At 69.3% G+C, this 115,343-nt stretch carries 17 protein-coding genes and 2 pseudogenes (1 of these 19 running past the window's edge); 11 read left to right on the top strand and 8 right to left on the bottom strand.

The genetic code is table 11. The features are described from left to right. The 5 genes and pseudogenes from LFM09_RS11490 to LFM09_RS11470 form a co-directional block, all read left to right on the top strand. Positions 1–1,175, top strand: the 3' portion of a protein-coding gene (locus LFM09_RS11490) for a cytochrome P450 (RefSeq protein ID WP_414096350.1). Its footprint begins 40 nt before the window's first position; the window shows 1,175 of its 1,215 coding nt (coding positions 41–1,215); its start codon lies beyond the left edge, outside the window; the stop codon is at positions 1,173–1,175. A gap of 116 nt (positions 1,176–1,291) precedes the next feature. Continuing rightward, positions 1,292–28,141, top strand: a complete 26,850-nt coding sequence (locus LFM09_RS11485; protein ID WP_414096349.1) for a type I polyketide synthase — start codon at positions 1,292–1,294, stop codon at positions 28,139–28,141. A gap of 138 nt (positions 28,142–28,279) precedes the next feature. Next, positions 28,280–48,670, top strand: a pseudogene (locus LFM09_RS11480) (type I polyketide synthase); the annotation flags it as partial. A 42-nt stretch (positions 48,671–48,712) separates the two neighbouring features. Further along, positions 48,713–53,815: pseudogene (locus tag LFM09_RS11475) on the top strand (SDR family NAD(P)-dependent oxidoreductase); the annotation flags it as partial. After that, on the top strand, positions 53,812–54,996 hold the full coding sequence (locus LFM09_RS11470) for a cytochrome P450 (protein ID WP_414096348.1): 1,185 nt from the start codon (positions 53,812–53,814) through the stop codon (positions 54,994–54,996). The pseudogene LFM09_RS11475 and the gene LFM09_RS11470, both read left to right, overlap by 4 nt. A gap of 1 nt (position 54,997) precedes the next feature. On the opposite strand, the gene LFM09_RS11465 is transcribed toward LFM09_RS11470, so the two are convergent. After that, the gene (locus LFM09_RS11465; RefSeq protein ID WP_414096592.1) at positions 54,998–55,360 is read right to left on the bottom strand and encodes a DUF5997 family protein; all 363 of its coding nucleotides are present in this window, start codon (positions 55,358–55,360) and stop codon (positions 54,998–55,000) included. Between the two features lie 72 nt (positions 55,361–55,432). Between LFM09_RS11465 and LFM09_RS11460 the strand changes: the two genes are divergently transcribed. After that, positions 55,433–56,137 (top strand): LysR family substrate-binding domain-containing protein, encoded by a 705-nt coding sequence (locus LFM09_RS11460; protein ID WP_414096347.1) that lies wholly within the window; start codon positions 55,433–55,435, stop codon positions 56,135–56,137. Here LFM09_RS11460 and LFM09_RS11455 read toward each other — a convergent pair. Genes LFM09_RS11455 through LFM09_RS11440 form a run of 4 tightly spaced genes read right to left on the bottom strand, consistent with a single transcriptional unit; the run spans position 56,134 to position 59,978 of the window. After that, entirely contained in the window at positions 56,134–56,328 is a 195-nt protein-coding gene (locus LFM09_RS11455) for a ferredoxin (RefSeq protein WP_414096346.1), read from the bottom strand. The two genes, LFM09_RS11460 and LFM09_RS11455, sit on opposite strands and share 4 nt — an antisense overlap. Before the next feature lie 16 nt (positions 56,329–56,344). Continuing rightward, the gene (locus LFM09_RS11450; RefSeq protein WP_414096345.1) at positions 56,345–57,523 is read right to left on the bottom strand and encodes a cytochrome P450; all 1,179 of its coding nucleotides are present in this window, start codon (positions 57,521–57,523) and stop codon (positions 56,345–56,347) included. A 3-nt stretch (positions 57,524–57,526) separates the two neighbouring features. Then, the gene (locus LFM09_RS11445; protein ID WP_414096344.1) at positions 57,527–58,582 is read right to left on the bottom strand and encodes a DegT/DnrJ/EryC1/StrS family aminotransferase; all 1,056 of its coding nucleotides are present in this window, start codon (positions 58,580–58,582) and stop codon (positions 57,527–57,529) included. Positions 58,583–58,589: 7 nt separating this feature from the next. Further along, positions 58,590–59,978: a glycosyltransferase gene (locus LFM09_RS11440; protein WP_414096343.1), complete on the bottom strand. Its 1,389-nt coding sequence runs from the start codon at positions 59,976–59,978 to the stop codon at positions 58,590–58,592. 183 nt (positions 59,979–60,161) lie between these two features. On the opposite strand from LFM09_RS11440, the gene LFM09_RS11435 reads away from it, so the two are divergent. Together LFM09_RS11435 and LFM09_RS11430 are read left to right on the top strand one after the other, a co-directional pair. Next, entirely contained in the window at positions 60,162–62,903 is a 2,742-nt protein-coding gene (locus tag LFM09_RS11435) for an AAA family ATPase (protein WP_414096342.1), read from the top strand. 32 nt (positions 62,904–62,935) lie between these two features. Continuing rightward, the gene (locus LFM09_RS11430) at positions 62,936–63,946 is read left to right on the top strand and encodes a zinc-binding dehydrogenase (protein ID WP_414096341.1); all 1,011 of its coding nucleotides are present in this window, start codon (positions 62,936–62,938) and stop codon (positions 63,944–63,946) included. Here LFM09_RS11430 and LFM09_RS11425 read toward each other — a convergent pair. From LFM09_RS11425 to LFM09_RS11415, 3 genes are read right to left on the bottom strand one after another with little or no spacing between them, the layout of a single operon-like run. Further along, positions 63,912–65,516 carry a bifunctional 3-(3-hydroxy-phenyl)propionate/3-hydroxycinnamic acid hydroxylase gene (locus LFM09_RS11425; RefSeq protein ID WP_414096340.1) on the bottom strand — a complete coding sequence of 535 codons (1,605 nt, stop codon included), beginning with the start codon at positions 65,514–65,516 and terminating at the stop codon, positions 63,912–63,914. The genes LFM09_RS11430 and LFM09_RS11425 overlap by 35 nt on opposite strands. A 24-nt stretch (positions 65,517–65,540) precedes the next feature. Next, positions 65,541–66,749 (bottom strand): 3-deoxy-7-phosphoheptulonate synthase, encoded by a 1,209-nt coding sequence (locus LFM09_RS11420; protein WP_414096339.1) that lies wholly within the window; start codon positions 66,747–66,749, stop codon positions 65,541–65,543. A gap of 34 nt (positions 66,750–66,783) precedes the next feature. After that, the gene (locus tag LFM09_RS11415; protein WP_414096338.1) at positions 66,784–67,806 is read right to left on the bottom strand and encodes an FkbO/Hyg5 family chorismatase; all 1,023 of its coding nucleotides are present in this window, start codon (positions 67,804–67,806) and stop codon (positions 66,784–66,786) included. A 268-nt stretch (positions 67,807–68,074) separates the two neighbouring features. Between LFM09_RS11415 and LFM09_RS11410 the strand changes: the two genes are divergently transcribed. The 3 genes from LFM09_RS11410 to LFM09_RS11400 form a co-directional block, all read left to right on the top strand. Beyond that, positions 68,075–75,958: a type I polyketide synthase gene (locus tag LFM09_RS11410; protein WP_414096337.1), complete on the top strand. Its 7,884-nt coding sequence runs from the start codon at positions 68,075–68,077 to the stop codon at positions 75,956–75,958. 37 nt (positions 75,959–75,995) lie between these two features. Next, positions 75,996–103,826, top strand: coding sequence for a type I polyketide synthase (locus tag LFM09_RS11405; protein ID WP_414096336.1), 27,831 nt, complete (start codon positions 75,996–75,998; stop codon positions 103,824–103,826). Positions 103,827–103,832: 6 nt separating this feature from the next. Beyond that, positions 103,833–115,343 (top strand): SDR family NAD(P)-dependent oxidoreductase (locus LFM09_RS11400; RefSeq protein ID WP_414096591.1); only part of this gene is annotated, 11,511 nt, incomplete at its 3' end.

Raw genomic sequence — 115,343 nt, 5'->3', positions numbered from 1 at the left:
TCCCGTTCGCCCGCGACCCGCACCGGCCGCTGGACCTGCCACCGGAGTACGCCCGGTTGCGTGCCGACCGGCCGGTCCAGAAGGTGACGACACCGGCGGGCGACACCGCCTGGCTGGTGGCCAGGTACGCGGACGTGCGGGCGCTTTTGGCTGACACGGAACGGTTCTCCGCCGAGGTGATGAACCCCGGCTACCCGCGGTACCTGTTCCCGGTCGACCCGCAGCCGGGCGCGTTCGTGACGGTCGACCCGCCGGACCACACCCGCTACCGGCGCATGATCATGTCGTTGTTCACCAAGAAGAAGGCCGAGGAGGTCCGGCCGTCCGCGCAGAAGCTGGTGGACGAGCGGATCGACGCGATCCTGAAGCTGCCCCAGCCGGTCGACCTGGTCACGCACTTCGCGCGCCCGATCCCGTTGACGGTCGTGTGCGAGCTCCTCGGCGTCCCCTACAAGGACCGCCTGGCGTTCGGCCGCTGGATCAACACCCTGGTCGAAACCACTTCCTCGCAGGCGCACCGCAACGCGGCAGCTGGCGCGTTGTTCGGGTATCTGACGAAGCTGGTGGTGCAGAAGGAGAAAGAACCGACCGACGACGTGCTCGGCCGGCTGGTGTCGACCCAGATGGCCGCGGGCGAGCTGAAGCGCGAAGAGGCCGTGGTCATCGGCATGATGCTGCTGTCCGCCGGCTACGACACCACCGCGTCGTCGATCGCGCTGAGCATCCTGACCCTGCTGGAACATCCCGAACAGCTGGCGAAGCTGCGCGAGAACCCGGACCTGATCGTGGGCGCCGTGGAAGAACTGTTGCGGCACCAGAACGTGATGCAGTGCGGCGTGGGCCGGGTGGCCCGCGTCGACGTGGAGATCGCCGGCCAGCAGATCAAGGCGGGCGAGGGGATCATCGCCCTGCTGTCGTCCGCAGACCGCGACGAGTCCGTGTACGCGGACGCCGACACGCTGGACATCACGCGCAAAGACTCCACTCCGCTGGCGTTCGGGCACGGCATCCACAGCTGCATCGCGAAGTTCCTTTCACGGGTGGAACTTCAGGTCGCGCTGCTCACGTTGATCACTCGCATCCCGACTCTCGCGCTGGCCAAACCGGCCGACGAACTCCGTTTCCGCGACGGCGCGATCGTCTACTCGCTGCGGGAGCTTCCCGTGGTGTGGTGACGTTTTCTGTTGGTGGGGCGCCTCTCTCGTAGGGGCGCCCCTTTCGTTTCTAGGGGTATGCCAGGCGCCCGGACGCGAGGATTCCTGGCAGGTCGCGTCTCGAGATGGGTTGAGGGATGGACAACGAACAGAAGCTCCGGGACTACCTCCGCCGGGCCAGTACGGACCTTCAGCGCACCAAGCGGCGTCTGCAGGACCTCGAAGCGGCCGCGTCGGAACCGATCGCCGTGGTCGGCATCGGCTGCCGTTTCCCAGGCGGTGTGCGCAGTCCCGAAGATCTGTGGCAGATGGTCGTGAACGGCGAACACGGCATCCGCGCCTTCCCGACCGATCGCGGCTGGGACCCCGAGATGCTCGCCCTGTCGTCGAGCGACCAGGGCGGCTTCCTGGAGGGCGCTGGCGAGTTCGACGCCGACTTCTTCGGCATCTCCCCGCGCGAAGCCCTGGGCATGAACCCGCAGCAGCGCGTGCTGCTGGAGGTCACCTGGGAGGCCCTGGAACGCGCGGGCATCGACCCCGTTTCGCTGAAGGGCACCTCGACGGCTGTCTTCGCGGGCGCGATGAACCAGGACTACCAGCTCGGCCCCGGCGAGGGCGGCGAGGGCATGGTCCTGCTCGGCTCGTCGAACTCCGTGATCTCGGGCCGCATCTCCTACACCCTCGGCTTCGTGGGCCCGTCGGTCACTCTCGACACCGCCTGCTCTTCTTCTTTGGTGGCAATGCATCTGGCGATGCAGTCACTGCGCGCCGGAGAGTCGTCCCTGGCTCTGGCCGGTGGCGTCACGATCATGGCGAACCCCGCGACCTTCGTGGAGTTCTCCCGCCAGGGCGGCCTGTCCTCGGACGGCCGCTGCCGCTCGTTCGCCGACTCCGCCGACGGCACCGGCTGGTCCGAGGGCGTCGGCATGCTCGTCCTGGAACGCCTGTCGGACGCCCAGCGCAACGGCCACTCCGTCCTGGCCGTGCTGCGCGGCTCCGCCGTCAACCAGGACGGCGCCTCCAACGGCCTGACCGCCCCGAACGGCCCCTCCCAGCAGCGAGTCATCAAGTCCGCCCTGGTGAACGCCCGCCTGACCAGCGACCAGATCGACGTGGTCGAGGCCCACGGCACCGGCACGGTGCTCGGCGACCCGGTGGAGGCCCAGGCCCTGCTCGCCACCTACGGCCGCAACCGCGCTGCCTCCCAGCCTCTGCTGCTGGGCTCGATCAAGTCCAACATCAGCCACACCCAGGCCGCGGCGGGCGTGGCCGGCGTGATCAAGATGATCATGGCCATCCGGGCTGGCGTCGTGCCCCAGACCCTGGGCGTCGACACGCCTTCTTCCCACGTCGACTGGGAAGCCGGCGCCGTTCAGCTCGCCACCTCGAACATGCCGTGGCCTTCGACCGGTCAGCCCCGTCGTGCCGCCGTGTCGTCTTTCGGTCTCTCGGGCACCAACGCGCACACGATCATCGAGGAAGCGCCCGCCCCGGAATTGTCAGACCCCAGCCGCGAGCCGGTCCAAGCCGAAGCCGGCCCGGTCCAGGTCGGCGCCGTGCCGTTCCTCGTCTCGGGCAGGTCGCGCGAAGCGTTGCGCGCGCAGGCGGAGCGTCTGCTCTCGACAGCCGACACCGCCGATGAACTCGACCTCGCGTACTCGCTCGCGACCACCCGCGCCCAGTTCGACCACCGCGCCGCCATCATCGGCGACCTCCGCACGGGCCTCCAGGCGTTGATCGACGGCACTCCGTCCAGAACCCTCGTCCAGGCAACGGCCGCCCGCGCCAAGCAGGCGTTCCTCTTCACCGGCCAAGGCGCCCAGCGCCTCGGCATGGGCAAACAGCTCTACACCCGCTTCTCAACCTTCGCCGAAGCCTTCGACGCGGTCCTCGAACACCTCGACCCAGACCTCAAGAACATCATCTGGGGCGAAGACCAAGACGCGCTCAACCAGACCAAGTACACCCAGCCAGCGCTGTTCGCGTTCGAGGTAGCCCTCTACCGCCTCACCGAGTCCTGGGGCCTCAAACCGGACTTCGTAGCCGGCCACTCCATCGGCGAGATCGCCGCCGCGCACATCGCCGGCGTGTTCAGCCTCGAAGACGCCGCGAAACTCATCACCGCCCGCGCGCGACTCATGCAGGCCCTGCCCAGTGCAGGCGTGATGATCGCGATCCAGGCCACCGAGGACGAGGTCACCCCGCACCTCACCGACGCAGTCTCCATCGCCGCCATCAACGGCCCCAACAGCCTCGTCATCGCCGGCACCGAAGAAGCAGCCCGCGCAGTCACCGCACACTTCGAAGACCGCAAGACCAAACAGCTGCAGGTCAGCCACGCGTTCCACTCGCCGCTGATGAACCCGATGCTCGACGAGTTCCGCAAGGCGATCGCAGACATCACCTTCGAAGCCCCGATCATCCCGCTGATCTCGAACGTCACCGGCGAACAGGCCCGCGTCGAGCAGATCACGACCGCCGACTACTGGGTCGGCCACGTCCGCGAGGCCGTCAGGTTCGCCGACGGCATCAACTGGCTGACGACCCACGGCGTCACCCAGTTCCTGGAGATCGGCCCCGACGGCATCCTCTCCGCCCTGGTCGACGACGGCATCCCCACCCAGCGCAAGGACCGCGACGAGGTCGAGGCCATCACCGCGGCACTCGCCATCCTGCACGTCCGCGGCACCAAGGTCGACTGGAACACCTACTTCGCGCACACCAACGCAAAGCGCGTCGACCTGCCCACGTACGCCTTCCAAACCAAGCACTACTGGCCCAAAGGCACCGGCTTCCAAGACCCGCGCGCCGCAGGCCTCGGCGCCGCGCAGCACCCGCTGCTCTCCGCGACGGTCTCGTTCGCCGACCAGGACGGCGCCCTGCTCACCGGCCGCCTGACCCGCCAGACCCACCCGTGGCTGGTCGATCACGCCGTGCGCGGCGCGGTTCTGTTGCCCGGCACCGCCTATCTCGAACTCGCCATCCGCGCCGGCGACGAGGTCGGCTGCGACCGCGTGGAGGAACTGACGCTCACCGCCCCGCTGATCGTCCCCGAACGCGGCGGCGTGCAGGTGCAGCTGTGGATCGGCAACGCCGACGCGAACGGCCGCCGCACCGTCAAGATCTACTCGCGCGCCGAGGGGTCCGACGACGAACCGTGGACGCAGCACGCGATCGGTGTCCTGGGCGCGCCCGCCCGCCACACCGAGTTCGACACCTCGGTGTGGCCGCCAGCCGGAGCCACGGCCCTGGACGTCGACGGCTGCTACGAGAACTTCGCCGCGATGGGCTTCGAATACGGCCCGGTTTTCCAGGGCCTGCAAGCGGCCTGGCGCAACCCAGACGGCGTGGTGTACGCCGAGGTCGCGCTGCCCGACGGCGTCGACCCGGCCGGATTCGGCCTGCACCCGGCACTTCTGGACGCCGCCCTGCACGCCGCGCTCGTCTCGGGCGAGGGCGACGCCGGCCTGCCGTTCTCGTGGGAAGGCGTGTCGCTGCACGCGACCGGCGCCAGCTCACTGCGAGTCCGCCTGACCCGCTCCGGCGACAACGCCTACGCCATCACCGCAGTCGACGGCGCCGGCAAACTGGTCGCCTCGGTCGACTCGCTGGTGGTGCGCGCCGTCGCCACAGAGTCCAATGTGGACCGCGACTCGCTGTTCCAGGTCGACTGGGTGCCGGTGACGGTCCCCGCAGCCGGCACCGCGTTCACCGTGCTGGGCGAGGACGTCTTCGGATTCGGTAGCACTCCGGAATCCGATGTCGTTGTAGTCCCGGTCCTGGGCAACGAGGACGTCGTCGCCTCCGTCCACGAACTGACCGAGCGCGTCCTCCTCCTACTGCAAGAGGAACGCGACGAGCGCGTCGTCTTCGTGACGAGCAGCGCCGACCTCGCGTCCGCCGCGGTGTGGGGCATGGTGCGTTCGGCGCAGTCCGAGTCGCCCGGCCGGTTCTCGTTGATCGAACTGGACGGCACCCCCGAATCTCTCGCCGCCTTCAGCGCTGCCGTCGGTTCCGACGAACCGCAGCTCGCGCTGAGGAACGGCGAGGTCTACGCGCCGCGCCTGGCCCGCGCCGAGATCGAGGAGACCCCGGTCGAGTGGGGCTCTCGCGTGCTGATCACGGGTGGCACCGGCGGTCTCGGCAAAGTCATCGCACGGCACCTGGTCACCGAACACGGCGTGCGCGACCTCGTCCTGGTCAGTCGTAGCGGCAGTGGCGACGTGGCCGAGCTGGAGTCGTTGGGCGCCAACGTCTCCATCATCGCCTGCGACGTCGCCGACGCAGAAGCGCTGTCCGCTCTCGTTGCCGAGCACGAGATCTCGGCCGTCGTGCACAGCGCCGGCGTGCTGGACGACGGCGTGATCTCGTCGCTGACCCCGGAACGCCTGCACGCCGTGCTGCGTCCCAAGGTCGACGCGGCCTGGAACCTGGCCCAGGCGCTGCCCTCGGTCCCGCTGGTGCTGTTCTCATCGCTCGCCGGCACGTGGGGCACGGCGGGCCAGGCGAACTACGCGGCAGGCAACCACTTCCTCGACGCACTGGCCGAATACCGCCCGAACACCGTCTCGCTGGCCTGGGGCGCGTGGGCCGGTGAAGGCATGCTTTCCGACGCTGACGCCGAACGCATGGCGCGCACCGGAATGCCGCCGCTGACCGTCGAACAGGGCCTCGCGTTGTTCGATCGCGGCGTGGCGTCCTCAGCCGCAGCCCTGGTGCCGGCGCGCCTCGACCTGGCAACGCTGCGGCAGCGCGGCGAGGTGCCGCCGTTGCTGCGCGGCCTGATCCGGGTGCGGACCCGCCGCGCGGCCTCGGGGTCGGAGACCGCTGACACGCTCATCCGCCGGTTGTCGGGCCTGGGCGCGGAAGAACGTTCGGACGCCGTGCTGGAACTGGTCCGCGGCCAGGTCGCGGCGGTGCTCGGGCACGCTTCCGGCGCCGAGATCGAGCCCACCCGCCAGTTCCAGGACCTCGGCTTCGACTCGCTGACCGCCGTGGAGCTGCGCAACCAGCTGACCGCGGTGACCGGGCTGCGGCTGCCCGCGACGATGGTGTTCGACTATCCGACGCCAACAGCACTGGCCGCGCACCTGCTCGACGAGCTGTTCGACGCTGACGCCGTTGTGCCGGTGTTCGCTCAGGCCGCGGTGTCCGACGACCCGATCGTGATCGTCGGCATGGGCTGCCGCTACCCCGATGGTGTCGGCTCGGCGGACGACCTGTGGCGCCTGGTGTCCGAGGGCGGCGACGCGGTGTCCGGACTGCCGTCGAACCGCGGCTGGGACCTGGAGAACCTCTACCACCCCGACCCCGACCACCCCGGCACGACGTACTCGCGCTCCGGCGGCTTCCTGCACGACGCCGGCGAGTTCGACGCCGGGTTCTTCGGCATGTCTCCCCGTGAAGCCCTCGGAACGGACTCGCAGCAGCGCATCCTGCTCGAAGTGGTCTGGGAGGCGATCGAGCACGCCGGGATCGACCCGGTGTCGTTGCGCGGCACGCAGACCGGCGTCTTCGCGGGCGTGATGTACAACGACTACGGCGCTCGGCTGGGCGGCGGTGACTTCGAGGGCTTCCAGGGCTCCGGCACCTCACCGTCCATTGTGTCCGGTCGCGTCTCCTACACGCTGGGGCTGGAAGGTCCCGCGGTCACCGTCGACACCGCCTGTTCTTCGTCTCTGGTCGCAATGCACTGGGCCATGCAGGCTTTGCGCGCGGGGGAGTGCTCGCTCGCGCTCGCCGGTGGTGTCACGGTCATGTCGACGCCGACCGCGCTGATCGAGTTCTCCCGGCAGCGCGGTCTGTCCCCGGACGGCCGCTGCAAGGCGTTCTCCGACTCGGCCGACGGCGTGGGCTGGTCCGAGGGCGCCGGCGTGGTGGTGCTGGAGCGCATGTCCGACGCCGTGCGCAACGGGCACCCGGTACTTGCCGTGATCCGTGGTTCGGCGGTGAACCAGGACGGCGCCTCCAACGGCCTGATGGCGCCGAACGGCCCGGCTCAGCAGCGCGTGATCCGCGCCGCGTTGGCGAACGCCGGACTGGTCTCGTCCGATGTCGACGTCGTCGAGGCGCACGGCACCGGCACGACCCTGGGCGACCCGATCGAGGCGCAGGCGCTGCTGGCGACCTACGGCCAGAACCGCACGGAACCCCTCCTGCTCGGCTCGGTGAAGTCGAACATGGGCCACACCCAGGCCGCCGCCGGTGTGGCCGGTGTGATCAAGATGGTGCAGGCGATGCGGCACGGTGTGCTGCCGCAGACCCTCCACGTCACGACGGCTTCTTCGCACGTCGACTGGTCCGAGGGCGCCGTCGAGCTGCTGACTTCTTCCCGCTCGTGGCCTGAGGTCTCCCGGCCGCGTCGTGCGGGTGTCTCGTCGTTCGGCATCTCGGGCACCAACGCGCACATCATCGTCGAGCAGCCGCCGGCCGTCGACGCGCCGGCTTCCGCGCCTTCGGACGTCGTCGTGCCGGTGGTGTTGTCCGGCCGCACGCGCCGTGCTGTGCGAGGGCAGGCCGCGCGTCTGCGTTCCTTCGTCGAGTCCACTGATATATCGCTGCGCGATCTGGCGTTCTCGCTGGCGACGACGCGGTCGGCGTTCGAGCAGCGAGCGGCCGTGGTGGCTCACGATCGTGAGAGCCTCTTGCGATCGCTAGGGGCTCTAGCAACCGAGAACGCCGACGCCGCCGTGGTGGAGGGTGAGGTCGCGCCGGGCAAGGTGGCGTTCCTGTTCTCCGGGCAGGGTTCGCAACGCCTGGGGATGGGCCGTGAGCTCTACGCCCGGTACCCGGTGTTCGCCGCGGCTCTCGACGAGGTCCTTGAGCGTCTGCCCGTCCGTGAGGTGATGTGGGGCTCCTCCGAGGAGGACCTGCAGCAGACCGGCAACGCCCAGCTCGCGCTGTTCGCGTTCGAGGTCGCGCTGTTCCGGCTCGTCCGCTCGTGGGGCGTCAAGGTCAACGCCCTGGTCGGCCACTCCATCGGTGAGATCGCCGCTGCGCACGTGGCCGGAGTCCTCTCTCTCGACGACGCCTGCACCTTGGTCTCTGCGCGCGCCCGTCTGATGCAGGCGCTTCCGCCCGGCGGCGCGATGGTCGCCATCCAGGCGACGGAGGCTGAGGTCACCCCGCTGTTGACGCCCGGTGTCTCGATCGCCGCGATCAACGGCCCGGAGTCGGTGACCATCGCCGGCGTTGAGCAAGAGGTCCTCGCGATAGTTACAACCTTTAACGATCGCAAGACCAAGCAACTTTCGGTATCGCACGCGTTCCACTCGCCGTTGATGGAGCCGATGCTGGACGAGTTCCGGCAGGTCGTCGAGGGGCTTTCGTTCAACGATCCGACGATCCCTCTGTTCGCTGGCGGAATTGTTGAACAATCCGACTACTGGGTGCGGCACGTCCGTGACGCCGTCCGGTTCCACGACAACGTCGAATCGGCGCGTGCTGCCGGTGTCACGACGTTCGTGGAGATCGGCCCCGAGGGCGCGCTCTCGGCGTTGGTCGACGGTGCGATCCCGGTGCTGCGAAAGGACCGTTCGGAAGAGGAGTCGATCGCTCTGGCGCTGGGTCGCCTGTTCGCTGCCGGTGTGTCCGTGGACTGGAAGACCTACTACGGCCCAGCGCACCGCGTGACGCTGCCGACGTACGCGTTCCAGCACGAGTACTACTGGCCGCTGGGTTCCGCTGCTCCGGTGGTGGCGGACGCGGACCCGGCGGACGCCAAGCTGTGGGCGGCGATCGAACGCGGCGACGCCCGCGAGCTCGCGGCGCTGCTGAGGCTGGGGGAGGAGCAGCGTTCGTCGCTGGACTCGCTGATCCCGGCGCTGTCGTCGTGGCGCGCGGGCAACCAGGAGAAGACGCTGCTCGACTCGTGGCGCTACCGCGTCCTGTGGGCGCCGGTCCGCGTCACGGGGACGCCGGTCCTGTCCGGTCACATCGTGGTTCTGACGACTCCCGCCGTCGACGCCGAGCCGTACCGCGCGGCGCTCGCGGCTCACGGCGCCGAGGTCACCGTCGTCACCTCGGTGGCCGACGTGCCCGAATGTGATCTTGTGGTTTCGTTGCTGGCACTGGACGAGTCGCCGTCAGAGGTGCTGACGACCGGCCTGGAACAGTCGATTCTGCTGGTCAAGTCGGTCGACGCGCCGATCTGGGCGGTGACGTCCGGTGCGGTCGCCGCCGAAACCTCCGACTCGGTGCGCTCCGCCGCGCAGGCAGCCGTGTGGGGCTTCGGCCGGGCGGCGGCGCTGGAGTACCCGCAGCGGTGGGCCGGTCTGATCGACATGCCCGAGGTGCTGGACGAGAACGCGTTGCGGCGCTTCGTTTCCTGTGTCGCCGGTCTGGACGGCGAGGACCAGCTGGCCGTGCGGTCGTCCGGCGTCATGGGACGCCGTCTCGCACATCGCCCTGTTGACGCACTGCCGTCCGACTACACCGCCCACGGCACCGTGCTGATCACCGGCGGTACCGGTGGACTTGGTGCCACTACGGCGAAGTGGCTCGCCGAGCGCGGTGTTTCCGGTCTGGTGCTGACTTCTCGCCGGGGCATGGACGCGCCGGGCGCCGCCGAGCTGAAGGCATCGCTGGAGGAGCTCGGCCCGCAGGTCTCGATCGTGGCCTGCGATGTCGCCGACCGCGACGCGCTTTCCGTTGTTCTGGAGGGGATTTCCGACCTTTCCGGTGTCGTGCACACCGCCGGTGCCGCGCAGCACGCTCCTCTCGAACTCACCGAGCTGCGGGACTTCGCGGAGGTGTTGTCCGCCAAGGTGATCGGCGCCGCGAACCTCGACTCGTTGGTCGGCGAGGTCGACTTCTTCGTGCTGTTCGGCTCGATCGCGGGCGTGTGGGGCAGTGGTGGCCAGGCCGCTTACGGCGCCGCGAACGCCTACTGCGACGCCCTGGCCGAGACCCGCCGCGCCCGCGGCCTGCGCGCGACGTCGATCGCGTGGGGCCCGTGGGCCGAGGTCGGCATGGCGACGCACGAGGCGATGTCCGACAATCTCGCGCGCCGCGGCCTGACGTTCCTGCAACCCGGCCAGGCCGTCGTCGAGCTGAACCGCGCCGTGATGCACGACGACACGTGTGTCACCGTCGTCGACATCAACTGGGACACCTACTTCCCGCTGTTCACGTCGGTGCGGCCGTCCGCTCTGCTGTCGGACCTGCCCGAGGTCAAGGCTTTGACGGTCGTCGAGGAGGTCCGCCGCGACGACTCCGAGTTCGCACGCAAGCTCCGTGCACTGTCCGAAGAGGACCAGAAGCGCAAGCTCGTCGAACTGGTGCGCGCCGAAGCAGCCGCGACCCTCGGCCACAGCTCGGTCGAGGAGGTGGGGGAGAACCGCGCGTTCCGCGACATCGGTTTCGACTCGCTGACCGCCGTCGAGCTGCGCAAGAAACTGTCCGACGCCACCGGTCTGTCGTTGCCCGCGACCCTGGTCTTCGACTACCCGACCCCCGTGGTCCTGGCCGACCACCTGCTGGCCGAACTGCTCGGCGCCGCGTCAGCGGATGTCGTTTACTCAGCCCAGATCGACTCGGACGAACCGATCGCCATCGTCGGCATGAGCTGCCGCTTCCCCGGCGACGCGAACACACCCGAGGCGTTCTGGGAGATGGTGCTGGCCGGCACGGACGCGATCACGGAGTTCCCAGCGGACCGCGGCTTCGACATGGCGCAGATGTACGACCCGGACCCCGACCGCCCCGGCACCACCTACACCACCGCGGGCGGCTACCTCCCGGACGCCGGGGACTTCGACCCGTCGTTCTTCGGCATCTCCCCGCGCGAAGCCACCGGCATGGACCCCCAGCAACGCCTGCTGCTGGAAACCACCTGGGAGGCCGTCGAACGCGCGGGCATCGACCCGGCGGCGTTGCGCGGCAAGAAGGTCGGCGCCTTCATCGGCTCCTCGTACATCGAGTACGGCGGCGGTGACGGCGGCTCCGAGGGCTACCAGGTCACCGGCACGTCGCCGTCCGTGCTGTCCGGCCGTGTCGCCTACGTGTTCGGCTTCGAGGGCCCCGCCGTCACCGTGGACACCGCCTGCTCTTCTTCTTTGGTGGCAATGCACCTGGCGTGCCAGTCACTGCGCACCGGCGAGTCCGCGTTCGCCGTGGCCGGCGGCGCGACGATCATGCCGAACCCGAAACCCCTGATCGCCTTCTCCCGCCAACGCGCACTGGCCCGCGACGGCCGCTGCAAGTCGTTCTCGGACTCGGCGGACGGCATGATCCTCTCCGAGGGCATCGGCATGCTCCTGCTGATGCGCCAGTCGGACGCTCTCGCCGCCGGCCACCGCGTGCTGGCCGTGATCCGCGGTTCCGCCGTCAACCAGGACGGCGCCTCCAACGGCCTCTCCGCCCCGAACGGCCCTTCACAGCAACGCGTCATCCTGCAGGCCCTCGCCAACTCCGGCGTGACTTCGAACGACATCGACGCTCTTGACGCTCACGGCACCGGCACGTCTCTGGGCGACCCCATCGAGGCCCAGGCACTGTTCAACACCTACGGCCGCGACCGCGACGCCGACCGCCCACTGCTCCTGGGTTCGGTGAAGTCGAACATCGGCCACACCCAGTCCGCGGCCGGCGTCGCCTCCGTCATCAAGATGGTGATGGCCCTGCGGGCCGGTGTGCTGCCCCGCACCCTGCACGCCGCCGAACCCTCGACCCACGTCGACTGGACGCCGGGCACCATCTCCCTGCTCCAGGACACGACTCAATGGCCCGAAACCGGCCGCGCCCGCCGCTGCGCCGTCTCGTCGTTCGGCATCTCCGGCACCAACGCCCACGTGATCTTGGAACAGGCGACCGCGCCAGAACTGTCGGTGCCGTCTGAGACGATTGGGATGGGGGGCGGCTCCCCCCAGGGGGCCGGCGAATCGGTATCGATTCCGTGGCTGGTGTCGGCCAAGTCTGAGGCTGCCCTGCGCGCCCAGATCGCCGGGCTGAGCGAACTCGCCGCGAGTTCGGCAAGCGACGTGGACCCCGCGAATCCTGGAAGCGCCGCGAATCCCGCGAGCCCCGCGAGCCCCGCAAGCCTTGCGGACTCCGCGAACCTGGCGGACTCCGCGAACCTGGCGAACTCGGTGGAGCTCGCGAACTCGGCGAATCCCGCGGACCTGACGGACATCGCGAGCCCCTCAAACAGTGCGGCGCCCGCGCGCCCCACGACCCCCGTGAGGTCCGCGGACATCGCGTACAGCCTGAGCCTGCGCCCCAACTTCGACCACCGCGCGGTCCTCCTCGACGGCACGGAAACCAGGGGCATCGCCGACCTGGAACGCAAGGTCACGTTCATCTTCCCCGGCCAGGGCACCCAGTGGGTCGGCATGGGCGCGCAACTCCTCGACGAGTCGCCAACGTTCGCCGCCCGCATGGCCGAGTGCGCCGCCGCCCTGCAGCCGCACATCGACTGGAACCTCCTCGACGTCATCCGCAACCACAGCAGCCTCGACCGCGTCGACGTCGTCCAGCCCGCCAGCTGGGCGATGATGGTCTCGCTGGCCGAAGTCTGGAAACACCACGGCGTCACCCCCGACGCCGTGATCGGCCACTCCCAGGGCGAAATCGCCGCCGCAGCAGTCTCCGGCGCCCTGAGCCTCGAAGACGCCGCGAAGGTCGTAGCGCTGCGCAGCCAGGCCATCGGCCGCGTGATGTCGGGCCGCGGCAGCATCATCTCCGTCGCGCTCTCGGCCGAGGAAGTCCTGCCGCACCTCGAAGAAGGCCTCTCCCTCGCCGCCACCAACGGCCCGCGCAGCGTCGCCGTTTCCGGCGACCTGGAGGCGTTGGACGCCCTCCAAGCCAAGCTCGCCGAACAGGGCGTCCGCGTCCGCCGCATCGAGGTCGACTACGCCTCGCACTCGGCCCAGGTCGAGGACCTCCGCGACGACATCCTCAACGACCTCGCGACCATCACCCCGCAAAGCCCGCACACGCCGTTCCTCTCCACGGTCACCGGCGAGTGGAACGACAACACCGACGCCGAGTACTGGTACACCAACCTCCGCCAGACCGTGCACCTGAACGAAGCTGTTGAGCAGCTCATCGCCGCCGGCCACCAGGTGTTCGTCGAGGTCAGCTCGCACCCGGTGCTCACGCCCGGCGTGCAGGACGCGCTGGAGGGAAAACGCGGCGTCGTCACCGGCACGCTGCGCCGCGACATCGGTGGCCTGCAGCGCGTCCACCAGTCGTTGGCCGAGGTCTGGGTCCGCGGTTACCCGGTCAAGTGGCACCTCGACGGCACCCGCGTCGACCTGCCCACCTACCCGTTCCAGCACGAGCGGTTCTGGATCGGCCCGCCCCAGCACCCCGTCGCCGCGCAGGACCCGGCGGACGACGCCTTCTGGCAGGCCGTGGAGCAGTCGGACCTCGCGACCCTCACCCAGAGCCTGCACCTCGACGAGGCCACGCTCGCTGCCGTCCTGCCCGCCCTGAACACGTGGAGGCAGACCAGCCGCGATCAGTCCACAACGGACTCGTGGCGTTACCGCACGACGTGGAAGCCGTTGCGCGGTCTCGACAACGGCAAGCTCACCGGCACCTGGGCAGTCGTCACCACGGACGCAATCGACGACACCGACGTGGTCAACGCGCTCGGTGACGTGCAGCGGATCGTCCTGGACGCCAACGACGACCGCGCCACGATCGCCGCGAAACTCCCGGACGTGACCGGCATCGTCTCGCTGCTGCCCACCGACGAACGCCCCGGAACACTCGGCCTGCCAACAGGTCTGCTCCTGACCGTCAACCTGATCAACGCGCTCGCCGACACCGGCATCAACGCCAAGATCTGGAACATCTCCCGCAACGCCCTCTCGACCGGCCGCGCGGACACCGTCGACCACCCCGCGCAGGTGCAGGCGGTCGGCATCGGCTGGACCGCCGCGCTGGAGCACCCGCAACGCTGGGGCGGCTCCATCGACCTGCCCGAACAGCTCGACCAGCGGGCCGCGCAACGGTTCGTCTCCGTCCTGGCCAACGCCGGCGACGAGGACCAGCTCGCGATCCGCGCGTCCGGCACCCTCGCCCGCCGCATCGTCCGCGCTCCGTCGAAGCCCACCGCCTCCGACTGGACCCCGCGCGGCACCACGATCATCACGGGTGGCACCGGCACGCTCGGCCCGCACGTCGCGAGGTTCTTCGCGCACAAGGGCGCTGAGCACCTGGTGCTGACCAGCCGCCGCGGCCTCGACGCCCCCGGTGCCCGCGAACTCGTGGCGGAGCTGGCAGAACTCGGCACCCCCACCAGCGTCGTCGCCTGCGACATCGCTCGAAAGGACGACGTCGAACGCATGCTCGACGACCTGCGCGCGGAAGGCCGTGACATCCGTGCGGTCATCCACACCGCCGCGGTGATCGGCCTGCACTCGATCGACGGGTCCACTGTGGAGGGTCTGAGCGAGATCCTCACCGCCAAGGTCGACGGCGCCGCCCACCTGGACGAACTGCTGACCGAGGACCTCGACGCGTTCGTGCTGTTCTCGTCGATCTCCGGCATGTGGGGTTCGGGCAACCACGCCTCCTACGTCGCCGGCAACGCCTACCTCAACTCGCTCGCCGCGAACCGCCGCGCACGTGGCCTCAAGTGCACCTCCGTCTCGTGGGGCATCTGGTCCGACGACATCGGTCTCGGCCGCGTCGACACCGACCAGATCCGCCGCAGCGGCCTGGAGTTCATGAAGGCACGGCTGGCGCTCGCCGGTCTGCAGCGCGCGATCGAGGACGACGAGACCGAGATCGCCATCGCGAACATCGCCTGGGACCGCTACTACCCGGTCTTCACCGCGATGCGCCCGACCACGCTCTTCGAAGAACTGCCGGAAGTTCGCGCTCTCGCGGTCGCCGCCGAGACAGCACCCTCCGACAGTGACTTCGCAGCCACGCTGAGGGCCCTTCCGCCCGCTGAACGTGAACAGCAGCTGCTCGAACTCGTGCGCGCCGAAGCCGCGTCGGTGCTGGGCATGGCATCGGCCGACGCGCTGACCGAGCACCGGGCGTTCCGCGAGGTCGGCTTCGACTCGATCACCGCTGTCGACCTGCGCAACAAGCTCGCCGCCGCAACAGGTCTGACGCTGCCGACCACGATGGTGTTCGACCACCCGAGCCCGCTCGCGCTCACCGAGTTCCTGCTCGGCGAACTCCTCGGCGCCGACGTCCCGGCCACCCAGGTCGTCGCGTCCGCAGCATCCGACGAACCCATCGCGATCATCGGCATGGCGTGCCGCTACCCCGGCGGCGTCGCAACGCCGGAAGACCTGTGGAACGTCGTCATGAACGGCGTCGACGCGATCTCCGGCTTCCCCGCCGACCGCGGCTGGGACGGCGACTCCCTCTACAACCCCGACCCGGACGCCCCCGGCGGCGCCTACTCGGTGCAGGGCGGCTTCCTGCACGACGTGGCGAACTTCGACCCCGGCTTCTTCGGCATCAGCCCCCGCGAAGCCCTGTCGATGGACCCGCAGCAACGCCTCCTCCTGGAAACCGCCTGGGAGTCCATCGAACGCGCCGGAATCGACCCGCAGACGCTGAAGGGAACCCTGACCGGAGCGTTCATCGGCGCCTCCTACCAGGACTACTCGGCAGGCGGCTCCGACCAGCCCGGCGACGAGGGTCACATGATCACCGGCACGCTCTCCAGCGTGCTCTCGGGCCGCGTCTCCTACCTGTTCGGCCTCGAAGGCCCCGCCGTCACCCTCGACACGGCCTGCTCGTCGTCGCTGGTGGCCCTGCACCTGGCCTGCCAGTCACTGCGAGACGGCGAAAGCACTCTCGCGCTGGCCGGCGGCGTCTCGGTCATGGCGACGCCCGGCGCCTTCGTCGGCTTCAGCCGTCAGCGGGCTCTGGCGAAGGACGGCCGCTGCAAGGCCTACTCCGACGCCGCCGACGGCATGACCCTCGCCGAGGGCGTCGGTCTCGTCCTGCTGGAACGCCTGTCCGACGCTCAGCGCAACGGCCACCGCATCCTGGCGGTCGTGCGCGGCTCCGCGGTGAACCAGGACGGCGCCTCCAACGGCCTGACCGCCCCGAACGGCCCCTCCCAGCAACGGGTCATCCGCCAGGCCCTCGCCAACGCGCGCCTCGAACCGTCCGAAGTGGACGCCGTCGACGGCCACGGCACCGGCACGGCCCTGGGCGACCCGATCGAGGCCCAGGCCCTGCTCGCCACCTACGGCCAGAACCGCTCACGGCCGCTGCTGCTCGGCTCCATGAAGTCGAACATCGGCCACACTCAGATGGCCTCCGGCGTCGCGTCCATCATCAAGATGGTGCTGGCGCTGCGGGCCGGCGTGCTGCCCCGCACCCTCCACGTCGACCAGCCGTCCACGAAGGTCGACTGGTCCGCGGGCGCCATCAAACTCCTCGCCACCGAAGAAACGTGGCCCGAGACCGGCCACCCGAAGCGCGCCGGCGTCTCCTCCTTCGGCCTCTCCGGCACGAACGCCCACGTGGTGCTCGAAGAGGCGCCAAAACTGTCAGACCTCCCTGAGATGATTGGGATGGGGGGTGGCTCCCCCCAGGGGGCCGGCCAATCGGGATCGATTCCGCAGGTCGGCGCGGTGCCGGCCGCAGTGCCGGAGCACGGCGAGCTGTCGACGCGCGCGGTGCCGGTGCTGCTGTCGGCGCGCGCGGACGAGGCGCTCAAGCAGGTCGCGACCAACCTGATCGCCGTGGACGCGGACCTCGAAGACCTGGCCGCGGCGCTCGCCACCAAGCGGTCCACCTTCGAGAAGCGCGCAGTCGTCGTCGCGAGCAACCGCGACGAACTGGTGCGTGGCCTCCAGGCGTTGCGCGACGACCAACCGGACGCATCCGTCACGCGAGGCCAGACCACGCGCGGCCGCACCGCGTTCCTGTTCACCGGCCAGGGTTCGCAACGCCTCGGCATGGGTCGCGAACTGCACGAGCGATACCCGGTGTTCGCCGAAGCCTTCGACGCGGTCTGCGCCCACCTCGACGCGCACCTCGACCGGCCACTGCGAGACGTCATGTGGGGCGACGACGAGGACGCGCTCAACCAGACCGGCTACGCGCAGCCCGCGATCTTCGCGGTCGAGGTCGCCCTCTACCGGCTCGTCGAGTCGTGGGGCGTCACCCCCGACTACCTGGCAGGTCACTCCATCGGCGAGATCGCCGCCGCCCACGTCGCAGGCGTGCTCACCCTCGACGACGCGTGCACCCTCATCGCAGCCCGCGCGAGCCTCATGCAACAGCTCCCGCCAGGCGGAGCGATGATCGCGATCCAGGCCACCGAAGCCGACATCACGCCGCTGCTGACCGAGAACGTCTCGATCGCCGCGATCAACGGCCCGTCCAGCGTCGTCATCGCGGGCGACGAGGCCGAAACCCACAAGATCGCGAACCGCTTCGACAAGACCAAGCGGCTCAAGGTCAGCCATGCCTTCCACTCGCCGCTGATGGACCCGATGCTCGCCGACTTCCGCACGGCGATCAGCGGAATCCAGTTCGGCAAGCCGACGATCCCGGTCGTCGCCGACGACATCACAAACCCGGAGCACTGGGTCCGGCACGTCCGCGAGGCCGTCAGGTTCGTGGACAAGGTCACGCAGCTCGAAAGCCGCGGCGTGCGGGCGTTCCTGGAGCTCGGCCCGGACGGCGTGCTCACGGGCATGGCGCAGGAGTCGCTGACCGAGGAAGCCGTGCTCGTCCCAGCGCTGCGCCGCGACCGCGACGAGGTCGTGACCCTGCTGACCGCACTGGCCGGCCTGCACGTCCGCGGCACCACCGTCGACTGGACCTCCTACTTCGCGGGCGTGAAAACCACGGTCGAGCTGCCCACGTATCCGTTCCAGCACCAGCGTTTCTGGCCCGAGCCCGCCACCAGCCAGCCTTCGGACGGAGACTTCGTCGACGACGAGTTCTGGGCCGCCGTCGAACGCGAGGACTTCACCGCGCTGGCGCAATGGCGTTCGCGCAAGCAGCAGTCCACTGTGGACTCCTGGCGTTACGCGGTCACCTGGAAGCCGATCACCGCTCAGGCCACCCTCACCGGCCCGTGGCTGATCCTCGCCAACGACGACGCGTCCGAGTTCACCGAGGCACTGGGCGTCGAAACCGTGGTCGTCAACGCGGCCCACACGCGCAGCGAACTGGCCGAGCAGGTCCGCGGTGAGTACGCCGGCGTGCTGTCACTGCTCGCGATCAACACAGGCGCCGAGGAAGCGCTCGTCCGCACTTCCGTTGTGGTGCAGGCACTTGGCGACGCCGGCCAGGACTCCCCGCTGTGGGTGGCGACGCGGGGCGCGGTGTCGGTCGGCGGCGGCGAGCAGATCACGAACCCCGAAAGCTCGACGGTGTGGGGCCTCGGCCGCGTGATCGCGCTGGAGCACCCGCAGCGCTGGGGTGGCCTGATCGACCTGCCCGCGCAGCTCGACTGGAACACCGCGCGCCGCATCCCCGGCGTGCTGGCAGGCGCCGAAGACCAGGTCGCGGTGCGGCCGTCCGGCGTCTACGGCCGCCGCCTCGTCCACAGCACCCCGAGCGCACTGCACCGCGACTACCGTCCGGGCCGCGTGCTCGTCACCGGCGGCACCGGCGCGATCGGCAAGCAGGTCGCGCAGTGGCTGCTCGACCACGACGCCGAGCAGGTCATCCTGGTCAGCCGCACGGGCACCGCTGAATTCGCCGACCCGCGCGTGATCGTGAAGGCCTGCGACGTCGCCGACCGTCAAGCGTTGGAAGCCCTCCTCGCCGAGCACCCGGTCACGTCGGTCTTCCACGCCGCCGGTGTCGTCGAGGACGGCCTGGTCGAGTCGATGGACGCGACGTCGTTCACGAACCTGTTGCGCGCCAAGGTCCACGCGACCCGCAACCTCCACGAGCTCACCGCGGACCTCGACGCGTTCGTGCTGTTTGCGTCGACCGCGGGCGTCATCGGCGGCGCGGGCCAGGGCAACTACGCCGCGGCCAACGCCTTCCTCGACTCCTTCGCCGAACACCGCCGCCTGCAAGGACTTCCGGCCACCTCGGTGGCGTGGGGCCCGTGGGGCGAGGCCGGCATGGCGGCCGCAGGCGGCGTCGCGGAACGCCTGAAGCGCGGCGGCTTCACGCCGATGGTGCCCACACTGGCACTCGAAGCGCTTCGACAGGCGATCGAGCACGGCGACGCGGCGGTGATGGTCGCGGAGATCGACTGGGAACGGTTCCTGCCCGCGCTCGCCGGCCTGCGCCCGGCGCCGCTGGTCGGCGACCTGCCCGAGGTGAAACGCTTCGACACCACCGAAAAGGTCGTGGAGTCGGACCAGCCGCAGTTCCGCAAGGCACTCGCGGGCCTGTCGAAGGCCGAACGCAACCGCGCGGTCCTCGACCTGGTGCGCGGCCAGATCGCCGCGGTCCTCGGCCACGGCAACGCTTCCGACGTCGACCCGGACCGCGCGTTCCTCGACCTCGGCTTCGACTCGCTCACGACCCTGGAGCTGCGCAACCGGCTGCAGGCCGCGACCGAACTGACGCTGCCCGCCTCGCTCCTCTACGACTACCCGACTCCCTACGACCTGGCGGACTTCCTGCTGGGCGAGGTCGGCGAGGTCACCGCTGCCCCTGTCGCCGCCCGCGTCGACGACGACCCCATCGCGATCGTCGGCATCGGCTGCCGCTTCCCCGGCGGCGTGACGTCACCGGAAGCGTTCTGGGACCTGGTTTCCCGCGGCGGCGACGGCATCAGCTCGTTCCCGTCCGACCGCGGCTGGGACCTGGCCGCGCTCGGCGCCGGTGCGTCGGCGTCGCTGGAAGCCGGATTCCTCAACGGCGTCGCGGACTTCGACGCGCACTTCTTCGGCATCTCACCGCGGGAAGCCCTCGCGATGGACCCGCAGCAGCGCCTCGTCCTCGAAACGGCCTGGGAGGCGCTGGAACGTGCCGGGCTCGACCCGCTGTCGTTGAAGGGCAGTACGACCGGCGTGTTCGTCGGTACCAACGGCCAGGACTACGAGAACGTCCTGCGCCGCTCGCTGGATCCCGACATCCAGGGCTACCTCGCCACCGGCAACACCGCGTCGGTCATGTCCGGCCGCCTTTCCTACGTCCTCGGACTGGAAGGCCCCGCCGTCACCATCGACACGGCCTGCTCGTCGTCGTTGGTCGCCATGCACTGGGCGATGCGCGCGCTCCGCTCCGGTGAGTGCTCCCTCGCGCTCGCCGGCGGTGTGAGTGTCATGTCGAGCCCAGACTCGTTCGTCGAGTTCACCACCCAGGGCGGACTCGCCCCGGACGGCCGCTGCAAGGCCTTCGCCGATGGCGCCGACGGCACCGCGTGGTCCGAAGGCGCGGGCATTCTCGTGCTGGAACGTCTGTCTGACGCGGTGGCCAATGGCCACGAGGTCCTGGCAATCGTTCGCGGCTCGGCCGTCAACTCCGACGGCGCGTCAAACGGTCTGACCGCCCCGAACGGCCCGTCGCAGCAGCGCGTGATCCGCCGCGCTCTCGCGGACGCCGGTCTGTCCGTGAGCGATATCGACGCGGTGGAAGCGCACGGCACGGGCACGACCCTGGGCGACCCGATCGAAGCCCAGGCGCTGCTCGCGACGTTCGCCGACCGCTCCGAACCGCTCTACCTGGGTTCGGTCAAGTCGAACATCGGCCACGCCCAAGCTGCGGCGGGCGTCGCGGGCGTCATCAAGATGGTCGAGGCGATGCGTCACGGCGTCCTGCCCCGCACCCTGCACGTCGACGCCCCGACCACGCACGTCGACTGGTCTTCAGGCCCGGTCGCGCTCCTCACCGACAACACCCCGTGGCCTTCGTCGAACCGCTCCCGCCGCGCCGGCATCTCCGCCTTCGGCCTCTCCGGCACCAACGCCCACGTGATCTTGGAAGCGCCCGGCTCGGGGATCCCCCCAATTTCCAGCGTACTCACCGAAAATGCTGGTCAGGGCACCGCGCCGGAATCTGTGGACAACTCCACGCCTGTGGACAAGTCGGCAGTTGTCGATCTTGCCGGCCCGGAATCGTCGGCCTCCCGTGCGACGATTGGAGTGGGGACCTCGCGTCCCCCCAAGGGGGCCCCCGTCGTTGTTTCGGCGAAGTCCTCCGATGCTCTGCGCGCTCAGATCGAACAGATTCGCGCGGTCGAGGCGGACCAGCTGGATCTGGCGTTCTCGGCGGCGACGACGCGCGCGCAGTTCGCGCATAGGGCGTTGCTGATCGACGGCGCGGAGGTCGCGAACGGCGTGGCGCGCAAGGCGGGCACGACGGCGTTCCTGTTCACCGGCCAGGGTTCGCAGCGCCTCGGCATGGGCCGCGAGCTGTACGAGCGGTTCGACACGTTCCGGGAAGCGCTCGACGAGGTCCTCGCCCACCTCGACCCGAGCCTGAGGAACGTGATCTGGGGCGAGGACGAGGAGCAGCTCGACCAGACCGGCAACACGCAGCCGGCGCTGTTCGCCATCGAGGTCGCGCTCGCCAGGCTCGTCCAAAGCCTCGGCGTGCTGCCCGACCACGTCGCCGGCCACTCCATCGGCGAGATCGCGGCCGCCCACATCGCGGGCGTGCTGACCCTCGAAGACGCGGCCGAGCTCGTCACGGCCCGCGCGAGCCTCATGCAGAGACTCCCGGCAGGCGGCGCGATGGTCTCCATCCTCGCCACCGAAGAAGAAGTCCGGAAGCAGATCGGCAAGTCCAAGAAGGTGTCGATCGCGGCCGTCAACGGACCCGGCAGCATCGTCATCGCGGGCGACAGGGCCAGCGTCGCCAAGATCGCCAAGAAGTTCGAGAAGACCAAGCAGCTCACTGTCAGCCACGCGTTCCACTCGCCGCTGATGGACCCGATGCTGGAGGACTTCCGCAACGCCATCGCGAACATCCGACTCAGCCAGCCGCGGATCCCGATCGCCACCACCGGCGACGTCACGACGGTCGACTACTGGGTGAACCACGTTCGCGACACCGTTCGCTTCCACGACAACGTGCAGAGTCTGAGCAACGTCGACACGTTCGTCGAGATCGGCCCGGACGGCGTGCTCGCCGCGATGGTCGACGGAGCCGTTGCGACCCAACGCAAGGATCGCGACGAGGTCAGCGCGTTCGCCCTCGCGCTCGGCACCCTGCACGTCCGAGGCGCGGATGTCGATTGGTCGCAGTACTTCGCGGGCACCGGAGCGCGACGCATCCCGCTGCCCACCTACGCGTTCCAGCGTGAACGCTACTGGCCGACGACGACGCCGAAGTCCGTGACGGACGACTGGCTGTACGAGGTCGTGTGGGAGCAGCACAAAGTCGACACCACGACCGAGGGCACTTGGCTCGTTCTAGGCGACGCAACAGGATTCGCCGGCGCAACGACCACCGAGCTCGTGCCGGGCGACTACGCCGGTGTCATCTCGATCAGCGACGCCAGCCCGTTCGAGGTCCTGAACACACTTGCAGACAACAACATCACGGCCCCGCTGTGGTGCGTCAGCAAGGAACCCGCAGTCTGGGGCGAGGGTCGCGTCGCCGCGCTGGAACACCCGGAACGCTGGGGCGGCCTGATCCGCGTCGAAACCGACACCTGGGCAATTCCAGTGCAGGAACAGGAAGTCACCTTCCACGACGAGGGCGCGTTCGTCCCACGTCTGCGCCGCATCGAGGCCACGACGCCGTGGACTCCGACCGGCAAGGTGCTGCTCGTAGGCGCGGACGGGCCGATGGGCGACCAGCTCCGCGACCTGATGGACACCACCGACACCCTCACCGACGACGTCACCGCGGTGATCCACCTCGGCGGTATCGACACCCTCGGTCAGTACGCGGACCTGGACGTGGAAGCGTTCGTGGTCTTCGGTTCCGTTGCCGGAACGTGGGGCTTCCGCGGTCAGGCGCAGCAGGCCGCGCACAGCGTGATCGTCGAGGAGTTCGCCCGGCAGCGCCGCAACCGCGGTCTCAAGGCGACGTCCATCGCGTATGCGCCGTGGGAAGGCACGACCGACCAGAGCATGACCGCCCACCTGCGGGTGAGCGGCATCCCGGTCCTCGACGCCCCGAACGCCGTCGCGGCCCTGCACCAGGCAGTCGCAAGCGGACGGACGAACGTCGTCGTCGCGAACGTCGACTGGAGTGCCTTCCAGCAGGCCAACAAACTGTTCGGCAACTTCGTCCAGCAGAAGCAAGAGCCGGTTCTCAAGCAGGCCTTGGCCAAGCTGCCCGAGTACGAACGCCACGGCGCGCTGCTCACCCTCGTCCGCGAGAAGGCGGCGCTCGTTCTCGGCCACAACGGAACCGACGCGATCGAGCCGGACGTGCCGTTCCGCGACCTCGGCTTCGACTCGCTCACGGCTGTGGACCTGCGCAACCAGATCCAGACCGAATCGGGTCTGCAGCTGAGCGCCACGCTGGTGTTCGACTACCCGACGCCGAACGAGCTCGCCGAGCACCTGCTCACCGAACTCCTCGGCGGCGCGGACGAGATCGAGTTCGTCGCCCGAGCGGTGACCGACGAACCGATCGCGATCGTCGGCATGGCCTGCCGCTACCCCGGAGACGTGCGGTCCCCGGAAGACCTGTGGCAGCTGCTGCTCGAAGGCCGTGACGCGATCGGGGAGTTCCCCGCGGATCGCGGCTGGGATCTCACGTCTCTCTACAGTGGACAGAGCATCACCCGCAGCGGCGGTTTCCTCTACGACGTCCCGAACTTCGACCCGGACTTCTTCTCGATCTCGCCGCGCGAAGCGATGGTCATGGACCCGCAGCAGCGCATCGTCCTCGAGACGGCCTGGGAGGCGTTGGAACGGGCGGGCGTCGACCCGGCCACGATCCGCGGTTCGGTCACCGGTGTGTTCGTCGGTGGCGGCAGCGGCGAGTACCGGCCGTCGCCCGAGGAGACCGGCCTGGAGTGGCAGACCGCGCAGTCCGCGTCGCTGCTGTCCGGCCGCCTCGCCTACACGTTCGGCCTGCAGGGGCCGACGGTCTCCGTCGACACCGCGTGCTCGTCGTCGCTGGTCTCGCTGCACCTCGCGGCCCAGGCGCTGCGCACAGGTGAGTGCTCGCTCGCCCTTGCCGGCGGTGTCTGCGTGATGTCGACGCCGGTGGGGTTCATCGAGTTCAGCGCTCAGGGCGCGCTGTCGGAGGACGGCCGCTGCAAGGCGTTCTCCGACGACGCCGACGGCACCGGCTGGGCCGAGGGCGTGGGCATGCTGGTCCTCGAACGGCTTTCGGACGCCGTGAAGAACGGCCACGAAGTGCTCGCGGTCGTGCGTGGTTCGGCGATCAACTCCGACGGTGCCTCCAACGGGCTGACCGCCCCGTCTGGACCGGCTCAGCAGCGGGTCATCCGGCAGGCGCTGGCCGCGTCCGGGTTGCGTCCGTCCGATGTGGACGCGGTCGAGGCGCACGGCACCGGCACGAAGCTCGGTGACCCGATCGAGGCGCAGGCGCTGCTCAACGTCTACGGGCAAGACCGGTCGGAGCCGCTGCTGCTCGGCGCGGTCAAGTCGAACATCGGGCACACGCAGGCGGCGTCCGGTGTCGCGGGCGTGATCAAGATGGTGATGGCGATGCGGGCCGGCGAGCTGCCGCGCACCCTGCACGCCGAGACGCCGTCCTCACACATCGACTGGAGCACCGGCGCGGTCCAGCTGCTGCAGGAACGCACGTCGTGGCCTGCCGTCGACCGTGCCCGGCGCGCTGCCGTGTCGTCCTTCGGCGCCAGCGGCACCAACGCCCACGTGATCTTGGAAGCGCCCGGCTCGGGGATCCCCCCAATTTCCAGCGTACCGGATGAAAGTGCTGGTCAAGGGGTCGCTCAGCGATCTGTGGACAACTTTGGAGTGGTTCCGGTGCTCGTGTCGGGGCGGACTCCTGCCGCGTTGCGCGACCAGGCCGCGCGCCTGCTCGACGTCGACGCTGACCTGGTGGAGCTCGCCCGGTCGGCGGCCACGACTCGGGCGTCGTTCGACCAGCGTGCGGTCGTCCTGGCCGGCAGCCGCGATGAGCTGACCGACGCGCTCGCGGCGCTCGCCTCCGACGTGCGGAACCCGTTGGTGATCAGGGACGAGGTGGCGCGCTCCGGCAAGCTCGCGTTCCTGTTCGCCGGTCAGGGTTCGCAGCGCATCGGCATGGGCCGTGAGCTGTACGAGCGGTTTGACGTGTTCCGGGACGCACTCGACGAGGTCCTCGGCCACCTCGACCCGAACCTCCAGGACGTGATCTGGGGTGGCGACCAGGAGACGCTCAACCTCACCGGCAACACGCAGCCCGCGCTGTTCGCCATCGAGGTCGCGCTGTTCCGCCTGGTCGAGTCGTGGGGGCTGAAGCCGGACTTCCTGGCGGGCCACTCGATCGGCGAGATCGCGGCGGCCCACGTCGCCGGCGTGCTCAGCCTGCCGGACGCGGCGAAGCTCGTCACCGTGCGCGCCGAGCTCATGCAGGCGCTGCCCGAGGGCGGTGCGATGGTCGCGGTGCAGGCCAGCGAGGACGTCGTGCTGCCGCACCTGACCGGCGGCGTGACGATCGCGGCGGTCAACGGGCCAGAGTCGGTCGTGATCGCCGGGCCTGAGCAAGCGGTGGTGGCGATCGCGGAACGCTGGAAGTCGAAGCGGCTCCGTGTCAGCCATGCGTTCCACTCGCCGCTGATGGACCCGATGCTGCCCGAGTTCCGGTCCACTGTGGAGTCGCTGAAGTTCCACCAGCCGCGGATTCCCGTTGTGGCGGAAGGTGACATCACCAGCCCGGAGTACTGGATCCGGCACGTGCGGGAAGCGGTGCGGTTCGCGGACAACGTGCGGACACTCACCGAACGCGGCGTCACGACGTTCGTGGAGCTGGGGCCGGACGCGACGCTGTCCGGTCTGGTCGACGGCGGCATTCCGGTGCTGCGCAAGGACCGCGACGAAGAGCAGTCGATCGTCTCGGCACTTGCCCGCCTGCACGCCCGTGGCGTGAAGGTCGACTGGGCAGGGTTCTTCGGGCCCGGCCGCACGATCACGCTGCCGACCTACGCGTTCCAGCACCAGCGGTTCTGGCCATCGACGATGGCCACCTCCGCGAAGCCCGCCGCACCTGCGGACGATGCGGCGTTCTGGGCCGCGATCGAAGGCGAGGACTTCGGGTCCCTGCAGAACGTGCTCAGAGTCGACACCGGCGCGCTGGAACAGGTGCTGCCCGCGCTGCTGGACTGGCGCAAGCAGCGCACCGACCTCGCGCTGGTCGACAGCTGGCGGCACCGGATCACCTGGAAACCGTTGGACGCCACCAGGTCCGGCGACCTGACCGGAACGTGGCTCGCGGTGACCGCCGGCTCAGACGACTGGAGTGACGCGGTCATCGAGGCACTCGGCGTGAGTGTCGTGCGTGTCAACATCGTGTCGCCTGACCGTGAGGCGATCGCGGCAGAACTGCGTTCGCTGGGCACGTCGTTCGCCGGTGTGTTGTCGCTGCTCGGCCGTGCCGACGCGGGGGAGGGGAGTGCGCCTGCCGGTGTGCTGCTGACCGCCGCGTTGATCCAGGCGCTCGGCGACGCGGGCATCAACGCACCGCTGTGGTGCATGACGCGCGACGGTGTGGCAGTCAACGGCACGCCCTTCGAGGACCTGACGCAGGCCGCGATCCACGGCCTCGGCCGGGTCGTGACGCTGGAACACCCGGAGCGCTGGGGCGGCCTGATCGACTTGCCCGCGGTGATCGACGACCGGGTCGCGAACGGGCTCACGTCAGTCCTTTCCGGACTTGACGGTGAGGACCAGGTGGCGGTGCGGGCGAACGGGTTGTTCGGGCGCAGGCTGGTCGCTGCTCCGGCACCTGTTCCGGCGCAGGAGTGGCAGCCTCGCGGCACGGTGCTGATCACCGGCGGCACCGGTGCTCTCGGCGGTCACGTCGCACGGATGCTCGCGCAGAACGGCGCGGAACACCTGGTTCTGGTGAGCCGCAGCGGGTTGAAGGCCGATGGCGCTGCCGAGTTGCGTTCGGAACTCGTCGGCATGGGAGTCGACGTCACGATCGCCGCGTGCGATGTGGCGGACCGGAAGTCGTTGCAGGCAGTGCTTTCGACGATCCCCGGACCGTTGACCGGTGTCGTGCACACCGCGGGCGTCATCGACGACGGCGTGCTGGACAAGATGACGCCGGAACGGTTCGAGGCGGTGTTCCGCAGCAAGGTCACCTCGGCGTTGCTGTTGGACGAGCTGACGTCTGACCTCGACGCGTTCGTGCTGTTCTCCTCCGCGTCGTCGTCGGTCGGCAGCCCCGGCCAGGCGAACTACGCGGCGGCGAACGCGATGCTCGACGCGTTGGCGGACCGTCGTCGTGGCGCGGGTCTGGCGGCGACGTCGATCGCGTGGGGTGCGTGGGGTGGCGGCGGTATGGCCGACACAGAGGACGCGCTCGCCAACGCCAAGCGCGCCGGAATCGCTTCGATGGATCCAGTCCTGGCGTGTGTAGCGCTTCGACAGCTCGTCGGCGAGGGGCTTCCCACGGCGGTCGTTGCGGCCGTGGAGAAGGGTCGTGGGTTCCGGCCGAACCCGCTGCTCCGGGAGCTGGTCACCGAGGCCGCTGTCGAACCTCCGGTCGCCGAGGGTGCGTTCCGGGAGAAGCTGCTGGCGTTGCCTGCGGCGAAGCGTTTCGACGAGGTGCTGGACCTGGTGCGGACACGGGCGGCGGAGGTGCTCGGCCAGGCCGACGTCGACGCTGTGCGGCCAGATCGGCCGTTCCGCGATCTCGGGTTCGACTCTCTCGCGGTGGTGGAGCTGCGCAACCAGCTCAACGCCGCCACGGGGCTCGCGCTCGCGTCGACGCTGGTGTTCGACCACCCGTCGCCGCAAGAGCTCGCGACGCACGTGCTGAGCGAGTTGATCCCGGACGCTGCCGAGACTGACTCGGAAGAGACGGAGATCCGCGACCTGCTGGCGCGGGTGCCGCTCGCCCAGCTGCGCGAGATCGGTGTGCTGGAGCCGTTGATGCAGCTCATCGGCCGTGGTTCCGGTGAGGTCGCGGAGGGCGGCATCGACGAGATGAGCGTCGACGACCTGATCCAGGCCGCGCTCGACGGTCAAGCTGACTGAACGTTCTTGTTGAACGGCCGGCCGCTCCCTTCGTGGGGCGGCCGGCCTTTTTACTGAGGAATTCGCTACCGCTTCGGCTGCTGGAATTGCTGGCGGGATGACCGTGTCCGGCTGGACTGACGGAGCTGATGAATGAGTACCTCCAGCGAGAAGGTTGTCGAGGCCCTCCGCGCCGCGATGAAGGAGGCGGAGCGGCTGCGCAAGCACAACAGGCAACTGGTCGCCGCCGCCACCGAACCGATCGCCATCATCGGGATGGCGTGCCGCTTCCCCGGCGGCATCAGCTCGCCGGAGGACCTGTGGGACCTCGTGTCGTCCGGCCAGGACGCGATCACCGGCTTCCCGGCCGACCGCGGCTGGGACGTCGACGCGTTGCTCGGCAGCGGCGTCGACGAACGCGGTCACAGCGTCTCCGTGCAGGGCGGGTTCCTGCACGGCATCGCCGACTTCGACCCGGCCTTCTTCGGCATCTCGCCGCGCGAGGCCGTCACGATGGACCCCCAGCAGCGCCTGCTGCTGGAGACCTCGTGGGAGGCCATCGAACGCGCCGGCATCGATCCGACGTCGTTGCGCGGCTCGCGAACCGGTGTGTTCGTCGGCACCAACGGCCAGGACTACGAACACCTGCTGATCCGCGGTCTCGACGACGCGACGGGTGACGTCGGCACGGGCATCGCCGCTTCTGCTGAGTCCGGCCGCATCTCCTACGCCCTCGGCCTCGAAGGCCCGACCCTCACGGTCGACACCGCCTGCTCCTCTTCTTTGGTCGCAATGCACCTGGCCGTGCACGCCCTACGCGCGGGGGAGTGCGGTCTCGCGCTGGCCGGCGGCGTGAACGTCATGTGTACGCCCGGCTCTCTGGTCGAGTTCTCACGTCAGGGCGGTCTGGCACGCAACGGCCGTTGCAAGGCCTTCTCCGACGACGCCGACGGCACGGGTTGGTCCGAGGGCGTCGGCGTGCTGATGCTCGCGCGACTCTCTGATGCCGTGTCGTTGGGCTACCCCGTGCTCGCCGTCGTGCGTGGCTCCGCCGTCAACTCCGATGGCGCCTCCAACGGCTTCACCGCCCCCAACGGCCGCGCGCAGCAACGCGTCATCCGCGCCGCCCTCGACCGCGCCGGCCTGTCTCCTGCTGACGTCGACGTCGTGGAGGCTCACGGCACTGGCACGCCTCTGGGTGACCCGATCGAGGCTCGCAGCCTGCTGGCGGTCTACGGCGCCGACCGTCCTTCTCCGCTGCTGCTGGGTTCGGTGAAGTCGAACATCGGCCACACGCAGGCCGCCGCCGGTGTCGCCGGCGTCATCAAGATGGTCCAGGCGATGCAGCACGGCGTTGTGCCAGCGACTCTGCACGTGTCTCGCCCGTCCACGCACGTCGACTGGGCCGCTGGCTCTGTCGAGCTCGCCACCGCCGCCGTTGCTTGGCCTTCTTCGGACCGTGTTCCTCGTGCCGCCGTCTCGTCTTTCGGCGTTTCCGGCACGAACGCGCACATCATCCTCGAAGGCGCAACCACCTCGCCGACTTCTGTGGACAACTCGGCGCCTGTGGACAACCCGGCCGTTGCCGATCTTGCCGACCCAGATTCGTCGGCGCCCGGTGAGACGATTGGAGTGGGGACCCGATCCCCCCAGGGGGCCGGCCAATCGGGATCGATTCGGAGCCGCGGGCGAGGCCAGGCGGGCGCTGCGGGTGCTGCGGGTGCTGCGGGCGAGGCGGGCGCTGCGGGTAAGGCGGGTGTTCCGGGCGAGGCGGGCACGACGGGCGAGGCGAGCGCGACGCGTGCTCCAGGCGCGGTCGGTGCACCAGCCGCAGCGGACTCACCAGCCGCAGCGGACTCACCAGCCGCAGCGGACTCACCAGGCGCAGCGGACTCACCAGGCGCAGCGGGCGCGGTGCCGTGGCTGGTGTCGGCCAAGTCGGAGGCCTCTCTCGCGGCGCAGATCGAACGGGTGCGCGCGCTCGACGGTGATCCCGTGGACGTCGGGTTCTCGTTGGCGACCACGCGCGCGTTGTTCGAGCACCGCGCGGTGTTGCTGGACGGCGCGGAGATCGCGAACGGGCTGGCGCGGCGCACCGAGTTGGCGTTGCTGTTCTCGGGGCAGGGCGCTCAGCGCGTCGGCATGGGAAAGGAGCTGTACGGGGCGTTCCCTGTCTTCCGCGAGGCGTTCGACGAGGTGTTGCAACACCTCGACCCGAACCTCAAGCACGTCATGTGGGGCGACGAGGAGGCGCTGAACCAGACGGGCAACACGCAGCCCGCGCTGTTCGCGTTCGAGGTCGCCCTCTACCGGCTGCTCGAGTCCTTCGGCGTCACGGCCGCGCACGTCACCGGCCACTCGATCGGCGAGATCGCGGCCGCGCACGTGGCGGGCGTGTTCAGCCTGGAGGACGCCGCGAAGCTCGTCACCGCTCGCGCGAGCCTCATGCAGGCCCTCCCGAAGACCGGCGTGATGATCGCGCTCCAGGCCGCCGAGGAGGAAGTCGCGGAGCACCTGACCTCAGGTGTGTCCATCGCGGCGATCAACGGGCCGGACTCGATCGTCGTCGCGGGCGTCGAGAAGGAAGTCCACGCGGTAGTTGCGCGTTTCGAGGGCCGCAAGACGAAACAACTCCAAGTCAGCCACGCGTTCCACTCGCCGCTGATGGACCCGATGCTCGACGACTTCCGCGAGGCCATCGCCGGCATCACGTTCCACAGCCCCGCGATCCCGATGTCCGGCGACGTCACGAACGTCGAGTACTGGGTTCGCCACGTCCGCGACGCCGTCCGGTTCCACGACGCGGTGACCGGCCTGGGCGACAGGACGTTCCTGGAGGTCGGCCCCGATGGCGTGCTGTCCGCGCTGGTGCAGGCGATCCCGGCGCAGCGCAAGGATCGCGACGAGCGCACGGCGTTCATCACCGCGCTCGCGCGCCTGCACGTCGCGGGCGTCGCTGTCGACTGGAAGCCGTTCTACCCCAACGGGAAGCGCGTCGACGTTCCCACCTATGCGTTCCAGCACGACCGCTACTGGCCGTCGGTGTCGGTGAGCGCGGGCGGTGACGCTGCGGGCCTCGGCCTGACCCCGGCCGATCATCCGCTGCTGGGTGCGGCGATGACCGTTGCCGGTTCGGGCGAGTTGATCCTCACCGGCACGCTGACCAGGGCGGGCTGGCTCGCCGACCACGTCGTGTTCCCGACCGCGGGTGTGCTGGAGTTGGCGTTCCGCGCCGCCGACCTCGCGGGCTACGACCGCGTCGAGCAGCTCGCCCAAGTCGCGCCACTGGTGTTGTCGGACAGCGTGCAGGTGCAGTTCCACGTCGGACGCGACGGCGCTTTCCGCTTCCACGCGCGGCGCGGCGACCAGGAGTGGGTCGAGCACGCGAACGGCGTGCTGGGCCAAGGTGTTCCGGCGCCGTCCGTGGACGCCGAGTGGCCGCCGAAGGGTGCGACCGTCGTCGATCTCGACGGCTTCTACGACGAAACGCCTTATGGGGAAGCGTTCCAAGGGCTGCGCGCGGCGTGGCGGCGCGGTGAGGAGATCTTCGCCGAGGTCGCCCTGCCCGTTGAGGCAAAGGGTTTCGGCGTCCACCCGTCGTTGCTGGACGCCGCCACCCATGCGGCGGTGTTCCTGGGGCTCGAAGGCGTTCCCGCCGACTGGCGCGGTGTTTCCCTCTACGCGAACGGCGCGGAGGTCGTCAGAGTTCGTCTGTCTGCTGTGGATGGTGGGATCGCGCTCGACGCCGTCGACGTCGCCGGCGAACCGGTGCTGTCGGCAGAGTCCGTGAGCATCGAGCCGCTGGAGTTGTCCGCGGAGACCCGCGTCGACTCGCTGTTCCGGCTCGACTGGGTCCCCGTCACCTACACGCCGGGCAACGCGACGATCGTTCCCGTTGCGGGCGAGCAGACGCCGGAGTCCGTGCACGCGTTGGCTGCGGAAGCGCTTGCCACACTTCAAGAAGCCACCGAGAAGCTGGTGTTCGTCACGCGTGGAGCCGTCACTGGTGACGATGTGGCGGCCGCCGCCGTCTGGGGTCTGGTGCGGTCCGCGCAGACCGAGAACCCCGGCCGGTTCCTGCTCGTCGACCTCGACGACGCACCCGAGTCGGAAGCGCTGCTGCCGGGCCTCGGCGGGCTGATCGACGCGGGGGAGACCCAGGTCGTCGTGCGCGCGGGCGAGGTGTTCGCGGGCAGGCTGGCGCGTGCCTCCGGGGGCGGCGAGCGCGAATGGGACACCGATGGCACAGTCCTGATCACTGGCGGCACAGGTGGCCTGGGCGCCGTCATCGCCCGCCACCTCGCGACCCGCGGCCAACGCAAACTGCTGCTGGTCAGCCGTCGCGGCCTCGACGCACCCGGCGCCGTCGACCTGCGCGACGAGCTCATCGCGTTGGGAGCGGACGTTGAGGTGAAGGCCTGCGATGTGACGGAACGCGCCGCCGTCGCGTCGTTGCTCGACGGCGAGCAGCTGACCGCTGTCATCCACACGGCGGGTGTGCTGGACGACGGCGTGATCGGCTCGCTGACCCCCGAGCGGCTCGCGACGGTCATGCGTCCGAAGGTCGACGCCGCCTGGCACCTCCACGAACTCGCCGGCGACGCGCAGCTCATCTTGTACTCGTCGGTGTCCGGGGTGATGGGCGCCGCCGGTCAGGGCAACTACGCCGCTGCCAACGCGTTCCTCGACGCCCTCGCCGCGCACCGGCACGGACTCGGCCTGCCCGCGCTGTCGTTGGCCTGGGGTGCCTGGGACACCGGCATGACGTCCACTTTGGACGAAGGCGATCTGCGTCGCATGCCGATGCTGTCGGTGTCGCAGGGCCTCGCGCTGTTCGACGCCGCGCTCTCGTCCGGTGAATCGCTGCTCGTGCCGCTCGCGTCAGGCGGCTCGGCGCAGGGTGACGTGCCCGCGATCATGCGTGGCCTGGTCCGTGCGGGCCGCCGCACCGCGGCGCGCGAGATCGTCGCCGGCGGCCTGCTCGCGAAGCTCGGTGGCCTGGCCAACGCCGAACGCGTCCGGATCATCGTCGACGTCGTGCGCACCGAGGCCGCCAAGGTCATCGGCTACGCCAACGCCGACGCCGTGGGCGCGGAAAAGGAGTTCCGCGCACTCGGTTTCGATTCGCTGACCGCGATCGAACTCCGCAACGCGCTGGCGGTGGCCACGGGCCTGACGTTGCCCGCCACACTGATCTTCGACTACCCGACGCCGCTGCTGCTGGCCGAGCACGTGCTGGCCGAGCTGACCGGCGTGGGCACCGATCTCGACGTTGCCGCGCAGGGCGCCGCCGACGCGGACGACCCGATCGTGATCGTCGGCATGGCCTGCCGCTTCCCCGGAGGCGTCGCCACTCCCGAGGACCTGTGGAGGCTGCTGGCCGACGGCACCGACGCGATCGCGAGCTTCCCGACCGACCGCGGCTGGGAGCAGGACGCCCTGGCCGCCGGCGGCACGGTCGAAGGCGGATTCCTCTACGGCGCAGCGGAGTTCGATCCGGCGTTCTTCGGCATCTCGCCGCGCGAAGCCCTCGCGATGGACCCGCAGCAACGTCAACTGCTCGAAGTCGCATGGGAAGCCGTCGAACGCGCGGGCATCAACGCCGCAACGCTGCGCGGCTCCAAGACCGGCGTGTTCGTCGGCACGAACGGCCAGGACTACACGAACCTCGTGCTGCGGGCGCGCGGCGACATCGAGGGCCACGCGTCCACCGGCCTCGCCGCCGCGGTGATCTCCGGCCGCCTCTCCTACACGTTCGGCTTCGAGGGCCCGGCGCTCACGATCGACACGGCCTGCTCGTCGTCCTTGGTGGCGCTGCACCTCGCCGCTCAGTCGCTGCGTTCGGGCGAGTCGTCGCTGGCGCTGGTCGGTGGCGTGACGGTGATGTCCACGCCGATGAACTTCGCCGGCTTCAACGCTCAGGGCGGCTTGGCGGCGGACGCGCGCTGCCGTGCCTTCTCCGACAACGCCGACGGCACCGGCTGGGCCGAAGGTGCCGGCGTGCTGGTCGTCGAACGCCAGTCCGACGCTCTGCGTCTTGGTCACACCGTGCTGGCCGTTGTACGTGGCTCCGCTGTGAACCAGGACGGCGCCTCCAACGGGCTGACCGCCCCGAACGGCCCCGCCCAGCAACGCGTGATCCGCCAGGCCCTTGCCAACGCCGGACTGTCCACTTCGGACGTCGACGCGGTCGAGGCTCATGGCACCGGAACGCGTCTGGGCGACCCGATCGAGGCTCAGGCGCTTCTGGCCACCTATGGCCGTGAGCGTGCCGGCGCGCCTTTGTACCTGGGGGCGATCAAGTCCAACCTCGGGCACACCCAGGCTGCCGCGGGTGTCGCCGGGATCATCAAGATGGTGCTGGCGTTCCAGCACGGCCTGCTTCCGCAGACCCTGCACGTCACCGCGCCTTCATCGCACGTCGACTGGTCTGCGGGCGCCGTCGAACTGCTCACCTCGAACACGCCCTGGCCCGCTGTCGACCGCCCGGCCCGCGCCGGCGTCTCGTCCTTCGGCCTCTCCGGCACGAACGCCCACGTGATCTTGGAGCAAGCCGCGGGGATCCCCCCGTTTTCCAGCGTATCGACTTCGCCGGGCCCTCTTGCCGTCGCGCCAGAATCTGTGGACAACTCCACGCCTGTGGACAACTCGGTAGTTGTCGATCTTGCGCACCCGGAGTTGTCGGCCACCCGTGGGACGCTTGGAGTGGGGACCTCGGTCTCCCCCTGGGGCCCCCAGTCGGGATCGATTCCGTGGGTGGTGTCGGCGAAGTCCGCGGCGGCGTTGGAAGCGCAGATCGAGCGGATCCGGGCGGTTGAGGCTGACGCGCTCGACGTTGGGTACTCGCTGCTGCATCGGCGGACGTTGTTCGAGCACCGGGCCGTGTTGTTGGACGGCGATGTACTGGCCAGCGGTGAGGCGTCGGGGAAGACGCTCGCCATGCTGTTCTCCGGGCAGGGTGCGCAGCGGCTGGGCATGGGGCGTGAGTTGTATGAGGCGTTCCCGGTGTTCGCGCAGGCGTTTGACGAGGTGCTCCAACACCTTGATGGCGTGCGCGAGGTCATGTGGGGCGACGACGCCGAGGCGTTGAATCAGACCGGGAACACGCAGCCCGCGCTGTTCGCGATCGAGGTCGCGCTGTACCGGCTGGCGGAGTCGTTCGGGCTGATCCCGCGTCTGCTCGCGGGGCACTCGATCGGTGAGATCGCCGCGGCGCACGTCGCTGATGTGTTCAGTCTTGAGGATGCGGCGAAGCTCGTCCAAGCGCGCGCGGAGCTCATGCAGAACCTGCCCGCAGGCGGCGTGATGATCGCGCTGCAAGCCGGTGAGGACGAGGTCGTCCAGTACTTGACCTCTGGCGTTTCCATAGCGGCGATCAACGCGGCCGACTCGCTGGTCATCGCGGGCGTCGAGGAGGAAGCGCGCGCGGTCGTCGCCCGCTTCCAAGGCCGCAAGTCGAAGCAACTCCAGGTCAGCCACGCGTTCCACTCGCCGCTGATGGAGCCGATGCTCGACGACTTCCGCGACGCCATCCGGGACATCCGGTTCCACGAACCGAGCATTCCGATCGCGACCACGGGCGACGTCACCGACCCCGAGTACTGGGTCAGCCACGTCCGCGACACGGTGCGGTTCACGGACAACGTCGCGCGGCTCAAGGAACAGGGCGCGAGCGCGTTCCTGGAGATCGGGCCGGACGGGGTGCTGGCCGCGCTCGTCGACGGAGCGGTTCCGGCGCTGCGCAAGGACCGGGGCGAGCACCACGCGTTCGTGGCGGCACTTGCCAGGCTTCACGTGGCAGGCACCCACGTCGAGTGGTCGAGCTTCTACCGGGGCGGGCGCGGGGTCGACCTGCCGACCTACCCGTTCCAGCACGAGAGGTTCTGGCCCGAGGCGGCGACCGGTGCGATGGCTGCGGACCCGGCCGACGCCGCGTTCTGGACCGCGGTCGAACAGGCGGACGTCGCATCGCTCGCCGCCACCCTCGACCTCGACAGCGAGACGCTGAAAGGTGTGCTGCCGGCCTTGTCGGCGTGGCGGGGCAAGCGCAAGGCTCAGTCCACTGTGGACTCTTGGCTGCACAGGGAGAACTGGCAGCCGGTCACGGGCCTCTCCGTGAAACCTGACAAGTGGCTGGTGGTACTGCCGACTGAGGTGCCGCAGGACGTGCGGACGTTCGTCAGCGCGCTCGGTGACGTCACCGAGCTCCACGTCGCGTGGGCGGATCGTGAGCACCTGGCCGGGCAGCTCCTGGAGTTCGCGCAGGTTGCGTTCACGGGCGTGGTGTCGTTGCTGGCGCTGGACAACCTCGACGAGCTCGCGCCGATCACCAGCACCACCGCGTTGATCCAGGCGCTCGGTGACGCCGGTGTCATGGCGCCGCTGTGGGCGGTGACGCGCGGTGCGGTGTCGACTGGGCGCGCGGACGGCGTCAGCAGTCCGTGGCAGGCAGGCGTGTGGGGCCTCGGGCGGGTCGCGGCGCTGGAGCACCCGAACCGCTGGGGTGGCCTCGTCGACCTGCCGGTTGAGCTGGACGAACGGGCGGCGCAACGGTTCGCGGCGGTGCTGAGCGGCGACGAGGACCAGGTCGCGGTGCGGGCAACGGGTGTGTTCGGGCGGCGGATTCTCGTTGCGCCGAGGGCATCTCAGGAGTGGCGGCCGACCGGAACCGTGGTGATCACCGGTGGCACGGGCGCGCTCGGCAAGCACGTTGCGCGCGACCTCGTTGCGCGCGGCGCGGAGAAGGTCGTGCTGCTGAGCCGGCGCGGCATGGATGCACCCGGCGCGGCGGAGATCGTGGCGGAGCTGGGCGTTGAGGTCGTGAAGTGCGACGTCGCGAACCGTTCGGAACTGGCGACGGTGCTCACAAGCGACGTCAAAGCCGTTGTGCACGCGGCCGGTGTGTTGGACGACGGCGTGCTCGACGGGCTCACGCCGGAGCGGTTCACCGAGGTGTTCCAGGCCAAGGTGACGTCGGCGTTCCTGCTCGACGAACTGACGCGCGAGCTCGACCTCGACGCGTTCATCCTGTTCTCGTCGGTCGCGGGTGCGATCGGCAACCCCGGCCAGGCCAACTACGCCGCCGCCAACGCCGTGCTCGACGCGGTCGCCGTGCAGCGCCGTGAACTGGGCCTTGCCGCGACGTCGATCGCGTGGGGCGCGTGGACCGGTGACGGCATGGCGGGCGAGGAGCGCGTCGCGCAGACCATCAAGTCGGTCGGCGCGTCCACTTTGGACCCAGAGCTCGCGGTCGCGGCGATGCGCAGTGTGGTGGCGGAAGCCGCGCCTACCGCAGTGATCGCGGACATCCACCACCCGCAGCTGCTCAGCGCGTTGCTGAGCCTGCGCCCGACGCCCGTGCTGGCGGAACTGCCCGGCGCGCGTGAGGTGCTGGACGAGCTGGCGGCCGCGCGCCGCGACAGCGAGTCGGCTGCCGCGGAACTGCGACGCAGCCTGCGCGAACTGCCTGCCGCGGAACGGATCGAGCCCGTCCTGGAACTCGTGCGGACGCGCGCGGCCCAGGTGCTCGGCCACTCCGGCAAGGAGGCGGTCGCGGCGGACAAGGCGTTCCGCGACATCGGGTTCGACTCGCTGACGGCCGTCGAGCTGCGCAACCACCTCACCGAGATCACCGGACTCGTGCTGCCCGCCGGTCTGGTGTTCGACTACCCGTCGCCGCGCGTGCTGGCCGAACACCTGCTCTTGTCGTTGCTCGGCGAAGGTGGCGACGTTGACGACGTGTCGGTCGTGCAGACGACGGACGACATCGCGATCGTCGGCATGGCCTGCCACTTCCCGAACGGCATCGACTCGCCGGAAGACCTGTGGCGGGTGCTGGTCGCGGGCGAGGACGCGATGTCGGACTTCCCCGCCGATCGCGGCTGGGACCTCGCTGCGCTGCAGAGTTCGACGTTGCGCGGCGGCTTCCTGACCGGTGTCGCGGACTTCGACCCGGCGTTCTTCGGCATCTCGCCGCGTGAGGCGCTCGCGATGGACCCGCAGCAACGCCTCCTGCTGGAGACGTCGTGGGAGGCCGTTGAACGCGCCGGCGTCGATCCTTCGTCGTTGCGCGGCTCGCGAACCGGCGTGTTCGTCGGCACCAACGGGCAGGACTACCAGCACGTGGTCATGGCCTCCAACGAGGACCTCGAAGGCCATGCCGGTACCGGGCTCGCGGCTTCGGTGATCTCCGGCCGGATCTCGTACGCGCTCGGGCTGGAGGGTCCCGCGGTCACGATCGACACGGCGTGCTCGTCGGCTCTTGTAGCGCTGCACCTCGCCGCGCAGGCGTTGCGCGGTGGTGAATGCTCGCTGGCGTTGGCCGGTGGTGTCACGGTGATGGCGACGCCGACGTCCTTCTCCGGCTTCTCGCGGCAGGGCGGGCTCGCGCCGGACGGTCTGTGCAAGGCGTTCTCCGAGTCCGCGGACGGCACCGGCTGGTCCGAGGGTGTCGGCGTTCTCGTGGTGGAACGGCTTTCTGACGCGGTTGCCGCCGGGCATCCGGTGCTCGCGGTCGTGCGCGGTTCCGCCTTCAACCAGGACGGCGCTTCCAACGGCCTGACTGCCCCCAACGGCCCGTCGCAGCAACGGGTGATCCGCCAAGCGCTTGCGTCCGGCGGTCTGTCACCGTCCGATGTGGACGCTGTGGAGGCGCACGGCACCGGCACCGTGCTGGGCGACCCGATCGAGGCGCAGGCGCTGCTGACCGTGTACGGGCAGGACCGCGTCGACCCGCTGTGGCTGGGCTCGGTGAAGTCGAACCTCGGCCACACGCAGGCGGCGGCGGGTGCGGCCGGCGTGATCAAGATGGTTCTCGCGTTCCAGCACGGGCTCTTGCCGCAGACCCTGCACGTCACGTCGCCCTCTTCACACATCGACTGGTCGGCGGGCGCGGTCTCGCTGCTCACCGAGAACGCCGCGTGGCCCTCGGTGGACCGGCCGTGGCGCGCGGGCGTGTCGTCGTTCGGCATCTCCGGCACGAACGCGCACGTGATCTTGGAGGCTCCGAGCTCGCCAGAACTGTCAGACCTGCCTGAGATGATTGGGATGGGGGGCGGCTCCCCCCAGGGGGCCGGCCAGTCGGGATCGATTCCGAGCGACGTGGCAGCGTCAGCGGTACCGGTGGGGCCAGCCGTGCCGCTGGCGGTGTCGGCGAAGTCGGAGGCGGCGCTCCGGGCGCAGGTCGAGCGAATCCGCGCGGTAGAGGCGCCGCAGAGAGACATCGCGTACTCGCTGGTGCGGTCGCGGGCGTTGTTCGAGCACCGCGCGGTGCTGTTCGACGGTGCCGAGGTCGCGAGCGGCGTTGCGGGAGAGCACACGCTGGCGGTGCTGTTCTCCGGGCAGGGCTCGCAGCGGCTCGGCATGGGCCGCGAGCTGTACCAGAAGTTCCCGGAGTTCGCGGACGCGTTCGACGACGTTCTGGCGCACCTCGACCCCGAGCTGAAGAGCGTGATCTGGGGCGAGGACGAGGAGAAGCTCAACCAGACGGGCTACACGCAGCCCGCGCTGTTCGCGTTCCAGACGGCGCTTTACCGGCTGCTGCAAGCGTTCGGGATCAAGCCCGCCCACCTCGCGGGTCACTCGATCGGTGAGATCGCGGCGGCGCACGTCGCGGGCGTGCTCAGCCTGGAAGACGCGGCGAAACTCGTGCAAGCACGTGCGGGTCTCATGCAGGCGCTTCCGCGGACGGGCGCGATGGTGGCCGTGCAGGCGACCGAAGAAGAGGTGAGCAGGCACCTCACGAGCAACGTGTCGATCGCGGCGATCAACGGACCGAACTCGATCGTCATCGCGGGCGACGAAGACGAAACAGCAGCCATCGCGAGCCGATTCGAGAAGACCAAGCGGCTCAAGGTCAGCCACGCGTTCCACTCACCGCTGATGGAACCGATGCTCGGCGACTTCCGCAACGCCATCAAGAACATCGACTTCAAGACCCCGAAGATCCCGATCAGCGCCACCGGCGACGTCACCGACCCCGAGTACTGGGTCAGCCACGTCCGGGACGCGGTGCGGTTCACCGACAACGTCGCGAAGATCCCCGCGACCAAGTTCCTGGAGGTCGGCCCGGACGGCGTCCTGTCCGCGCTCGTCGATGGCGCGATTCCGACATTGCGGAAAAACCGGGACGAAGCTACTGCACTGGCTACTGCACTCGGTCAAGTACATGTTGACGGAATCAATGTTGACTGGACTCCGTGGTTGACAGGAGGTGGACTGGTCAACCTGCCCACCTACCCGTTCGACCACGAGCGGTTCTGGCCCAAGGCCACGGTCGGCGGCCGTGCGGGTGACCCCGCCGCCTACGGGCTCAGGTCCGGCGGGCACCCGTTGCTCGGCGCGGCCATCGCCGTCGCGGGCACCGACGAACTGGTGCTCAGCGGACGCCTCAGCCTCGCGACCCACCCGTGGATCGCGGATCACGTGGTCGGCGGCGCGGTGCTGTTCCCCGGCACCGGGTTCCTCGACTTCGCGATCCGCGCCGGCGACATGGTCGGCTGCGACCGCGTCGACGGGCTCACGATCGTGGTGCCGCTGGTGCTTCCCGAACGGGAGGCCGTCGCGGTTCAGGTGCGGGTTGGCGCGCCGGACGAGCGCGGGCGCAGGCCCGTCAGCGTTCATTCGCAGCTGCCCGACTCGGACGAGTGGATCCAGCACGCCAGCGGCACGCTCGCGGAAGGGCCGCACCAGGCCGAGTTCGACACCACCGAGTGGCCGCCCGCGAGCGCTGAACCGCTTGACCTCGAAGCGTTCTACGAGACGCTGGCGGAGGGCGGCCTGGCGTACGGGCCGATCTTCCGGGGGCTGCAGCAGGCTTGGCGCAACGGCGACGAGGTGCTGGTCGAGGTGGCGCTGCCGGACAGCGTCGAGGACGCCGCCACGTTCGGGGTGCACCCGGCGCTGCTCGACTCCGCGCTGCACGCCATCACGTTCGTCGACGGCGCCGGGCAGGGTCTGCCGTTCGAGTGGAACGGTGTGTCCCTGCACGCCATCGGGCCGTCGCGGCTGCGCGTGCGGCTGAAGCACACGGGCGGGGACGCCGTCGAGGTCACCGCCGTCGACGTCGAAGGCGCGCCCGTCCTGTCGGTGAAGTCTCTGGTGGTCAGGACGCCGTCGGCGAACGTCGCCGCCAATCCCGTGGCGGAGTCGCTGTTCCGGGTCGAGTGGGTGCCCGTGCAGGTCGGCGAGGCGAGCGAGATCGATGCTCAGGTCGTGGAACTGACCGGTGGTGCGGACGCCGCCGCAGCCCACGACGCGACCAAGCGCGTCTTGGAGATCCTGCAGAACGCCGAAGAACGCGTGGTGTTGGTGACGCGTGGAGCTGCGGCGATCGGCGACGAACCGATCACCGACCTCGGCGCGGCGGCCGCGTGGGGCCTTGTGCGGTCCGCGCAGGCGGAGAACCCCGGCAAGTTCCTGCTGGTCGACCTGGACGACAGCAGCGAGTTGACACCCGGAATGCTGGTCACCGAAGAGCAGCAGCTGATCGTGCGCGAAGGTACTGTCCACGCTGGACGGTTGGCGCGCCTGCAGACCGGGCCGACGCTGGTACCTCCCACCGGAACGCCCTGGCGCCTCGACACCACCGCAAAAGGCAGCCTGGACAACCTTGTCCTGGCGCCGTGGACGCCGGAGCCGTTGCAGGGCAAGCAGGTGCGGGTCGCGATCCGGGCGGCGGGTCTCAACTTCCGGGACGTGCTGAACGCGCTCGGCATGTATCCGGGCGAGGCGGGCTCGTTCGGTGCGGAGGCCGCGGGTGTCGTCACCGAGCTCGGGCCGGAGTGCGTGGACCTGCGGGTCGGCGACCCGGTGTTCGGCATGCTGTTCGGCGGCATGGGACCGGTCGGCGTCATCGAAGAGCCTTACCTGACCAGGCTTCCGGGCGGGTGGACGTTCGAGCAGGGTGCGTCGGTGCCGCTGGTGTTCCTCACGGCCTACTACGCGTTGATCGAGCTCGGCAACGTTCGGCCGGGGGAGAAGGTCCTCGTCCACGCGGGCGCCGGTGGTGTCGGCATGGCGGCGATCCAGGTCGCGAAGCACCTCGGCGCGGAGGTGTTCGCCACCGCCAGCGAGGGCAAGTGGGATGTGCTGCGCGGCCTCGGGCTCGACGACGCGCACATCGGCAACTCCCGCGACACCAGCTTCGAAACCAAGTTCCCGCAGGTCGACGTGGTGCTGAACGCGTTGACCGGCGAGTTCATCGACGCCTCGCTGCGGCTGCTCGGTGAGGGCGGGCGATTCCTGGAGATGGGCAAGACCGACCTGCGGGAGGACGTGCCGGGCATCTTCTACCGGCCGTTCGACCTCGGTGAGGCGCACCCCGACCACGTCCAGCGGATGCTGCTCTCGCTCGTGGAGCTGTTCGAGCGCAACGTTCTGGAGCCGCTGCCGATCGCAGCCTGGGACGTCAGGCGGGCGCGCGACGCGTTCCGGTTCATGAGCCGTGCCAAGCACATCGGCAAGATCGTGATCACCGTGCCTGCGGGCTGGGACCCGGCCGGCACCGTCGTGATCACCGGTGGCACGGGCGGCTTGGGTGCGGAACTGGCACGGCATCTCGTCGCGCAGGGCACGCGGAAGTTGTTGCTGCTCAGCCGTCGTGGGCTCGACTCACCGGGCGCTCATGAGCTGCTCGCGCTGGACGCGGACGTGACGATTGCGGCCTGCGATGTAGCCGACCGCGACGCGCTGGCTGCTGTCCTCAATGGACACAACGTGACCGCCGTTGTGCACACGGCTGGTGTGCTGGACGACGGCGTGATCGCCTCGATGACGCCCGAACGGTTGGAGAAGGTGTTGCGTCCCAAGGTGGACGCCGCCTGGAACCTGCACACCTTGGTGCCGGACGCGCAGTTCGTCCTGTACTCGTCGGTGTCGGGCGTGCTCGGAACCGCCGGTCAGGGCAACTACGCGGCGGGCAACGCGTTCCTCGACGCACTGGCTGCGTTCCGGCGCTCGGCAGGCCTGCCCGCGGTGTCGCTGGCCTGGGGCGCCTGGACGTCCGAGGTCGGCATGACCGGGACGATGGACGCCGCCGCGCTGGAACGGCTGGAGAAGTCGTCGATGCCGCCGATCTCGCTGGAGCACGGTCTGGCGCTGTTCGACGCGGCTGTCGGCGTCGACGAGCCACTTGTCGTGCCGGCGCGGATCATCACCGGTGCGAGCACGACGATGGTGCCGCCGCTGCTGCGCAACCTGCTGCGCGGTGGCCGTCGGACCGCGGCGCGTGCTCAGGGAACCGTTGCGCTGCAGGGGTTGCAGGACGTTCGCCCGGCTGAGCGCGTCCGGACGTTGGTCGATCTGGTGCGCGGCGAGGCTGCCGCGGTGCTCGGGCACTCGTCGGCCGACGCGATCGACGCGGATCGCGAGTTCCGGCAGCTCGGGTTCGACTCGTTGACGTCGGTGGAGCTGCGCAACCGGCTCGGCACCGCGACCGGACTGACGTTGCCGGCGACGCTGGTGTTCGACTACCCGACGCCGCAAGCGTTGGCGGAACACCTGATCGCGTCGTTGTTCGGTGGTTCCGCTGAGGTCGAGGATTCGGTGAAGGTCTCGGACGAGGCCATCGCGATCGTCGGTATCGCCTGCAAGTTCCCCGGCGGTGTGTCCTCGCCGGAGGAGCTGTGGGAGCTGGTGCTGGGCGGACGGGACGCGATCACCGGGTTCCCGGCGGACCGCGGCTGGGACGAGAACCTCGTCGGTGACGGTGCCGGTCAGTCCGTGACGGGACAGGGCGGGTTCATCGAGGGGATCGCCTCGTTCGACCCGGCGTTCTTCGGGATCTCGCCGCGCGAGGCCGTGTCGATGGACCCGCATCAGCGGCTCGTGCTGGAGACGTCGTGGGAGGCCCTGGAACGCACGGGCATCGACCCGCTCGCGCTGCGCGGTTCGCGGACCGGCGTCTACGTCGGTGCTTCCGGGCAGGACTACGCGCACCTGATGCTCGCGTCCGAGCAGGCGCTGGAGGGGTACTCCGGCACCGGCACGTCGCCGAGCGTGATCGCCGGTCGGCTGTCCTACACGCTGGGGCTCGAGGGTCCGTCGATGACGATCGACACGGCGTGCTCGTCGGCTCTGGTCGCGTTGCACTTGGCGGTGCAGGCGCTGCGGAATGGTGAGTGCTCGCTGGCGCTGGCCGGCGGTGTGCAGGTGATGTCGGCACCGGGCGCGTTCATGGAGTTCTCGCTGCAGGACGGTCTCGCGCGCGACGGCCGGTGCAAGCCGTTCTCCGACACCGCTGACGGCACCGCATGGTCCGAAGGCATCGGTGTGCTCGTGGTCGAGCGTCTGTCTGATGCCGTCGCGGCTGGGCACGAGGTGCTTGCGATTGTGCGTGGCTCAGCTGTCAACCAGGACGGTGCTTCCAACGGCCTGACGGCGCCTAACGGTCCCTCGCAGCAGCGAGTGATCCGGCAGGCCTTGGCTTCGGCTGGGCTGAAGTTCGCCGATGTCGACGCTGTGGAGGCGCACGGCACCGGGACGACTTTGGGCGACCCGATCGAGGCGCAGGCGCTTCTCGCGACGTACGGCCAGGACCGGTCGGAGCCACTTCTGCTGGGCTCCATCAAGTCCAACATCGGTCACACGCAGGCGGCGGCCGGTGCGGCCGGCGTGATCAAGATGGTGATGGCGCTGCGGCACGGACTGCTGCCGCGCACGATCAACGTCACCGCGCCGTCGTCGCACGTCGACTGGACCGCGGGCTCGATCTCGCTGCTCACGGAGAACACCCCGTGGCCGTCAGCGGACCGCGCGCGCAGGGCAGGCGTCTCGTCGTTCGGCATCAGCGGCACGAACGCGCACGTGATCTTGGAGGCGGCGCCGGGGATCCCCCCAATTTCCAGCGTACTCGCCGAAAATGCTGGTCAGGGCGCCGCGCCGGAATCTGTGGACAACTCCACGCCTGTGGACAGCTCGGCGGTTGTCGATCTTGCCGGCCCGGAGTCGTCGGCCTCCCGTGCGACGATTGGAGTGGGGACCTCGCGTCCCCCCAAGGGGGCCCCGCTCGTTTTTTCGGCGAAGTCCCCGGCTTCGCTGCGCGCTCAGGTCGAGCGGGTCCAAGCGGTCGAGGCCGATGCGTTCGATGTCGGGTTCTCGCTGCTCAAGCGGTCGCGCTTCGAGCACCGGGCCGTGTTGTTGGACGGTGCGGAGGTCGCGCAAGGGCAGGTGAGCAGGCGCAAGCTCGCGGTGCTGTTCAGCGGGCAGGGTTCGCAGCGGCTCGGCATGGGCAAGGAGCTGTACGAGCGGTTCCCCGCGTTCAAGGCGGCGCTCGACGCCGTGCTGGAGCACGTCGACGTGCGCGACGTGATGTGGGGCGACGACGCGGAAGCGCTGAACCAGACCGGGAACACGCAGCGGGCGTTGTTCGCGGTCGAGGTCGCGCTGTTCCGGCTCGCGGAGGCGTTCGGGATCGAGCCGGACCACGTCGGCGGGCACTCGGTCGGCGAGATCGCGGCCGCGCACGTCGCCGGGGTGCTGAGCCTCGAAGATGCCGCGAAGCTCGTGAACGCGCGCGCCGCGTTGATGCAGGCACTCCCGGCAGGGGGCGCCATGATCGCGGTCGAAGCGACAGAAGAAGAGATCACGACTACGGGCCAGGTGTCGATCGCGGCGATCAACGGGCCGAGGTCGCTGGTGCTCGCGGGCGAGGAGAAGGCGGTCCAACAGATCGCCGACGGGTTCGCCGCGCAGGGGCGCAAGACTAAGCGTTTGCCGGTCAGCCATGCGTTTCACTCGCCGTTGATGGAGCCGATGCTGGAAGACTTCCGCGCTGTCGTGACAGCGCTGGAGTTCACCGCGCCCCGCATCCCCGTGGTGTCCAACCTGACCGGCCGCGTCGCGAGCACCGAGCTCACGGAGCCGGAGTACTGGGTGCGGCACGTCCGGGAGACCGTGCGGTTCGCCGACGGCGTCGCAGCCCTCGAAGCTGCAGGCGTCAACACGGTCCTGGAGATCGGGCCGGACGGCGTGCTCTCCGCGCTCGTCGACAACGCGATTCCCGCGCTGCGCAAGGATCGCGACGAGACGACGGCGTGGCTCACCGCGCTCGCGAGGCTCTACGTCCAAGGCGCGAACGTCGACTGGGCGCCGGTGTTCGCGGGAACGGGCGCCAAGCGCGTCGACATCCCGACCTACGCGTTCGACCACGACCACTACTGGCCCACGCCGATGGCACAGGCGGCGGACGCGTCCGGGCTCGGCCTCGGGCCCGCCGATCACCCGTTGCTCGGCGCCGCGATGACCGTCGCCCAAGAAGACTCCGTGGTGTTCACCAACCGGCTCGCAGCCACGTTCCACGACATGGCAGCGTTCCCGGAGACGGCGTTCGCGGAGATCGCGTTCCGGGCCGCGGACCAGGTCGGCTACGGCACGGTCGAGGAGCTCACGATCACCGCGCCGCTCACCCCCGGCGTGCTGCAGGTGTGGGTCGGCGCACCGGACAACGGAAAGCGCGCCCTCACCGTCTACACGCGACCGAACGACGAGCAGCCGTTCGTCCAGATCGCGCACGGCGTTCTGGCAGAGGGTGAGTACAAGGCCGATTTCACCCTCAACGAGTGGCCGCCGAAGGGTGCGACGGCGATCGGCGAACAGATCTGGCAGGCGGGCGACGCCGTGTACGCGGAGGTCACTCTGCCGGAAGGCACCGCGGACGCCCAGTTCTACGGCGTCCACCCGGCGCTGCTCGACAGCGCCACCAGGATCACCGAGGAAACCCGCGTGCCGATCGAGTGGCACGACGTCAGCCTGCACGCGGTCGGCGCCGGCACCCTCAGGATCCGGTTGAGCGGCAACGAGTTCGCCGCCGTCGACAAGAACGGTGCACCGGTCGTGTCGGCACGGAACATCGTGTTCGGCGCACCGCTCGCGGCTCAGCAGCACCAGGACTCGCTGTTCCGCCTGGAATGGGTCCCCGCACCCGAAACCCAGCCGGCCACCGAAGTCCGGGAGGTCCGGTTCACCGGCGACACCGTCGAGCAGGCGCACGAACTCGCTGCGAAGGCACTGGAGCTGCTGCAGCAGTCCGAGGAACGGCTGGTGTTCGTGACGAGCGGCCTGGCGAGCGCGACCGTCGAGGGCCTGGTCCGCACGGCGCAGTCGGAGAACCCGGGACGCTTCCTGCTCGTCGACACCGACGGCAGCACCCCGCTGCCCACCGGACTGCTCGACGCGGGGGAGACCCAGGCCCGAGTTCGGGAAGGCCAAACCTGCGTCGCCCGCCTCGCCCGCGTCACCGACACCGTGGAGACAGCGGAATGGGACCCGGAAGGCACCGTCCTGATCACCGGCGGCACCGGCGGCCTGGGCGCGGAGCTCGCCCGGCACCTCGTCGCCGAGCGGAACGTGAAGCGCCTGCTGTTGATCTCCCGGCGCGGCGGCGAGGCACCGGATGCCGTTGCACTGCAAGCAGAACTCACCGCGCACGGAGCGGACGTCACGATCGCCGCCTGCGACACCGCCGACCTCAAGTCGGTCAAGAAGGTGGTCAAGGGCGTCAAGCTGACCGCCGTCATCCACACGGCGGGCGTGCTCGACGACGGCATCATCGGTTCCCTCACGCCGGAACGACTCGGCAATGTCCTGAAGCCCAAGGTCGACGGCGCCTGGAACCTCCACGAGGCCACGAAGAAGCAGAAGCTCAAGGCGTTCGTGCTGTATTCGTCGGTGTCGGGCGTGCTCGGCAGCGCCGGTCAGGGCAACTACGCCGCGGCCAACGCGTTCCTCGACGCCCTCGCCACCTACCGGCGCGCACAGGGCCTGCCGGCGACCTCGCTCGCGTGGGGTCCGTGGGCGCAAACCGGTGGTATGACCGCACATCTGCAGGACGGTGCGATGGATCGCATCGGCCGCACCGGCATGCCGCCGCTGTCCGTCCGGCAGGGCATGGCGCTGTTCGACGACGCGACCTCACGCGAGGACGCGGTGCTCGTCCCCGCCCGCATCACCACCGGTCGCACCAACGGCCCGGTCGCGGCGATCATGCGCGGTCTCGTCAAGGGCGGGAAACGGGCGGCCGGCGGAGAGCAGTCCACTGTGGACTTCGCGAGCACGCTCAACGCGTTGCCCGCGGACGAACGACCGAAGTACCTGGTCGACCTCGTGCGCGGCCACGCAGCGGGCGTGCTCGGACACTCCTCACCCGCCGCGATCGACAACGACAAGCAGTTCCGCGACCTCGGCTTCGACTCGCTGACCGCCGTCGAGCTGCGCAACAGCCTCGCGTCCGCGACGGGCCTGAAGCTCCCGGCCGGCCTGGTCTTCGACTACCCGACGCCCGACGAGCTGGCCGCCTACCTGGCGGGCGAACTGCTCGGCGACGACACCGGAGCGTCGATCACCGACGAGCTCGACCGGCTGGAGGCCGTGCTCGCGGCGACGGCGCCGGAAGACCTGGCGAGGGACGGCGTCGCGGCCAGGCTCCGCAACCTGCTCGCCCAGTACGGCAGCGCCAAGACCGAGGAAGCCGTGTCCGACCGCATCAACTCGGCGACCGTGGACGACGTGTTCGCCTTCATCGACAACGAACTCGGCCGACGCACCGAGCGCTGACCCTCGTCCAAGACCCACACCGCAGACGGAAGGTTTCCGGCGATGCCGAACGAAGAGAAGCTCGTTGAGTACCTGAAGTGGGTCACCGCTGATCTCGCCCAGACCCGCCAGCGCCTGGAGGAGGCCGAGTCCGGCAAGCACGAACCGGTCGCGATCGTCGGCATCGCCTGCCGGTTCCCCGGCGACGTCCGCTCCTCGGAAGACCTCTGGGAGCTCGTCGCCGAGGGCCGTGACGCCATCACCGGGTTCCCGACCGACCGCGGCTGGGACCTCGGCACGCTGGCCGGCGGCTCCAGCGCGACGCTGCAGGGTGGGTTCCTCTACGACGCGGCCGATTTCGACGCGGGCTTCTTCGGCATCTCGCCGCGTGAGGCGCTGGCGATGGACCCGCAGCAGCGGTTGCTCTTGCAGACCACGTGGGAGGCCGTCGAACGCGCGGGCATCGACCCGACGTCGCTGCGCGGCTCCCGCACCGGTGTGTTCGTGGGCACCAACGGCCAGGACTACGGCCACGTCCTGATCGCCTCCCAGGAGGACGTCGAGGGCCACGCCGGCATGGGCACCGCCGCCAGCGTGATCTCCGGCCGCATCTCCTACACGTTCGGTTTCGAGGGTCCCGCCGTCACCATCGACACCGCGTGCTCTTCTTCTCTCGTCGCGTTGCACCTCGCTGCTGCTGCCCTCCGCAACGGCGAGTGCTCCCTCGCCCTCGCTGGCGGCGTCACCGTCATGGCGACTTCCTCGAACTTCGCCGGTTTCACCCGGCAGGGTGGTCTCGCGACTTCGGGCCGGTGCAAGGCGTTCTCCGACGACGCGGACGGCACCGGCTGGTCAGAGGGCATCGGCGTGCTGCTCGTGGAGAAGCTCTCCGACGCGCAACGCAACGGCCACCCGGTGCTCGCCGTGGTCGCCGGCAGCGCGGTCAACCAGGACGGCGCGTCCAACGGTCTCTCCGCCCCGAACGGCCCCGCCCAGCGCGAAGTGATCAAGGCCGCGCTGGCCTCCGCAGGCCTCTCCGCCTCCGATGTGGACGCTGTCGAAGCGCACGGAACCGGCACTGTGCTGGGCGATCCGATCGAGGCCGAGGCGCTGCTCGCCACCTACGGCCAGGACCGCACCACGCCGCTGCGGCTGGGCGCGATCAAGTCCAACATCGGCCACACCCAGGCCGCGGCGGGCGTCGCGGGCGTCATCAAGATCGTCGAAGCGCTTCGCCACTCCGTCCTTCCGCCGACCCTTCACGTCACGGCACCGTCGTCGCACGTCGACTGGTCCGCGGGCAACATCTCGCTGCTCACCGAGACCACGCCCTGGCCGGGCAACGGCAAGCCCCGCCGCGCCGGCATCTCGTCCTTCGGGGTGAGCGGCACCAACGCCCACGTGATCATCCAGGAGGCTCCAGCTCCCGAGCCTGAACGGTCCACTCACAACCAGAGCAGCCCAGAACTGTCAGACCTGCCTGAGACGATTGGAGTGGGGACCCGATCCCCCCAGGGGGCCGGCCAATCGGGATCGATCCAGGGGCTCGCGGGCAAGCACCCGCTCGTCGTGTCCGCGAAATCGGCCAACGCGTTGAAGGCGCGAATCGAGCAGGTCAAGGCCCTCGAAGGAGAGCCGCAGGACATCGCGTACTCGCTGCTCACCACCCGCCCGACGACGTTCGACCACCGCGCGGTCCTCCTCGACGGCGAAGTCATCGCGACCGGCACGGTGGCCCGCCAGCCGCTGGCCGCGCTGTTCTCCGGTCAGGGCGCCCAGCGCAAAGGCATGGGGAAAACCCTCTACGAGCAGTTCCCGCAGTTCCAACAAGCCCTCGACGCGGCCCTCGAACACCTCCCCGAAGACCTCGAGCAGGTCATGTGGGAGGACGAGGACAAGCTGAACCAGACCGGCTACACCCAACCGGCGCTGTTCGCGTTCGAGGTGGCCCTGTACCGGCTCCTGGAGAGCTACGGCGTCAAGGCCGACAAGGTCGCAGGCCATTCCATCGGCGAGATCGCCGCCGCACACATCGCCGGCGTGCTGACCCTCGAAGACGCCGCCAAACTCGTCACCGAACGCGCCCGCCTGATGCAGGCCCTCCCGCAGACCGGCGTGATGATCGCGATCCAGGCCACCGAAGAAGACGTGGCCAAGCACCTCAACGAAACCGTCAGCATCGCCGCCGTCAACGCCCAAGACGCAGTCGTCATCGCGGGCGAAACCGAGCAAGCCAAAGCGATCGCCAAGAACTTCGAGAAGACCAAGCAGCTCACCGTCAGCCACGCGTTCCACTCACCGCTGATGGAGCCGATGCTCGACGACTTCCGCAACGCCGTCAAGAACATCGACTTCCAAGCCCCGAAGATCCCGTTCAGCACCACCGGCGACGTCACGAACCCCGAGTACTGGGTCAGCCACGTCCGCGACACCGTCCGCTTCACCGACAACGTCAAGAACATCGGCGAGGCCACCCACATCGAGATCGGCCCGAGCGCCGTCCTGGCCGCCCTCGTGGACCACGCCATCCCGACGATGCGCAAGGACAAGGACGAGGTCACGGCGTTCATCACCGCCCTGGCCAAGCTCTACACGACCGGCACGAAGATCAGCTGGCCACAGCAAGGCGTCAAGCAGAACCTGCCCACCTACCCGTTCGACACCCAGCGCTTCTGGCCGCAGTCCACGATGGCACCGCAGGCCAACTCCAGCCGCCCCGCCCTGTACGAGGTCACCTGGACCAAGGCCACGGCGACCACGCCGGGAGTCACCGGAGCCAGGTGGGCGATCATCGGCGGCGACGAGTTCGACCTCGCGCACGTCCTCTACAGCGCGGGCCAGACCGTCACCGGCTACGGCGAGACCCTCACCGAGGCCGCCCAAACCAGTAAACCCGACGTGTTCGTCGTCGCGGTCACCGGCGACGACACCCCGGAAAGCGCCCACCGCCAGACCCAGCGCGTGCTGAAACTCCTGCAGGAGTCCCAGAACTACGAGAACTCCAAGGTGGTGTTCGTCAGCCACGGCGCTACCACCGGCGAAGACCTGGCCGCCGCCGCGGCCTGGGGCCTGATCAGGACCGCCCAGGCCGAGAACCCCGGCAGGTTCCTGCTGGTCGACTCAGACGGTCTCGACGTCTCCGGCGCCCGCATCGTCGAACTGGTCAACGGCGACGAACCGCAGGCGATCGTCCGCAATGGACAGATCAAAGTCGCCAGGCTCGCCGAACTCCCCGAAACCACCGAAAGCCACGAGTGGGACGAGAACGAGACCGTCCTGATCACCGGCGGCACCGGCGGCCTCGGCGCCGAACTCGCCAGGCACCTCACCACCCGCCACGGCGTCAAGCACCTGCTGCTCGCCAGCCGCCGCGGCGAGGAGGCCCCCGGCGCGCGGAACCTCAAGCAGGAACTGGAGAACAAGGGCGCCACGGTCACCATCGCGGCCGCCGACATCGCCAACCCCACTGACGTCCAGTCCCTCTTCACGGCCACCGACCACCCGATCACCACCGTGATCCACACCGCCGGCGTGCTGGACGACGCGCTGATCCACTCGCTGACCGAAGAAAGCACCGAGAAGGTCCTCAAGCCCAAGGTCGACGCCGCGTACCACCTGGCGCAGAACGACCTGAAGCTCCTGGTCCTCTACAGCAGTGTCGCCAACGTGATGGGCGCCGCCGGCCAGGGCAACTACGCCGCCGCGAACTCCTACCTCGACGCGCTCGCGCTCAGCCGCCCCAACACCATCAGTCTCGCCTGGGGCCCGTGGGCGCAGGACAGCGGCATGACCGCGGGCCTCAGCGACGCCGCCATGGACCGCATCCAACGCTCCGGCATGCCCCCGCTGGCCGCCGAGCAGGGCCTCGCGCTGTTCGACGCGGCCCTCACGCAGGGCAAGCCCGTCCTCGTCCCGATGCACGTCAACCGCAACCAGCAACGCGTTTCCCCGCTGATGCGCGACATCGTCGATGAAGCACCCAACGCGCCAACGGAAAAGGCCGCGGTCACCGTCCTCGACCGCCTGCGCAACGCCGACCCCGACGAGCGCGAGACCATGGTCCGCGACCTGGTCGTCGGCACGAGCGCCGCCCTTCTCGGCCACCCCGACCCCTCAGCCGTGGACCCGCAGAAGGACTTCCTGGAGCTCGGCTTCGACAGCCTCATCGCCGTCGAACTCCGCAACCAGCTCAACGAGCTCCTCAACCTCAAGCTGGCGGGATCAGTCGTCTTCGACAGCAAGACCCCGGCGAATCTGGCCGCGACCCTCAACAACGAACTCGGCACCATCTCAGGCCCGAACACCGCCACTAGCGGAACCGGCGACACGGTTTTCGGGCTGTTCATGGAAAGCGTCACCACCGGCAAGGTCGTCGAAGGCCTCAAGATGCTGAAGGCCGTGGCGAACCTGCGACCGATGTTCGACAGCCCCGCGGAACTCGAGGACCTGCCCAGCCCGATCACCCTCGCCGACGGCCCGAAGCTCCCGAAACTGGTCTGCATCAGCGCACCCGGCGCCACCGCCGGCGTCCACATGTACGCGCGGCTCGCGGCCCACCTGCGCGGCAAGCGACACGTCTCAGCCCTGCCGCTCATCGGTTTCGGCGAGAACGAAGCACTGCCCAGGACCACGGAAGCCGCCGCCAGGTGGGTGGCGGAAAGCGTGCTCAACGGCACCGACGGCGACCCGTTCGTCCTGGTTGGACACTCGTCCGGCGGCACCCTCGCCTACTTCGCGGCCGCGGTGCTCGAAGAGACGTGGGGCATCACGCCGGAAGCGGTGATCATGCTCGACACGCTGAGCATGAACTACAACTCCAGTGAGGGCATGGACTTCGACGCCGTCACGACGAACTACTTCAACACCATGGACTCACCCGCGGTGAACATGAACAGCACCCGCCTGTCCGCCATGGCGCACTGGTTCCCGCTCATCATCGACACCGGCCTGCACACCACGGTGCCGAAGCTGCTCATCCGCTGTGCCAACGAGGTCAAGGGCACCGATCTCGTGACGACCGACCAGGACGTCGACGTGCCCACTGACGAGATCCGCGTCGTCGCCACCGACCACATGGCGATGGTCAAGGAGGACGCGGGCGTTGTCGCCGAAGTCGTGGAGGACTGGCTCGGCACCCGTATCGAGAAACTGGAAGGCGCCCGATGACCACGTCCCAGGAACTGCCCCTGATCGGGGTCGAACTGCCGTCGATCCTGACGTTCAGCGAACTGCGGCTGCGGTTGCAGGAGCAGGCGCCGGTGTGCCGCATCCGGACACCCGCGGGCGACGAGGGCTGGCTCGTCACCCGGCACGCCGAGGTGAAGTCGTTGCTGCAGAACAACAAGCTGGGCCGCAGCCACAAGGACCCGGCGACCGCGCCGCGGTTCATGCGCAACCCCATGCTCGACATGCTCGTCACCAGCGACGACATCGAGGTGGAGAAGGAGCGCCACGAGAAGAAGCGCGTCCTGTACACCAAGAGCTTCGCCGCCCGCCGCGTGATCGAGCGCAAGGAACGCGTCGAGAACATCGCGAACGCCAAACTCGACGCGATCATCGCGGCCGGCCCGCCCGTGGACCTGCACGACGCCTACTCGATGGACTACTCGCAGCAGGCGTTGTGCGACATGGTCGGCATCCCGGTGCAGGACCGGCGCAAGCTGCTCGACATGATGGACACCGTCGGCGCGTCCGACCAGCAGCACGCCGAGGCGGGCATGGACCCGCTGTTCTCCTTCGCCGCCGAGATCGGCGAACGGCGGCGCGAGGAGCTCGGCGACGACGTCATCTCCCGCTTCATCGAGACCGGCCTGACCAACGAGGAGATCGGCCTCCACGTCGTCACGCTGCTGTTCACCGGCCTCGCGGGCCTCGCCAGCCACCTCGACTTCGGGGTGCTGCTGTTCCTGCGCAACCCCGAGCAGCGCGCGAAGGCCATGGCCGACCCGACGATCATGGCCCAGGCCGTCGACGAGGTGATGCGCGCCACGATCAGCTCACCCGTGCTGCCCCGCTACGCGAGCGAGGACATCGAGGTCGGCGGCGTCACGATCAAGGAAGGCGACCTGGTGATGCTGGACTTCAGCCTCGCCAACTTCGACCCGCGCGCGTTCGACGACCCGCACAAGTTCGACGTCACGCGCTCGCCCAACCACCACTTCACGTTCGGTCACGGCATGCGGCACTGCACCGGCGCCCCGCTGGTGCGGATCATCCTCGCCGTGGCGTTCACCAAGCTGTTCGAACGCCTGCCCACGCTGCGTCTCGCGGTGCCGGAGTCGGAGCTGGAGTCCCACCCCGGCGGCAGGCTCGCGGGCGGACTGGAGAAGTTCCCGCTGACCTGGTGAATCAGGATTCGTCTTCTTCGAGGCGCGCCTTCTCCGCGAGGCGCGCCTCTTCGGCCTTGAACTCCTTGTACGTCTCGCGCTCGCGCACGAGCCAGTCGGGGTTCTCTTCCTTGATCGCGTTGATCTGGTCGGTGGTGAGCGCCTCGGTGATGCCGGCCCGGACCAGCCCGGACGACGAGATGCCCAGCTTCTGCGCGATCAGCTGCTTGGGGTGCGGGCCGTTGCGGCGCAGCTCACGCAGCCACTCCGGCGGGTTGGCCTGCAGTTCGGTGAGCTCGTCGCGCGACACGACGCCCGCCTGGAACTCCTCGGGCGTGGCCTCGAGGTAGACGCCAAGCTTCTTGGCGGCGGTGGCCGGCTTCATCGTCTGCTGCGACTTCATGGCGCCCAGAGTAATAGCACTCAGAGTAACCGGTGCGTCCGGTAGCCTCAGCGCGTGACCGGATCGTTCACGCTCGCGTACGTCCCAGGTGTGACGCCGGGCAAGTGGGCGCGGATCTGGCAGGAACGCCTGCCGGAGACCTCGCTGACCCTCGTACAGGTGACCGCCGCCGAAGCCGCGCGGAAGGTGCGTGCCGGCGAGGCCGACGCTGCCCTGCTCAGGCTGCCCGGCGACCGCGAGGACTTGCACGCGATCCCGCTCTACACCGAGACCACCGTGGTCGTGTTCCCGAAGGACCACGAGTTCGCCGCGGCCGACGAACTGTCCCTTGAGGACCTCTCCGAGCACGTCCTGTGGCAGCCGCTCGACGACACCCTTGAATGGGACACCCAGCCGGGCCAGGCGCCGGTCGAGAAGCCGGAGACCACCGCGGACGCCATCGAGATCGTCGCCGCAGGTGTCGGGCTGCTGGTCGTGCCGCAGTCGCTGGCGCGGCTGCACCACCGCAAAGACCTCAAGTACGTGCCGCTGAGCGACGCGCCGGAGTCACGGGTGGCGCTGGCGTTCCCGATCCGCGACGAGAACCCCGAGCTGATCGAGCACATGATCGGCATCGTCCGCGGCCGCACGGTGAACAGCACCCGCGGGCCCGCGCCGGAGCCGGCCAAGAAGAAGCCCCAGCAGCAGCGACGGGGCCCCGCACCTCAGCACAGGCAGAAGCAGCCTGCCAAGCGCGCGAAGCCCCGCCGCGGCCGTTAGTCGTGGACGGAGATCGCCTGCGCCGGGCAGATGCCCCGAGCGGTGCGCGCGGTCGTCTCCGCCTCACCTGACGGGTTGTCGTCCAGCACCGTGACGAACCCGTCGTCGTCCTGGTCGAACACGTCCGGCGCGGCCAGCACGCACTGAGCCGAGCCGATGCACTTGCCGGTGTCCACACTGATCCGAGCCATGACGTTCCTCCAACAGTTACCAGCGCACAGGTAGCGCGTGGAGTCCGAAGAGGACTCCGTCGTACTTGAACTGCAGCTCTTCCAGCGGAACCGCGATCTCCAAGGTGGGAATCCGCCGGAACAGGCCGCGATAGGCGACTTCCATCTCCAGCCGCACCAGGTTCTGCCCGAGGCACTGGTGCACGCCGTACCCGAACGCCACGTGTCCCGTTGCCGAGCGGGACGGGTCGAACTCGTGCGGTCGTTCGAACATCTCCGGGTCGTGGTTCGCGCCGGCCACGAGCGGCACGATCCCCTCACCGGCCCGGACCAGCTGCCCGCCGATCTCCACGTCCTCGATGGCCACGCGCAACGCCACCAGATCGGCGACCGAGTGGTAGCGCAGCAGTTCCTCGATCATCCGCTCGTCGTCGATCCACTGCTTCTGCTGCAGCAACGTGACGACACCGAGCGAGATGTTGTTCGCCGTCGTCTCGTGCCCTGCGATGAGCAGCAGCATCGCGACGCCGGAAAGCTCTTGGGGCGTCAGCAGGCCGCCCTGGAGAAGCTTGCTGATCAGATCGTCGCCAGGCCGCTTGGACTTGATCGTGATCAGCCGGTTGATGTAACGCAGGAGATGTTCTGACGCCTTGTCCCGTTCCTCGTCGGTCGACGTCAGCGTCACGAGGACCTTCGTCTTCTCCTCGAAGAAGTCGCGGTCCACTTTGGGCACTCCCAGCAGGGAGGAGATCACCAGCGACGGCACCGACAACGAAAAATCCTCGACGAGCTCGGCGGTGTTGCCGTTCGCCAGCATCTGGTCGATAGAGCGGTCGACGATTTCCTCGACCGCCGGGCGCAACGACCTGATGCGGCGCACCGTGAACTCGGGGATCAACGCTTTGCGGAACCTGTTGTGGTCGGGCGGGTCGAGCGAGACGAACCAGCCGGGCACGTCATCCGCGGAGGGCGCTCCAACGGTGCGTGACGGGCGCGGAAAGCCTTCGTGTGTCGGGTTCGAGCTGATGCGCGGGTCCGTGAGCACCGCACGCACCTCCTCGTGCCTGGTGACCAGCCAGACCGTTTCTCCTGACGGCAACGCGGCCTTCACCAGGCCGGGTTTCGTGCGGAAGTCCTCGTACTCGGGCGGGGGAAAGGGCGCGCCGGGGCGGCGCATCATGAACGGGACTAGCTCGGAGTCGGCGGTACTCGTCATGTGTCACACCTCGTAGAACTGGCGGACTTGCCCCACGATGTAGTCCTGGTCGTCTTCGGTCAGCTCGGCGTGGGTGGGGAGGTAGAGCCCGTCCTCGGCGAACCGGTTCGCGTTCAGCGCCGGCCACACCGGGTCGAGATAGCCGGGCTGCCTGCTCATCGGCTTGAAGAAGAGGCGGGTCTCGATCCCCTTCTCGGCGAGGAACCTCATGAGCTCCTCGCGGCGCTGTGCGCGCAGGTCGTACATCCACAACACGTCGCGCGGCGGCATGAGCGTGATGCCTTCAATGCCCCGAAGGCCCTCGTCGTACCGCTTCTCGATCTGTGCGCGCGTCGCGATGATCTCGTCGAGGCGTTCGGTCTGCGCGAGCGCGACCGCGGCCTGCAGGTTGGTCATCCGGAAGTTGTAGGCGAGCTTCTTGTGCAGGAAGCTGTGGTCGCGGGTGAACGCCATACCGCGCAGGTGGGCCATCTGCCGCGCCAGGTGCGGGTCGTTCGTGACGCAGACGCCACCCTCACCCGAGGTGATGATCTTGTTGGCGAACAGCGAGAACGCCGCGATGTCACCGGTCGGCTTGACGCCGTGCGCTTCGGCGGAGTCCTCGACGACCCGCAGGTTGTACTCGTAGGCGAGCTCGAGGATCGGCTCCATGTCGCACTGCCGGCCGTAGACGTGCACCGGCATGATCACCTTGGTGCGCGGGGTGATCTTCTCCTCGATCTTCGTCACGTCGATGTTCAGGTCGTCCGCGCAGTCGACGAACACCGGCGTCGCACCGGTGTAGGTCACGGCCCACGCCGATGCGATCATCGTGAACTCCGGCACGATCACCTCGTCGCCGGGACCGACTCCCAGCGCGCGCAACGCCAACGTCAACGCGGTGGTGCCGGACGAGCAGGCCACGCCGTACCTGACGTCGTTGTAGGCGGCGAAAGCCTCCTCGAACTGCGGCACGTACGGGCCCTGCGAGGAGATCCAGCCGTCCGTCACGGCTCTCGTGGTGTAGTCGAGCTCGTTGCCGCGCAACGAAGGCATCGAAACGGGGTAGCGGTAGCTCATCGTCAACTCACTTCGCGGCCGTCGAGTTCTGGGCAAGTGCCGGCAAGGAAAGAAGCAGATCGGCGGCGGTCTTGCGGCCACCGGCGGCGTGCTGAAGAGCGGCGAGGCGTTCGGCGTTCTCGCGGAACTCCGGGTCGTCCAGGACGCGGGTGAGCTTGTCCACGACGTCCCGCGGGTCGACGGTGTGCGGCTTGTCCAGCGTCAGCCCGACACCGAAACTCGCAGCGCGCACGGCCTGGTCGTAGCAGTCGACCCAGAGCGGCCGCGACACCATGGGCTTGCCGAAGTAGATGCTTTCGGTGTAGGCGTTTCCGCCCGCGTGCGTGAAGAACAGCTTGACGTTCGGATGCGCCAGCACGTCCAGCTGCGACGGCACCCACGTCTCGATGCGCAGGTTCGGCGGGAGCTTGCCCGGCAGGAACTTCTGCTGGTCGCGCGGCAACTTCCAGAGGATCGAGTGCTTGCCGTCGAGGGTGTACGCGACCTGCACGAACGCTTCGACCTGGTCGCGCGTCAGCCGGGTGATCGTGCCGAAACCCATGTACACCACGGACTTCTGCGCGTCCAGCCACTCGCCGAGCTCGCCGGGATCGGCCTGGGGGAGCGGCGGCACCAGCGCGCCGACCGTGCGGATCTTCTCCGGGATGTCGAACGGGTAGTCCATCTCCGGGATCGAGTAGCACAGCACCAGCTCGGACTTCTCGACCCGCGCGAACTGACCGAGCGCCTCGGGTGCGATGCCGAGCTGGGCGACGACCTCACCGTTGCGCGCGTTGCGTTCCTTGTTCTCCTTGGAGAACGCCGTGGCGAGCGTGCGCCACCCGAAGAGCTTGTTGGCCCAGCGCTGTTTCCAGCTCATGTCCGCGGGGAGGCCGGTGTGCGGGCGTGGGAAGTCCTTCGGCGTGTAGGACGGGCCGATCGGCACTGCGGACGTGACGAGGTTCGACGGCACGAACGGGTTGCTGATCACGTACGGGATTCCCTTGGTGATCGCGACCTCGTACCCGAACATGCACATCGACTCGACGACCATCAACGCCGGCTGGATCTTGTCGACGAGCTCGGAGAGCCTGCGGTACTTGGGAATCCGCAGCTCGGGCCGATGTGTCTGCTCGATGACGGCCTTGCGCGCCTTGAACCTCGACCGCTGCGTCACCTTCGCGTAGACGTCGTCCGGCCACGTGACCGACGACATCTCCGGGATGACCTCGCCCAGCGAGTGGAACTGGATCGGTGAGCCGACCGCGGCGGCCTCGACCTCCTCGCGGGCCTTGTCGTCGGTGGCGAACCACAGGTTCTCGACACCGCGGCGCGACAGTTCCTCCGCTAGCACGAGCATGGGGTTCAGCAAGCCGCTCTCCGGCAGACTGACGAACAGGACCGGCCGCTGGCTCATGGACTTCACCCTTCTGGCGCCTGGTGATGGCGAGCCTGCCGGACGGCGCACCAGAAGAAGCCCTAGTGTTCGAAAGCACCGCGACTCCAGGAGAAAACCTAGAACTGGCACGTATCGATTTCATGAGGATGTGTCCGCCTGCGACGCTCGACGCCAACTCGTCGTGGCGAGAGGTACATCATCATGACCGGGACGTCCGACAACAGCATCACCAAGGCGAGGCTCGCGGGTTTGATCGAGCGCGACGACCAGTGGGCCACCTTGGAGACATTGCTGACGGACTCCCTGTCAGGATCCGGAAGGGTCGCGCTGCTCACCGGTCCGGTCGCCAGCGGGAAGACCGAGCTGCTGCACACGTTCGGCGAGTCGTCCGGTGTGAACTTCGTGAAGGCGACCTGCTCGGCGTTCGAACGCGACCTGCCTTTCGGTGTGGTGGGCCAGATCTTCCACCCGCTGGACGCTCCCGAAGAAGTCGTCGAACTGCTGGACGCCGCGGCGCGTTCAGCTGAGGGACCGTCCGCACGGCAGCTGCACGCGCTCTGCATCGCGTTGCTGGACTTGACGACCGAGACGCCGTTGGTGATCGGGATCGACGACGTGCAGCACGCCGACTCGTCGTCGTTGCACTGGTTGCTGTACCTGATCCGCCGGCTCGGTCAGGCCAAGGTGTTGCTCATGCTGAGCGAGACCGCCTCGCCGCGCGCCGCTCACACGGCGTTGCACACGGAGTTGTTGCGGCATCCGCATTGCCGGGATGTTTCTTTGGCACCACTGGGTTCTGTCGAGGACCTGTTCGACACGCCGTTGCACGCCGAGGACGCGATGCTGCTGTCCGGCGGGAACCCGTTGCTGGTGCGGTCGTTGCTCGACGACCAACGGCTGTGCAAGCCGCGTGACGACGGTGGCCTCGTGATCGGGCCGAGCTACCGGCGTGCGCTGGTCAGCTGCCTGCACCGGGCTGACCACCACGTGCTTCCGGTCGCGCGTGCGCTGGCCGTGACGGGGGAGCAGGCGACGCGTGACTCGCTGGGGCGGCTCGCTCGCGTCGACGCCGAGACGGTGGCGTCGGCGTTGGACGTGATGAACGAGGCCGGGTTGTTGTGCGACGGCTGGTTCCGCGACGCGGCGGCTCGCGGTGCGGTGCTCGACGACCTGTCCGCACAGGACCGCAAGGAGATGTATCTCGGGGCGGCTCTGCTGTTGCACGACGAGGGCGCGCCGGCCACCGAGGTGGCGCCGTACCTGGTGATGGCGGACCACTCCGAGAACCCGTGGATGGTGCCGGTCTTCGAGGAGGCCGCCGAGCACGCGTTGCGCGACGAGCAGATCGACACGGCGTTGCGGTATCTGGAGCTGGCTCATCGGGCCTGCGTCGAGGTGCACGGGCGGGCGGCGATCGCGGCGAAGCTGGTGCGGGTGGAGTGGCGCGTCAACCCGTCCGCGGCCGGGCGCCGGCTGGGCACCGTGGTGCCGGCGATGCGGGCCGGGCAGCTGTCGGACCGCGACGTCAACTCGCTGGTGCAGCCGATGCTGTGGAACTGCCAGGTCGACGAGGCCACCGAGGCGCTCGAACGGGTCCGGCGCTCTGCGACGACCAGCAGCGGTCTGCGGGCGATGGAGCTGTGGCTGGCGTGCTCGCACCCGACTTTGGCGCGGCGACCGCAGTCCGAGCCGGTGAAGACCCGGATGGTCAGCCTGACGTCCGGCCCGATGCTGAAGTCCGTCACCGCTCTGGCCCATGTGCTGACCTACGGTCCCAACGACGCTTCGGTGACCGACGCGGAGCACGTGCTGCAGGCGGCTCGGCCGTCCGACAGCGGGTCGTGGGGGCCGGAGTCGGCGATGCTGGCGTTGCAGGCACTGGTGTACGCGGACCGGCTGGACGTCGCGGCACAGTGGTGCGATCGGCTGTTGGAGGAGGCGCGGGGCAAGAACCTCGGGGTGGCGCGGGCGTTCTTCTCGTGCGTGCGGGCCGAGGTGTCGCTGCGCCGCGGTGACCTGACCTCCGCCTACGAGCACGCGCAGAACGCGTTGGACTTCATGCCCGCCGGTGGGTGGGGTGTCGCGCTGGGCATGCCGTTGGGGATCCTGATCAACGCCGCCACCAAGATGGGGCGGCACGAGGACGCCGCTTCGTTCCTGGAGCAGTCGGTGCCCGAGGCCATGTTCCAGTCGCGGTACGGGTTGCACTACCTCTACGCGCGCGGACACCACTACCTGGCCACTTCCCGGCACTACGCGGCTCTGGCGGACTTCTTGTCGTGCGGTGAGCTGATGACCTCGTGGGGTGTGGATCAGCCCGGTGTGGTGCCGTGGCGGACTTCCGCGGCCGAGGCCTGGTTGCTGCACGGGGCGAACCGGGACGAGGCGAAGCGGCTGATCAACGAGCAGCTGGCTCGGCTGGGGCCTGAGGGCTCGCGGACTCGTGGGGTGGCTTTGCGGCTGTTGGCTGCTACCAATCAGCCGCACAACCGGCCGCAGTTGTTGCAGGACGCGGTCGTCGTGCTGGAGGAGTACGGGGACCAGTACGAGCTCGCCCGTGCTCTCGCCGACCTGTCCAAGGCGCATCAGGCTTTGCGGGAGCATCGGCGGGCCTGGACCGTGGCTCGGCGGGCCTGGCACGTGGCGAACGTTTGCGATGCTGCGGAGTTGTGCGAGGAGTTGTTGCCTTCGCGCGGGAAGGCTGATGAGGACGCGCCGGCTGAGGAGAAGCCCGTCGATCCGATCTCCACGTTGACCGATGCTGAGCGGCGAGTGGCCGCGTTGGCGGCTGTCGGGTACACGAACCGGGAGATCGCGTCGAAGCTCTACATCACTCCGTCGACGATCGAGCAGCACCTCACGAGGGTGTACCGGAAGCTGAACGTGAAGTACCGCAAGGACCTGCCCGCGGATCTGCACTCCTACCTGCCGAGCACGGCTTGACCTCTACTTTGCTGGAGCTTCTAGTGTGAGCTGTGGCAGAGTTCATCGAGGTAGAGGGCGTGGTCGTGGTGCGTGCCGTTCGGGTGCACGAGTTCGGTGGTCCAGAGGTCCTGGTCGCGGAGGAGGTTGCCGATCCGGTCGCCGCCGCGGGGCAGGTCGTCGTGGGGATGGACGCCGCCGACGTGATCTTCCTCGACACGCTGCTGCGCGGCGGCTGGGGGCGCGAGTTCTTCCCGCGGCATCCGCCCTACGTACCCGGCGGGGGTGGCGCGGGGTACGTGCTGTCGGTCGGCGACGGTGTGGATCCCGCCTGGGTCGGCCGGCACGTCGTCGCTCGCGGGTCCGCGGGCTACGCCGAGCGGATCGCCTTCTCGGCCGAAGAGATCGTCGCGGTTCCGGACGGCGTGAGCTCGGCGGAGGCAGCGGCAATGGTGCACGACGGAGTAACCGCGCTGAGCCTCGCTCGGGGCGCGAAGATCCAGGAAGGTGAGTGGGTGCTGGTGGCGGCCGCGACAGGGGGAGCGGGTTCGCTGCTGGTGCAACTGGCACGGGACGCCGGCGCGCGGGTCGTCGCCGCAGCTCGCGGTGAGCGCAAGCTCGCGCTGGCCCGCGAGCTCGGCGCGGAGGTGGCCGTCGACTACTCGCAGGACGGCTGGCAGCACCGCGTTCCGCAGGTCGACCTGGCGTTCGACGGCGCGGGTGGACCACTCGGCAAGATCGTGTTCGAGACCGTCGCCGAGGGCGGCCGCTTCGTCACCTACGGCACCTCGGACGGGTTCGCCGACATCGACCCGGAGGTGGCGGCACGGCGGCAGGTGCACGTGGAGAACGCGCTCGCGGACGGGCCTCCGGACCCCGCGTCCGTGCGTGAGCTCCTCACCGAGGCGCTCGCGCTCACCGCGCAGGGCCGGATCCGCCCGCACATCGGCGCCACGTACCCGTTGGCGCGGGCGGACGAGGCTCATCGCTCGCTCGAAGCCCGCACAACGCTGGGGAAGTCGCTGCTGCTCACCGCAGCGGCAGCTGGTCCTTCAGCTCCCTGACCAGCTCGGGCAGGTCGGCGCGGTCCTTGGCGAACCCGAACACGTAGTAGTCCGGCCGCACCAACGCCGCCACCCTCCTGTGGCCGGCAAGCCAAGGCAGATACAGCCGCTCCACGTCCACGACCTCGTGCGCCCGAGCGATCTTCGGCGGAATCCCCGCCGGCATCACCCGCACCAGTTGCGTTCCGAGCGTCTTCAGGAACTCCAGCTCGTCCTCGCCCAAAGCCTCATACGGGTCCAGCGTCGTGATCAGCTGCCACCCACGCCCCACAACCTCGTCGAACCGATCCCGCTGAGTCCCGCGCGCCACCACACCCTGCGGCGACAGTTCACCGTCCGGCAGCGAGACTTCCGGTGTCCGCCGCACGATCCCGTCCTCCAGTGCGTAGGCGGAAGGAGCGAGGTCGACGCCTTCGGGCTTGGCCTGCATCGCGATCAGGAACGCGTCCCGCCGGGCAGCGGCAACAGGATCCAGCTCGGACACGATCTTGCCCACCTCGATGGACATCTCGATGGTGTGCCGCACCTGCAAAGCGCGCTCGGCGGGGTAGGCGTCCAGCAGCGCGTCGGAGGCGATGTCCCGCAACACGAGGTCGAGCTTCCACGCCAGGTTGGCCGCGTCCCGGATCCCGGAACACATGCCCTGCCCGGCGAACGGCGGCATGAGGTGCGCCGAGTCGCCCGCCAGCAGCATCCGCCCGTTGCGCCACCTGTCCGCCATCGCCGCCTGGAAGGTGTAGACGATGTTCCGCGTCAGGTCGGCGTTGTCCGGCGTGACGTCGTACGGCTTGAGCAGCTCCCACATGCGCTCCACAGTGGACAGCTCTTCGATCGACTCGCCGGGCAGCCGCATGAACTCCCACCGCCGGTGCCCGCGACCGGAGGCGACGATCGTGGTGGGGCGGGCCGGGTCGCACACCTGCACGTCGTTGGGCCGGAAGGCGCGCTTCTCGTGGAAGACGACGTCGACCAGCAGCCAGTCGTGCTTGAAGTTCAGGTCGATCATGCGCGAGCCCATGACGTCGCGCACGAAGCTGTTCGCGCCGTCGCACCCGATGACCCACGAGGCCGTGACATCCCCGGAGAAGTCCGGTCCAGGCGCCGTGATCGAGACATGCGAGCCGTTGTCCTCGATCGCCTCGACCTTGTGCCCGAACAGGGTCGTGATCTGCGGCAACGTCAGGACATGTTCGCGCAGGGCTTTCTCGAACGTCGGCTGGTGCATCACGGTCGCGATCGGCCAGCCGTCGCGGCCGGGCTCGTACGGTGCCTCGAAGGAGAAGAGCTCGCGGCCCTCGGCGTTCTGGAACATGTACTGCCCCAGGGGTTCGCCGAGCTCCATCAGGTCGGCGCCGATGCCGGCCGAGGCGAACGAGCGCGCGGTCTCGCCGTCGAACGCGACGACGCGCGGGAACGGGTACTGACCGCGGTACTTCTCCAGGATGACGACCCGCCATCCCTTGTGCGCCAGCAGGATGGACAGAACGAGGCCGACCGGGCCGCAGCCGACGACCGCCACGTCGGCGGTCAGCTCGGCGGCGGCCCGGTCCCCCGGCTTGGGTGACGTCATCGAGGCTTCCCTGTCTGCGCGAGATCAGAAGAACGAGTCGATCACTCCGAGCGCCTGTTCGGGGTTCAACCGCGGGTCGCAGAGGGTCTCGTAGCGCTCGGAGAGAGCCTTCTCGTCGGGGACAGGCCCGCCGACGCACTCCGTCACGTCGGTCGCGGCCGCTTCCAGGTGCAGGCCCGCCGCGTGTGCGCCCTCGGTCTCGAGGATGTGCCGGAACGCCGTGGCCTCCTCGATGATATGGGTGACAAGTCGAGTCTTTCGCCCAGATTCGGTGCTGATCGTGTTGCCGTGCATGGGATCCGAGATCCAGACGACGGGGTGGCCTGCGCGCCGCACGGCACGCACGATCGGCGGCAGGGCGACGTGGACGTCCTCGCGGCCCATGCGGACGATCAGCGTCAGGCGGCCGGGCGTGCGGTGCGGGTCGAGCAGCTGGCACAGCCGGACGACGGTCTCCGGGTCGGCGGTCGGGCCGACCTTCACACCGATCGGGTTCGCGATCGCGGCGAACATCGACACGTGCGCGTGGTCGAGCTGGCGGGTGCGCTCACCGATCCACGGGAAGTGCGTCGAGGTGAGGAACTGCTCCCCGGTGCGCTCGTCGGTGCGAATGAGCGCGTTCTCGTAATCCAGCACCAATGCCTCGTGAGCTACCCACGGGCCACCGGCGAGTTCCTCGGCACTTCCCGTCCAATGGGCGCGCACTTCTCGGACAACGGCGGCCGAGGCGTCGTAGGCGTGCAGCATTCGCTCCGGGTCGTGCTGACGGGCGAAATTGTCAGCCTCGAAGGAATTGACCAGCTCACCGCGGAACGACGGCAGGTCGACCCCGTCGACAGTTTCGAAGTTGCTCGAACGAGGCTTCGCGTACTGGCCCGCCATCCGTCCGAAACGTGCCACCTGCTGACCAGACCGTTCCGCCATCCGGGCGGCGACGCGCTGGATGTTGCGCACCTTTCGGGAAGTTGTCAGCGGGTCGGCGTCGGAAAAGGACTCGGCGCAGTCGCCGAGCTGCAGCACACGCGCCTCACCGAGCGCGGCGAGACCCAGTGCGCGCTTCGCCTCGCGAATTTCGGAATGTGCGACCAGGGGGAGTGCGCCGGACAGTTCGGCCTCGATCAGGTCGTACTCTGCGTGGTGGTGCCAGTGGGGCTGCTGCGTTGCCGGCAACGTCATCCACGGGGCGGCGGTCTGCGTGTACGTGAACTCCGTCAGCTTCACCGTCTGAGGCATTGTGCTCACTCCTGTTCTGGTTCTGCTGGACGTTTCAGGCGACGATGCCCTCGATCTCCACGAGGAGATCGGCGCGGCAGACGTCGACGTTCAGGTACTGGACGGCGGCGTTCGGGGAGAAACGCTCTTCGCACATCCTGCGGACCGTCGGGATGTCGGAACGGTGACGGACGTAGACCTTGATGTTGTCGAGGTTCAGCAAGGAATTGCCCTGCGTGATCTCGTAGTCCGCCAGGTTCTCGTCGGAAATCAGGTGCTCGATGTTGTCCAGTGACAACTTCACCTGCGCCACGATGTCGCCGTCGTGGAGCGTCTCGTGCCCGCGGATGCTGGCGGTGCCGGCCACGTAGACCTGCCCTGACCTGCGGTCGGTGTGCGTGGCGGCGAGGTAGGTGGCCCGGGCGAACTTGGGCGGGCGCGGGCCGTACTGCCTCGGGTAGTGGTAGGCGGCCATCTGCTTGGAGTTCTCCACCGACGTCAGCGCGGCGGACCGGGAGGCCAGGAAGTAGAACGCGATCCCGCCGCCCTGCGAGCCGATTCCGGTCGCGCTCGGCACCTCCTTGTCACCGAAGTGGAAGAGCTCGAACGCCTCCGCGCGGCCCTTGCAGAAGTCCCGGTAGATCTCCAGGCCCTCGGCGTTGTCGGCGTTGATGTCGTTGATGAAGTTCCACATGCGGAAGCAGTTCTTGTAACCGAGGGTGTCCATCAGGTCCAGCGCGGCGACGTAGGCGGCGCGGGTGTCCTCGGTGTAGCGGCCGGTCGGGGCGATCCGGCCGGCGACGAGCAGGTACTCGCCGTCGTGGGAGTAAAAGACGCCGTGGTGCTCGCCGGTCTCGACTGGCTGCGCGGTCGTCCACACCTCCGCGAATGCCTCGCCGAGGTCTGCCGCCATGTGCAGGTCGAGCGTCAGAAGACCATTCTCCACGCGCGGGTCGGTGCACTCGGTGGTGTAGTTGATGACTCCGAGAACGTTTCCGGTGGCCGCGACGTTGCTGACTTCGGTCAGGCCGGTGAACACCGAGCTGGGGAGGTTCACCTTCTGCTGCGCCTGAGTCATGTGAATGCCCCTCCGAGGAGTAGGTGAAACGTTTTGCGGAATGAAACCGGGATTTTGTTTCGAGCTGCTCTTCCGGGCCGGTGATCAAAGATTAGCCACTGGGCGCGCTCCGCAAAACGGCTCCGCCGGGGAAAGCACTTTAGGGCGGGATGATAGGGGGGTCCTAGGGGGGTGCTAGGGGATTTCCTACTTACCCGCCTGATGAGGCCGAGGCTAGCATCGCTCGAGGTGCAAGCCACGTCGCCAGTAAATAGGGAGCGCCGTCGGGATGTTTCGAACCGAACTGATCCGGCCGTTGTCCGACCTGCTGCGATACCACGCGGCGAACGCGCCGGAGAAGGTCGCGTTCGCGGACTCGCGGCGCGCGGTCACGTACGCGGAGCTGGAGCGGCGGACGTGGCGGCTCGGCGGGCACCTCGCCGGACTGCGGCTGCAGCCGGGTGACCGGGCGCTGATCTTCCTGGGCAACAGCGTCGACATCGTCGAGAGCTACCTCGCCGTCACGCGTGCGAATGGCGTCGCGGTGCCGTTCAACCCGCATTCCGCCGATGCCGAGCTCTCCTACGTGCTGGACGACAGCGGCGCCCGCGTCGTGATCACCGACTTCGCGCATCTCGACCAGGTCCGCAAGCTGCTGCCGGGCCGCCCCTACCTGCGCGTGGTCGTGAGCGGCGACGAACCGCTGCCGCGCGGCGACTCCGTTGTGTCCTACCGGGAACTGACCACCACGGATCCGGCTGTGCCCGCGCGTGACGACCAGGGCCTGGACGACGTGGCGTTCATGCTCTACACCTCCGGCACCACCGGCAAACCGAAGGGCGTGCTGTCGACCCAGCGAGCGTGCCTGTGGTCGGTCGCCGCCTGCTACGCCCCGGTCATCGGCCTGAACCACGACGACAAGGTGTTGTGGCCCTTGCCGTTGCACCACTCCCTGGCGCACGTGCTGTGCGTCGTCGGCGTCACGGCCGTGGGCGCTACGGCTCGGATTCTGGACGGGTTCGCCGCGGACGAGGTGCTGACCGCGCTGGCAGGCGACGACTACACGTTCATGTGCGGTGTTCCCGCCATGTACCACCATCTTCTTGAAGTCGCGCGCACGCGTGAGGTGCCGTCGAGCGCGCTGACCCGGTGCCTCACCGCAGGTTCGGCGTGCCCGCCGGGGTTGCGCGTCGAGTTCGAGGCACTGTTCGGTGTCGCGCTGCTCGACGGCTACGGCAGCACCGAGACGTGCGGCCTGATCGCGGTGAACTGGGCGCACGGCACGAGGGTTCCCGGCTCGTGCGGCCTGCCGGTGCCGGGTCTCGCGGTGCGGCTGGTCGACCCGGACACCGGCATCGACGTCGACGCGGAGGCCGAGGGCGAGGTCTGGGTGCGCGGACCGAGCCTCATGGCCGGCTACCACAACCAGCCCGAGGCGACCGCGCAGGCGATGCCTCATGGCTGGTACCGCACCGGTGACCTGGCGCGCCGCGACCTCTACGGCTACGTCACGATCACCGGCCGCGTCAAGGAGCTGATCATTCGCGGCGGCGAGAACATCCACCCCGGTGAGGTGGAGGAGGTGCTGCTCAAGGTCCCCGGTGTCGCGGACGCCGCGGTGGTCGGCAAGCCGCACGACATCCTGGGCGAGGTGCCGATCGCGTTCGTGGTGCCCGGCAAGCAGGGCCTGGATCCCGTGCGCCTGTACGACGCCTGCCGGGAGCAGCTGTCGAACTTCAAGGTGCCGGAAGAGCTGTACGAGATCGACCACATCCCGCGCACCACGTCCGGCAAGATCACGCGGCACGTGCTGCTCGACCGCCCGGCCCGGTTGCGGGCCGCGAGCGGCGGGCAGCACGAGTCGTTGCTGCGCATGGACTGGGCGCCGATGCCGTCGGTCCGCACGACCAGCTTGGAGTTGGCCAAGCGCTGGGCCGTCGTCGGCCCGGACATGTTCGGCCTGACCGCTTCCCTGGTGTCGTCGGGCGTGCACGTCGCCACCTACGCCGACGCAGCCTCTTTGCACGTGTCCGTTGTGGACGGTGAACCGGCGCCGGACGTGGCGGTGCTGTGCTGCCCCGACGACATGGACACCGGTGGCAAGCTCACCACGGCGGCGCAGGAGGCGTTGCGCAAGGTCGGCGGCGTACTGCGGACGTGGGTGAACGACGACTGGTTCGCGCAGTCGCGCCTGGTAGTGCTGACGCGCGGCGCGGTCGCGGCCGGCGTCGAGGACGTGCGCGACCTCGTGCACGCGCCGGTGTGGGGACTGCTGCGGTCGCTGCAGGTCGAGCACCCGAACCGGTTCACGTTGATCGACATCGACGACCTGGCGCCGTCGACCGGTGTGCTGCCGCTCGTGGTCGCCGCCGACGAACCGCAGCTCGCGATCCGGTCCGGCATCGCGTTGATGCCGCGGCTCAAGCGCGTGTCGGCGTCGGTCGACAGCGACGAGGTGGTGCGCATCGACCCGAAGCGCACGGTCGTCGTCACCGGCGCGGACGGCACGATGGGTGCCGCGCTGACCCGGCATCTCGTTGCTGCTTATGGAGCACGGCATCTGCTGCTGATCAGTCCGCGCGGCCGGACCGACGAGGCGACCGCGCAGCTGGAGGCGGAGCTCTCCGAACTGGGTGCGCGGGTCGCGGTGGCGGCTTGTGACGTGGCGGACCGTACCGCGCTGGCCGAGGTGCTGGGCAAGCTGAAGCGGCCGATCACCGCCGTCATCCACAGCGAGGGCGAGCACCCGGCCAAGCCCACGATGTCCCGTGACAAGAACGTCTTCCGGTCCGTTGTGGACGGTGCGGTCAACCTGCACCAGCTCACCAAGGGCGGCGACGTCGACGCGTTCGTCATGCTCTGCACGGTCGCGGGCGCGCTGGGGCTGGTCGGATCCGGTGAGCAGGCTGCGGCGAACTCGTTCCTGGACGCCCTGGCCCGCTACCGCCGCAAACGCGAGCTGTCCGCGACGTTCCTCGCGGTGGGCTCGACGGACGCGCCGACGACCGCGTCGCGGGTGGGTGAGCTGTCGACGCAGGAGTTCACCGCGATGTTCGACGTCGCGACCTCCGCGGGGCTCGCGCAGGCCGTGATCATGCGGATCAACAGCGCCGCCTTGCGCGAGCAGACCTCGTCGACCGAGGTGCCGGCGTTGCTGCGGGGCCTGATCGACGTGTCCGCGCGGCTCGCGACGCCGGACGAGCGTGATCTCGCTGCGTTACGCCAGCGACTGGTGGCGATGTCGTCGGAGGAGCAGGACATCTTCCTGCTCAATCTGGTGCGCACCGAGGTCGCGGGCGTGCTGGGGTTGACCGGGGCGGAGCGCGCGGAGTCGAAGAAGACGTTCCGCGAGCTCGGCCTGACCTCGGTGACGGCGGTGGACCTTCGCAACCGCCTGACCGCGGCGACGGGCCTGCACCTGTCCGCGCCGGTGGCGTTCGACTACCCGACTCCGGTGGTGCTGGCGCGGCATCTGCGCGCCGAACTGCTGGGCGAGCGGGCTTCTGTGGTGACCTCGGAGATCGCGCGTTCTCACCCGGACGAGCCGATCGCGATCGTGGGCATGGCCTGCCGCTATCCCGGTGGCGTCGCGTCGCCGGAGGACCTGTGGCGGCTGGTGATGTCGGGTGCGGACGTGGTGTCCGCGTTCCCGACGGACCGCAACTGGGACCTGGAGAAGCTGTTCGACGGCGCCTCGCACACGCGCTCGGGCGGCTTCCTGCACGACGCGGCGGACTTCGACGCGGAGTTCTTCGGGATCTCGCCGCGCGAGGCGCTGGCGATGGATCCGCAGCAGCGGTTGCTGCTGGAGGTCTCCTGGGAGGCGCTGGAGCGGGCGGGCATCGACCCGGTCTCGTTACGGGGCACCAACGGCGGTGTGTTCGCCGGCGTGATGTACCACGACTACGGCGCTGGGTTGCTGGACGCGCCCGCTGGTACCGAGGGGTACTGGACGACCGGCACGGCGGGCAGTGTGGTGTCCGGTCGCGTCGCCTACACCCTGGGGCTGCAGGGGCCGGCCGTCACGGTCGACACCGCTTGCTCTTCTTCTCTGGTCGCTTTGCACTGGGCTGCGCAGTCGCTGCGGTCGGGCGAGTCGTCGATCGCGCTGGCGGGTGGTGTGACGATCATGTCGACACCGCAGACGTTCGTGGAGTTCTCCCGTCAGGGCGGGCTGTCCGCCGACGGCCGTTGCAAGGCTTTCTCGGATTCCGCCGACGGCACCGGCTGGTCCGAAGGCGCTGGTCTGGTGGTGCTGGAGCGGTTGTCGGACGCTCGCCGCAACGGGCATGAGGTGCTGGCCGTGCTGCGGGGTTCGGCGATCAACCAGGACGGCGCGTCGAACGGGTTGACCGCGCCGAACGGGCCGTCGCAACAGCGGGTGATCCGGCAAGCGCTTGCGTCCGCCGGTCTGTCCACTTCGGACGTTGACGCGGTGGAGGCGCACGGCACCGGTACGACTTTGGGTGATCCGATCGAGGCGCAGGCGTTGCTCGCGACCTACGGGCAGGATCGTTCTGTTCCGCTGTGGCTGGGATCGGTGAAGTCGAACCTCGGTCACACGCAGGCCGCGGCCGGTGTCGCGGGCGTGATCAAGATGGTGATGGCGTTGCGGCACGGTGTCCTGCCGCGCACGTTGCACGTGACGTCGCCGTCGTCGCACGTCGAGTGGGGGACGGGCCGGGTCGAGCTGCTCACGTCAGATCAGCCGTGGCCCGCGGTGTCGCGGGAACGGCGTGCGGCGGTGTCGGGCTTTGGTGTTTCCGGCACGAACGCGCACGTGATCTTGGAGGCGCCTGCACCGGTTTCCGCCGGTCAGGCATTGTCAGACCTGCCTGAGATGATTGGGATGGGGGGTGGCTCCCCCCAGGGGGCCAGCCAACCCGGATCGATTCAGGCGGGCGGTGGGCCGGGCGCAACCAGCGGGCTCGCGACGGCGGGTGCTGTGCCGTGGGTGGTGTCGGCGAAGTCCGCGGCGGCTCTGGAAGCGCAGATCGAGCGGATCCGGGCGGTCAAGGCGCCGGCTCTCGACATCGCGGCGTCGCTGGTGTCGACGCGCACGCAGCTGGAGCACCGCGCGGTGCTGGTCGACGGCGCTGAGATCGCGCGCGGTGTGGCGTCGGAGCGGTCGTTGGCGGTGCTGTTCTCCGGGCAGGGCTCGCAGCGGCTCGGCACAGGACGTGAGCTGTACGAGCGGTTCCCGGTGTTCGCGACGGCGTTCGACGCGGTGCTGGAGCACCTGGACGTGTCGCTGCGGGACGTGATGTGGGGCCACGACGTCGATGCGCTGAACGCGACCCGGTACACGCAGCCGGCGCTGTTCGCGATCGAGGTGGCGCTGTTCCGGCTCGCTGCTTCCTTCGGCGTGCGGCCGGACTTCGTGGGCGGGCACTCCATCGGTGAGATCGTCGCCGCGCACGTCGCCGGGGTGTTCTCGCTTGAGGACGCGTGCCGGCTGGTCGACGCGCGGTCGCGCCTGATGCAGGCGCTGCCGACCGGTGGCGCGATGGTGGCCCTGCAGGCCACCGAGGAGGAAGTGCTGCCTCACTTGGGGCCCGAGGTGTCCGTGGCGGCTGTGAACGGCCCGCGTTCGGTGGTGGTGGCGGGTTCGCAGGCCGGTGTCGACGCGGTGGTGGATCGGTTCGCGGACCGCAAGACTAAGCGTCTCACGGTGAGCCATGCGTTTCACTCGCCCTTGATGAACCCGATGCTGGACGACTTCCGCGCGGTCGTCGAGGGCCTGTCGTTCTCCGAGCCGCAGATCCCGGTCGTGTCGAACGTGACCGGGCAGCTCGCCGTGCGCGAACAGCTGACCTCGCCGGAGTACTGGGTGCGGCACGTGCGGGAGGCCGTGCGGTTCTCGGACGGCGTGCGGGCGTTGGGGCGTCAGGGTGTTTCCGCGTTCCTGGAGCTCGGCCCGGACGGCGTGCTGTCGGCGCTGGTGGCGGAGCTGACCGAGACCGGCGCGGTGCCGCTGGACACCGCTGTCGTGCCGGTGCTGCGCCGCGAACGTCCGGAGGAGGCTTCATTTGTGTCGGCCCTGGCGCGCCTGCACGTCGTGGGCGTGCCGGTCGACTGGCCGGTGCTGTTCGAGGGCACCGGTGCGGTTCGCGTCGACCTGCCGACGTATGCGTTCCAGCGTTCTCGTTTCTGGCCGGAGCCCGAGGTCGCGGTCGGCAAGGCCGATCCGCTGGACGCGGCGTTCTGGCAGCTCGTGGAGAACGACGAGCTGGCGGCCGTGCTGGATCTCGATCCTGAGGTGGCGGCGGCCGTGGTGCCCGCGCTGTCCTCGTGGCGGACCCGGCAGCGGTCGCAGTCCATTGTGGATTCCTGGCGGTTCCGCGAGTCGTGGGAACGGCTCTCGCCGGCGGGTGCTTTTGCCGGAACCTGGCTGGTGGTTGTGCCGCCGGGCGAGCAGGACACGTGGACGCGGGACGTCGTGGACATCCTCGGCGGGGTCACCGTGCCGCTCGACAAGGTCGCTTCGCTGGCAGGCCGCGAGTTCACCGGGGTCGTGTCGCTGCTGGGTGTCGCGGACGACTCGGGCGACGTGCCCTATCCGTTGTCGGGGACCCTGGAGCTGCTGCGGGCGGGAATCGACGCTCCGTTGTGGACGGTGACGCGCGGCGCTGTGTCGACCGGGCACGGGGACATCGTGACGTCACCGGTGCAGGCCGCGTTGTGGGGCATGGGCCGGGTCGCGGCACTGGAGCAACCGCGCCGGTGGGGTGGCCTGATCGACCTGCCGGGCAGCGTGGACAACCAGATCGCCCAGGGCCTGCTGGCCGCTTTGACGAACTCGCTGGGGGAGGACCAGATCGCGGTGCGCGGCAACGGTGTCTTCGCCCGCCGCCTGGTGCCCGCGCCGCGTGGTGAGCACGGCGAGGACTGGACGCCGTCCGGCACGGTCCTGATCACCGGCGGCACCGGTGCCCTGGGCGGGTTCGTGGCCCGTTCCGTTGCTGCTCGGGGTGCTTCGCACATCGTGCTGACCTCACGTCGCGGGCCGTTGACGCCTGGTGTCGAGCATCTGGTGGCGCAGCTCGAAGGGTTCGGTGCCGAGGTCTCCGTCGAGGCCTGCGACGTCGCTGATCGAGCTGCGGTCTCGGAGTTGTTGGAACGCTTCCCCGACCTGACAGCTGTTGTGCACTGCGCCGGCATCGATTCCGGCGACGCCTTGTTGCGCGATCTGAGTGTTGATCAGCTCGGGGAGTTGTTGCGCGCCAAGATGGTGTCCGCGCGGAACCTGCACGAGCTGACCGGGAACCTCGACGCGTTCGTGCTGTTCTCGTCGGGTGCGGCGGCGTGGGGGAGTGGCGGCCAGCCCGCGTACTCGACCGCGAACGCCTACCTGGACGGCCTGGCGCAGTTCCGCCGCGGCCAGGGCCTGGTGGCGACGTCCGTGCAGTGGGGCGCGTGGGCCGAAGCCGGCATGGCGACCGATCCGGAGGCCTACGACCAGCTGCGCCGCCACGGCGTGCTGCCGATGGACCCGGAGCTGGCTCTGACGGCTCTGGTGCAGGCGGTGTCGGACGGCGAGACCGTGCTGACCGTCACGAACACCGACTGGGCCCGTTTCGCACCGGGTTTCACCGCGTCGCGCCCGTCGCCGTTGTTCTCCACGATCCCTTCGTTCTCCGCTGCTCTTGCTCCGGACGACGATCTTGGTGGCGCCGAGGTCGCGTTGCAGGAGAAGCTCGCCGGCCTGTCCGAGGCCGACCGGTCACGGGTGCTGCTCGATCTGGTGCGCTCCGAGGCGGCCGCGGTGCTGGGCCACGCCGGTGTCGAGTCGATCCACGCGGAGAAGGCGTTCCGCGACCAGGGATTCGACTCGCTGACCGCCGTGGAGATGCGCGACCGCCTGAAGGCCGCGACGGGCCTGCCCGTGCCGTCGGCGCTGGTCTTCGACTACCCGACGCCGCGCCTGGTCGCCGAGCACCTGCTGTCCGGCCTGTCCGCCGCTGTCGACGGTTCCGCTCTGGCCGACCTGACGCGGTTCGAGGCGTCGCTCGCCTCTGTCGCGGAGTCCGACCACGACGTGATCCGTGAGCGCCTGGAGAAGCTGCTGGGCCGGTTGAAGAAGCCTGTGTCCACTTCGGACGACGACATTCGCAGTGTCTCCGTCGAGGACCTCCTGAACATCATCGACGACGAGTTGCTCGACCTCTCGTAGTAGCAGTGTGTTGCCCGCACGAAATGAGGACGGACCAGTGCAGGAAGAGCAGCAGGACAAGGTTGCCGACTACCTGAGGCGAGTCACGGTCGAGTTGCGCCGGGCTCGTGAACGCGTCCTCGAGCTGGAGCAGAAGCACAGCGAGCCCATCGCGATCGTGGGCATGTCGTGCCGCTTCCCCGGCGGCGTGGTCACTCCCGAACAGCTGTGGGACGTCGTGTCCTCCGGCCGCGACGTGGTCTCCGCCTTCCCCGCCGACCGCGGCTGGGACCTCTCGTCGTTGCGCGCCGGCGCCTCTCTGGCTTCGGAGGGCGGCTTCCTGACTGATCTGGCGTCTTTCGACGCCGACTTCTTCGGCATCTCGCCGCGCGAGGCCCTGGGCATGGACCCGCAGCAGCGCATGATGCTGGAGCTCACGTGGGAGGCCCTGGAGCGGGCGGGGCTGGATCCTTCGGCGTTGCGGGGTTCTCCGACCGGCGTGTTCGTGGGCACGAACGGCCAGGACTACGCGGACCTGGTGTCGGTGGACGGCGACGGGCACGCCTCCACCGGCCTCATCGCGTCCGTGCTCTCCGGCCGTCTGTCCTACACCTTCGGCTTCGAGGGGCCCGCGGTTTCCGTCGACACCGCTTGCTCTTCGTCGTCGGTGGCCATGCATCTGGCCATGCAGGCTTTGCGTTCCGGTGAGTGCTCTTTGGCGCTGGCCGGTGGCGTCACGATCATGGCGACGCCGCATGCGTTCGTCGAGTTCACGCTGCAGCGCGGACTCGCCGCTGACGGCCGCTGCAAGGCCTTCTCCGACTCCGCCGATGGTGTCGGCTGGTCCGAGGGCGCCGGCATGCTGGTGCTGGAACGCTTGTCCGACGCGGTTGCTGCCGGCCACCGGGTTCTCGGCCTGTTGCGCGGTTCGGCCGTCAACCAGGACGGCGCTTCGAACGGCCTGACCGCTCCTAACGGTCCCTCGCAGCAACGCGTGATCCGCGCGGCCCTGGCATCTGCCGGTCTGGCTCCTGCCGATGTCGATGCCGTGGAGGCGCACGGCACTGGCACCACTTTGGGCGACCCGATCGAGGCCGCCGCGCTGATCGCCACTTATGGCCAGGACCGCTCGGTTCCGCTGTACATCGGCTCGATCAAGTCGAACATCGGTCACACGCAGGCCGCGGCGGGCGTCGCCTCGGTGATCAAGGTCGTGCAGGCGATGCAGCACGGCGTCCTGCCGCGCACCCTGCATGTCAGTTCGCCTTCCTCCCACGTCGACTGGTCGGCCGGCTCGGTCTCGTTGCTGACCTCCGCGACGCCGTGGCCTGCTGTCGATCGGCCCCGTCGCGTGGGCATCTCCTCGTTCGGCGTGTCCGGCACCAACTCGCACCTGATCGTCGAGGCGCCTGCGCCGGTCTCCGCTGGCCAGGAATTGTCAGACCTGCCTGAGATGATTGGGATGGGGGGTGGCTCCCCCCAGGGGGCCGGCGAATCCGTATCGATTCCGAGCGGCGGACGGAACGCGTCGGGTAAGGCGGGCGGTCCGAGCGGTGGACTGGGCGAGGCGGGCGGGCCGGGCGAGGCGGGCGGTCCGAGCGGCGGACTGGGCGGGCAGGGCGATCTGGGCTCGACGGGTGGCGTGCCGTGGCTGGTCTCGGCCAAGTCGGACGCGGCGCTCACCGGACAGATCGCGCAGCTCGCGGACGTGTTGGGACCGGTGGCCGCTGACCTGTCGGGTGAGGCGGCTGCGGACCTGCCGGTGAATGCGAAGGACGTCGGCTACTCACTGGCGGCCCGCACGCTGTTCGACCACCGCGCGGTGATCCTCAACGGCACCGAGATCGCGCGCGGCACCGCCACCGAGAAGCAGCTCGCGATGCTGTTCACCGGCCAGGGCTCGCAGCGCCTCGGCATGGGCCGCGAGCTGTACGAGGCGTTCCCGAAGTTCCGCGAGGCGTTCGACGAGGTCGCAGAGCACCTCGACGTCAGCGCGATGTGGGCCGACGACTCGGAAGCCCTGAACCAGACCGGCAACGCCCAGCCCGCGATCTTCGCGCTGCAGGTAGCCCTCTACCGCCTGGTCGAGTCGTTCGGCGTCAAGCCCGACCACGTCGCCGGCCACTCGATCGGCGAGATCGCCGCCGCGCACATCGCGGGCGTGTTCAGCCTCGAAGACGCCGCGAAACTCGTCAACGCCCGCGCGCGACTCATGCAGGCCCTGCCCCGCGCAGGCGTGATGATCGCGCTCCAGGCCACCGAAGCCGAAGTCACCCCGCACCTCACACCGGGTGTGTCCATCGCCGCGATCAACGGCCCGGAATCCGTTGTCATCGCAGGAGTCGAAGAAGAAGCCCGCACGATCGTCGCGAACTTCGAAGGCCGCAAGTCGAAGCAGCTCCAAGTCAGCCACGCGTTCCACTCGCCGCTGATGGACCCGATGCTCGACGACTTCCGCAACGCCATCGCGCACCTGAGGTTCCACGCTCCAGTCATCCCGGGCCTCGGTGACGTCGCGAACGCCGAGTACTGGGTCCGGCACGTCCGCAACACCGTCCGCTTCCACGACACCGTGATCAGCCTGGGCGACAAGCGGTTCCTGGAGATCGGCCCCGACGGCGTGCTGTCGGCGCTGGTCGAGAGCGGCATCCCAACGCTCCGCAAGGACCGTCCCGAAACCCAAGCCCTGATCACCGCCCTCGCCCGCCTCCACGTCGAAGGCACGAACGTCGACTGGAAGCCGTTCTTCGAGGGCGGCACCAGGGTCGAACTGCCGACGTATGCGTTCCAACGGCAGCGTTTCTGGCCGTCGACCACGAAGAACGCCGACGCGTCCGGACTCGGCCTCACCGCGGTGGGCCACCCGTTGCTCGGCGCGGCGGTGGAGCTCGCCGACGGGCAGGGCGTGCTGTTCACCAGCAGGCTGTCCGTCGCGACGCAGCCGTGGCTCGCCGATCACGTCGTCGGCGGCCGAGTCCTGTTCCCCGGGACGGCGTTCGCCGAGCTGGCGTTGCGCGCAGCTGACGAACTGGGCCTCGACCGACTCGACGAGCTGACGTTGGCGGCGCCGCTGGTCCTCAACGACCCGGTGCAGGTCCAGGTCGCGATCGGTGCCCCACAAGCCGGACGCCGCTCCATCGCCATCTACTCACGCCTCGACCAGGACACGCCGTGGCTCGAACACTGCACTGGTTTCCTCGCGTCCGGCACGGCACCAGACTTCGACACCACGGCCTGGCCGCCCGCCGGTGCGGAACCGGTTGCGCTGGAAGGGTTCTATGAACGGTTCGCGGACAAGGGGTTCGCGTACGGGCCGGCGTTCCAGGGCCTGCGCGCAGCGTGGCGCCACGGCGACGACGTCTACGCCGAGGTTGCGATCACCGAGGAGACCGACCGCTACGGTCTGCACCCGGCACTGCTCGACGCCGCCCTGCACGCCGCCGACCTGAGCACGTCCGAGGGCGGCATGCCGTTCGCCTGGGAAGGTGTGTCGCTGCACGCGACCGGTGCCTCCGCGCTGCGCGTGCGCATCCGGCCGCAAGGTGAGTCGTTCGCGATCGCCGCGACGGACCTCAACGGAACGCCGGTCATCTCGATCGACTCCCTCGTCACCCGCCCGATTCCCGCCGACGACACGGGCATCGGGCGCGAGGCGTTGTTCCACGTCGACTGGACGCCCGTCGCACTGCCCACCGAGACCGCCGAGGTCGAGGTGGAGCACGTCGTCTCCGACGGTTCCCCGGTCGAGTCCGCGCATGCCCTGACCGCACAAGTCCTCGCACGCCTCCAGCAATGGATCGCGGACGAACGACAGGACCGCCTCGCATTCGTCACGCGTCCCGGCGACCTCGGCGCGGCAGCGGTGTGGGGCCTGGTGCGGTCGGCGCAGACCGAGCACCCCGGCCGTTTCGTGCTGGTGGAGTCGGACGGCGACGTCCCGGCGGAGGTCCTCGCGCTGGACGAGCCGCAGATCCGTTGGCGCGATGGCGAAGCGGCCGTGCCACGCCTGGCCCGCCTCGCTCCCGCCGGCGAGTTCTCGTGGCAGGGCAAGGTTCTCATCACGGGCGGCACCGGCGGCCTCGGCCTGATCATCGCACGGCACCTCGTCACCACGCACGGCGTCCGCGACCTGCTGCTCGTCTCCCGGCGCGGCGAGGCTGACGTCGCGGAGCTGGAAGCGTTGGGCGCCAGCGTGATCGTTGAGGCGTGCGACGTCTCCAACCGCGCGCAGCTCGAATCCTTGTTGACGCGGCACGAGATCCGCGCCGTCGTGCACACCGCCGGCGTCCTGAACGACGGCATCGTCGAGTCGCTGACGCCCGATCGCGTCGGCACCGTGTTGCGCCCCAAGGTGGACGCCGCCTGGCACCTGCACGAGCTGACCGCCGACCTCGACGCCTTCGTGGTGTTCTCGTCGGTCGCGGGCACGATCGGCACGGCCGGCCAGGGCAACTACGCCGCCGCGAACGCGTTCCTCGACGCCCTGATGGAACACCGCCGCCGCAACGGTCTGCCCGGCACCTCGCTGGCATGGGGCCCGTGGATCGCGGGCATGCTGTCCGGCGCGGACGCGGAACGCCTGGCGCGCACTGGAATCCCCGGCCTCACGGTCGATCAGGGCCTCGAACTCTTCGACGCGGCAACGGGTGCCGGCAACGCCGTCCCTGTGCGCCTCGACCTGCCCGTGCTGCGCGGCCGCGGTGACATCCCGCCGATGCTGCGCGGCCTGATCAAGACCCGCCCGCGCCGTCTGGTCGCGGGTTCCTCCTCTGCTGTCTCGCTCACCAGTCGTCTCGCCGTTCTGGATGAAAGCGGGCGCCTGGAGGCGTTGCTGGACCTCGTACGCGGCCAGGTCGCCACTGTCCTCGGCCACGCGGGCACCGACGAGATCGACCCCGGCCGCGCGTTCCAGTCACTCGGCTTCGACTCGCTGACCGCCGTCGAACTCCGCAACCAGCTCACCGCCGTCACGGGCCTGCGTCTGCCCGCGACCCTGATCTTCGACTACCCGAACGCCGGGGTCCTGGCTTCTTACCTGCGCGACGAACTCTTCGGCACTGACGCCCTCGCGCCGGAGGTAGCGGTTGCCTCGGTCTCCGACGACCCGATCGTGATCGTCGGCATGGCCTGTCGCTACCCCGGCGGCGTCTCGTCGCCGGAAGACCTGTGGCGCCTGGTGGTCGACGGCGTGGACGCGGTGACCGACTTCCCGGCCAACCGCGGCTGGGACGTCGACGCGCTCTACCACCCCGACCCAGACCACATCGGCACCTCCTACACCCGCTCCGGCGGCTTCCTGCACGAAGCACCGCTGTTCGATCCGGCGTTCTTCGGCATGTCCCCGCGCGAAGCCCTCGCCACCGACTCGCAGCAGCGCCTGTTGCTGGAAACCGCCTGGGAGTCGCTGGAACGCGCCGGCATCGACCCGGTTTCCCTGCGGGGCAGCGCAACCGGCGTGTTCGCGGGCGTCATGTACACCGACTACTCGGTCGTGATCAGCGGCAGCGAGTTCGAGGGCTACCAGAGCATGGGCAGCGCCGGCACCTTCGCGTCCGGCCGCGTCTCCTACACGTTCGGCTTCGAGGGCCCCGCCGTCACCGTCGACACCGCGTGCTCTTCTTCTTTGGTGGCACTGCACCTGGCTTCCCAGGCGCTGCGCAACGGCGAATGCTCGCTGGCCCTGGCCGGCGGCGTGACGGTGATGTCGACCCCGTCCACCTTCGTCGAGTTCTCCCGCCAGCGAGGACTCTCCGCGGACGGCCGCTGCAAGTCCTTCTCCGACACGGCCGACGGCGTGGGCTGGGCCGAAGGCGTCGGCCTCCTCGTGCTCGAACGCCAATCGGACGCCATTCGCAACGGCCACAACATCTTGGCTGTCGTGCGAGGCTCCGCGATCAACCAGGACGGCGCTTCCAACGGGTTGACGGCCCCGAACGGTCCGTCCCAGCAACGCGTGATCCGCTCGGCGCTCGCCTCCGCCGGCCTGTCCGTGTCCGACGTCGACGTCGTCGAGGCCCACGGCACCGGCACGACACTCGGAGACCCGATCGAGGCCCAAGCGCTCCTCGCCACCTACGGCCAGGACCGCCCCGCGCCTCTGCTCCTCGGCTCCATCAAGTCGAACATCGGCCACTCCCAGGCCGCCGCGGGCGTCGCGGGCGTGATCAAGATGGTGCACGCGATGCGCCACGGCCTGGTCCCCGCAACCCTGCACGTGGACGAGCCGTCCACCCACGTGGACTGGGAAGCCGGCGACATCACCCTCGTCACCTCCCCGACGTCGTGGCCCGCGGTCTCCCGCCCGCGTCGCGCCGGCGTCTCTTCGTTCGGTGTCTCGGGCACGAACGCGCACGTGATCTTGGAGGCGCCTGCGTCGGTTTCCGCCGGCCAGGAATTGTCAGACCTGCCTGAGATGATTGGGATGGGGGGTATCTCCCCCCAGGGGGCCGGCCAATCCGAATCGATCCCGGGCGGTGGGGCGGACGCAACCGGCGACGGGCTCGGCGGTGGAGCGGGTGCGGCCGGTGGCGGGCTTGGTGCGGCGGGTGTGGTGCCGTGGTTGGTGTCCGCGAAGTCCGCGACGGCGCTGGACGCGCAGCTCGACCGGGTGCTGCCGCTCGAAGGCGACCCGCGGGACATCGGGTACTCGCTCGCGTTGAAGACGACCTTCGACCACCGGGCCGTGGTGCTCGGCGGGCAGGTCGTCGCGAAGGGCGTGGTGAGCGGGAAGCCGCTGGCCTACGTGTTCTCCGGGCAGGGTTCGCAGCGGCTGGGCATGGGGCGTGAGCTCTACGAGGCGTTCCCGGTGTTCGCGCGGGCGTTGGACGAGGTGCTGGATCGCCTCGACGTCCGGAACGTCATGTGGGGCGACGACGCTGAGGCGCTGAACCAGACCGGGAACGCGCAGCCCGCGATCTTCGCGATCCAGGTGGCGCTGTACCGGTTGCTGGAGTCGTTCGGGGTTCGGCCGGGTCAGGTTGCCGGGCACTCGATCGGTGAGATCGCGGCCGCACACGTCGCCGGGGTCCTGAGCCTGGAGGACGCGGCGGAGCTTGTCCGGGCGCGGGCGAGCCTCATGCAGGCGTTGCCGGCCGGTGGGGCGATGGTGTCTGTCATCGCGTCCGAAGAAGAAGTGCGCGCGCACCTGACCGACGGCGTGTCGATTGCCGCCGTCAACGGGCCGCGGTCTGTCGTGATCGCCGGCGTCGAGGAGGAAGTGCTCGTCATCGCCGAGCGGTGGAAGAGCAAGCGGCTCAAGGTGTCGCATGCGTTCCACTCGCCGTTGATGGAGCCGATGCTCGACGACTTCCGTGAGGCGATCAGCGGGATCACGTTCAACGAGCCGGTTGTCGGAATGTCGACATCCGGCGATGTCACCACCGTCGACTACTGGGTCAACCACGTGCGTGACGTGGTGCGGTTCCACGAGAACGTCACCCGGCTAGGTGACGTGACTGCGGTTGAGGTCGGGCCTGACGCGCAGTTGACGGCGATGGTTGACGGGTTGATTCCGACGTTGACGCGAGTCAAGTCTGATGTTGATTCAATGTTGACTGCACTCGGTCAAGTACATGTTGACGGAATCAATGTTGATTGGGCGCAGCTGTACACCGGTGGTCAACGTGTTGACGTGCCCACCTACGCGTTCGACCACCAGTCGTTCTGGCCGGAGACCAGCGCGAAGTCGGATGTGCGGTCGGCGGGCCTCGGGGCGGTGGAGCACCCGTTGCTCGGTGCCGCGGTCGAACTCGCCGGGGGAGCGGGTCACCTGTTCACGGCACGGCTGGCGCGGCGGTCGTGGCTTGCCGACCACACCGTGCACGGCGCGGTGCTCGTGCCGGGTGCGGCGCTCGTCGAGCTGGCGGTGCGGGCGGCGGACGAGGTCGGACTGGATCGCGTCGAGGAGCTGACGCTCGCGGCGCCGTTGGTGCTGCCGGAGAGTGGTGGCGTCCAGGTTCAGGTGGTCGTGGGCGCTGAGGAGAACGGCCGTCGGCAGATCTCGATCTACTCCCGGATTGAGCGCGCGGTCGACGAGCCGTGGACGGAGCACGCCACCGGTGTGCTCGGGTCCGGTGGGGACGTCGCCGAGGTCGGTGAGTGGCCGCCGCGTGCGGAGCCGATCGACGTCGCGGACGCCTACGAGCGGTTCGCGGAGAGCGGGTTCGAGTACGGGCCGGCGTTCCAGGGGCTGCGGGCGGCGTGGCGGGACGGCGACACCGTGTTCGCCGAGGTCGCGTTGTCCGAGGGGGTGTCGGCTAGCGGCTTCGGGCTGCATCCGGCGCTGCTCGACGCGGCACTGCACGCGGCGCTGCTGGTCGACGACGGTGCCGGGCTGCCGTTCTCGTGGGAAGGCGTGACGCTGCACGCGACCGGTGCGACGGCGTTGCGCGTGAAGCTGACTCGCAACGGCGGCAACCTCGCCGTCGCGCTCGCCGACACCACCGGGGCTCCGGTCGCGTCGGTGGACGCGCTGGCGGTGCGTGCGGTGTCCGCCGAGCAGCTCAGCAGCACTGACCGCGACTCGTTGTTCCAGGTCGAGTGGGTCGAGGTCCCGGTGCCCGCCGAGCCGGCGAACGGCGTCGTGGTCGAGCACGTCGTTGCCGAGGGCGAAGTTGTCGAGGCGACGCATGTGCTGGTGGCGCGGGCGTTGGCGCGGCTGCAGGAGTGGATCGCCGGCGAGCGGCCCGAGAAGCTGGTGTTCGTCACCGGCACGGGTTGCCTTGCGGGCGCGGCGGTGCGGGGCCTGGTGCGGTCGGCGCAGACCGAGCACCCCGGCCGGTTCGGCATCATCGACACCGACTCCGGCGAGCTCGTGCCGCGGGCGCTGGGCATCGACGAGCCCGAGCTGATCATCCGCGAAGGCGTGGTCAAGGCCGTCCGGCTCGCGCGGGCGGCCGCGACCGGACGCGAGGTCGCGTGGCAGGGTCCGGTGCTGATCACCGGTGGCACCGGCGGTCTGGGTGGTGTGATCGCGAAACACCTTGTCGCGCAGGGTGTTGACGAGTTGGTGCTGGTCAGTCGGCGCGGCGAGAAGCCGGAGTGGGTGGCCGAGCTGGACGCACGCGTCACCGTCGCGAAGTGCGACGTGGCGGACCGCAAGGCTGTGCAGAAGCTGCTGAAGAAGCACCCGGTGCGGACGGTCGTGCACGCCGCCGGGGTGCTGGACGACGGTGTGATCGAGTCGTTGACGCCCGAGCGGGTGTCCAAGGTGTTGCGGCCCAAGGTCGACGCGGCCTGGAACCTGCACGAGTTGTTGCCCGAGGCCAGGTTCGTGCTGTTCTCGTCCGTCGCCGGCACGCTCGGCAGCGCGGGGCAGGGCAACTACGCGGCCGCCAACGCGTTCCTCGACGCCCTCGCCGCGCACCGGCAGAACACCGTGTCGCTGGCCTGGGGCGCCTGGGAAGGCGGCATGGCCGGGCATCTGTCCGAAGTGGACGTCGAACGCATGCGTCGCGCCGGTATGCCGCCGATCTCGGTGGAGCAGGGCGTCGAGCTGTTCGACGCGGCCATCGCGCACGGTGGTCCCGCGCTGGCGCCGTTCCGGCTGGACCTCGCCGTGCTGCGCGCAAAGGGCGAGGTGGCGCCGGTGCTGCGCGGTCTGGTCCGGACGCGCTCGAAGCGTTCCGTGGCGGGATCGGACACCGCGATCACGCTCGTTTCGCGGCTTTCGGTGTTGTCGGAGGCCGATCGGCTGGAGGCGTTGCTCGAAGTCGTGCGCACCGAGGTGGCTGCGGTTCTCGGGCACGGAGGTGCGCACGCGGTTGATGCGGCGCAGCAGTTCCGCGATCTCGGGTTCGACTCGCTGACCGCTGTCGAACTGCGGAACCGGCTGACGGCGGCCACCGGGATCCGGCTGCCCGCGACGTTGATCTTCGATTACCCGACCTCCGGCGCGTTGGCGGCTTATTTGCGTGATGAGCTGCTCGGCGCCGTGTCGCCGGTGTCGGAGTTGCCCGCATTGGTGTCCACTTCGGACGACCCGATCGTGATCGTCGGCATGGCCTGTCGTTATCCCGGCGGTGTCACGACGCCGGAAGAGCTGTGGCAGCTCGTGATCGACGAGGTCGACGCGGTCACCGATTTCCCGGCCGACCGGGGCTGGGACCTGGAGGGCCTGTATCACCCGGATCCCGATCACATCGGCACCTCCTACACGCGCTCGGGTGGGTTCCTGCACGACGCGGCCGAGTTCGATCCGTCGTTCTTCGGCATGTCGCCGCGGGAGGCGCTGGCGACCGACACCCAGCAGCGTCTGTTGCTGGAGACCGCGTGGGAGGCGCTGGAGCGCGCCGGAATCGACCCGACGGCGTTGCGGGGCAGTGCGACCGGTGTGTTCACCGGCTTGATGTACAACGACTACCAGTCCGTCGTCGGTGGCGGCGACATGGAAGGGCACCAGGGGCAGGGCAGCGCGGGCAGCGTCGCGTCCGGTCGCGTGTCCTACGTGTTCGGGTTCGAGGGGCCCGCGGTCACGGTCGACACGGCGTGCTCGTCGTCGCTGGTCGCGATGCACTGGGCGATCCAGTCGCTGCGATCGGGGGAGTGCTCGCTGGCGCTCGCCGGTGGTGTGACGGTGATGTCGACGCCCTCGACGTTCATCGAGTTCTCCCGGCAGCGCGGCGTTTCCGAGGACGGCCGGTCGAAGGCGTTCTCCGACTCGGCGGACGGCGTCGGCTGGGCTGAGGGCATCGGCCAGGTCGTGCTGGAACGTCAGTCCGACGCTGTGCGCAACGGCCATCGGATCCTTGCGGTGATCCGTGGTTCCGCGGTCAACCAGGACGGCGCTTCGAACGGGTTGACTGCCCCGAACGGTCCTTCGCAGCAACGCGTGATCCGCGCGGCTCTGGCCTCGGCCGGTCTGTCGGTTGCCGACGTCGACGCCGTCGAGGCGCACGGCACCGGAACGCCGCTGGGTGACCCGATCGAAGCTCAGGCTTTGCTGGCGGTGTACGGGCAGGAGCGTCCTTCGCCGTTGTTGTTGGGTTCCATCAAGTCGAACATCGGCCACTCGCAGGCGGCCGCCGGTGTCGCGTCGGTCATCAAGATGGTGCAGGCGCTGCACCACGGCGTGCTGCCGCGCACTCTGCACATCACCGAGCCGTCGTCGCACGTCGACTGGGAGGCCGGCGCGGTCGAGCTGCTGACCTCGACGCGTTCGTGGCCTTCGGTGGATCGCCCGCGCCGCGCGGGCGTCTCGTCGTTCGGTGTCTCGGGCACGAACGCGCACGTGATCTTGGAGGCGCCGAGCTCGCCAGAACTGTCAGACCTGCCTGAGATGATTGGGATGGGGGGTGGCTCCCCCCAGGGGGTCAGCCAATCCGAATCGATCCCGGGTGGCGGGTCTGGTGCGGCCGGTGGCGGGCTCGGTGCAGCGGGTGCGGTGCCGTGGCTGGTGTCGGCCAAGTCTGCGGAGGCGCTGGAAGCCCAGGTCGAGCGGATCAGGGCGGTCGAGGCTGACGCGGTCGACGTCGGGTTCACGCTGGCAGCGCGGGCGAACTTCGACCACCGGGCCGTGATCATCGGCGACGACGTCATCACCGGGCAGGTCACGACCGCGGGCAAGACCGTGTTCGTGTTCCCAGGCCAGGGCTCGCAGTGGGTCGGCATGGGCCGGGAGTTGCTGGCGAGCAACGAGGTGTTCGCGCGCCGGATCGCGGAGTGCGACGCGGCGCTGCGGCCGTTCGTCGAGTGGTCGCTGGTCGAGGTGCTCCAAGAAGAGCTTCTGCTGGACCAGGTCGACGTCGTGCAGCCCGTGCTGTGGGCGGTCATGGTGTCGTTGGCCGAGGTGTGGCGCTCGTACGGGGTTGAGCCGCAGGCTGTCGTCGGGCACTCGCAGGGTGAGATCGCGGCGGCCGCGGTCGCCGGAGCACTGAGCCTGCAGGACGCGGCGCGCGTCGTGGCGCTGCGAAGCCAAGCCGTTGATGAGGCGTTGTCGCGGCGGGGCGGCATGTTGTCGGTTTCGTTGCCCGCAGCAGAAGTGCGGCCGCTGATCGCGCGTTACGAGGACAGGGTGGCGGTCGCTGCGGTCAACGGGCCGCGGTCGACGGTGGTCGCGGGTGAGCCCGAGGCGCTCGCCGAGATCGTGGCCGAGTGCGTGCAGAAGGACGTCCGGGCGCGCATGATCGCCGTGGACTACGCGTCGCACACCCCGCAGGTCGAGGCGATTCGTGAACGGGTGCACCAGGATCTTGCCGGCATCGCGCCGCGGACCAGCGCGATTCCGTTGTACTCCACGGTGACCGGCGAACCGATCGACACCGCGATCATGGACGCCGGCTACTGGTACACCAACCTGCGGCAGACGGTCGAGTTCCAGAACGCCACCAACGCCTTGCTGCGCGACGGCTTCCGGTTCTTCGTCGAACCCAGCGCGCACCCGGTGCTGACGATCGGCGTCGAGCAGACCGCGGCGGACACCGATGCCGTGGTGCTCGGAACGTTGCGGCGCAACGAAGGTGGCCACAAGCAGCTGCTCACCGCGCTCGCGCAAGCGCATGTCAACGGACTCAAGGTCACGTGGGACTTCCGCGGCGGCAAGCTGGTCGACCTGCCGACGTACGCGTTCCAGCGGCGGCGGTTCTGGCCGTCCGGGCAGGTGCGGCCGGGTGAGCACCCGTTGCTCGGCGCGGCGGTCAGCGTCGCCGGAGCGGACGACGTGCTGTTCACGTCCCGGCTGTCGACGCGGTCACACCCGTGGCTCGCGGATCACGCCGTCAACGGCACGGTTCTGTTGCCCGGCACGGCGTTCGTGGAGCTGGCTATCCGGGCCGGTGACGAGGTCGGCTGCGACACGCTCGACGAGCTGACGATCTCCGCGCCGCTCGTGCTCGACAGGCCGGTGCAGCTGCAGGTTGTGGTCCGAGGTGAGGGCGACAGGCGCCCGTTCACGATCTACTCGCGCACCGAGGACGACGCGCCGTGGACCGAGCATGCTTCGGGAACGCTCTCGCAAGGCAGCGCTACCAGCGACTTCGACGCCACGAACTGGCCGCCGCGCGCGGAAAGTGTTGACGTGGAAGGGGCCTACGAGCGGTTCGCGGACATGGGCTTCGAGTACGGGCCCGCGTTCCAGGGGTTGCGCGCAGTCTGGCGCGACGGCGACGACGTCTATGCAGAGGTCGCGACGTCCAGCGAGACCACGGGCTTCGGGCTGCATCCGGCTTTGCTTGACTCCGCACTGCATGCTGCGTTGCTCGCGAAGGACGGTGCCGGGCTGCCGTTCTCGTGGGAAGGCGTGTCGCTGCACGCGACCGGCGCGACGGAGCTGCGGGTTCACTTGCGTTCCAACGGCGATTCGATGGAGATCGCCCTCGCCGACACCGCCGGCCAGCCGGTGGCGACGGTCGAGTCACTCGTCGTGCGGCCCGTTGCGTTGCCGCAGAACGAGGTCGACCGCGACTCGTTGTTCCGGATCGAGTGGACGCCCACCCCGTTGCCGTCCGAGGCTGCGGAGAACGTCGTCACGGAGCACGTCGTCGGCGACGGCAACGTCATCGAGTCGACGCGGGCGTTGACGATCCGTGTGCTGGCCAAACTCCAGGAATGGATCTCCGGCGAACGCACAGAGCGGCTCGCTTTTGTTACCCGTGAAGGAGATCTGGCCGGGCAGGCGGTGTGGGGGCTGGTGCGGTCGGCGCAGACCGAGCACCCCGGCCGGTTCGTGCTGGCCGACATCGACGACGACGCCGTGCTGCCGCAGGCACTTGCCGCGGACGAGCCGCAGCTGCGCATCAGGCATGGCCGGCTGTTGGTGCCGCGCCTCGCGCGTGCTGCTGCAGTGCAGGAGATCACGTGGGAGAGCCCGGTACTGATCACCGGTGGCGGCGGGCTTGGCGGCGTGATCGCGCAGCACCTGGTGGCTGAGCACGGGGTCACCGAGCTGATCCTGGCCAGCCGGAGCGGCCGGAAGCCCGACTGGGAGGTGGACGCGGCCGTCAAGGTCGTCAAGTGCGATGTCAGTGACCGCAAGGCACTGCAACGGTTGCTGAAGAAGCACACGCCGAAGTCGGTCGTGCACACCGCCGGGGTGCTCGACGACGGCGTGATCGAGTCGTTGACGCCGGAGCAGTTCGACACCGTGTTGCGTCCCAAGGTCGACGCGGCCTGGCACCTGCACGAGTTGCTGCCCGAAGCCAGGATCGTGTTGTTCTCGTCCGCGGCGGGGATTCTCGGCGGCGCCGGCCAGGGCAACTACGCCGCGGCCAACGCGTTCCTCGACGCACTCGCTCAGCATCGGCCGAACACCGTGTCGCTGGCCTGGGGCACGTGGGAGGCAACGGTCGGTCTCACCGGTTCGCTGACGGACGCCGACCGGGAACGCCTGGTGCGCGCCGGAATGCCGCCGATCACCCCCTCGCAAGGCACCGCGTTGTTCGACGCGGCGGTCGCGAGCGGTGAAGCGGTGTTGCTGCCCGCGCGCCTGGATCTCGCGACGTTGCGGGCACAGGAGGTACCCGCGTTGCTGCGTGGCCTGATCCGCACCCGTGCCCGGCGCACGGTCGCCGGGTCGGACGCGGCGACCGGACTCGCCGCGAAGCTGCGGCCGTTGGGTGAGACGGAGCGCCTCGACGCGCTGCTCGACCTGATCCGGACGCAGGTCAGCGCGGTGCTCGCGTTGGAGAGCTTCGACGCCGGGCGGGCGTTCCGGGACCTCGGGTTCGACTCGCTGACCGCCGTCGACCTGCGCAACCGCCTCACCGCGGTCACCGGGTTGCGGCTGCCGGCGACGCTCGTGTTCGACTACCCGACCGCGGCGGTGCTGGCGGCGTTCCTGCGCGACGAACTGTTCGGCGCGGAGAGCTCAGTCGTTGCCACGCGGGCGGTTCTGGACGACGACCCGATCGTCGTCGTTGGCATGGCCTGCAGGTTCCCTGGTGGGGTCACGACGCCGGAAGAGCTGTGGCAGCTGGTGCTGGACGGCACGGACGCGATCTCCGAGTTCCCGTCCGATCGCGGCTGGGACCTCGGCACCTTGTTCTCCGGCAACGACATCGGCACCTCGGCGACGCGGCTCGGCGGCTTCCTGCACGACGCGGGCGAGTTCGACCCGGCCTTCTTCGGGATGTCTCCGCGTGAAGCTCTCGCGACGGACTCGCAGCAGAGGTTGCTGCTGGAGACCGCGTGGGAGGCATTCGAACGTGCCGGGATCGACCCGGTTTCGTTGCGCGGCAGCGACACCGGGGTGTTCGCGGGCGTCATGTACAACGACTACGCGCAGCTGCTCGGCGGTGAGTTCGAGGGCCACCACGGCACCGGGTCGTCGCCGTCGGTCGCGTCCGGCCGGGTGTCCTACGTGCTCGGTCTCGAAGGTCCGGCTGTCACGATCGACACTGCCTGCTCGTCTTCGCTGGTCGCGATGCACCTCGCGGTTCAGTCGCTGCGCACGGGGGAGTCGTCGCTGGCGCTCGCCGGTGGTGTCGCGGTCATGTCGACGCCCGCCACGTTCATCGAGATCTCGCGGCAGCGTGGCGTTTCGTCGGACGGGCGGTGCAAGGCGTTCTCCGAGGGCGCGGACGGCACCGGGTTCTCCGAGGGCGTCGGGCTGCTCGTGCTGGAGCGGCAGTCCGATGCTCTGCGTCTTGGCCACAACGTTCTCGCGGTCCTGAAGGGCACCGCGGTCAACCAGGACGGTGCTTCGAACGGGTTGACCGCCCCGAACGGTCCTTCGCAGCAACGGGTCATCCGCGCTGCTCTTGCCTCGGCTGGCCTGTCGCCTTTGGACGTCGACGCCGTGGAGGCGCACGGGACGGGCACCTCGTTGGGTGACCCGATCGAGGCTCAGGCCTTGCTCGCGGTCTACGGCCAGGAGCGCGCCGAGCCTCTGTACCTGGGGTCGATCAAGTCGAACATCGGTCACACCCAGTCGGCGGCGGGCGTTGCCGGTGTCATCAAGATGATCATGGCGTTGCGGCACGGCGTGTTGCCGCAGACCCTGCACGTTTCCGCGCCGTCCTCGCACATCGAGTGGGACGCGGGGGCCGTCGAACTGCTCACCTCGTCGCGCGACTGGCCCGCCGTCTCACGTCCGCGCCGCGCGGGCGTGTCGTCGTTCGGCATCTCCGGCACGAACGCGCACGTGATCTTGGAGGCTCCGAGCTCGCCAGAACTGTCAGACCTGCCTGAGATGATTGGGATGGGGGGTGGCTCCCCCCAGGGGGCCGGCCAATCGGGATCGATTCCGGACGTGGGGTCGGTCGCGCAGGCCGGGTCGGTTGCGCAGGTGGCGCCGGTCGCGCTGCCGGTCTCGGCCAAGTCTGTCGGCTCCCTGCGGGCTCAGGTCGAGCGGATCAAGGCGCTCGTCGAGCGTGGCGCGGATCCGGTGAACGTCGGGTTCTCGCTGGCCGCGCGCAGCCGGTTCGACCACCGCGCGGTGATCATCGGTGACGAGGTCGTCGAGGGCACAACAGTGCAGAACCCAGGGCCGGTGTTCGTGTTCCCCGGCCAGGGGTCGCAGTGGCACGGCATGGCGGTCGACCTGCTGGAACAGGACGAGACGTTCGCGCGCTGGATGACCGAGGCCGACCGCGCGATCGCGGCGCACGTCGGCTGGTCCGTCATCGACGTGCTGAAAGGCGACGCGGACCTGCTGGAACGCATCGAGATCCTGCAGCCCGCGCTGTTCGCCATCATGATCTCGCTCGCCCAGACGTGGCGCGCGAACGGCGTGGAGCCCGCGGCGGTCGTCGGGCACTCCCAGGGCGAGATCGCGGCCGCCTACATCGCCGGCGCGATCAGCCTCGACCAGGCCGCGCAGATCGTGGTCAAGAGGTCGCAGCTGTTCGCGGACGAGCTCGTCGGCAACGGCGCGGTCGCGAGCATCGCGTTGCCCGCTAGTGAAGTAGAGAAGCTGCTGCCACAGGAGCTGGCGATCGCGGGCGTCAACAGCCCGAACGCCTGCACGGTCGCCGGCGCGATCCCGGAGCTGGAGACGTTCGTCGCGAGCCTGGTCGCCAAGGACATCCGGGCCCGCGTGATCGGCAGCACGGTCGCCTCGCACTGCGCCCAGGTCGACCGGCTGCGCGACCAGATCCTGGAACTGTTCGCGGACATCACGCCGCAGACCGGCAGCATTCCGTTCTACTCGACCGTCACCGGCGCGAAGATCGACACCGCGACGCTCGACGCCGAGTACTGGTTCCAGAACGCCCGCCAGCCGGTCAGCTTCGCCGAGGTCGTCCAAAGGCTCGTGCAGGACGGCCACCGCGTGCTGATCGAGTCGAGCGCGCACCCCGTCCTGATGCTGCCCGCGCAGCAGACCGCCGAAGTGGTCAACACGGAGATCGTCGCGATCGGCTCACTCCGCCGCGACCAGGGCGGCGAACAAAGGTTCACCGCGAGTCTCGCCGAGGCGTGGGTCGCCGGGCTCGACGTCCGGTGGCAGCACCCCGGCGGCCGCAGGATCGCGCTGCCGACGTATCCGTTCGACCACCAGCGGTTCTGGCCGGAGCCGCTGGTCAAGGACACCTCCGACCCTGTCGACGCCGAGTTCTGGGAGCTCGTCGACAACGGCGGCCTGGAGGACATCGGCGTCGAACGGGACGTCGCGCAAACGCTCGCGCAGTGGCGCAGCCGCCGCAAGTCCGAATCCACAATGGACACCTGGCGGTACCGCGACCAGTGGACCCCGATCACGGTCACCGGCGCGCCCGCCGGAACGTGGCTCGTCGTCACGTCCGGCACCGAAGCCCAGGACGTGATCAACGCCCTGAACGCCGCACACATCGACGTCGACGAGCAGATCAGCCGCTCGGATCTCGTCCAAAGCCTGCCCGAGACCATCGACGGCGTCATCGCGATGACCGGCCTGCGGGCGACGATCACGCTGGTCCAGGCACTGGCCGAAGCCGGTGTCACGGCACCGATCTGGGCGGTCACGCGCAACGCCGTCGCCGTCGGCAACGAGACCGTGGACCCGGCGCAGACCGCGATCTGGGGACTCGGCCGCGTCGCCGCGCTCGACCTGCCACGTCGCTGGGGCGGCCTGATCGACCTGCCGGAGCAGCTGGAAGGCAAGGCCGCGCAACGGTTCGCGGCCGTGCTGACCGGCGCCGAGGACCAGGTCGCCATCAGGGAGAACGGCGTGTTCGCACGCCGCCTGATCCGCACCAACGCCCAGCACGGCCCGGAGTTCCGGACGACCGGCACGGTGCTGATCACCGGCGGCACCGGTGCGCTCGGCGGTCACGTCGCCCGCTGGATGGCCGAGGCCGGCGCCGACCACGTCGTGCTGACCAGCCGCCGCGGTCTCGACGCTCCAGGCGCACAAGAACTCAAGGCAGAGCTGGAAGACACCACACGCGTCACCATCGCCGCGTGCGACGCGGCGGACCGGGAAGCGCTGGCAAACCTGCTCGCGAGCATCGACGACCTCACCACGGTCGTGCACGCGGCGGGCATCGGCACCGGTGACGCGCCGATCGACGAGCTGCGCTACGAGGACGTCACGGCGCTGCTCGACACGAAGATCACCGCAGCTCGGCACCTGCACGAGCTGGCCCCGCAGGCCCGCTTCATCTTGTTCTCGTCGGGCGCGGCGAGCTGGGGCAGCGGTGGCCAGCCCGCGTACGGCGCCGCCAACGCCTATCTCGACGGTCTCGCACACCTGCGCAGGTCGCAGGGCCTCAAGGCGACCTCCATCGCGTGGGGTGCCTGGGCGGAAGCCGGTATGGCGGCCGATCACGGCATGTACGAGGCGCTGCACCGGATCGGCATCGGCTCGATGCCGCCGGAGCTCGCGATGAAGGTGCTGCGCCAGGCCGTCGCCGACGACCAGACCCAGCTCACCGTCACCGACATCGACTGGGCGAAGTTCGCGCCGAGCTTCACCGCCGAACGCCCGAGCCCGCTGCTCACCGGCATTCCCGAGGTGCGCCAGGCACTCGCTGAGGAGCCGGTGGCGGAGTCGGAGCTCAAGCAACGACTGGCCAAGCTCACCGAGGCGGAACGCGACCGCGCGTTGCTCGACCTGGTCCGTGCCGAAGCCGCGAAGACGCTGGGCTACGCGGAAAGCGACCAGGTCCCGACCGGCAGGGCGTTCCGCGAGCTGGGCTTCGACTCGGTCACCGCGGTCGAGATGCGCAACCGCCTGAAGACCGCGACCGGCCTCGCACTGCCTGCGACGTTGGTCTTCGACTACCCGACGGCGACCACGTTGTCGCAGCACCTGCGTGACGAACTGTTCGGTGGCACGCAACTGATCGAGGTCCGCGCGGCTACTCAGGTCACCGACGACCCGATCGCGATCGTCGGCATCGGCTGCCGTTATCCCGGCGGTGTCACGACCCCGGAAGCGTTGTGGGAGCTGGTGTTCGAAGGCCGTGACGTGATCTCGCGATTCCCCACGGACCGCGGCTGGGACCTGGACCGGCTCGCCAGTTCGACGTTCGAGGGCGGCTTCCTCGACGCCGTCGCCGACTTCGACGCGGGCTTCTTCGGAATCTCGCCGCGTGAGGCCGTCGTGATGGACCCGCAGCAACGCCTGCTGCTCGAAACGTCCTGGGAGGCCCTGGAACGCGCGGGCATCGACCCGATCTCCTTGAAAGGCAGCCTGACGGGTGTCTTCGTCGGCACGACCGGCCAGGACTACGAGTCGCTGCTCAACCGGTCGCTGGAGGAGACCGGCCCGTACGCCACGACCGCTTTCTCGGCCAGCGTCCTGTCCGGCCGCATCTCCTACCTGCTCGGGCTGGAAGGCCCGGCGGTCACGATCGACACGGCCTGCTCGTCGTCGCTCGTCGCCATGCACTGGGCTGCGCAGGCCTTGCGCAACGGTGAGTGCGACCTGGCCCTGGCCGGTGGTGTGGCGGTCATGACGACGCCCAACGCCTACTCCGCCTTCACCGCGGCCGGTGGGCTCGCGCCGGACGGGCGTTGCAAGGCGTTCGCCGAGGCCGCGGACGGCACCGGCTGGTCGGAAGGCGCCGGTGTGGTGCTGCTGGAGCGGTTGTCGGACGCGCGTCGGCACGGCCACGAGGTGCTCGCCGTGCTGCGCGGTTCGGCGATCAACCAGGACGGCGCGTCGAACGGCCTCACCGCGCCGAACGGCCCGTCGCAGCAACGCGTGATCAGGCAAGCGCTTGCGAACGCGGGTTTGCAACCGTCCGAAGTGGATGCGGTGGAGGCGCACGGCACGGGTACGACGCTGGGCGACCCGATCGAGGCGCAGGCCGTGCTCGCGACGTACGGTCAGAACCGCGAGACCCCGCTGCTGCTCGGCTCGATCAAGTCGAACCTCGGCCACCCGCAGTCGGCCGGTGGTGTGGCCGGCGTGATCAAGATGATCATGGCGCTGCGGCACGGTGTGCTGCCGCAGACCCTGCACGTCGACGCCCCTTCGTCCAATGTGGAATGGCAGACCGGCAACGTCGAGCTGCTCACCTCGCGCCGCGACTGGTCTCCGAACGGTCACCCGCGCCGCGCCGGCGTCTCGTCGTTCGGTGTCTCCGGAACGAACGCGCACGTGATCATCGAGGAGGCGCCGGAGTTCACCGCGGTGGTCCCGACGGCAACGACAACCGCCTCGGTGGTACCGCTCGTGGTGTCGGGGCGGTCCGAGGAGGCACTGGCTGATCAGCTGGCACGACTCGGTTCGGTTGACGCCTCGCAGCTCGACCTCGCCTACTCGCTGGCCGTGTCGCGCAGCGCGTTCGAGCACCGGGTCGTGCTCGCCGACGGCGTCGAGATCGCCAGGGGAGAGGCCGCGGAACGCGACCTGGCGCTGCTGTTCACCGGGCAGGGCTCGCAGCGGCTCGGCATGGGACGTGAGCTGTACGAGCGGTTCCCGGTGTTCGCGGACGCCTTCGACGCCGTGCTCGCGCACCTCGACCCGTCGTTGCGGTCGATCATGTGGGGAGATGACGCCGAGGCGTTGAACCAGACCGGCAACGCGCAGCCCGCGATCTTCGCGCTGGAAGTCGCGCTGTACCGGCTGGCGGAGTCGTTCGGGATCAGGGCGGACCGCCTCGCCGGGCACTCGATCGGCGAGATCGCCGCGGCTCACGTTGCGGGAGTGTTCAGCCTCGAAGACGCGTGCACGTTGATCTCCGCGCGCGCCTCGCTGATGCAGGCACTGCCGGCCGGTGGCGCGATGATCGCGATCGAGGCCGCCGAGGACGAGGTCACGCCACTGCTGACCGACGGCGTGTCGATCGCGGCGGTCAACGGGCCGAAGGCGCTGGTGATCGCCGGTGTCGAGGAAGAAGTGGTGGCCATCGCGTCGAACTGGAAGAGCAAGCGGCTCAAGGTGTCGCACGCGTTCCACTCGCCGTTGATGGAGCCGATGCTGGACGACTTCCGCGCGGCCATCGCGGGCATTTCGTTCAACGAACCGACGATTCCGTTGTTGGCCGGTGGGACTGTTCAACAATCTGAGTACTGGGTGCGGCACGTCCGGGAGGCGGTGCGGTTCCACGACACAGTGCGCGCGCTCGACGGCAGCACGTTCCTGGAGATCGGTCCCGATGGCGTGCTGTCGGCGATGGTCGACGGCATCCCGCTGCTGCGCAAGGACCGCGGTGAGGAGCAGGCGTTCGTCGCGGGGCTCGCCCGCCTGCACGTCGGCGGCGCGACCGTGGACTGGAGCGCGCTGTTCGAGGGCACGGGTGCGCGGCGGGTGGATCTGCCGACGTACGCGTTCCAGCACGAGCGCTACTGGCCGACTGTGCTGGATGTCGCTCCGGTCGATCGCGCGAAGTCCACTGTGGACTCGTGGCGGCACCGGGAGTCGTGGGAGCGGATCACGCCGCATGGCTCGGTTTCCGGCACCTGGCTCGTCCTCGGCGCCGAGGACGACTTCGCCCGCGAGGTCGCGACGGCGGTCGGCGGCACCGTGGTGCAGGAGGTTCCGGAGACGCCGTTCGACGGGATTGTGTCGTTGCTCGCGTTGGACTCCGCGGTCGACGCGAACGGTGTGCCGCACGGCGTGATCGCGACGATGGAGCTGATCCAGTCGTTGGCGCGCAAGGGTGTCAGTGCTCCGGTGTGGGCGGTGACGCGTGGCGCGCAGACCAGCTCGGCACAGAGCGCGGTCTGGGGCCTCGGGCGGGTGGCGGCGTTGGAGCTGCCCGCGCAGTGGGGCGGCCTGGTCGACATCACCGGCGACGTCTCGCCGCTGGCGGGAGTCCTGGCCGGTGACGAGGCCGAAGTCGAGATCCGGGCCGAGGGCGTGTTCGCGCGGCGCTACGACGCTGCGCAGCCGGCCGACGTGATGTGGGAGCCGCACGGCACAGTCATCGTGACCGGCGGCACCGGCGCGCTCGGCGCGCATGTCGCCCGCGACCTGAAGGAACGCGGTGTCGAGAAGATCGTGCTGGTCAGCCGGCGTGGTCTCGACGCGCCTGGTGCTCTTGAGCTGCGCGACGAGCTGGGCGTCGAGGTCGTGGCTTGCGACGTCGCGGATCGAGAGGCTGTTGCCTCGCTCTTGGCTTTGCATCCGCCGAACGCCGTGGTGCACACCGCAGGGGTTCTGAGCGATGGGGTGTTGGAAGGCCTTGCACCGGAGCGGTTCGCGGACGTGTTCCGGTCGAAGGTCGCCTCCGCGCTGGTGCTCGACGAGCTGACGCGTTCGCTGGAGCTGGACGCGTTCGTGCTGTTCTCGTCGGTCGCCGGTGCGCTGGGCAACCCCGGTCAGGCCAACTACGCCGCCGCCAACGCCGTGCTCGACGCGATCGCACGTGATCGGCGAGCGGCGGGGGTGCCCGCGACGTCGATCGCGTGGGGTGCGTGGGCCGGTTCCGGCATGGCGGACGGCGTGGGTGCCGACCTGAGCGCGATCACGATGCGGCCGGACCTGGCCGTGGAGTCGATGTGGCGCGCGGTTGCGGAGGACGCGCCGACCGTGGCCATCGCGGTCCTTCCTTCGAAGCCCAAGGCGCGGAAGAAGGTTGCGTTCACCGGTGATGTGCTGGACGCCGTGCGCACGGCCGTGGCGTCGGTGCTCGGCTACGCCGGACCGCACGCGGTGGGGGTGGACAAGGAGTTCCGCGACCTCGGGTTCGACTCGCTGACCGCGGTCGAGCTGCGCAACCAGCTGTCGGCGGCGACCGGCCGGACGTTGCCCGCGTCGCTGGTCTACGACTACCCGACGCCGCGCCGTCTCGCGGATCACCTGCGTGGCTCCGCGGCTTCGGAGGAGACCACCGTTGCGCGCGCCGACGAACCGATCGCGATCGTCGGCATGGCGTGTCGCTTCCCCGGCGACGTGAACACGCCCGAACAGCTGTGGCAGCTGCTGCTCGACGGACGTGACGGCATGGGCGCGTTCCCGGTCGACCGCGACTGGGACGTCGAGTCGGTGCTGTCGACGTCGATCACGCGGGAGGCCGGGTTCCTCGCCGGCACCGCGGACTTCGACCCGGCGTTCTTCGGGATCTCGCCGCGGGAAGCGATGGCGATGGACCCGCAGCAGCGGTTCCTGCTCGAGACCACCTGGGAGGCGCTTGAGCGCGTTGGCGTCGACCCGCTGTCGTTGCGCGGTTCGCAGACCGGTGTGTTTGTCGGCACCAACGGCCAGGACTACGCGACCCTGCTGACGTCGTCGGCGGAGGACACGGAAGGACACGCGGCCACGGGTCTCGCGGCCTCGGTTATCTCGGGTCGCCTGTCCTACACGTTCGGCTTCGAGGGACCTGCTGTCACGGTCGACACCGCGTGCTCCGCCTCTCTCGTCGCCATGCATCTCGCGGTTTCCGCGCTGCGGGCCGGTGAGTGCTCGCTCGCGGTGTCCGGTGGCGCGACCATCATGACGACGCCTTACGCGTTCGCCGAGCTGACCCGGCAGGGTGCTCTCGCGGCTGATGGCCGGTCGAAGGCGTTTTCCGACGACGCGGACGGCGCTGGTTGGTCCGAGGGCGTTGGCATGGTCGTGATGGAACGGCTGTCCGACGCGGTGCGCAACGGTCACTCCGTTCTGGCCGTTATCCGTGGTTCGGCGGTGAACCAGGACGGCGCCTCCAACGGCCTGACCGCTCCTAACGGCCCGTCGCAGCAGCGTGTGATCCGTGCTGCTCTCGCGAACGCTGGTCTGTCCGTTGCTGACGTCGACGCCGTTGAGGCGCACGGCACTGGCACGGCTCTTGGGGATCCGATCGAGGCGCAGGCGCTGATCAACACCTATGGGGCTGCCCGCTCGACGCCGTTGTGGTTGGGTTCGGTGAAGTCCAACATCGGGCACACGCAGGCGGCCGCGGGTGTCGCGGGTGTGATCAAGATGGTGCTCGCGCTGCAGAACGGTGTGCTGCCGCAGACCTTGCACGTCTCCGCGCCCTCTTCGCACGTCGACTGGTCGGAGGGCTCGGTCGAGCTGCTGACTGAGGCCCGCGAGTGGTCGCCCAACGGCCACCTGCGGCGGGCGGGCGTCTCGGCGTTCGGCATCTCCGGCACGAACGCCCACATGATCCTCGAGGAGGCCCCGCCGGTTGCCGCTGGCCAGGAGTTGTCAGACCTGCCTGAGATGATTGGGATGGGGGGTAGCTCCCCCCAGGGGGCCAGCCAACCCGGATCGATCCAGGGCGAGGATGCGCTGATCGAGGGTGCACTGGCCAAGAGTGCGCAGGCCGAGGGCACGCAGGCCGAGGGTGCGTTGGGCGAAGGTGCACCGGTTGAGGGCGCGCAGGTGGCGGCGGTGCCGTTGGTCGTGTCGGCCAAGTCGCCGGCGTCGCTGAAGGCGCGCATCGAGCAGGTGCGCGCGCTCGAAGGCAAGCAGGAGGACATCGCGTTCTCGTTGCTCACGACGCGGTCGGTGTTCGACCACCGAGCGGTGCTCATCGGGGACGAAGTGGTCCAGGGCGTCGCGCAAGAGAGTGCGCCGGTGTTCATCTTCCCCGGCCAGGGAAGTCAATGGCACGGCATGGCGGTCGAGCTGCTGGACGAGGACGAGACGTTCGCGGAAAGCATGGCCGCGTGCGACGAAGCGATCGGCAAGCTCGTCGACTGGTCCGTGACCGAAGTGCTCAGGGGCGGCGCGGAGCTGCTGGAACGCATCGAGATCCTGCAGCCGACGTTGTTCGCGGTCATGGTGTCGCTGGCCCAGACCTGGCGGAAGAACGGCGTCGAGCCGGCCGCGGTGGTCGGCCACTCCCAGGGTGAGATCGCGGCGGCGTACGTCGCCGGAGCGCTGAGCCTCGACGAAGCGGCCAAGATCGTGGTGCTGCGGTCCCAGCTGTTCGCGGACGAGCTCGTCGGCAACGGCGCGGTGGCCTCAGTAGCGCTGCCGGTCGAGGAAGCCCGGAAGCTCATCGAGCAGTGGCCGGCGCTGTCGATCGCAGGTATCAACAGCCCCACGGCCTGCACGGTCGCCGGTGCGCTCAAAGAGCTCAACGAGTTCGTGGAACTTTGCCAGGCAAGGGAAATCCGCGCGCGAGTGGTGGCAAGCACGGTCGCCTCGCACGGCCCGCAGGTCGAGCCACTCCGCGAGAAGCTCATGACCCTGCTCGGCACGATCACGCCTAGCACCAGCGAAATCGCGTTCTACTCGACGGTCAAGGCCGAACGCATCGACACCGCGACCCTCGACGCCGGCTACTGGTACGAGAACGCGCGCAGGCCCATCGAGTTCGTCGCGGTCACGCGGAAGCTGATCGAGGACGGCTACCGCGTGTTCGTCGAGTCCAGCCCGCACCCGGTGCTCACGATGTCCGCGCAGGCCACAGCCGACGCGGACGGCGCCGAGCTGGTCACGATCGGCTCGCTGCGCCGCGACCAGGGCAACCGCCGCAGGTTCACCACGAGCCTCGCCGAGGCGTGGGTCGCTGGCCTCGACGTCCAGTGGCGCCAAACGGGTCGCAAGATCGACCTGCCGACGTATCCGTTCAGCCGCAGCAGGTTCTGGCCCAAGGGGGTCAAGACCGTCAACGCCGAGGACAGCGCGTTCTGGCAGCTCGTGGAGAACGGCGACCTCACCGAGGCGCTCGGCGTCGACGCGAACCACGTCCTCCCGGCACTGCGGGAGTGGCGCGCGAAGCAGCAGACGCAGTCCACTGTGGACGGCTGGCGCTACCGCGACTCGTGGCAGCTCCTGCGCGGCGTCCAGGCCACCGGCATCAACGGAACCTGGCTCGCGGCCGTTCCCGAAGAGACGAACGAGTGGATCGAAGCGGTGACGAGCACGTTCGGCGACGACCTCGTCAAGGTCACGGTGAGGCCCACAGCCGAACGCGCACTGCTCGCCACCGAGCTGATCGGCATCGAACCGGTGGGCGTGATCTCGTTGCTCGGCACCCAAAACGCCCCGCACGACGAGTTCACCTCGACCCCGCTCGGCCTCGCGCTGAACGTCCTGCTCGTCCAGGCACTCGGTGACGCCGGCATCACCGCACCGTTCTGGGCGGTCACGAAACAGGCGATCTCCACGAGCCCGACCGACCCCGTGCACAACCCCGGCCAGGTCGCGTTGTGGGGCCTCGGCAGGGTTGCCGCACTAGACCTGCCGCGCCGCTGGGGTGGCCTGGTCGACCTGCCGGAGACGATCGACGGCCAGATCGAGCAGGGCCTGGTCGCCGCGATCACCAACGCGGGCGGCGAGGACCAGCTCGCGGTCCGCGACACCGGCGTGTACGGCCGCAGGCTCGTCCCAGCTCAGCGCGCACCCAAACCGGAGGAGTGGACCCCGCGCGGCACGGTCCTGATCACCGGCGGCACCGGCGCGCTGGGCGGCCACGTCGCCCGCTGGGTCGCCCGGCGCGGAGCCGAGCACGTGCTGCTCACCAGCCGCCGCGGTGATCAGGCGCCGAACGCACAAGAGCTGCGCGAAGAACTCGAAGCGCTCGGAGCCCGCGTCACGTTCGCGGCCTGCGACGCCTCGGACCGGCAGAGCCTCAAGGCGGTGATCGACAGCGTCCCAGATCTGCGCGCCGTCGTGCACGCGGCCGGCATCGTCGAAGGCAACGCGCCGACCGACACCCTCGGCATCGACCAGCTGGACCGGTTGCTGAAGGCCAAGATGACGAGCGCCTGGCTGTTGCACGAGCTGACGAGCGACTTGGACGCGTTCATCCTGTTCTCGTCCGGTGCGGCGAGCTGGGGCAGCGGTGCGCAACCCGCGTACGCCGCGTCCAACGCCTATCTCGACGGCCTGGCGCACTTCCGGAAAGCACAGGGGCTCAAGGCCACCTCGATCGCCTGGGGTGCCTGGGCGGACTCCGGCATGGCGTCGGAGAACGAGGAAGGCGCCGAACAGCTGCGCAGGCGCGGCGTCCACACGATGAAACCGGACCTCGCGATCACCGCGCTGCAGCAGGCGGTCGAGGACGGCCACACGTCGCTGACGATCACCAACATGGACTGGGAGAAGTTCGCGCCGAGCTTCACCGCGTCCAGGCCGAGCCCGTTGCTGATGGGCATCCCGAGCGTCCAGAAGGCCCTGGAAGAGCCGGAAGCGACAGATTCGGGGCTCAAGGAGCGGCTGCTGGCGTTGCCCGAGGCGGAACGCACCAGGACGTTGCTCGACCTCGTCCGCACGGAAGCCGCGGCGACACTCGGGTTCGAGAGCGCGGAGGCGTTCGGGCCGTCGAGGGCGTTCCGCGACGTCGGCTTCGACTCGGTGACAGCGGTGGACCTGCGCAACCGGCTCAAAGCGGTCACCGGCGTGGCGCTGCCCGCGACGCTGGTGTTCGACTACCCGACGCCGAACGCGCTGGCCCAGTTCGTCCGCTCCGAGCTGTTCGGGGAGGTCGTGGCCGACGACCCGGAGGCGCACATCCGGGAGACGCTCAACGCCATCCCGATCAGCCGTCTGCGCCAGGCCGGCCTGCTCGACCTGGTGCTGCAACTTGCCCAGGAGAGTGGGGAAAACAACAGCGCTCCGGATGTTGTGCTTGCAGCCGAGGCGGAATCGATCGACGACATGGACGGCGAAGCCCTCCTGCGTCTGGCGATCGGGGACGCCATGAACTAGCGGGCGATCCGAGAAGGAAGCGCGATGACCACCTCTGCTAACCAGTACGTCGAGGCTCTGCGGTCGTCACTGAAGGAGATCGACCGGCTGCGCAAGCAGAACCAGCAGCTGATCGCGGCAGCGGTGGAACCGATCGCGATCGTGGGCATCGGGTGCCGGTACCCCGGCGGGGTGGCCTCGCCGGAGGACCTCTGGCAGGTCGTCGCCGAAGGCAGGGACGTGATCGGCGGGTTCCCCTCCGATCGCGGCTGGGACGTTTCCGAGCTCGACACCGCCACGATCGAAGGTGGCTTCCTCGAAGACCCGGCGTCGTTCGACGCCGGGTTCTTCGGCATCTCGCCCCGGGAAGCCGTGGTCATGGACCCGCAGCAGCGTCTGCTCCTGGAGACCGCGTGGGAGGCGCTGGAACGGGCCGGGGTCAACGCACAGTCGTTGCGCGGCACCAAGACCGGCGTGTTCATGGGCACCACCTCGCAGGACTACGCCGACCTGCTCTCGCGCTCGGGCGAGGACGTCGGCCTCTACGCCACGACCGCGTTCGCCGCCTCGGTGCTGTCCGGCCGCATCTCCTACCTGCTCGGGCTGGAAGGGCCCGCCGTCACCGTCGACACCGCCTGCTCGTCCTCACTGGTGGCGCTGCACCTCGCGTCCTCCGCGCTGCGTGCCGGTGAGTGCGACCTGGCGCTGGCCGGTGGTGTCGCGGTCATGACGACGCCCGCCGGGTTCGCCGCCTTCACCTCGCAGGGCGGACTCGCCGGGAACGGGCGCTGCAAGGCGTTCTCCGACGACGCGGACGGCACCGGCTGGTCCGAGGGCGTCGGCGTGCTGGTGCTGAAGCGGCTTTCCGACGCTCAGCGGGCCGGCGACAAGATCCTCGCGGTCGTGCGCGGCTCCGCGGTCAACCAGGACGGCGCTTCCAACGGCCTGACCGCGCCGAACGGCCCGTCGCAGCAGCGCGTCATCCGCCAGGCGCTGCAGAACGGTGGCCTCGCGCCGTCCGATGTGGACGCAGTCGAGGCACACGGCACGGGCACGACGCTGGGTGACCCCATTGAGGCGCAGGCGATCCTGTCTGTCTACGGACAGGACCGTGCTGAGCCCCTCTACCTCGGGTCGGTCAAGTCCAACATCGGTCACCCGCAGGGCGCGGCCGGTGTCGCCGGTGTGATCAAGGTCGTCATGGCGCTGCAGAACGAACTGCTGCCCAAGACGCTGCACCTCGGCACGCCCTCAACTCAGGTCGACTGGACCAAGGGCAACGTATCGCTGTTGGCGGACGCCCGCCCGTGGCCTTCCGTCGACCGGCCGTTGCGTGCTGGTGTCTCCGCGTTCGGTGTCTCGGGCACGAACGCGCACGTGATCCTGGAGCAGGCGCCGGCAGTTGAAGGTCGTCCGGAGGCTGCCGCTCCTGCTGTGCTGCCTTGGGTTCTGTCCGGACGTACTCCTGCCGCGTTGGAAGAGCAGCGGGTTCGGTTGCAGTCGGTCGTGGACTCCCTGTCGCCCCTGGACATCGCGTTCACGCTGGCGACCGCGCGAGCCTCGTTCGAGCAGCGTGCCGTGGTGCTGCCGGACGGCACGGAGCTCGCACGCGGCGTGGCTGCCGACGAGCACACGCTCGCGTTCCTGTTCTCCGGCCAGGGATCGCAGCGCCTCGGCATGGGACGCGAGCTGTACGAGCGGTTCCCGGTCTTCGCTTCCGCTTTCGACTCCGTGCTCTCGCACCTCGATCCGTCGCTGCGGTCGGTGATGTGGGGTTCGGACGCCATCGCTTTGGAGCAGACGCGCTTCACACAGCCCGCGCTGTTCGCGTTGCAGGTGGCTCTGTATCGGCTGATGGAGTCGTTCGGGATCGTGCCGGAGCACGTCGCGGGCCACTCGATCGGCGAGATCGCCGCCGCGCACGTCGCGGGCGTGCTGTCGCTGGAAGACGCGTGTGCGCTGGTGACCGCGCGGGCGACGCTGATGCAGGGGCTGCCCGCGGGTGGCGTGATGATCGCGGTGCAGGCGACGGAGGACGAGGTCGCGCCGTTCCTGACCTCCGGTGTGTCGATCGCGGCGGTCAACGGGCCCTCAGCGGTCGTCGTTGCTGGGGTTGAAGAGGAAGTGCTCGCGGTCGCAGGACGTTTCGAGGACCGCAAGACGAAGCGGCTCTCCGTGTCGCACGCCTTCCACTCGCCGTTGATGGAGCCGATGCTCGCTGACTTCCGCTCGGCCGTCTCCGGGCTGACGTTCAACGCTCCTTCGATCCCGTTCCAGGCTTCCGGTGACGTGACTTCGCCCGAGTACTGGGTTTCGCACGTGCGGAACGCGGTGCGGTTCCACGACAACGTGACGGCGCTGGGGGAGCGGACGTTCGTCGAGATCGGGCCGGACGGGGTGCTGTCGGCGCTGGTCGACGGCGCGGTTCCGGTGCTGCGCAAGGACAGGGGCGAGGAGCTCGCCTTCGTCTCCGGTCTGGCGCGCCTGCACGTTTCCGGTGTTTCCGTTGACTGGGGCCGGTTGTTCGAGGGCTGCGGGGCGGCTCGGGTCGACCTGCCGACGTATGCGTTCCAGCGCCAGCGGTTCTGGCCGCGCCCGTCGACGTCGTCGGGTGACGTGCGCGGCGCCGGGCTCGGTGCGGTCGGGCATCCGCTGCTCGGAGCGGCGGTGGAGCTGGCGGGCTCGGCCGGGCACCTGTTCACGTCCCGGCTGTCGCTGGCGACGCACCCGTGGCTCGCTGATCACGTGGTGATGGGGCGTGTTCTGTTCGCCGGCACCGCGTTCCTGGAGCTCGCGGTCCGGGCGGCGGACGAGGTGGGTTGCTCGCGCGTTGAGGAGCTGACGCTCGCCGCGCCTCTGGTGCTGGCTGACGTGGCTGTGCAGGTGCAGGTTTCCGTTGGTGCTGCTGACTCTGCCGGACGCCGGTCTGTCGCGATCTTCTCTCGTGCTGAGGGCGCTGTTGACTCGCCTTGGCTTCAGCACGCTTCCGGTGTGCTCGGGTCGGGCGCCTCCGCTGTGTCGTTCGACGCCTCGGTGTGGCCGCCCGCCGGTGCCGAGGCGGTCGACATCGCGGGGTCGTACGAGCGCTTCACCGACATGGGCTTCGACTACGGGCCTGTTTTCCAGGGCCTGCAGGCGGCGTGGCGTGGTGGCGACGGCATCGTCTACGCCGAGGTCGCGTTGCCCGAAGGCGTCGACGGTGGCGCGTTCGGGTTGCACCCGGCGCTGCTGGACGCCGGCATGCACGCCGCCGGGTTCGGTGACCTGGGCTCGATCAGCCGGGGCGGACTGCCGTTCTCGTGGCAGGGCGTCTCGCTGCACGCCTCGGGTGCTTCCGCGGTGCGGGTGCGGTTGTCGCGGGGCGAGGACGGCTCGATGGAGATCGCGGTCGCCGACGCGACCGGTGCTCCCGTGGCGTCCGTCGAGGCGCTGCAGACGCGTCCGGTGCCCGTTGACGAGCTGGGTTCCGGGGTGGAGCGGGACTCGTTGTTCCGCGTCGAGTGGGCGCCGGTCGAGCTGCCGGTCGGGTTCGACGGGCAGCCAGACGCCGATCTGACGGTTGTTCCTGTTACCGGCACTGATGTGCGCGAGACCTGCTCGCGGGTGCTCGCGCTGATCCAGGAGTTCTTGACGCGGCCTTCGGGCCGGCTGGCGTTCGTGACGCGCGGTGCGGTGGCTGGCGACGATCTCGCCGCGGCCGCCGCGCGCGGTCTGGTGCGGTCGGCGCAGTCCGAGCACCCCGGCCGCTTCGTCCTGGTGGACCTGGACTCGTCCCAGGCGTCGGACGATGCGGTGCCGCACGCGTTGACGACCGACGAGCCTGTGCTGGCGATCCGCGACGGTGTCGTGCTGGCGGCACGGCTTGCGCGGGCCGCTCTGCCGACTGAGCGGCTGACCTGGTCCGGTCGGGTGCTGATCACCGGTGGTACTGGCGGGCTTGGTCAGCTGGTGGCCCGGCATCTGGTGGCAGAGCACGGTGTTCGCGAGTTGCTGCTGGTTTCGCGCAGTGGTTCCGCCGACGTCTCGGCATTGCAGGAGCTTGGCGCGGACGTGATCGTCGAGGCGTGCGACGTCTCGGACCGCTCGGCGCTGGAGTCGTTGCTGTCGCGGCACTCCGTCGGCGGTGTGGTGCACGCAGCCGCGGTGCTGGACGACGGTGTTGTCGAGTCTTTGACGCCTGAGCGCATCTCCGTGGTGCTGGGCCCGAAGGCTGACGCTGCGCTGCACCTGCACTCGTTGCTGCCTGACGTTCCTTTCGTGCTGTTCTCGTCGGCCGCGGGCACGTTCGGTGGTGCCGGTCAGGCGAACTACGCCGCTGCCAACGCTTTCCTCGACGCCCTGGCGCGCGTGCGCCGTGCCGCCGGCCAGCACGCCGTCTCGCTGGCGTGGGGCGCGTGGGAGCAGACCTCGGGCATGACCGCGGCGATGTCGGACGCCGACATGCAGCGCATCGCCCGTTCCGGCATGCCTCCGTTGACGGTTTCGGAAGGCCTGGCGCTGTTCGACGCCGGTGTGGCCGGTTCGGATGCTTTCCTGCTGCCGCTGCGACTGGATCTTCCGGCGTTGCGCGCTCAGGGCGCGCCGCCGCCGTTGCTGCGCGGCCTGATCAAGACCCCGAAACGTCGTGCTGCTCAGTCTGTTGCGGCGGACGGCCTGGTTGCCTCGTTGTCGCGGCTCGATTCCGACGCTCGCCTCGAAGCGTTGCTGGATCTCGTCGCTGCCGAGGTGGCCGCGGTGCTCGGCCACGGCAGTGCGTCCGAAGTGGACCGCACGCGCACGTTCCAGGGCCTCGGGTTCGACTCGCTGACCGCTGTCGAGCTGCGCAACCGCCTGACCGCGTCCACCGGAATCCGCCTGCCGGCCACCCTGATCTTCGACTACCCGACCGCCGGCGCTCTCGCCTCCTACCTGCTGGACGAGCTGTTCGGCTCAGAAGCTTTCGTGCCGGAGATCTCGACTGCCGCGGTCTCCGACGACCCGATCGTGATCGTCGGCATGGCCTGCCACTACCCCGGCGGTGTCTCGTCGCCGGAAGACCTGTGGCGTCTGGTGTTCGAGGAGCGCGACGGCGTCACCGGTTTCCCGTCCAACCGCGGCTGGGACCTGGACGGCCTGTACGACGCCGATCCGGACGCCGCGGGCAAGACCCACGTGATGCAGGGCGGCTTCCTGCACGACGCCCCGTCGTTCGACCCGGACTTCTTCGGCATGTCCCCGCGCGAAGCCCTCGCCACGGACGTCCAGCACCGGCTTCTGCTGCAGACGGCCTGGGAGGCCTTCGAGCGTGCGGGCATCGACCCGGCTTCGGTGCGCGGTTCCAAGACCGGTGTGTTCGCGGGCGTGATGTCCAACGACTACTCGACTTTGGTGTCCGACGACATCTTCGAGGGCTACCAAGGCACCGGCACGGCGCAGAGCGTGCTGTCCGGCCGTGTCGCCTACACGTTCGGTCTTGAAGGCCCGGCGGTCACCGTCGACACCGCGTGCTCTTCCTCCTTGGTGGCCCTGCACTTGGCCGCTTCTGCCTTGCGCAACGGCGAGTGCTCGCTGGCCCTGGCCGGCGGTGTGACCGTCATGTCGACGCCGGGCTCTTTCGTGGCCTTTTCGAAGCAGCGCGGCCTCGCGATGGACGGGCGCTGCAAATCCTTCGCCGATGCGGCTGACGGCACCGGTTGGGGCGAGGGTGTCGGTCTGCTGGTGCTGGAACGTCAGTCGGATGCCCTGCGTCTTGGCCACACTGTTTTGGCTGTCGTGCGTGGCTCGGCGGTGAACCAGGACGGCGCTTCGAACGGGTTGACGGCCCCGAACGGTCCGTCGCAGCAGCGCGTGATCCGCTCTGCTCTGGCTTCTGCCGGTCTGTCTGTTGCTGATGTCGACGTCGTCGAGGCCCACGGCACCGGTACGACCCTGGGTGACCCGATCGAGGCGCAGGCGCTTTTGGCTGTGTACGGCCAGGATCGTCCTTCGCCGCTGCTGCTCGGTTCCATCAAGTCGAACATCGGCCACACGCAGGCTGCTGCCGGTGTCGCCGGCATCATCAAGATGGTTCACGCGATGCGGCACGGCGTCGTGCCCGCGACGCTGCACGTCGACCAGCCCTCCACGCACATCGACTGGACCGCGGGCGACGTCTCGCTGGTCACCTCCGCGACCTCGTGGCCTTCGGTTTCCCGTCCGCGTCGCGCGGGTGTCTCGTCGTTCGGTGTCTCGGGCACCAATGCGCACGTGATCTTGGAGGCGCCTGCGTCGGTTTCCGCCGGCCAGGAATTGTCAGACCTGCCTGAGATGATTGGGATGGGGGGTATCTCCCCCCAGGGGGCCGGCCAATCCGAATCGATCCCGAGCGGCGAATCGGGCGCGGGTGGCGGGCTCGGCGCGGCCGCTGACAGGTCGGGCACGGCGGGTGCGGTGCCGTGGCTGGTGTCGGCCAAGTCCGCGGAGGCGTTGGAAGCCCAGGTCGAGCGGATCAAGGAATGGCCTGGGGACGCGGCGGACATCGCGTTCTCGTTGCTGACCACGCGTTCTCAGTTCGACCACCGAGCGGTGATGCTCGACGGTGAGGTGCTGGCGAAGGGTGTCGCCAAGACCGGGGAGCTGGCGTTCCTGTTCAGCGGGCAGGGGTCGCAGAGGACCGGCATGGGGCGTGAGCTGTACGAGGCGTTCCCGGTGTTCGCCGAGGCGCTCGACGGCGCGTTGCAGCACCTCGACCCGGCCGTGCGTGACGTCATGTGGGGCGACGACCAGGAGACGTTGAACCAGACCGGGTACACGCAGCCCGCACTGTTCGCGTTCCAGGTGGCGTTGTACCGGTTGTTCGAGTTCTACGGCGTGAAGCCCGATCGCATCGCGGGCCACTCGATCGGTGAGATCGCCGCCGCACACGTTGCCGGGGTTTTGAGCCTTGAGGATGCCTGCCTGCTGGTGAGCGCGCGTGCCTCGCTCATGCAGGCGTTGCCTGCCGGTGGGGCCATGGTGTCCGTGGTCGCGTCCGAGAAGAAGGTGCGTGAGCACCTGACTGACGGAGTGTCGATCGCGGTGGTCAACGGGCCGCGGTCCGTCGTGATCGCCGGCGTCGAAGAAGAAGTGCTCGCCATCGCGTCGAAGTGGAAGAACAAGAGGCTGAAGGTCTCGCACGCGTTCCACTCGCCGTTGATGGAGCCGATGCTGGACGACTTCCGCGAGGCGATCAGCGGGCTGACGTTCAACGTGCCGAACATCCGCATGTCGACATCCGGTTCTGTGGACAACGTCGACTACTGGGTCGACCACGTTCGCGACACCGTCCGGTTCCACGACAACGTCACGCGATTGGGTGACGTCAAGTTCCTGGAGATCGGGCCTGATGGCGTGCTGTCCGCGATGGTGGACGGCTGCGTGCCCGCGGTGCGCCGCAATGTTGACGAGGTCAAGTCAATGTTGACGGCATTGAGCCGAATCAATGTTGACGGCGTCAATGTTGATTGGAGCAGGTTCTGTCAACATGGACGGAAGATCGACCTGCCGACCTACGCGTTCGAGCAGCGAACGTTCTGGCCTGAGGTCTCCACGCGCTCGGATGTCCGGTCGGCCGGCCTGGGCGCGGTCGAACACCCCCTGCTGGGAGCCGCTGTCGAGCTCGCCGGGGGAGAGGGCCTGCTGTTCACGAGCAGGCTGTCGCTGCGCACGCACCCGTGGCTGCGGGACCACTCGCTGCACGGCAAGGTGCTCGTGCCCGGTGCGGCGCTGGTCGAGCTCGCGTTGCGGGCGGCGGACGAGGTGGGACTCGATCGTGTTGACGAGCTGACCATCGCGGCCCCGCTCGTGTTGCCCGAGTCGGGTGCTGTGCAGGTGCAGATCCGGGTTGGCGCGGAGGGTGAGCGCCGGGCCGTCGCGATTCACAGCCGTCCTGAGGACAGCGACCTGCCGTGGACCGAGCACGCCGCCGGGTTCCTGGCGTCCGGGGTCAGCGCCGCGGACTTCGACGCGGCGAGCTGGCCGCCTGCCGGGGCCGAGGCGGTGCAGGTCGAGGGTGCGTACGAGCGGTTCGCGGAGCTCGGGTTCGACTACGGGCACGCGTTCCAGGGGTTGCGCGCGGCGTGGAAGCTGGGCGACGAGGTGTTCGCCGAGGTGGCGCTGCCCGAGGACGTGAGCGCTGCCGGCTTCGGTATCCACCCGGCGTTGCTGGACGCGGCGCTGCACGCGGTGGCGTTCGCCGACCAGCGGACCGAGGGCGCGGTGCCGTTCTCGTGGGAAAGCGTTGCGCTGCACGCGGTTGGTGCCACGGCGTTGCGCGTGCGCCTGCGGACCACCAGCGACACCTCCATGGAGATCGCGATCGCCGACACCACCGGTGCGCCGGTGGCGACGGTCGGATCGCTCGTGACGCGGGCCGTGTCGGCGCGGCAGCTCAGCGCCGCGCAGGAGGCGTTGTTCGGGCTGGACTGGGTGCCGATCACGCTCACCGAGGCGGTTCCGGCGGCTCACGTCGTGGAGCACGTTTCGGCGGAGGGTTCGCCGGTCGTGGCCGCGCACGCCTCGACCGCCGCTGTCCTCGCGAAGATCCAGGAATGGATCGCGTCCGAACGCGCGGAGAAGCTCGTTTTCGTTACGCGACAGGGTGATCTGGGTGCCTCGGCGGTGTGGGGGCTGGTGCGGTCCGCGCAGTCGGAGCACCCCGGCCGGTTCGCGTTGATCGAGACCGACGGCGATGTGCCGGACGCGGCACTGGCGAGTGCCGAGCCGCAGTTGCGGATCCGCGGTGGCGAGGTGTTCGTGCCGCGCGTCGCCCGGATCGCCGCCGGTGAACCCGTCGTGCTGGAAGGGCCGGTGCTGATCACCGGTGGCACCGGTGGGCTCGGCCAGATCATCGCGCGGCATCTCGTTGCCGCACACGGTGTTCGTGAGCTGGTGCTGGTCAGCCGGCGCGGCGAGACGCCAGACTGGGTGGGTGAGCTGGACGCGTCGGTCACCGTGGCGGCGTGTGACGTCGCCGATCGGCACGCCGTCGCGAACCTCCTGGCAGGAAACCGGATCCGTTCCATCGTGCACACCGCCGGAGTGCTGGATGACGGCGTCATCGAGTCGCTCACGCCGGAGCGTCTGTCGGACGTGCTGCGGCCCAAGGTCGACGCCGCGTGGAACCTGCACGAGCTGGCTTCCGACGTGTCGGCGTTCGTCGTCTACTCGTCCGGTGCCGGCGTCTTCGGGTCGTCCGGGCAAGGCAACTACGCGGCGGGCAACACGTTCCTCGACGCGTTGATCGAGCACCGGCGGGCTGCCGGCCTGCCTGGTGTGTCGCTGGCGTGGGGTGCGTGGGCCGAGACCGGCATGCTGTCCGGTGCCGACGCCGAACGCCTTGCCAAGTCCGGGATGCCGCCGATCACGCCCGCAGAGGGCGTGGAACTCTTCGACGCCGCACTGTCCTCCGGCGCTTCGCTGGTCTTGCCGCTGCGGCTCGACCTGCCGGTGTTCCGGGCGCGTGGCGAGGTTCCGGCGGTGCTGCAGGGTCTCGTGAAGGTTCGCGCACGTCGCACGGCTGCCTCCGGAACTTCGGCTTCGTTGGTGCAGAAGCTGGTTGGTCTTGACGACGCCGGTCGCCTCGAAGCGTTGCTGGACCTGGTGCGGGCCGAGGTCGGCGCGGTGCTCGGGCACAGCGGCGGCGAGACGATCGATCCGTCGCGTGCGTTCCAGTCGCTCGGTTTCGACTCGCTGACCGCCGTCGAGCTGCGCAACCGCCTCGGTGAGGTCACCGGGCTGCGGCTGCCCGCCACGTTGACGTTCGACTACCCGACCGCCGTGGTGCTGGCGAGTTTCCTGCGCGACGAGCTCTTCGGCGCCGCGGATGTGGTTTCGCAGCTGCCCGCATTGGTGTCCACTTCGGACGATCCAATCGTGATCGTCGGCATGGCGTGCCGCTATCCGGGAGGCGTGTCTTCGCCGGAAGACCTGTGGCGGCTGGTGTCAGACGGTGTCGACGCCATCACCGAGTTCCCGGTCAACCGCGGCTGGGACGTCGACGGCATTTATCACCCCGACCCCGACCACGCGGGCACGACCTACTCGATCTCGGGTGGCTTCCTGCACACGGCGGGGGAGTTCGACCCGGCGTTCTTCGGCATGTCGCCGCGCGAGGCCATGGCCACGGACTCCCAGCAGCGCCTGCTGCTGGAGACCACGTGGGAGGCCCTGGAGCGGTCCGGGATCGACCCGGCTTCCTTGCGCGGCAGCGCGACCGGTGTGTTCACCGGTGTCATGTACAACGACTACGCGTCCATTCTGGACGGTGGTGAGTTCGAGGGGCATCAGGGGCAGGGCAGCGCGGGTTCGATCGCGTCCGGCCGGGTTTCCTACACGTTCGGCTTCGAGGGGCCGGCGGTCACGGTCGACACGGCTTGTTCCTCCTCCCTGGTGGCTTTGCACTTGGCCTCGCAGGCGCTGCGCTCGGGTGAGTGCTCGCTGGCGGTGGCGGGTGGCGTGACGGTGATGTCGACGCCCACCACCTATGTCGAGTTCTCCCGGCAGCGCGGACTTTCCGTTGACGGGCGTTGCAAGGCGTTCTCCGACGACGCCGACGGCACCGGCTGGGGTGAGGGCGTCGGTCTGCTGGTGCTGGAACGTCAGTCCGACGCCGTGCGGCTCGGCCACAACATCTTGGCTGTCGTGCGTGGTTCGGCGGTCAACCAGGACGGCGCTTCCAACGGTCTGACCGCGCCGAACGGCCCGTCGCAGCAGCGGGTGATCCGCTCTGCTCTGGCCTCGGCCGGCCTGTCGCCCGCGGATGTCGACGCCGTCGAAGCGCACGGTACGGCCACCAAGCTCGGTGACCCGATCGAGGCGCAGGCGCTTCTGGCGGTCTACGGCCAGGACCGCGTCGAGCCCCTCTACCTGGGCTCGATCAAGTCGAACATCGGCCACACCCAGGCCGCCGCGGGTGTCGCCGGCGTGATCAAGATGGTCGAGGCGCTGCGTCACGGCGTGCTGCCGCAGACCCTGCACGTCGGCACTCCGACGACGCAGGTCGACTGGGAGTCCGGATCTGTCGAGGTGCTGACGTCTGCTCGTACCTGGCCTTCGGTGGACCGCGCGCGCCGCGCGGGCGTCTCGTCGTTCGGTGTCTCGGGCACGAACGCGCACGTGATCTTGGAAGCGCCGAGCGCTCCGGAATTGTCAGACCTGCCTGAGATGATTGGGATGGGGGGTGGCTCCCCCCAGGGGGCCGGCCAATCAGGATCGATTCCGCAGGTGGCGGCGGTGCCGAGTGCGGTGCCGTTGGTGGTGTCGGCCAAGTCGGCTGGGGCGCTCCGGGCGCAGGTTGAGCGGATCAAGGCGTTGGTGGACGGCGGGGTGTCCGCTGTGGACGTCGGGTTCTCGTTGGCGACCACGCGGGCCTTGTTCGAGCACCGGGCGGTGTTGCTCGACGGTGAGGTCGTCGCTGAAGGGGTAGTCGGCGGGAAGCCGTTGGCGTTCCTGTTCTCCGGGCAGGGGGCTCAGCGGATCGGGGCTGGGCGGGAGCTTTACGAGGCGTTCCCGGTGTTCGCGGAGGCGTTGGACGCCGCGCTG

Source organism: Lentzea alba (assembly GCF_047445655.1).
Classification (GTDB): Bacteria; Actinomycetota; Actinomycetes; order Mycobacteriales; family Pseudonocardiaceae; genus Lentzea; species Lentzea alba_A.
The sequence above is the reverse complement of the archived record's forward strand: the minus strand, read 5'-3'. Positions and strand labels throughout refer to the sequence as shown.

Bases quoted from the DNA above. Each gene is read 5' to 3' on its own strand.
- LFM09_RS11485 (WP_414096349.1), top strand. From the start codon at position 1,292: ATGGACAACGAACAGAAGCTCCGGGACTACCTCCGCCGGGCCAGTACG.
- LFM09_RS11425 (WP_414096340.1), bottom strand. From the start codon at position 65,516: ATGACGTCACCCAAGCCGGGGGACCGGGCCGCCGCCGAGCTGACCGCC.
- LFM09_RS11445 (WP_414096344.1), bottom strand. From the start codon at position 58,582: ATGAGCTACCGCTACCCCGTTTCGATGCCTTCGTTGCGCGGCAACGAG.
- LFM09_RS11470 (WP_414096348.1), top strand. From the start codon at position 53,812: ATGACCACGTCCCAGGAACTGCCCCTGATCGGGGTCGAACTGCCGTCG.
- LFM09_RS11455 (WP_414096346.1), bottom strand. From the start codon at position 56,328: ATGGCTCGGATCAGTGTGGACACCGGCAAGTGCATCGGCTCGGCTCAG.
- LFM09_RS11435 (WP_414096342.1), top strand. From the start codon at position 60,162: ATGACCGGGACGTCCGACAACAGCATCACCAAGGCGAGGCTCGCGGGT.
- LFM09_RS11450 (WP_414096345.1), bottom strand. From the start codon at position 57,523: ATGACGAGTACCGCCGACTCCGAGCTAGTCCCGTTCATGATGCGCCGC.
- LFM09_RS11410 (WP_414096337.1), top strand. From the start codon at position 68,075: ATGTTTCGAACCGAACTGATCCGGCCGTTGTCCGACCTGCTGCGATAC.
- LFM09_RS11420 (WP_414096339.1), bottom strand. From the start codon at position 66,749: ATGCCTCAGACGGTGAAGCTGACGGAGTTCACGTACACGCAGACCGCC.
- LFM09_RS11415 (WP_414096338.1), bottom strand. From the start codon at position 67,806: ATGACTCAGGCGCAGCAGAAGGTGAACCTCCCCAGCTCGGTGTTCACC.
- LFM09_RS11440 (WP_414096343.1), bottom strand. From the start codon at position 59,978: ATGAGCCAGCGGCCGGTCCTGTTCGTCAGTCTGCCGGAGAGCGGCTTG.
- LFM09_RS11465 (WP_414096592.1), bottom strand. From the start codon at position 55,360: ATGAAGCCGGCCACCGCCGCCAAGAAGCTTGGCGTCTACCTCGAGGCC.